This is a genomic window from Amycolatopsis sp. NPDC004378, from assembly GCF_053602455.1.
This window is the reverse complement of record NZ_JBSGDR010000019.1, coordinates 1-110,502: the sequence shown is the minus strand read 5'-3', so window position 1 is coordinate 110,502 and position 110,502 is coordinate 1. Positions and strand designations below refer to the sequence as shown.

The window sequence follows — 110,502 nt, the reverse complement described above, 5'->3', positions numbered from 1 at the left end:
GGCCGCCGACCTGACGCTCGTGCGCGGCGACCTGCTCGCCGCGGCCGACGCGATCCGGCTGTCGCGCCGCACGCTGCGCACGATCAAGGGGAACCTGTTCTGGGCGTTCGCGTACAACGTGGCCGCGCTGCCGCTGGCCGCCGCGGGCCTGCTGAACCCGATGCTCGCCGGCGCGGCGATGGCGGTCAGCTCGGTCTTCGTCGTCACCAACAGCCTGCGGCTGCGTGCGTTCCGGGCGGGGTGACGCCTTTGTACGGTCCTTGTATCCGGCTGGGTGATCCTCCCGGACGTACTGATTCCGACCAGTGGAGGACAGGGATGTTCACGAAGGCCGCCGTGCTGACGGCAGTCACTTCCGCGGCGTTGACGGCGTTCGCCGTGGCCGCACCGGCTCAGGCCGCGCCCGCGGCCACGACGGCGCTGCCCACGGCGAACATGGAGGCCGTGCTGAAGGCGGCCCAGATCGACCCCCGCCGCGCCGACACCACGCAGACGCCGGGAGCGCACGACAGCGTCCTGCTGGTCGAGCAGGCGTTGCAGGCCAAGGGGTTGCTCGCCTCTGCCTACGTCGACGGCTACTTCGGCACCACGACGATCACGGCCTACTCCGAGTACCAGAAGTCGTTGGGGTACAACGGAATCGACGCTTCCGGGCTGCCGGGCAAGACGTCGCTCGAGAAGCTGGGCGAAGGCCGGTACACCGTGACGTCGACGGTGTCCGCCGGCAGCCGGGTCTCCTTCCGCGGGGTCACGATCAACACCCGCACGAAGGCGATGCTGCTCGAGGCGGAGCGGATCTCGGGCACCACGGTCAGCCTGACGCAGGGCTCGTACAACCCGGGCGGCGTCGACGCGTCGGCCGGGACGCACGACGGCGGCGGCGCGATGGACATCTCGGTGTCGGGCATGTCGTCGACGACCCGGACGAACTTCATCAAGGCCCTGCGCCAGGTCGGGTTCGCGGCCTGGTACCGCACGCCGGCCCAGGGGTTCGCCTACCACGTGCACGCCGAGGCGATCTCCGACCCGGACCTGTCCTCGGGCGCCCAGCACCAGACCGGCGACTACTACCTCGGGATGAACGGTCTCGCCGGGCGCGGGGCCGACGACGGCCCGTCGGTCCCGAAGGTCACCTGGGAGGAGTACCAGCGCGGCTGACGCGCGTGGCGCGCCCGGCCGTGGTGGCACGGCCGGGCGCCCCGGTGGTTTGATCGAAGGACCGACAACCCTGGGGGTGCTCGATGGCCGAGAAGGCGTTCCGGTTCGGCGTGGTCGCGGCGGCCGCGGAGGGCGGCGCGAAGTGGCTCGCCACCGCGCGGCGGGCCGAGGAGCTCGGCTACGCCACGCTCCTCAGTCCGGACAACCTGAACCTGCCGACGCCGACCGCGTCGCTCGCGGCCGCCGCCGCGGCCACCACCGACCTGCGGGTCGGGTCCTTCGTCTTCGCCAGCCCGTTGCGCACCGCGCGGGCCGCCGCCTGGGAGGCGCACAGCCTGACCGTCGTCACCGAGGGCCGGTTCGAGCTGGGGCTCGGCACCGGGCTGCCCGCGATGCGGCAGCAAGCCGCGGAACTGGGCCTGTCCTACGGCACCGGCCAAGACCGGCTCGACTCGATCTCCGAGACCATCGACCACCTCCGGCGGCTCGACGGGGACGTGCACACGCCCGTCATGGTCGCCGCCGGCGGCCCGAAGGCCCGGCGGCTCGCCGGGGCGAAAGCCGACATCGTCACCCTCGCCGGCGGCGTCCTGACCACCCGTGACGAAATGGCCGGGTACGTCGAGGAAATCCGGAACGCGGCCGACGGCCGGGACATCGAGCTCGCGCTGAACCTGTTCGTCATCGGCGAGGTGGTGCCGCCGTGGATCAAGGGCTTCATCGGGGTCGACGCCGACACCCTCATCGAGCACGACTCGCTCACCATGCTCCGCGGCGACTTCGACGGGATGGCCGCCGAGCTGGAACGGCGGCGCGACGAACTGGGCGTCTCCTACGTCAGCGTCAACAGCGCGTTCATCGAGGAGTTCGCGCCGCTGGTGGCGCGGCTGTCGGGGAAGTGAGCGTCGCGGGGTCGGTGTTGGCGCCGCACAGCAGGACCGCGACGCGCTCGCCGCGCGCGGGGCGGTAGGCGCCCGCCAGCAACGCGGCGTACGCGGTCGCTCCGCCGGGCTCGACGGCCAGGCGGTAGCGGTCCCACAACGCCGCCCTGGCCTCGACGATCGCCGCGTCGTCGACCAGCACCGACGCCGCGCCCGTGCGCGTGGCGACCGCGTAGGCGATGTCGCCGAGCCGGGACGCGCCGAGAGAGTCCGCGGCGACGCCGGACACCTCGACCGGCACCGGCTCGCCCGCGGCCAAAGCCGCGTGCAGTGTCGGTGCCGTCCGCGGTTCGACGCCGACCACCCGGGCCCGGCCCTCGGCCGCGGCCGCGATGCCGGCCAGCAGCCCGCCGCCGCCGACCGCGACCAGGATCGTGTCGACACCGCCCGTCTGCTCCAGCAGCTCCAGGCCGGCCGTGCCCTGCCCGGCGCAGATCTCCGGCTGGTCGTAGGCGTGGCAGAACAGCGCGCCGCGGTCCGCCGCGTCCTTCACCGCCGCGTCGTAGGCGTCGGCGTACTTCTCGCCGACCAGCTCGGCCGCCGCGCCCAGCTGCCGCAGCTTCGCCACCTTCACCGCGGGCGCGTTCACCGGGACGTAGACCCGCGCGGCCACGCCGAACTCGCGCGCGGCGTGGGCGACGGCGAGCCCGGCGTTGCCGCCCGAGGCGGCGACCACCCCGGCCGCCGACAGCTCGCCCGCGGCGAGGATCCGGTTGAAGGCGCCGCGGGCCTTGAACGAGCCGGTGTGCTGCAGGTGCTCGAGCTTGAACCACACGCCGTCGTCCGCGAACACCGGCGTGCGGCGGACCCGGCCCGCGATCCGGGCGGCGGCCTGGTCGACATCCGAAGTGCTGATCACCACCCCAGGATGCGGGGAGACAGCCGTAAGCACCAGCGACGTCTCCTATCCTGACTTCAGCGATGCTTACGGCTGGAGGTCCCGTGCTCGACGCCCACCGCCTGGCCTTGCTCGCCGAGGTCGCGCACGCCGGCTCGATCGCCGGGGCGGCCAAGCGGCTGTCCTTCACGCCGTCCGCCGTCTCGCAGCAGCTGGCGAAGCTGGAGTGCGACGTCGGCACGCCGCTGCTGCACCGCAACCCGCGCGGCGTCACGCTCACCCCGGCCGGGGAAGCGCTGCTCGGCCACGCCGAAACCATCGTCGGCGAGCTGCGCACCGCCGAGCGGACGGTCCGCGCGCTCCGGGACGAGGAGCCGGCGCAGCTCACCGTCGGCACGTTCGCGAGCGCGGGCATGACGCTCGTGCCCGCCGCGCTCGCCGGCTTCCGCCGCGACCACCCGGCGGTGGCGCTGCGGCTGCTGGACCTCGAGCCGCCCGACGGCTACGGGCTGGTCAGCTCGCGCGACCTCGACCTGCTGATCACCCACCGCTATCCCGGGGCGCCGCTGCCCGACCCGCGCGGGCTCGACCGGACGCTGCTGCGCTCGGAGCGGTTCCGGCTGATCCTGCCCGCGGGCCACCCGAAAGCCCGGGTCCGGCGGCTGACGCTGCGTGCCCTGGCCGGGGAGGACTGGATCTCCGGCAGCCCGGGCGTGCCCAACCGCGCCTGCCTCGACCAGCTGGCCGACGCCGCCGGGGTCGAGCTGGGTGTCGCCTACGAAACCCGGGACTACCAGGTGATCCTGGCGCTGGTCGAGGCCGGGCTGGGCATCGCGTTCGTGCCGGAAAGCGTGCTGGAGCGGGTGACGTCGGCGCGGATCGAGGTCCGCGACGCCGCCGACGCCCGGCCGGCACGCGACATCTTCCTGGTGCACCACCGGCGGCCGGGGAAGCTGGTCACCGAGATGGTCGCGCGGCTGAGCCGTCCACAGTAGACACCTCAGCCGACCGGGCGCACGGTGCCCTCGAACCGCGCGGACGCGGCGCGCAGCGCGTCCAGGCACGCGCGGACCGCGCCGTGGTCCTCTTCGCCCGCCCGGCAGATCGCGTAGATGGTGCGCGTCAGCGCCGGGCGCGTGGCGAGGATGCTGACCCCTGCCGGCTGCCGCTCCCGGGCGAGCCGGGGGACCAGCGCCGCGCCGACGTTGCCCGCCACCAGTGCCAGCTGCGTCGGGTAGCCGCCGACCGTGCAGCTGATCCGCGGCTCCAGCCGTTGCTTGCGCAGCACCTGGAGCAGCCATTCGTAGCAGCCGGACCCCAGGCTCCAGCCGATCCACGGCAGGTCGTCCACTTCGGACAGGTCGACCGTCTTGCGGTGCGCGAGCCGGTGCCCGGCGGGCAGTGCCAGGTCGGCGACGTCGGAGAACAGCGCGATCCGGGTCGTCGACGGCGGAATCACCGTCGGCCGGTCCTCCCAGCTTTCCAGCACCGCGACGTCGAGGTCGCCGGCCAGCACCCGGGGCATCGTCTGCTCCGCTTCGCCTTCGTGCAGCGTCACCGCCAGCCGCGGGTGCTGCGCGGCGAGCGTGGCCAGCGCGGGCGGCAGGAGCGCGTGCACGGTCGTCGGGATCGCGCCGACCCGCAGCGGCCCGATGACGTCCTCGCGCAGCAGCTCCAGGTCCGCCTTCGCGTCGGCGACCTGGGCCAGGATCCGCTCGGCGTGCCCGGCGAGCACCTGGCCCGCCTTCGTCAGGCGCACACCCCGGCCGCGCGGCTCGAGCAGCCGCTGCCCGGCCTCCCGTTCCAGTTTCGCCAGCTGCTGCGACACCCCGGACGGCGTGACGTGCAGGGACGCGGCCGCCGCGGCGACCGAGCCCTGCGTGGCGACCGCGTGCAGCGCGCGCATCCGCTCGAGTCCGAACACGGTAGCGATCCTACCGAATTCTCCGCAGAAACATTCGCTTGTCCTTGACAGTCGCCGCCCGCACGCTGGAGGCGTGACCACGACCGCGCCCCGCGCCACGACCACCACCCCCACGCCGTTGAGCCAGCGCCTCGACCCGCGCCTGCTCGCCGCGCTGGGCAGCTTCTGCATCTCCCTGTCGTCGGTCTTCATCAAGGTCTCGCACGCCAGCGGCAGCACGAGTGCGTTCTGGCGGTGCCTGCTGGCGCTGCCGGTGCTCCTCGCGCTCGCCGCGTGGGAACGGCGGAAGGCGGGCCCGGCGACCCGCCGCCGCGTGCTGCTGCCGCTGCTGGCCGGCGTCGGCCTCGGCCTGGACTTCGTGCTGTGGGGCGAGGCGATCCCGCGGGTCGGCGCCGGCATCGCGACCGTGCTGCTCGCCGTCCAGGTGATCATCGTCCCGCTGCTCGCGTTCGCCTTCCTGCGAGAGCGCCCGGCGAAGCGGTTCCTGCTCGCGGTGCCCGTGCTGCTCGGCGGCGTCGTGCTGGCCGGCGGGTTCGCCGGCACCGGCTCGTTCGGCCCCGATCCGGTCACCGGCGCCGTGGCGGCGATGCTCGCCGGCGCCGGGTACGCCGTCTACCTGTTCCTGATCCGGCTGAGCGGCGGTGCCGGTTCGCAGGCGCGGTCCCTGGTGCTGGCGACGATCTCGGCCGGCGTGGTCGCCCTCGCGCTCGGTCTCCCGACCGGGACGCTCGACCTGAGCCCGAGCCCGGCGACGTTCGGCTGGCTGGTCGCGCTCGCCGTCGTCGGTCAGCTGATCGGCTGGCTCCTCATCTCGGCCGCGCTGCCCCGGATGTCGGCCACCACCGGTGCGACGCTCATGCTGCTGCAGCCGGTCGGCGCGGTGCTGCTGGGGATCGGCCTGCTCGGGGAGACGCCGAGCGTGCCGCAGCTGGTCGGCTGCGCCGGAGTGGTCGCGGCGGTCTGCTTCGCCGGGCGAACCCGGCGCGGATGATCTGCGGGCCGTGGCCCGCCCAACTACCGTCGCGGGTATGCGAGTGCTGGTGGCGGGAGCGTCGGGGTTCGTCGGCAGCCGGTTGTGCCCGGTGCTGGAGGAGGCCGACCACGACGTCCTGGCGATGACCCGGCACCCGGCGAAGTACCGCGGTGCCGGGACGGCCGTGCGCGGTGACGTCGCCGACGTCGATTCCCTGCGTGACGCGCTCAAGGGCGTCGAGGCCGCCTACTACCTGGTGCACTCCCTCGACAGCGCCGACTTCAAGCGCCGGGACGCCGACGCGGCCCGTGCGTTCGCTCGCGCGGCGGCGGACACGGGCGTGCGCCGGATCGTCTACCTCGGCGGCCTCGGGGACGACGACGATGCCCTGTCGGAGCACCTGGCCAGCCGGCGCGAGGTCGAGCGGCTGCTGGGGGAGACCGGCGTGCCGGTGACCGTGCTGCGGGCCGGGATCGTCATCGGGCACGGCGGCACGTCGTGGGAGCTGACCCGCCAGCTCGTCGAGCACCTGCCGGCGATGGTCACCCCGCGCTGGGTGAGCACGCGCACCCAGCCGATCGCGATCGCCGACGTCGTCCGCTACCTCGCCGGGGTGCTCGACCACCCGGAGGCGGGCGGCCGGACGTTCGAGATCGGCGGCCCGGAAGTGCTGGCCTACAAGGACATGCTGCAACGCGTGGCCGCGATCGAAGGCCGTCCGCTGGTGATCGTGCCCGTCCCGCTGCTCTCGCCGCGGCTGTCGTCGTACTGGCTTTCGCTGGTCACCGACATCGACGTGACGACCGGGCGCGCCCTGATCGACTCCATGACGAACGAGGTCGTCGTCCGCGACGACGCCATCCGCCGGATCGTCGAGTTCGAGCCGATGGGCTATGACGATGCGGTGCTGCAGGCCCTGGGCGAGCGGGCGAAGAGCCGGCGGACCGCGTGAAGCCGTTCCTCGCCGGCGTCACGGCTCTCGGCTCGGGCCTGCTCGGCGCGTCGCTGGCCAGCGAGCCGGGATCGAAGCGGTTCCACGCGCTCACGGCGTCGGTCGCCGCGACCTGGTTCGCCGGGGCCCGCGCGGCCGGGCCCGTGCGGCGGGGCCGGCCCGGTGTCGTGCAGCCGGTGCTGGCCGGCGCGGGCGCGTTCGGCGTGTTCTGCGGTGGTGCCCTGGTGGCCCGCCGCATCCCGCTGCTGCGCCGTGCGATCACCGGCGTCCTGGGCCACGCCCACCACGGCTCGACGGCCACGGTGGCGCTCACGACGCTCGTCACCGGCGCGGCCGAGGAGGTCTTCTTCCGCGGCGCGCTCTACGACAGCTTCGGCGCGCGCGGGTCGACCGCGGTCTACGTGCTCTCGACGACGGCCACGCGCAACCCGGCGCTGGTGCTGGCGTCGGCGCTGATGGGTGCGCTGTTCGCGGCGCAGCGCCACCGCTCGGACGGGGTGCAGGCGCCGCTGCTGACCCACGTGACGTGGTCGGCGCTGATGCTCGCCGTCATGCCCCGCTTGTTCCCGCCGAACAGTGGGGAAATCCCCGCCGAGAATGCTTTTGTGCGCGAAAAAAGATTATTGTGACATAACGACGCCGGCGCGTACTCTCAGGCCGAGAGAGGCACGCCATGAATCGTCTTCGTCTGCGTCGAAACGGTTTCGCCGTCTTCGGTTGTGCCGTTCTCCTGGCCGGGTGCGGCGCTAGCCCGACGGCGAATCCGCACCCGGTCGCCACGGTCACGACCACTGCTCCGGGGACCACCGCCTCCACGTCGAGTCCGCCGCCGGTCACCAGCAGCCCGGCCGCCGCGGCGGCTTCGCCCGGGCTCGCGGACGGCACCTACCGGCTGAGCGCCGAACCGCAGTGCGGGGAGTTCGCGATGGACGGTGCGAGCCTGGTGGTGCGAGGCGGAAAGGCCACCCTCACCCCGGGCCTCTGGACCGGTTCGGACACCCGCGGCCAGCCGGCGAGCGGAACCGTGACCACCACGGGGAACAGCGTCCGGATCCACGTGGCCAACGGGACGGCCGCGGTCGTCGACCTCACCGCGACGATCGGCGCGGCCGGCGGCCTGAGCGGCAGCGGCCAGTCCGGCGGCGTGCACCTCAGTGGCGAGACGGGCTGGGCCTGCCAGTTCACCTTCACAGCCACTCCGGGGGCGCCCACCGGGAGCACCGAGAACGTCGGATCGTTCTATTCCCCGACGAGGAACATCAGCTGTCAGATTCTCCCCGATTCCGTTTATTGCCAGACTTGGACGCCCCCGCGGTCGGTGACGATGAAAACCGACGGGTCGTACCAGACCTGCGAAGGGTGCTTGGGGGATCCGGGTGAGCACACGCCGGTGCTGGCGTACGGCAGCTCGACGCGGGTCGGCCCGTTCACGTGCGCGTCGGAATCCGGCGGGGTCACCTGCACGACCGCGGGCAAAGGCTTCGCCATCTCCCGTTCCGGCGTCGTCAAGGTGCCCTGACGCGGCAGGCTCCGGTCAGCCGTTGTCCGGAACGAGCCAGAACCCGTCGGAATCCTTCAGGATCCGGGCGGGAGTTCCTATGCTGGAGCGGACCCCGGTGCGTGGAGAGGGATGTCGATGCGGACATTGCTCGTGCTGCTGCTCGTCTTCGGTGCCCTGACCCCGATCCCCGCCGCCGCGGCCACCGCGGTGTGCGCCACCTCGTGCGACACCCTCGACCCGTCGCGGGCCGCGCGCGAAAGCTTTCCCCTGCCCGACAAGGTGATCAACGGCCGGGTCGTGCGCCTGCACGCCTCCGACCCGGACGGCATGGCCTGGGCGAGCATCGACAACGGCGTGGCGAACGACGCCGTCTGGCTCGACCGCTCCTGGGACGGCGGTGCCACCTGGGAAGGCCTGCTCGGCAAGGCCACCATCCCCGGCACGTGGACCGGCACGCGCACGCTCATGTACAACCTGACCGATCCGGCGAACCACCGGCGTGGTCTGGTCCGGGCCTGCGGGGACGCGCAGGGCGTCGGCTGCACGGCGTGGATCTACCCGGACGTCTGCGACGCCGCGTGCGACCGCACCGCGCCCGCCGCCGGGGACAGCCAGCCGGTGGCGCCGACGACGTTGTCCGGCCGCACGATCCGGCTGCACTTCGACGGCCGCGGCATGGCGTGGGCCGGGATCGAAGCGGGCGGCGCGGGCGACGAGATCTGGCTCGACCGGTCGTGGGACGCCGGGGCGAGCTGGCCGGACGGCTCGTCGCTGGGCCGCACGAGCGTGCCCGCGGGCGCGACCGGCACCCACACGACGGCGTTCGCGACGCGCGACCCCCGCGGCCGGCTCTACGGCGGCGCGGTGCGCGCGTGCGGCCGCGAAGCCACGCACGCGCAGGGGAGCTGCACGGCCTGGGCGCGCCCGGCGACGACCCGCGCGGCCGGCGCCGTCGACGCCCTCATGTGGTCCTACGACCCGTACACCGCGTGGTGGCCGTCGAGCTGGTGGAACTCGGCCGTCGCGGTGACGGCGGTGGCCGACGCGGGCGGGTTCGACGCCGCGCTGGCCCGCACCTTCGACGTCAACCGGGTCGCCTTCCCGGCCGGGGTGAGGAGTTCCGACGCCATCGACGGCGACTTCGTCAGCCGGGCCATCGACGACAGCGCGTGGTGGGGCCTGGCCTGGGTCGCCGTCTACGACCGCACGCACGACTCGCGGTACCTCACCGAAGCCGTGACGATCGCCGACTACGTCACCGGGTTCTGGGACACGGGCAGCTGCGGCGGCGGGGTCTGGTGGAACCGCGAGCGGACGTACAAGAACGCCGTCACGGCCGGTCTGTACCTGCGCCTGACCGCCTCGCTGCACCTGCGGATCTCCGGCGACACGGTCTGGGGACAGCGGGCCCGGACCGCGGGCGACTGGTACCTGAACAGCGGCCTGATCAACTCCGCGGGCCTGGTGAACGACGGCCTGACGTCGTCGTGCGCCAACAACGGCCAGACCGTCTGGACGTACAACCAGGGGCTCGGCATCGGCGGCCTGCTGGAGCTGTGGCGCGCCACCGGCGTCCAGTCCTATTTGGACGCGGCCGAGCGGCTCGCGGACGCGGCGATGACCCGGCTCACGGCCAACGGCGTGCTCGTCGAATCCTGCGACACCGGCACGGGCTCCTGTGACGACAACCAGAAGCAGTTCAAGGGCATCTTCATGCGCTACTTCGGCGACCTGGCCACGGCGACGGGCTCGGCGACCTACCGCGCGTTCGCCCAGAAGCAGGCGGACGCGCTGTGGGCGGGCGACCGCGACTCGCTGAACCGGATCGGGCAGCGCTGGACCGGCACCACGCCGAACGTGACCGACTGGCGCACGCAGGCGTCCGGGCTCGAAGCGGTCCTGGCGGCCGGGTAAGCACGCACGCCGCGCGCGGGGGCGACCGGACCCGCTGGACTGCCGAGGCGCGGCAGCTCGCGAAGCACATCGGGGGGCGGCGGAGGCCTCAGCAGGTCGGCGGCAGGCCTTCCGTGCAGGCTTCGGTGTCGGTCTTGCTCGTCGCCAGGTGCAGGAGCTCGTAGAGCTGCTCGCGCTGCTCGTCGCCGAGCGCGCACAGCACCTCGTCCTCGACCGCGGCGAGCGCGAACTCGGCCCGCGCGAGCAGCTTCGCGCCGACGTCGGTGAGCTCGACCACGTGCCGCCGCCGGTCGACGGCCGAGCGGCGCCGCTCGATCAGGTTCTCGGTCTCGAGGTCGTTGAGCAGCCCGACGACGTTCGTGCCGTCCATCTGCAGGGTCTTCGCCAGGTCCTGCTGCGAGCTGCCACCCAGGTCGCGCAGGACCGTGAGGGCGATCAGGTGCCGCGGCCGCAGCCCGAGCGGCGTCAGCACGGACTCGCTGCGCAGCCGCATCCGGCGCGAGAGGTGGTCGAGCAGCGCCCCGCACCGGTGGGGCGGCTGGTTGACGACCGGCAGCGAGGTCATGCGCCCAGTATATGGGCACCTCAACGGTCGGTGTGCTATTAATGGTTTGTCCTACACCAACGATCTATGGGCGGCTAACGACATGGCGCACCTCCTCCACATCGACTCGAGCATCCAGGGCGAGCGCTCGGTGAGCCGCCGGCTCAGCGCGCGGGCCGCCGCCGCGTGGCGGGCCGCACACCCCGGCGGCACGAGCACCTACCGCGACCTGGGCGCGAACCCGCTCCCGCACCTCGACGAGGCGACCGGGTCGGCCCGCGCGATCCCGCCCGAGCAGCACACGGCGGCCCAGGGGGCGTCGTGGGCACTGACCCAGGAGCTCGTCGGCGAGATCAAGGCGGCCGACACCGTGCTGCTGGGCCTGCCGGTCTACAACTACGGCGCGCCGAGCAGCGTCAAGGCGTGGGTGGACCACCTCATCGCGCCGGGGCTCTCGGTCGACCACGAGACGATGACCGGCCTGCTGGGCGGGCGCGAGTTCGTCGTTCTGGCCGCCCGCGGCGGCGGGTACGGCGAGGGCACGCCCCGCGAAGGCTGGGACCACGCCGAGCAGTGGCTCCCGCACGGCGTCTCGCTGACGGGCCTGGAGCCGCGCTTCATCACGGCCGAGCTGACCCTGGCGCACGTGAACCCGGCGATGGCGGAGCTCATCCCGCTGGCGGACGCGAGCCTGGCGACGGCCGAGCGGCAGATCGACGAACTGTGGGTCCCGGCGCACGTCTGACGCACGGGCCGGGCGTCACGAATCCGCGGCGCTCGGCCCCACTGTCAGCAGCTGCTCGAAGAACCCGCCGATCTCCCGCGACCGGTCCACCAGGTGCACTTCCAGGATCCAGTGGGACGGCTGCCCGGCGCGGTCCGGCCGGCGCATCGGGCCGTCGCTGCCCGGGGCGATGTAGGAGTCGATCTTCGCGCCGTCGATCGTCTCGTGCGGGAACCGGCCGACCAGGTGCCCCGCGATGTCACCGCCGAACTCCCAGCCGGCTTCGTGCGCCAGCTGGACCATGTGCGCGTACAGCTGCGCGCCCGTGATGTCCGGGATGGCGGCGAAGTACGCCCTCCCGGCGTCGAAGACCGGGCCCAGCGAGTCGCGGAGCCGGTGCTTCACCGGGTCGTCGCCGAGGACGAACGTGCGGCCGAAGTCCGCTTCCCAGTCCTCGAAGATCGGGCCGAAGTCGGCGAACACGATGTCGTCCTCGGCGAGCACCCGGTCCGGCGGGTTCTCGCGGTACGGCCGCAGCGTGTTGACGCCCGCCCGGACGATCCGCTTGTGCCAGTAGCGGCGGATGCCGAGCAGGTCACCGGCCAGGTCGCGGATCGCGTCGCTCGCCTCCGTCTCCCGCACACCCGGCGCCAGGATGCCGCGCTCGGCGACCGCGTCGAACAGTTCGACGGCCTTCGCCTGCGCGTCCAGCAACCGTTCGGCGCGCAGTTCCTCACTCTCGACCAGCTCACCCATGGCCCCGACGGTAGCAACGCGAACCCGGCCGGTAACCTCCGCCGGAAGCCGGGTGGCATGATGCGGGCCCCCGGACGGTCCGCACCTGGGCGAGGAAGGTCAGGTTTGAGCGCGCACACCTCCCAGATGGACGATATCCGGCTGGTCGCGCAGCCCAGCGCGCTGCCGGTCACGGAACTGTTCGTCCGCCTGATTCTCACCGACTGGTCCCTGCTCCCGATGCTGGAGCACACGACAGCGACCGCGAAACGGCTGGTCGAAGCCGTGATCGAGGCCGGCGACCCGAGGTCGCCCGCCTTCGTCACGCTGCGGCTGCGGCTGCGCGCCGAGGTGCTGGTGGTCGAGGTCGACGACGACGTGCCCGGGCTGCCGGAGCCCAAGGTCGTCGGACCGGGCGAGCGCGTGGGCGTCACGCACGGCGCCGCCGGTGCCCGCACGACCTGGTGCGAGCTCGAGCTGCCGGGCGGGATGAACGCGCGGCAGGTGCGCCTGCCCCGGCGGCAGGAGCGCCGGACCCTGGTCGACGAGCCGGTCACCGGCGATCCGGTCGCCGCCGACCCCGAGGTGCTGGAGCGCCTGCTCAACCGCCTGAGCGGCTGGTCCGGCACCGGCTGACCCGCGGCCGCGCGCTGAACGGTTCCGCCCGGATGTCCGTGTTCCCAGCGGGGGATGGGTGGACACGAGGAGGCAGCCGCCGTGCGGATCGTGATCGCGGAAGAAGACGCCCTGCTGCGGGAGGGGCTGGTGCTGCTCCTGCGCAGCGAGGGGTTCCAGGTCGCCGCGGCCGTCGACCACCCCGAAGACCTCGTCGCCGAGGTCGGGGCGCAGGCACCCGACCTGGCCGTCGTCGACGTCCGGATGCCGCCGACCTTCACCGACGAGGGTTTGCGGGCCGCGCTGGAGGCCCGGCGGCGGGTGCCGGGCCTGGCGATCCTCGCGCTCTCGGCGTTCGTCGAAGACGGCTACGCGGGTGACCTCCTGGCCGCAGGCGGGGGCGGCGCGGGCTACCTGCTCAAGGAGCGCGTCGGGAAGCCCGACGAGTTCTTGGACGCCCTGAAGCGCGTCGCCGCCGGAGGCACGGTGCTGGACCGCGACGTGGTCGCCGTCCAGCTGGCCAAGCGCCGCCCCGGCGACCCGGTCGCCACGCTCACCGCGCGCGAGCGCGAGGTCGTCGCGCTCCTCGCCGAAGGCCATTCGGTGCCGACGATCGGGCGGCTGCTCGGCATCGGCACCGACGCCGCCCGGCAGCACGCCGGGGACGTCAGCGCGAAGCTGCGCGTCCCCGACGAGGCCCAGGCGATGCTCAGCTACTTGCGAGCGTGAGGAGCTCGGCCTGCTTTTCCTTGTACCGCAAGACGTTCGCCAGCTTCACGTCCTCGTAGCCGCGCACGAGGTCGGGCAGTTCGGCCAAGGCCAGCGCCCGGGCGCGGTCGACGTCGGCCGCGCGGAACGCGTCGAGCACCACGCCGCGGTAGTCCTCGATCAGTTCGCGCTCGACCTTGCGCACGTGCGCGCGGCCGAAGGGGTCCAGGCGGGTGCCGCGCAGCCGCCGCAGGGCGTGCAGCAGCCGGAACGCCGGGCGGAACCACGGGCCCAGGCTGATCTTGCGCTTCATCCCCAGCGCGCGCAGCACCGGCGGGTGCAGGCGGTAGGCGTACGTCGTGCCTTCGCCGAACTGCTCGGACAGGCCCTCGGTGAACGCCGGGTCGAGCGAGAGCCGCGCGACCTCGTACTCGTCCTTGTACGCCATCAGTTTGTACAGGTGCTTCGCGACGGCCTCGGTGATCTCCGTCGGCCCGTCCTCCAGCACCCGCACCTGCTCGACGAACGCCGCGTACGCCCGCGCGTACCGCTTGTCCTGGTACGCCACCAGATCCGGGATCCGGACGTCGAGCAGCCGGGCCAGCTCGGACCCCGGCTCGGCGTGCACGAGCTCGCGGGCGGCCGGCTGCGCGACCGGGCGCGCCGGGGTCTTCGGCGCCGTCGGGGTTTCCGGGTTCGCCACGAGCTGACGGCCGCGACGGAACGCCTGCAGGTTCGCCGCCACCGCGGTGCCGTTCAGCTCGATCGCGCGCTCGATCGCCGCGGCGGGCAGGCCGATCGCGCCGGTCTGGAACGCCGCGCCGAGCTGCAGCACGTTCGCGAACTGGTCGTCGTCGAACAGCTCCTCGGCCAGGCCGCGCGCGTCCAAGGAGACCGTGCGGGCCGCCGCGGCCTCCAGTGGCGCCAGAACGCTGCCGGGGTCCGGGAAGGCCACCGTCGTGTCGACGACCATCCGGCCGGTCGGGACCTCGGTGGTCGAGACGACGGCGGTGGTGCGGGCGGCGTCGGCCACGCCGAGGTTCGCCGCGTCCGCGCCGACGAGCGCGTCGCACGCCAGGTAGAGGTCGCATTCGCCGGTCGCGAGCTTCGGCGCCTGCGCCACCGGCTCGGCCGTCACCTTCAGGTCGGAGACGACCGCGCCGCCCTTCTGCGCGAGCCCGGTCTGGTCGAGCGTGCGGACGTGCCGCCCGTCGAGCACCGCGGCCGTCGCGAGGATCTGCGTCACGGTGACCACGCCGGTGCCGCCGATCCCGGTGATCCGGACGGTGAAGTCCTTCGCGCCCGGCGGAGGTGCGGGCACGGCGTCAGCAGCCAGTTCGCCGAGCTTGCGGCGCTGTTTCTTCCCGGTCGGCACCACGGTGACGAACGACGGGCAGTCCCCGGCCAGGCACGAGTAGTCGACGTTGCACGACGACTGGTGGATCGCGGTCTTGCGGCCGAACTCCGTCGCCACCGGCTGCACCGACAGGCAGTTCGACTTCGTGCCGCAGTCGCCGCAGCCCTCGCAGACGCGCTCGTTGATCACCACCCGTGTCGCGGGGGTCTCCTGCTTGCCGCGTCGGCGCTTCCGCCGCTTCTCCGCCGCGCACTCCTGCTCGTGGATCAGCACGGTGACACCCTTGACCACGGCCAGTTCTTCTTGCGTGGCGAGGAGTTCCGTGCGGTCGCGCACCTCGACGCCGGCGGGCAGCTTGCGGCGTCGCAGCTTCGCGGGCGCGTCGCTGGTGATCACGACCCGCTTCGCGCCCTCGATGAGCAGCAGCTCGGCGATCTTCTCCACGGGCAGCCCGCCGACGGCGTCCTGGCCGCCGGTCATCGCCACGGCCGAGTTGTAGAGCAGCTTGTAGGTGATGTTGACGCCGGCGGCGACGGCCGCTCGGACCGCGAGGCTGCCGGAGTGGGTGAACGTGCCGTCGCCGATGTTCTGGACGAAGTGCTCGGCCTCGACGAACGGCGCCATGCCGATCCACTGCGTGCCCTCACCGCCCATCTGCGTCACGCCGAGGACGGTGCCGACCTGGTCGGGCTCCATGAACAACGCCATGGTGTGGCAGCCGATGCCGCCACCGACCAGCGTGCCTTCCGGGACCTTCGTCGACGAGTTGTGCGGGCAGCCGGAGCAGAAGTACGGCGTCCGCGCGAGCAGCGGCACCGGGATGCGCTCGCGGCGACGGCGCGCCCGGTAGGCGTCGACCGACGGGATGTCCGCGGGCAGCCGCCGGGCCAGGCCGGTGGCGATGCCGTCCGGGTCCAGCTCGCCCAGCTCGGTGAACAGCGTCCGGCCGTCGCGGTCCTTCTTGCCGGTGATCGCGGGGGCGCCGGGAACGCCGTAGAGGACTTCCTTGAGCGCCGCCTCGACGAAGGAACGCTTCTCCTCGACGACGACGATCTCGTCGAGACCGTCGGCGAACTCGCGCACGATCGCGGGCTCGATCGGGTGGATCGCGCCCAGCTTGAGCACGCGGATGCCGTACCGGGACAGCGTTTCCGCGTCGAGGCCGAGGGAACGCAGCGCCTGCTGGAGGTCCAGATAGGACTTTCCGGCGGCGACGAGGCCGATCCGGTCGGCGGGCCCGCGGGTGACGATCTTGTTGACGCCGCTCACGCGCAGGTACTCGAGGGCGAGGGGCAGCCGGACGGTGAAGAGGCTGCGTTCCAGCTCCGCGAGACTGGTGCCGAGCAGCCGTGACGTCGGCTGGTGGCGGTAACCCTTGTCCAGCACCGGCGCCGTCCACCGGGGATCGACGACGGCGGTGCCGGACGCGTCGGCGACGTTGGCCACGACCTTCAGCGACGTCCACAGCCCGGCCGCGCGCGACAGCTCGACCGCGTGCATGCCGAGGTCGAGGACGTCCTGCGAGTCGGCCGGGAAGAAGATCGGCATGGCGAGGTCGGCGAGCGCGAGCTCGGACGCGCACGGCACGGTCGAGGACTTCGCGTTCGGGTCGTCGCCGACGAGCGCGACCGCGCCGCCGCGCGGGTCGGTGCCCGCGAGGTTGGCGTGGCGGAGGGCGTCGGTCGCGCGGTCGAGACCGGGTGCCTTGCCGTACCAGAAGCCGGTGACGCCGCGGCGCCCGCCGGCGCCCGCGACCAGCTGGCTGCCCATCACCGACGTCGCAGCCAGCTCTTCGTTGAGGCCGGGGCGGTGGACGACGTCGTGCTTCTCGAGGAGCTTCGCGCGGCGGCCGAGCTCGAGGTCGTAGCCGGCCAGCGGCGAGCCTTCGTAGCCCGAGACGAACACGGCGGGGTCGCCGCCGAGGGCGCGGTCGTGCCGCACGCGGTCGAACAGCAGCCGGACCAGGGCCTGCACCCCGGTCAGGTGCACGGTCCCCGCTTCCCGCAGGTAGCGGTCCTCCAGCGTGAACGTCTCCACGGCGCGGGCCTCCTTCGCGTCGATGTGCTTCCGGGCACACTGCGACGCCGACCACAGCGACGCAACAGGCGATGCCGGTTCAGCATCCCAGACGCAAACTTCGGCGGAATTTCGCGTCCGCTGGCCCGGATTTTTGCGCGAGGTTACGCTCAGGCGCATGACCGAAGAGCCACTCGACGCGACCGACCACGAGATCCTCGGCCTGCTGCGCGAGGACGCCCGGCGCACGCTGTCGGACATCGCGGGCCGCGTCACGCTGTCGACGGCCGCGGTCAAGCGGCGCATCGACCGGCTGCGCGAGACCGGCGTGATCACCGGGTTCACCGTGCAGGTCGACCACGCGAAGCTGGGCTGGGGGATCGAGGCGTTCACCGAGCTGCGGTTCGTCGGGAACACCAAGGTCGCCGAGATCCTGCGCACGACCACGCGGATGCCCGAGGCGCAGGCGGTGTTCACGATCGCCGGCGACCCGGACGCGCTGGTGTGGCTGCGGGTGCGCGACATGGCCCACCTGCAGAAGACCATCGACGAGATCCGCCGTCACCACCAGGTCACCGGCACGAAGACGTTGATCGCGCTGGAGTCCTGGTCGCGGGGGAGCTGACGTGCTCGTCACGCTGGCGCAGCGGCCGGACCTCGCCGAGGCCGCCTACGCCATCCCGTACCCGCCGGACTCGCCGGAGTTCATGGCGGGCAGCCTCGCGAGCCTGCTGGTGCGCGGCCGCCGGGTCGCGCGGCGCTGGCCGCACCTGGTCGTCGTGCTCCTCGAAGACGGCGAACCCGTCGCGCGCGGGATCATGGTGCCGTTCCGCGGCCGCGGCTCGCTCCCGGACCGCGGCTGGGACGAGGTGGCCGTCTGGGCGGCGGAAGACGCGCTCGACGCCGTCACCCCCGACACCGCGTGCGCCCTGGAGATCGCGGTGCACCCGGACCACCAGGGCCGCGGCCATTCCGGCACCGTGCTGGCGGGAATGCGCGACGCGGCGGCCGGGCTGACGTCGCTCGTGATCCCCGTCCGGCCACCGGACAAGGCCCGGGTCCCGGCGGCACCGATGCGCGAGTACGCCGCCGAGACCCGGGCGGACGGCCTGCCCGCCGACCGCTGGCTGCGCACCCACGTGCGCGCCGGCGGCCGCATCGCGGCCGTCGCGCCCTGCTCGGCGACCGTCCAGGCACCCCTCGAAGCCTGGCGGCGCTGGACCGGGCTGCCGTTCGACCACGACGGCGCGGTGTTCGTCCCCGGTGCCCTGGCGCCGGTGTTCGTCTGTCTGGCCCAGGACTTCGCGGTCTACGTCGAACCGAACGTCTGGGTGTCACACCGCGTGGGTCAACCGTGGAGCAGGACCCCGGACGTCCGTTCCCGCTCGAAGAAGAACTCCGGCCACGCGAGCGCGTCCGGCGGCGCGTCGATGGCGGTCGCGCGGCGGCGCAGTTCGTTCATGTAGTCCGTGTCCAGGAGTGCCCGCGCCGACAGTGGTTCGCGCAGCAGCAGGTCGGCCGGGCCCGTGTACAGGTACGCGTCGACGCCGGGGAAACCCTTGGTGCCCGGCGGGTATTCGCGGCCGGTCGGGAAGTACGTCGTGTCGAGCGCGCCCAGCCAGGAATCCTGCAGGGGCACCAATGCCGGCCACGAGCCCAGCCGCCGTTCGAGCCGGGCGTTGTCCGAGGTGAACCCGTAGTGGTCGGCGATGACGTACGCCGCGCCGGGGTATTCGCGCTCCAGCCGCGCGACCGCCGCGCTGCCGCCGTCGTGCTTCAGGTGCCCCAGCCCGAACAGCATCAGGACCTTGCGGTGCTTCTGCAGGGACTGCGTCTTCACCACGGACGCGATCGACGCGTCCCGGTCGTCGAACGGTTCCACGTCGGCCGGGTGGTGGATCCGGCTCCAGTCGATCGGCGGGTCGCACGCGAGCACCCGGATCCGCCGCGCGGCCGGGAGCGTCGTGTTGACCTGCCGCACGAGCGCGAAAAGCTGTTCGTAGTACAGCGAAAACCCGCAGCTCGGCTGGGTCGTGTCCCGCCAGACCTTGCTGACGTCCGGGACGTCGCCACCCGCGGTGTAGGCGTCCAGGAGCGGCTGGTCGAGCGAGTTCCCGCACTCCACGGCGATGTCGTTCACCGTGGCGGGGAAGCGCGGGTCGCGGACGAGGTCGAAGACGAACGTCCCGGGCTCCGGGCTGGACTTCGCGACGATCGAGTGCGTGCCGAACGCGGCGAGGACGGCTCCGACGGGATCGGCCGGCTGCCGGGTCTGGCCCGCGTCGGCGGGTGCGGCCACCAGGGTCGCGGCCGCGAGCACGGCGAGGACGGTACGGAAGATGCGCATGACGGCTCCTAGTTCCCCCACTGTCTTACGACTATAAGACAACTCGGCCAGCATCCAGCTCCGCCCGGGCCGCTGTCAAGGGCGGGTCAGTGCCGGAACGCCTCCGCGAGCCACCACGAACCGCCGTCGTCGGCGATCTTCGCGTCGATCACCAGCGGCGCGCTGCGCGGGCCGGCGACCCATTCCCGCACCGCGAACAGGTCCTCGGCGGACCGCACGGTGACGCCCTCGGCGCCGAAGCCGCGGCCGATGGCGGCGAGGTCGGAGTCGGGGAAGCGGACGGTGGTCATGTCGGCGTCGCCGAAGTGGTGGACCTCCGCGCCGTACGCGGCGTCGTTGTAGACGACCACGACCAGCGGCAGGCCGAGCCGGACCGCGGTGTCCAGTTCGGACAGTGCCATGTGGAACCCGCCGTCGCCGGTGCCCAGCACGGGCAGCCGGTCCGGGCGGGCGAGCGCGGCGCCGATCGCGGTGCCCAGGCCGAGCCCGATGCTCTGGAACGCCTGCGTGAAGCAGAACCCCTGCTCGTCGGGCACCGAGAGGTACGCGCTCGGGTAGCCCATGAAGTTGCCGGAGTCGATCGAGACGATCCGCTCCGCGGGCAGCAGGTCGTCGAGGAGCTTGCTGAGCGTCCGCGGGTCGATCCGGCCGCCCGCGGACAGGTCGTCGTGCTCGACGTCGCGCCAGCGGCCGGTGGCGATGCGGGCGGCGACCTCCTCCGTGCGGTAGCCCTGCTGCTCCTTCGCCACGGCCAGCGTGTCCGTGGCCGTGGCGCCGACATCGCCGACGACGCCGAGGTCGATCGGGCGGTGGGCGCCCAGCGCGCGCTGCTCGACGTCGACCTGGACCAGCTTCGCGTGCGGGCTGAGCAGCTTGCCGTGGCGGGTGGTCCACGTGTTCAGCGCGCAGCCCCAGCCGACGACCAGGTCGGCGCCCACGACCAGCTCGGCGGCCAGGGGCGACGCGAACCCGCCCGAGATGCCCAGGGCGAACGGGTCGCCGTGGAAGAGCCCGTGCGCGACGGCGGACGTCGCCAGCAGCGCGCCACTGCGCGAAGCCAGTTCCCGCAACGGTTCCCGGCTCCCGCGGGCCCCGCGACCGGCGATGAACACCGGCCGTTCGGCGGCGGCCAGCAGCTCCGCCAGCCCGGCCACCGCCGAAGCGTCCGGGCGCACCACGGCGGGGCCCGGGACGTCCGGCAGGGAAGCCGGCTCGGGGGCGGGCGCGGCCTGGACGTCGAGGGGCAGGTTCAGCACGACCGTCCGGCGCTGCTGCCGGGCGGTGCGGAAGGCCCGCACGGTGTCGGCGAACGCGCTGGCGGCCGAGTGCACCCGCTCGGGCACCGCGCCGACCGCCGCGGCCAGGCCGGACTGGTCGACCCGGAAGTTCGACAGCACCGACGCGCCCGCGGAGTCGGCGGTGAGCACGATCATCGGCGTCCGGCTCTTGGCGGCCTCGGTGATGCCGGTCATCGCGTTGGTCAGCCCGCAGCCCTGGTGCAGGGACAGCACCGGCACCCGGCCGCTCATCCGCGCGTAGGCGTCGGCCATGCTCGCCGCGCCGCCCTCATGGCGGGCGGCGACGAACCGGACGCCGCCCGCGCGCAGCGCGTTCGTCACCTCGAAGTTGCCGCTGCCGACCACGCCGAACGCCGTGCCGGCGCCGAGGCCGGCCAAGGTCCGGCCGACCAGTTCCGCGACGTTCACCGCTCCACCAGGGCCAGCACCCGGGCGGGGCTGCCGGAGCCGCCGACGATCGGCAGCGGCGAGACGATCAGCAGCGTCCCGGTCGGCGGCAGCGACGCGAGGTTCCGCAGCTGCGTCAGGCCGTGCTTCCCGGCGCCCAGCAGGAGCTCGTGGCAGGGGAACATCGGCTCGAGCCCGGGTGCCTGACCGGCGTCGGTGCCGACGGTTTCGACGCCCAGCCCGGTGATCGGGGTTTCTTCGGCGAGCCACCGGGCGCACTCGGGGGAGACGCCGGGGGTGTGCGAGCCGGTGTCGTCGGCGTTGAGGAACTCCGCCTGGTCTTCGCTGCGCGTGTCCCAGCCGGTGCGGTAGAGCAGCCAGCCGCCGTCGGGCAGCGGGCCGTGCTCGGCCGTCCACGCGCGGACGTCGTCGATCGAGAGCAGGAAGTCCGGGTTCTCGGCCGCCTTCGCCGAGAAGTCCAGCACGACCGCGGGCGCGACCAGCGTCTTCAGCGGCACCCGCGAGACGTCGTGACCGTCCTTTCCGGACACCCAGTGCACGGGGACGTCCAGGTGGGTGCCGGTGTGCTCGCCGGTGTGGATGTCGTTCCAGTACCACCTCGGGCCGCGCTCGTCGTAGCGGCTGATCTCCTCGAGCCGGAACGGGATGGTGTTGGCGAACGGCTCCGGCAGCTGCAGGATCGGCGTGCTCGAGCTCAGGGGCGCGGTGAGGTCGACGACTTCGACCGCCCCGCCGGTGATCGCCTTGCTCAGCCCGTCCAACAACGACATGCCTGCCTCCCGGTGCCGGTGTGCGTCTCGGTCGAGACCCTATGCCCGCCGGACCGGTTCTTGACAGCGCCGGGCTCCCGGTGTTGTCTTAATGTCGTAAGACAATAGAAGGGTGTCGGGTGATCGAGTTCGTCCTGGACGGCCGCTCCAAGGTCGCCACCTACATGCAGCTCGTGGTCCAGGTGAAGCAGGCCCTGCGGGTCGGCCTGCTGCGCCCCGGCGACCAGCTGCCGAAGGTGCGGGACGTGGCGCAGGCGCTGGCGATCAACCCGAACACGGTGCTCAAGGCGTATCGCGAGCTGGTGCTGGAGGGCCTCGCGGAAGGCCGCCCGGGCGTGGGCACGTTCGTCACCGGCAGCCTGGCCGGGCCGTCGCTCGGCAGCCAGGCGCGGCTGCGGGACGAGCTGGTGGCCTGGCTGGAGCGCGCCGAAGCGGCGGGGATGTCGGCCGACGACATCGCCGCCCTGTTCGAGACCACGTTGCGCGGCACGCCGGTGCCGCGCGACCTTGCGTAGGGAGTTCCTGGATGGAACCGGCCGTACAGGCCCGGGCGCTGGGCAAGCGCTACGGGCGCACGTGGGCGTTGCGGGACTGCGAGCTGGAGGTGCCCGCCGGGCGGATCGCCGCGCTGGTGGGCCCGAACGGCGCGGGCAAGACGACGTTGCTCCACCTGGCCGTCGGGCTGCTGCGGCCCGACGCGGGGGAGGCCCGCGTGTTCGGCCGCGAGCCGCGGTCGATGCTCGCCGAGATCGGGTTCGTCGCGCAGGACACCCCGCTGTACCGGGACTTCACCGCGGCGGAGCTGGTCACCATGGGCGGCAAGCTCAACCGCCGCCGCTGGGACGCCGCGCTGGCCCGCGAACGGCTCGCCGTGCTCGGCATCCCGCCGGACAAGCCGGTGGGCAAGCTCTCCGGCGGGCAGCGGGCACAGGTCGCGCTGGCGCTCGCGCTGGCCAAGCGTCCTCGGCTGCTGCTGCTCGACGAACCCATCGCGAGCCTGGATCCCTTGGCACGCCGCGAGTTCATGCAGGCGCTGATGGGCGCGGTAGCGGAGAGCGAGACGACGGTGCTGCTGTCTTCCCACCTGCTCGCCGACCTCGAACGCAGCTGTGACCACCTGATCGTCCTGCAGCGGTCCCGCGTCCAGCTGACCGGGTCGGTGGACGAGCTGCTCGAGACCCACCGCACGCTCGTCGGCCCGCGGGCCGGCAGCGAGTCCATCGCCGGCGTGGCGAAGGTGATCCGGGCGAGCCACACCGAACGCCAGTCGACGCTGCTCGTCCGCCGGGGCGACGGCCCGATCGATCCTTTGTGGACGGAGCACGAAGTGACCTTGGAGGACCTGGTGCTGGCCCACCTCGCCGAAGCGGAGACCCGGGTCGCCGCGGCCGCGTGGGAGGTGCCGGCATGATCTGGCTGACCTGGCGCCAGCACCGCAGGCAGGCGCTGTTCACCCTCGGCGCGCTCGTGGCGCTCGCCGCGGTCATGGTGCCCACGGGCCTGGCGATGCACACGAAGTTCGACGGCCTCGGCCTGCCCGCCTGCCAGGCCGCGCTCGGCAGCGCGTCGATGGTCACGGCGACCGAAGCCGCCGGGAACTGCGAGCGCCTCGGCCACCAGTTCCAGCAGCAGTTCGGCGGCATGGTGTTCGTCGCGGTCCTGTTCGTGGTGCTGCCGGTGCTGGTCGGCGTGTTCTTCGGCGCGCCGCTGGTCGCCCGCGAGGTCGAGCAGGGCACCCACCGTCTCGTGTGGACGCAGGGGGTCAGCCGCCTGCAGTGGGCGCTGGCGAAGTTCGGCCTGGTCGGCGCGATCACCGCGGTGCTGGCGGTGGGGTACGCGCTGGGCGTCTCGTGGTGGTTCCAGCCGCTGGTGTCCGCGTCGACGGGCCGGCTGACGTACCTGTCGTTCGACGTCCAGGGCGTCGTCCCGATCGCCTACACGCTGTTCGCGTTGGCACTGGGCATCTTCGCGGGGACGTTCTGGCGCAAGGTGCTGCCCGCCATGGGGATCGCGTTGGTCGGCTTCGCGGCGGTCCGGGTGGCGGTCGAGGTTCTGGCCCGGCCGCGGTACCTCCCGGCGCAGACGCTGTCGTTCGCCCCGACGGGCGGGCAGACGCCGAACCCGGCGTCGGGTGACTGGGTGCTGTCCGAGGGCGTCCGCAACGCGGCGGGGGAGATGGTGCTGCCGGACGCCCAAGTCGGCCCGTGCCCGCCGGGCGGCTGCGGCGACACCGGTGGCGCGGGGCCCGGCGCGTACGACTGGCGGGAGTTCCAGCCGGGCGACCGGTTCTGGACGTTCCAGGCCATCGAGACGGGCATCTTCGTCCTGCTCGCGGCGGCGCTGGTGTACTTCGCGCTCCGCCGCCTCCGCACCCTCGCCTGACCGGCCCCGAGGGGCACCTTCATGGACTTCGAAGCCAGGAAGGTGCCCTTCGTGCCCATTGGCCGAGCACCGACGAACGGCGGATTTACAACGTTGTATCAGCACGGTAAGACTGTTTTTGCAACGTTGTAAAGACGAGCGGAGGCTGGTCCCGTGTCGCTGAGCCGCAGGCAGTTCGTCACCGGAGCCGTTGCCGCCACCCTGGTGTCCGGCGCGAACGTCTCCACCGCTGCCACGCTTCGCCGGAAGGTCGCTCCCGCCGGCGGCGGGCTCTACACCCCGAACGCCGCGCCGCTGAAACCCGCCGCCTTCCTCAAGCTCCCGCCCGGCGCCGTCACGGCGAAGGGCTGGCTCGCCGGGCAGCTGAAGCTCCAGCTCGACGGCCTCTGCGGGCACTACCCCGAGACGTCGCACTTCCTCGACTTCGCCACCACCGGCTGGATCCACCCCGAGGGCACCGGCTGGGAGGAGGTGCCCTACTGGCTGCGCGGGTACGTCGACCTCGCCGCCGTCACCGGGGACGCCACGGCGAAGACCACCGCCGCCCGGTGGATCGACGGCATCCTCGCCACCCAGCAGTCCGACGGCTTCTTCGGCCCGACCGCCCTGCGCACGGCGCTCGACAACGGTCCGGACTTCTGGCCGTACCTGCCGCTGCTGCAGGCCCTCCGCTCCTGGCAGGAGTACACCGGCGACGCCCGCGTGATCCCGTTCCTGACCCGGTTCCTCGAGTACATGAACGCCCAGGGCAAGAGCGCGTTCGACTCCAGCTGGGTGTCCGTGCGCTGGGGTGACGGCCTCGACAGCGTCTTCTGGCTGTTCAACCGGACCGGCGACACGTTCCTGCTCGACCTCGCCGACAAGATCCACTCCTACGGCGCCGACTGGGTGAACAACCTGCCGAGCCTGCACAACGTCAACGTCGCCCAGGGCTTCCGCGAACCGGCCCAGTACGCGATGCGGTCCGGCAACGCGAGCCTGACCCAGGCCACCTACCAGGACTACGCCACCATCATGGCCACCTACGGCCAGTTCGCCGGTGGCGGCTTCGCCGGCGACGAGAACGCGCGGCCCGGCTTCGGTGACCCGCGGCAGGGCTTCGAGACGTGCGGGATCGTCGAGTTCATGGCCAGCCACCAGCTGCTGACGCGGCTGACCGGCGACCCGGTGTGGGCCGACCGCTGCGAGGACCTCGCCTTCAACTCGCTGCCCGCCGCGCTCGACCCGGCCGGGCGCGCCGTCCACTACATCACCAGTGCGAATAGCGTCGACCTCGACAACGTCCCGAAGAGCGAAGGCCAGTTCCAGAACGGCTTCGCGATGCAGGCCTACCTGCCCGGGGTCGACCAGTACCGCTGCTGCCCGCACAACTACGGCATGGGCTGGCCGTACTTCACCGAAGAGCTCTGGCTCGCGACGCCGGACAACGGGCTCGCGGCGGCGATGTACTCCGCAAGCAGCGTCACGGCGAAGGTCGGCGACGGCACCTCGGTGACCATCACCGAGGACACCACCTACCCGTTCTCCGAGCAGGTCACCTTCACGGTCCGGACGTCGAAGCGGCTGGCTTTCCCGCTGTACTTCAGGATTCCGGCCTGGTGCTCGGCGCCGCGGCTGGTCGTGGCCGGGGCGACGGTGGCGGCGAGCGCCGGGCCGACGTTCGTGAAGGTCGACCGGACCTGGGCCGACGGCGACGTCGTCACGCTGACCCTGCCGCAGCGCACGACCACGCGGGCGTGGCCGGCCAACCACGACTCCGTCTCGGTCGACCACGGGCCGCTGACCTACTCGCTGAAGATCGGGGAGAGCTACCAGAGCCTCGGCGGGAGCGCGCAGTTCCCGGAATACGCCGTGCACGCGACGACGCCGTGGAACTACGGGCTCACGGTCGGCGCCGCGCTGACGTTCTCCGCGGCGGGCGGGGCGTTGCCCGCCAACCCGTTCACCCCGGACACCGCGCCGGTCAAGATCACCGCGACCGCCCGGAAGATCGCCGAATGGACGGCGGACGACCAGAACGTCGTCACGCCGCTGCAGGCGTCACCGGCACGCAGTGACGCGGCGGTCGAGACGGTCACGCTGATCCCGATGGGCGCGGCCCGGCTGCGCGTCACGTCGTTCCCGACGGCCGACCCGAACGGCCACCCGTGGGTGCCCGGCGGCGGGGGAGCGGGCTTCCGGATCGTGAACCGCAACTCCGGCAAGGTCCTGGGCGTCGACCAGATGTCCACTGCGGACAGTGCGCGGGTGGTGCAGTTCGCGGACAACGGCACCGACGACCACGTCTGGCACCTCGTCGCGAACGGCGACGGCTGGTACCGCGTCCGCAACCACCACTCCGGCAAGGTCCTCGGCGTCGACCAGATGTCGACCGCCGACAGTGCGAAGGTCGTCCAGTTCACCGACAACGGCACCGCCGATCACCTGTGGCAGCTTGTCGACAACGGCGACGGCTGGTGGCGGCTGAAGAACCGCAACTCCGGCAAGGTGCTGGGGGTCGACCAGATGTCCACCGCGGACAGCGCGCAGGTGGTGCAGTTCGGCGACAACGGCACGGCCGACCACGTGTGGCGGCTGGTCCCGGACGGCCGGCTGCGCGTCGAGAACCGCAACTCCGGCAAGGTCCTGGGCGTGGACCAGATGTCCACAGTGGACAGTGCGATCGTCGTCCAGTTCGCCGACAACGGGTCCGTGGACCACCTGTGGCGGCTGCGCGACGACGGCAGCGGCTGGTTCCGGATCGTGAACCGCAATTCCGGCAAGGTGCTCGGCGTCGACCGGATGTCCACGGCCGACAGCGCCCAGGTGGTGCAGTTCGCGGACAGCGGGACCGCGGACCACCTGTGGCGCCTGCGCTAGTGCTTGACGCCGACGATCCCGGCCACGCACTTCGCCGAACCCGACAGGGGCGTGAGCCGGGGACCGTCCGGCCACCACTCGTCGCACACGGCCAGGCCGGGCGCCGACGTCGCGTTCGGCTGGACGAACTCCAGCCCGGGCAGCATCGCCTCGATCTCGACGCGGGTGCGGAAGCGACCGGCACCCAGCGGGCCCTGGACCAGGATCTGCTCGATGCGCTTGGCGATCTCGGTCAGCTCCGGCACCTCGGGGTCGAAAAAGTGCGAAAGCACCACGTACGAGCCCGGGGCGAGCGCGTCGATGTACTCGCGCATGACGTCGACCGCGCCGTCGCCCTCGAAGTGGTGCATCGTGCCGACGTGCAGCAGCGCCACCGGCTCGGAGAAGTCGATGTGCTGCCGCACCTCGTCGCTCTCGAGCACCGCCTCCGGCTTGAAGATGTCCGCTTCGACCATGTGCGTGAAGTCGTTCTCCACGAGCAGCGCCCGGCCGTGCGCGAGGACCACCGGGTCGTTGTCGACGTAGACGACCGTGTGGTCCTTGTCGATGCGCTGGACGATCTGGTGCGTGTTCTCCGCCGTCGGCAGCCCGGATCCGCAGTCGAGGTACTGCCGGATCCCGGTCTGGCTCGCCAGCATCCGCAGCGCGCGGTTGTGGAAGCCGCGGTTGCCGCGGGCGACGTCCACGGCTTCCGGGACCGCCGAGCGGATCTTCTCCATCACCACGCGGTCGACTTCGTAGAAGTTGTTGCCGCCGAGGAACCCGTCGTAGATCCGCGCGATGCTCGGCCGGTCGGGGTCGACGCCCACGGGTTTCTGGCTCGGGGACAGCGTTTCGGACATGACGACCTCGCAGGACCTGGACGGGCGGTGGTGCGCCACCCAGAGTAGTAGCTCGGGTCCGCGCGGTAAACGCGAGGTCAGCCGCTGGGGCGAAGGCGCTGGTCGGGGATGTCGTCCCGGGCGCGTTCGGCGCGTTCGCGGCGCAGGCGGGCGAGGTGCTGCTCGATGCGGCGGTCGAGGTCGCGTGCGGCCTCGGACAGTTCCGTCAGGTCGCGACGGGACCCCGGGTGCCCGACGGCGCCCGTGTCCACTTCGTCCCCTGCCCTGTCCACTACCGGCACCTCCCGGATCGGATCGGATCAGCTCTGACCACCGTTCAAGGCGTTACTGCCCCAACGGGCGCTTGCCAAAACACCCCCGGTGGTGATGTCGGGCACGCGGCCTCCGCCGTCCGGTGGAGCGGCCGGCAAATCCCTGGTGTCAATTTTGACCAAGTGGTAGAAATTCAGCATCTGCCCCGTGACCCAGGAGCCGGCGATGAGCGAGCTTTCCGTGCAGCTGTACTCGGTCCGCGACGCGTTCGCGGCCGATCCCGCCGACACGCTGCGGCGGCTCGCCGCGATCGGCTTCACGAACGTGGAGCCCTACGGCGTCGTCGAGAACGTCGAAGCCCTGCGCGCGGGCCTGCCCGCGAACGGCCTGTCGGCACCGACCGCGCACGCCCGCCTGCTCGGTGCCGACCAGCCGGCCGTCTTCGCCGCGGCCGCCGAGCTGGGCATCGGCCTGGTGATCGACCCGCTGGTCAAGCCCGAGCAGTGGCAGGACCCGGCCGACGTCGCGGCCACGGCCGACGCGCTCAACGCGGCCGCCAAGGTCGCGGCGGAGCACGGCGTCCGGGTCGGCTACCACAACCACTGGTGGGAGCTGGAGTCCCGGATCGACGGCCGCAGCGCGTTCGAAGTGCTCGCCGGCCAGCTCGACCCGGCCGTCGCGCTGGAGGTCGACACCTACTGGGCCACCGCGGGCGGCGAGGACGCGGCCGCGCTGCTGCGCCGCCTCGGCGACCGCGTCCGGGCGATCCACGTCAAGGACGGCGGCCTCGCCACCGACGCCACCGGCCAGGTCCCCGCCGGGCAGGGCCGGGTGCCGGTCGCCGAGGTCCTGGCCGCGGCGCCGGACGCGCTGCGCGTGGTCGAGTTCGACGCCTACGACGGCGACCTGTTCGAGGCCATCGCCGCCAGCCGCGCGTTCCTGGCCGGCCGGTGACCGGCGGCCCGGTCGGCGTCGGGGTCGTCGGCGCCGGCGTCATCAGCGGCACCTACCTCGAGAACCTGACGAGCTTCCCGGACGTCCGCGTGGTCCGCGTCGCCGACCTCGACGCAGACCGCGCCGAGGCCCGCGCGGCCGAGTACCGCGTGCCGCGCTCGGGCACCGTGGCCGAGCTGCTCGACGACGCCGAGGTCGAGCTCGTGGTCAACCTGACCATCCCGGCTTCGCACGTCGACGTCGGGCTGGCCGCGCTCGAAGCCGGCAAGCACGTCTGGACGGAGAAGCCGCTGGCCCTCGATCGCCAGACCGGCCGCAAGCTGCTGGACCGGGCACGGGAGAAGAACCTGCGCGTGGCCGGCGCGCCAGACACCGTCCTCGGCGCCGGGCTGCAGACCGCGCGTCAAGCCGTCGAGGCGGGCCGGATCGGGCAGCCGCTCTCCGCGCTCGCCCTGTTCCAGGTGCCCGGGCCGGAGAGCTGGCACCCGGCGCCGGAGTTCCTCTTCCAGGCCGGCGGCGGCCCGCTGCTGGACATGGGCCCGTACTACCTGACGACGCTGGTGCAGCTGCTCGGCCCGATCGGCCGCGTCACCGGGGCCGGCGGGCGGGCGCGCGACACCCGCGTCATCGGCTCCGGGCCGCGAGCCGGGACGGAGTTCCCGGTGACGGTGCCGACCACGGTCACCGCGCTCGCCGAGTTCGAGCGCGGCGGCTCCGCCCAGCTCGTGCTGAGCTTCGACTCGGCCCTCAAGCGGACCGGGTTCGTCGAGCTGACCGGCACGCTCGGCACCGCCGTGCTCCCGGACCCCAACCGGTTCGACGGCTCCACGGCGCTGCACCTGCTCGGGCACGCGGAGCCGGAAGAGCTGACGCCCCGCGGGCACCGGGCGTCGCGCGGCACCGGCGCGCTCGAGCTGGCCCGGGCGATCCGGTCCGGCGTGCCGGAACGCGCGTCCGGCGAGCTGGCCTACCACGTCCTGGACGCGATGCTCGCCATCGACGAGTCCCTGACCCGTGGTCAGACCGTCGAGGTCGCGAGCACGGTCGAGGTCCCGCCCGCGCTGCCGGCGGGCTGGGACCCGTACGCGAAGACGCTCTAGAGCGGGACGGTGAGCAGGTTCTGGAGGTAGAAGCGCAGCGAACCGACCAGGTCGACGTCGCCCGGGACGGTCAGCCACTGCACCTGCAGGCCGTCCATCAGGGCGATGAACGTCAGCGACGCCATCCCGGGGTCGACGCCCAGCCGCAGCTCGCCGCGGGCGGCGAGCGCCTCGAACGACTCGTGGACGCCGTCGCGGGCGGCCCGGTAGTGGCGCACGAAGTACTCGTGCGCCGGGTGGTCCGCCGACACCGCTTCGGCGGCGAGGCGCGAGTAGAGGTCGACGATCCCGGGGTGGCGGACGTTGTGCTCGGCGAGCGCGACGAAGTGGCGCAGCACGTCGAGCCCGGGCGGCACGGTCAGCTGCTCGCGCTCGGAGTCCTCGGCGTCGCGCCGTTCGAGGACGGCGGCGAGCAGCGCTTCCTTGGTGGGGAAGTAGTAGAGGAGCCCGGCGTGGGAGATCCCGACGCGCTTGGCGATCTCCCGCAGCGACGAGCCGTGGTAGCCGAGTTCGCCGTACGCCGCGGCCGCCGCCGTGATGATGTCCTCGCGGCGGATCCGGCCCTTCAGGTAGCCCCCGGTCACGGGGTCGCGGTGGTCTCGGCGGCGTGCACGGCACCATCATGCCGCAGCGGTGTTTCGCACAAGCGGCGTGAGCGGTCGAACAAATTGGTTGTGCGAACGCGAGCGGCTTGCGAGCATCGCGACGTGAAGAGCGCGGAACGGCAACGGGTCATCGTGGAGCGGCTGCGCGGCGCCGACCAGGTGGCCGTCGCGGAGCTGGCCGAGGCGACCGGCGCGTCGGAGATGACGGTGCGGCGCGACCTCGACCACCTGGCGTCGCGGGGTGTCCTGCGGCGGGTGCACGGCGGGGCCGTCCCCGCGTCGCCGTCGGGGATCGAGCCGCCGTTCGCGGCCCGGGCCACGGCGGAGACGGCGGCGAAGCGGGCCATCGCGGCCGCGGCCGCCGAGCTGATCCGCGACGGCGAGACGATCGTCCTCGACAGCGGCACCACGGCGCTGGAGCTGGCCCGGCTGCTGCGCGGTCGCGCGGTCACGGTCATGCCCCTTTCCCTGCACGCGGTCCGCGAACTCGCCGACGACGAGGGAGTCCGGCTCCTGCTGCCCGGCGGCGAACCGCGGCCGGGGGAGCAGGCGCTCGTCGGGCCGCTGACGCTGGCTTCCCTGCGCGCCCTTCGGTTCGACGTCGCCGTGCTGAGCCCGTGCGCGTTCGACCTCGGCTCCGGGCTCACGGCCTTCGACCTCGGCGATGCCGAGGTCAAGCGGGCGGCCCTCGACGTCGCGGCGCGCGCGATCGTGCTCGCCGACGGCGCGAAGTGGGGCCGCGCCGCGCTCGCCCACGTCTGTCCCGCCGACCGGGCCGACGTCGTGATCACCGACCCCGGCGCGCCCGAGGACCAGCGTGCCGCGCTGGCCGAACTCGGCGTGCTCGTCCACGTCGCCGTCCCCCTGGAGAGCCGATGACGACCGCTCCGTCCCACCCGCGCGCCGCCCGGTTCGCGACCTTCATGTTCTTCGCCCTCAACGGGTTCGGGATGGGCATGTGGGTCGTGCACATCCCGAACGTCGAGCGCCAGACCGGCATTTCCCACAGCACGCTCGGTGCGCTGCTGCTGGTGCTCGGCGGCGCGGCGTTCGCGGGCATGCAGGTGTCCGGCCCGCTCGTCGACCGGCTCGGCCACCGCCGGCTGGTCCCGGCGGCCGGGGTGTTCCTCGGCCTCGCCCTGTGCGCGCCGGGGTTCGCGAACTCGTGGTGGACGCTGGGGCTTTCGCTGATCCTCTTCGGGTTCGGCAACGGCGCGATCGACGTCGGGATGAACGCGCACGCGGTCGTCGTGGAGCGGGCCTACCCGCGCCCGATCATGGCGGCGTTCCACGCGATGTGGTCGATCGGCGGCGCGTTCGCCGCCGTGATCGGCGCGGCGACGCTCGGCGCGGGCGTGCCGACCGGCGTCACGCTCACCTGCACCGGGCTGCTGTGCGTGGTCCTTTCCCTGGCCTCGGCGCGGTTCCTGATGGAGGCGTCCGACGCCCCCGCGGAGGTCGCGTCGTCGGCGCCTTCGCCGGCGGCCCGCCGCCGCACACCGGGGCGCGTGGTGTGGCTGCTCGGCCTGCTGGCCCTGGCCCTGATGCTTTCGGAGGGCGTCGCGAACGACTGGGCCGCACTGCACATGGAAAAGGTGCTCGGCACGTCCGCCTCGACGGCGGCGCTGGCCTATGGCGCGTTCGCGGTGGCGATGACGACCGGCCGCTTCCTGACCGACCGCGTCGCGGCGTGGGCGGGCCCGGCGGCGATCGTCCGCTACGGCGCGACCCTCGCGGCGATCGGGTTGACCATCGCGGCGGCCGCGCCGTGGGTCCCGGTCTCCCTGGTGGGCTGGGCGCTGTTCGGGCTGGGCCTGTCGGGCGGCGTCCCGCAGCTGTTCACCGCGGCGGGCAACCTGGACACGCGCGCGTCGGGCGCGCTGATGGCTCGCGTGGTCGGGCTCGGTTACGTCGGCCTGCTCGCGGGCCCGGCGCTCATCGGCGGCCTCACGCGGTGGATGCCGCTGAACGTCACCTTCGCGCTGCCGGTGGTGCTGTGCGTCCTGGCGGCGGTGTTCGCCGGGGTGCTGAGCCCGAAGCCGGCGCCGGTGGAGGAACCCGTCGGCGGTTAGGGCACCGGTTCGGTGTGGACGGTCACCGCCGCCAGGTGGGGCACCGTGTGCACCAGCCGGTGTTCCACCTGGTGCGCGAGCGTGTGGGCCTGCCCGACGGTCAGCTCCGCCGCGACCGTCACGGCCAGTTCGGCCCGCAGCTGGTGCCCGATCCACCGCATCCGCAGGTCACGGGCGCCCAGCACACCGTCCACTTCGGACGCCGTCCGCTCGGCCAGCTCGACGGACGCCGGGTCGACGGCGTCCAGCAGGCGCCGGAAGACCTCCTTCGCCGTGTCGCGCAGGACGAACAGGATCGCGACCGTGATGCCCAGCCCGATGATCGGGTCCGCGGCGGGGAAGCCGAACGCCACGCCCGCCGCCCCGGCGACGACGGCCAGCGACGTGAAGCCGTCGGTGCGGGCGTGCAGGCCGTCGGCGACCAGAGCGGCCGAGCCGATCTCGCGGCCGACCTTGATGCGGTACCGCGCGACGAGTTCGTTGCCGGCGAAGCCGACCACCCCGGCGGCGGCGACCACCCACGGGTGCCCGACCGGCTGCGGGTCGAGCAGTCGCCGCACCGACTCGTACCCGACGGCGACCGCGGAAGCCGCGACGACGAGCACGACGACCACGCCGGCCAGGTCTTCCGCCCGGCCGAGACCGTAGGTGTACCGGCGCGTCGCCGCCCGCCGGCCGAGCAGGAACGCGACCGCGAGCGGGACGGCCGTCAGCGCGTCGGCGAAGTTGTGGATGGTGTCGCCGAGCAGCGCGACCGACCCGGTGACCAGCACGAGCGCCAGCTGCGCGACGGCGGTGACCAGCAGCGCGGCGAACGACCACCCGAGTGTGCGCAGCCCGCGCCGGCTGGTTTCGAGGGCGTGGTCGACGCGGTCGGCGGAGTCGTGGCTGTGCGGCGTGAACGCGTGGCGCAGCCGGTGCCGCCAGGAGGGCCGGTGCCCGTGTCCGTGCCCGTGGTGCTCGTCGGTCATGTTGCGAGTCTATCTGCGCACACACGCAGATACGCAAGTAGTAGGGTAATCGCCATGCACGCGTCGCTGCCGGAGTTCGACATGCCCACCGACGAGCAGGTCCACCTGGCCGCGGAGTCGTTCCGCCTGCTGGCCGACCCGACCCGCATCAAGGTCCTGTGGGCCCTGCTGCAGGGCGAGTCCTCGGTGGCGTGCCTGGCAGAACTGGCGGGCGCGGCCCCGACGGCGGTCAGCCAGCACCTGGCGAAGCTGAGGCTGGCGGGCCTGGTGAAGGGCCGCCGCGAAGGCACGTTCGTCTACTACTCGGCGGCGGACAACCACGTGCGCGGCCTGCTGGCCCAGGCCCTGCACCACGCGGACCACCTGGACCGCGACCTGCCCGCCGAGCACGCCCACCGCCCTTAGCCGATCGGCTCCTGCAGCTCCGTCACCCAGCCCGCCGGGTCCGCCGGGCAGTCCAGGTACAGCTCCCGCTGCGGTCCGGCCGACCTGAAGCCGTGGTCGGTGGTCCAGCGGACCAGCGCCTGCCAGCTCGGCAGGACGCCGTCGATCGCGCCGTGGTGGACCAGCGTTGCCGCGCGGACCGGGGGGAGGTCCGCCACCGTCAGGCCGTTGAGGTCGCCCGGGCCGGCCGACGCCGGGACCGCCGCGTGCACCACGACCTCGTCCTCGGCGAGCGGCTCGTAGTAGCACGTCAGCCGGCCGGCCGGGGTGACGTCCGCGGCGGGCAGGCGGCGGCCGAGCTCCGCGCACAGCGGCCGGACCACCGGGCCGATCGCCTCCGGCGCGAACCCCGCCGCCACGCCGGTCAGCTCCACCACCCGCGTCGCGGGCAGCTCCTTGACCACGACGTCGGGGGCGTGCCCCTCCTCCTCGATCGTCCGCAGCCGGGCTTCGACCTGCGCGAGCCGGGCCGCGCCCTCGGCCAGCGAGGCCGCCAGCTCCGCGCGCCGCAAGGCGAGCATCCCGCGCACCTGCTCCACCGGGATCTCGTCGGCCAGCAGCGTCGCCACCTGCTCGAGCGTGAACCCGAGGTCCTTCAGCGCGACGATCCGGTTGAGCCGCGCCAGCTGGCCCGCCGTGTAGCTGCGGTAGCCGGTCGCGGGGTCGACGCGTGCCGGGCGCAGCAGCCCGAGCGCGTCGTAGTGCCGCAGCATCCGGACCGACACGCGGCCGTGGCGCGCGAAGTCGCCGATGGAGAACACCGCCCGATCATTCCGCAGGCGCCACGAACCCGCCGACGACGTCCGCGGCGAGCTCCGCGAACGTGATCGCCGTGTCGTCTTCGCGCGCCGGCCCGACCACCTGAAGCCCGGCGTCCTCGAGCGGCGCGCTCACGGCCGGCAGCCCGGGCAGCGACGCCTGCGCGATCCAGAACACCTGGTCCTCGTAGCGGTCCCGGTCGTCGTGGCGCGGCGCCGTCGTGAAGACCGTCGGGCAGAGGAAGACGTCGACGTCGGTGAAGTACCGGGCCCACGCCGCCGTCAACGCGAGCCGCCGCTGTTCCTCCTCGTCCGCGCGCGCCGGCGCTTGCGCGGCCAAGAACCACTCGACCTGGAAGCCGAACGCCTCGACCTGGGCCACCGGGTCGACGTCGTCCGGCCAGCCCTCGCGGACGTCGACCCCGGCGGATGCCAGCGCGTCGACGGCGTCCGAGAGCGCCTTGCCGACGTCGGACGTCACGGGGCAGGCCGGATCGTCGAGGACGACGCCGACGCGGAAGCCGGTCACCTTCGACCGTCGCGAGCGCTTCATCGCGCCGCCCGTGACGCTCAGCGCAAGCCGCAGGTCGGCGGCCGAGCGGGCGAGGGGCCCGACGGCCGACGGGAACTCGCGGCTGAGCGGTGTCGCCGGTCCTGGCGGCTGGAAACCCCGCAGTGACACGGTTCCCGGCGTCGGCTTGAGGCCGTAGACGCCGCAGTAGGCCGCCGGGATCCGGATCGACCCGGCCAGGTCCGAGCCGTACTCCACAAAGGACAGCCCGGCCGCGATCGCCGCCGCGGCGCCGCCACTCGAACCGCCGGGTGTGCGGGTGCGGTCCCTCGGGTTGAGCGTCCGCCCGTACACCGGGTTGGCGGTCTGGCCGAAGTCCGCGAGCATGCGGTGGACGTTCGACTTGCCGACGACGATCGCGCCCGCGTCCCGCAGCCGCCGGACGACCTCGGCGTCTTCCCCGGCGACGGCGTGCGCGAACGCGGGCTCGCCCCAGGTCGTGGCCATCCCGGCGACGGCGAAGGCGTCCTTGATCGTCATCGGGACGCCGTGCAGGGGCCCGCCGGTCGTCGCGTCGGCCTTCGACGCGGCTGCCAGCGCGAACTCGCGCCGGGTCGCGACGACGGCGTTGACGTCGGAGACGTCTATGCGGGCGAAGAGCCCTTCGGTCAGTTCGCGGGACGACAGCGTGCCCCGGCGGATCTCGGCGGCCACCTCGGTGGCGGTGCGGAAGAACGTCATGCGTCCGGGATACGGCCTGACACGGTGTCAGGGTCAACACGACGACCCGGTACCGGCGCGCGACGTCGACGAGCAAACCCGGCTGCTCGCCTTCCTGAGCCGCCGGGGGTGGGCCGTGGTTTCCGTTTCGGGCTGCGGTGGTAACCAGCGGTAACGGCCGTCCGGTCCGCGGACGGCGTGGCGGAGGGAGACCGATGCCGACCGCAGCCTGCATGACCGCACCTCCGGTGCCCGCCGAGCCGGTTCCGCCGGACCCGGTCCCGCCGGATCCGGTGGTGCCCGATCCGGGATCGCCCGGACCGGGGCCGGACCGGCCTTCGCCGGAGCCCGGCGTCCCCGTGCCGGACCCGCTGCCGCCGGAGCCGCAGCCCGCACCGGAACGCCATTGATTACGGATCACAGATGATATGAGTTTCATATGATCTGGTGTACGGTCGGGGCATGACAACAGCGCAGAGCTACCGGCGGATGGTCAACGCCGGCAACAAGATCGTCGTGGGCCTCCAGCGGCTCGGGGTGGCGTTCGGCCCGATGCAGCTGCTCACGGTGCCCGGCCGGCGGACGGGCGTCCCGCGCACGTTCCCCATCGCGGTCATCCCGATCGACGGCGAGCGGTACATCTTCCAGGCCTACCCCAAGGCGGCCTGGGTGGCGAACGCCCGGGCGGCGGCCGAGGTGACGCTCACCCGAGGCCGTCGCACGAAGGCCGCCCGCCTGACCGAGGTCCCGGTGGAGGAGCGGCGCCCGCTGCTGCACGAGCTGGTCGCGAGCAGTCCGGCAAGCGTGGGGAAACGCCTGGTGACAACGGGTCTCGCGGAAGCGGCCACCCCGGAGGCGGCCGCGGCCGCAGCGGAGCGCATCGCCGTGTTTCGCATCGACCCGGCCTGACCTGGCGCGGTTCGTAGGAGACCTACCGAAGCGACAGCCAGGTCAGGCCGTCCGGCACCGGGCCGACAACAGCTCGAGCCCGGCGCCGGAAAGCCGTTCCAGCGCCGCCTCACGGCCGGTCATCGCCATCACCAGCGCGAGCATCGGGCCGGTCACCTCGGGGCCGCTGCCGGTCGACCACTCGGCGTCGTCCGCTCGGAGCGTCAGCCCGGACACCCGGTTCTTCGCGCCGATCAGCAGGTTCGACCGGCGGTAGAACTCGGCGACGCGGACCAGCGTCGCGGTGGGGAACGCGCGGTCGAGCCCGAGCGGCCACCGGATGTCCGTGCCGTGCACGACGACCTCGCCGAGCCACGAATCGGCCGGGCCCGGCGGGCCGGTGCTGTCGTCGGCGTGGGCGCGCAGCTCGGCGAGCGTCGCCTCCGGGCCGGCCGCGGTCTCGCGGGCGATGTTCTTCGTAGTCATCGCGGTGAACCGGAACCCGGCGCCGGCCAGCCGGGCGAAGAACGCCGGCGGGGTCAACTTCGCCGTCGAAACGAGGTGCCCGAGTACGTCGTGGACCGTCCACTCGCGACACAGCGAGGGCGTCGACCAGGTTTCGGCGGGGAGGCCGGCGAGGTCGTCGGCAAGGGCCGCGCGCTCGCGGTGGATCTCGGGCCAGGGACCGGAACCCGGCATCGGACCTCCTCGGGCCGATCGGGATCGGCGATCCCGATGCACGCAGGTCGTCGGCGATGCCCAGAGCGTTACAGCCGGTCAGCCCGACGTCAATTCGACGTCACGCTCGAACGCCTGCAGCACTTGCTCGGCGGCGGCGCGGGCCGCCACGCCCGGGTGAATCGTGCGCTCGCCGTCCGGCTGCGTTGCCGGCGCGCCGGCGAGCAGTTCCACCAGCGCGACGGCGAGCTCGCGCACCTTGACGTTGAACTGCTGGCTCGCCCGCCGCAGCGTCTCCCATGCCTCCTCGGGGTCGCACCGGCGGAGCGCGATGACGATCCCCTTCGCCTCCTCCAGCGCGGCCCGCGACTGCAGGAGGTCCAGCATCTGCCCGGTCCCGTCCATTTCCGCGACGGCCACCGCCGCGGCGGCCAGCTTTGCGTAGCGCTGCAACACCTTCAGCGTCTCTTCGGTGGCAGGGCGGCGGAGCGTCATGGACAGCACCGCGCCGCCCACGTCGCACGCCGCGGCGCCGCGGATGCGCGACCAGTCCACGGCGGAGTGTCGCTCGGCCAGAGCGTCCACGGTGAGCGACGGCCAGCGTTCGTCGGCGAAGACGTCGGCCGTGACGACCGGCTCGCCCGTGCCGGCCGCGACCGGGACCGGGCCGCCGAGCCCGTCCAGCTGGGCCGGGACGAAGGCGGCCGAGAGCCCGCGAGCGGCGGCGACGCGCGGCTTTCCGCCGTGGTACTGGGAAAGGGCCGCGCCGACCGCGTCGGGAACGTCGGCGGTGATCCGGTCCAGCAGCTCTTCGAGCAACGCGGTCACGGGCGCGCGGACGTTCGCCGGGGGTCTTTCGGAGGACACCTGCTTCTCCCCGTCACAGTCCGCGGAGGAGCACGCCGGCCGGGATCATCGGGTTCACCATCGGGCTGCACCTCCAGGGGACGGGACGACACTGGTGTGAACACGCGTTCCTGTTCTAGCATGTCATCCGAATGACGACAAGTGTCAGGTCATCGAAAGGATGACGAATGCACCATACGGACCCCGCGGACGGGTTACGCCGGATTCACGAGGTGATCGCGGCCGCTCGCACCGGCACCGCCGGCCGGAACCAGCTGCTGGACGCGCTGGGCGGCCTCCGCGTGCTGCGGGAGGAGCTGGCCGGCTGGGAACCGGAGCTGATCACCGCGGCGCGCGCGGCGGGCGCCAGCTGGGTGGCGCTGGCCCCGGCATTGGGCGTGGCGAGCCGTCAAGCTGCCGAACGCCGCTACCTGCGGCTTCAGCCTTCGGGAACGGGCGAGACGACGGGCGAGGCCCGGGTCGACGCGGAGCGCGACCGCCGCGCGGGTGACCGGGCGGTCGCCGACTGGGCGCGGCGCAACTCCGCGATCCTGCGCCGCCTGGCCGGGCGGGTGAGCGAGCTCGACGGGCTGGGCCCGGCGGCCCAGGAGAACGCGGACCGGCTCAGTGCGGCCTTGGGTGACGACGACCCGGCGACGCTGCTCCCGCCGCTGGCGGCGGCCCGGACGCACCTCACCGGCGACCACGCCGGGCTGGCCGACCAGCTGGGCGAGATCGCCGACGAGACCGACCGGCTCCGCCGCGCCGCGGCCGGCAACCGCCGTCCCAAGGGGAGTGTCTGAGACCGCCCGAGAACGGGTACGTCGCGTTCATGGACGAGCACGACGAGATTCCCGACCGGACGGAGACCCGCGCCGAACTGCTGCCCGAAGAGCAGGCGGCCGACAGCGCCGACCCCGAGGGCCAGGCCCGCGAGGTGCTGCGGGAGTCCGACCGCCGCACCGAGGCTCCCGAGCCCACGATGCGGCGCCGCCAGGAGGAAACGGCCTAGCCGGCCGAAACCGACGTCAACGGTGCTTCCGCCGGCCGCCCACCGCGCAGCCACAGCACGGCGACCAGCCCGAGCGCGGCCACGACGGCGAAGAAGTAGAAACCCCACGGGTAGGCGACGCCGGCGGTGACCAGTGCGCCGGTGACGAACGGCCCGAGGATCGAGCCGAGCCGTCCCACCGCGGACGTCAGGCCGAGCGCGGTGCCCCGGGCTTGCGCGGGGAACGCCTGCGCGACGTACCCGTAGATCAGCACCTGCGCGGAGAACACGAACACGCCGGTGAGCAGCACGACCGCGTTGAGCACGAACGCGTTCCCGATCTTGAGGCTCAGCGCCGCGAGCAGCACCGCCCCCGCCCCGAACCAGATCCGGGCGATCGGCCGGATGCCGAACCGGTCGGCGATCGTGCCGGCCAGCACCAGCCCGAGCACCGCGCCGATGTTGAGCACCAGCAGCAGCGTGATCGACGTCGAGATCGGGTAGCCCGCGGTGCGCATCAACTGGGGCAGCCAGGTGTTGAGCCCGTAGACCAGCAGCAGTCCCATGAACGAGCCGGTCCACACCGCGATGCTGATCCGCCGGAACCGGGTGCCCAGCAGGTCGCGGAGCCCGACGCGCTCGGCGTCTTCGCGAGCGGCGAGGTAGGCGGCCGATTCGGGCAGGCGCCACCACATCAGCGGCACGGCCAGCAGCCCGACGACGCCGCCGCCGTAGAACAGCCAGTGCCAGTCGCCCTTCACCGCCAGGGCCAGGATCGACGTCAGCACGGCGCCGACGTGGTAGCCGGTCATGGTGAACGTGCTCGCGCTGGCGCGGCGGCTCGCGGGCAGGTTCTCCGACATCACCGTGAGCGCCACCGGCATGCACGCGCCGAGGCCGAGGCCGGCGGCGAACCGGAAGACCCCGAACGTCGCGACGTTCGGCGCCAGCGGGGTGAGCAGCGTGAAGAGCGAGAACAGCAGCACCGAGCCGATGAGCATGCCGCGCCGGCCGAACCGGTCGGTGACCGGGCCGAGGAACGCGGCGCCGACGGCGACCCCGACGAGCGAGACCGTGGCGACCAGCGTCGCGCCGGCCGCGGTGAAGCCGAGGTAGTGGCTCTTCAGCAGGGTCGGGATGGTGGCGCCGAGGGCGACCAGGTCGTAGCCCTCGAGCAGGACGGTCAGCCAGCAGAGGACCGCCGTCCACATCGGACGGGCGGGAGACGTCGTCATTGCCGTGCTCCTTAGAAGGGGTAGCCCGCGATGTCCGCGCGGACGGTCAGCCACTGGGTCTCGGTGAAGGCCTCGATGTTGGCCTGCGCGCCGCCGAAGCGGGAGCCGTTGCCGGAGTCGCCGACGCCGCCGAACGGGGCGGTGGGCTCGTCGCCGACGGTCTGCTCGTTGATGTGCACCTTGCCCGAGCGGACCTCGTCGGCCAGGGTCATCGCGGTGCCGACGTCGCCGAGGATGCCGACCGACAGGCCGTACTCGGAGTCGTTGACGGTCCGCGCGGCCTCGTCCAGATCGCGGTAGGCGCGCACCGGCGCGACCGGGCCGAAGATCTCTTCGCGCCACGCGGGGTTCTCCTCGGACAGTCCGAAGAGGACGGTCGGCGGGTAGAACGGCGCGTCCGGCTTGCCACCGGCCACCACCTGGGCGCCGGCCGCGACACCGCGGTCGACGACGTCGGTGACGTGCGCGAGCTGCCGGTCGTCGATGAATGGGGCCGAGCGCGACCTCCTCGGTGGCCGGGTTGCCGACGGGGAGCCGCCGCGCCTTCTCCGCCAGGGCCTCGACGTATTCGTCCACTTGGGACTCGTGCACCAGGTGGCGGCCGGTGGTCATGCAGATCTGGCCCTGGTGCAGGAACGAGCCGAACGCGCCGGCGGAGGCGGCCTTGGCGACGTCGGCGCCCGGCAGCACGACGAGCGCGTTGTTCCCGCCGAGCTCCAGGTGGACCCGCTTGAGCGCCCGCGCGGCGGCTTCGCCGACCTTGCGCCCGGCCGCCGTCGAGCCGGTGAACGACACGACCGACACCTCCGGCGCGTCGACCACCGCGGCGCCGACGCCGGCGTCGCCGGGCAGCAGGTGCAGCAGGCCGTCCGGCAGTCCGGCCTCTTCGAAGACGCGCACGATGCTCACCCCACCGGACACCGCCGTGCGCAGGTCCGGCTTGAGCAGCACGGCGTTGCCGAGCGCGAGGGCCGGCGCGACCGACCGGATCGCCAGGATCAGCGGGAAGTTGAACGGTGAGATCACCGAAACCACGCCGGCCGGGACGCGCCGGGCGAGCGACCAGCGCGGTTCGCCGGTGCTCAGCACCTCGCCGCGCGGGTGGGTCGGCAGGGCCGCGGCTTCGAAGCAGATCCCGGCCGCCATCTCCGTCTCGATCCCGGCCTTCGGGCGCGTCGAACCGGCTTCGCGCACGATCCAGTCCTGCACCTCGGCGGCGTGGGCCTCCCACAGCTCGCCGGCGCGGCGCAGCACCGCGGCGCGCTCGGCGGGCTTGCGCCGGGCCCAGTCGCGCTGGGCCTCCGCGGCGGCGCGGGCCGCGGCGGCGACGTCGTCCGGAGTCGCGACGCCGACGTGGCCCAGGGTTTCCCCGGTGGCCGGTTCGACGACCGGGTGGGTCCCGCCGGTGCCGCTGGTGAACTCGTCTTCGAGCAGGGTCATGATCACTCCGGTGTGGTCGGTTCCGTGTCGACCTGGAGCAGCCGCGGGCCGTCCGAGGTCGTCTTGAGTTCGGTGCGCAGGTGGTCGAGGTCGGTGACGGCGGTCGCGGGGACGCCGTAACCGGCCGCGATGGCCGTGAAGTCGAGGCCCGGGATCTCGGTGCCCGGCACGTCCGGTGTCCCGAGCAGCTCGCCGAACCACCGCAGCGCGCCGTAGACGCCGTTGCGCAGGATCACGAACGTCACCGGGACGCGGTAGTGCGCCGCGGTCCACAGCGCCGTGATGCCGTAGTTGGCCGAGCCGTCGCCGATCACGCCGACCACCGGGCGGTCCGGGCTGCCCATCGCCACGCCGACCGCGGCGGGCAGGCCGAAGCCGAGCCCGCCGGCCGCGGGGAAGAAGTACGAGCCCTCGCGGCGCAGGTCCATCTGCCGCCACCACGCCGAGTTCGTCGACGTCGATTCGACGACGTACCGGGTGTCGTCCGGTTGCGTGTCGCGGAGGGCGGCGAAGACCTGCTCCGGGTGCAGCGCGTGGTCGCCGGTCTCGGGCTCCGGGTTCTCGAGGTGGCCGCCTGCCGCCGTCCGGGCGGGCACCTTGGCGAGGAGCGCCTGGATCACCGGCGCCGGGTCGGCGACCAGCGCCTCGCCCATGGGCGCGCGGGCCGCCGCACCGAAGTCGTCGGTCACCTGCACCAGCCGCGTCCCCTCCGGCAGGTACGCGCCGGGAACGTACTGGTGGTACCGGAAGACGGGCGCGCCGAGGACCAGCACGAGGTCGTGGCCGGTCAGCGCGGCCGAGACGGGCGCGATGCCGGCCGGCAGCACACCGCGGAAGAGCCGGTGCCGGTTGGGGAAGGGCAGCCGGTGCGGCGACGGCGCCACCCAGGTCGGCAGGCCGAGGTGCTCGGCGAGGGCGACGGCCCGGTCGAACAGGCCGAGGGAGTCGAGGTCGCCGCCGAGGACGAGCGCGGGGTTCTTCGCCGCGGCAACGGCGTCGGCGAGGTCGTCGAGCTGCGCCGCGGACGGCGTCAGTCCTCTTTGGACGTTCCGGTCCAGGGTGACGGCCGCGGTGGCGTCCAGTTCGGCGGCCCAGTCGTCGTAGGGCACCGACAGGTAGGTCGGGCGCCGGTGCAGCTCGGCCTCGAAAACGGCCTGCGCGAGCGACCGCGGCACGTCGCCGGCGCAGCTCGGCTCGCCGGACCAGCCGACGAGCGGGCGCATCAGCTGCGTCGCGTCGACGTTGGCGAGCATCGCCTCCATGCCGATGGCCGCGCGCACCTGCTGGCCGGCGGTGAGGACCAGGGGAGAGCGCGAGTAGACGGCGTTGGTCAGCGCGCCCATCGCGTTGCCCGAGCCGGCCGCGGCGTGCAGGTTGACCAGCACCGGGCGGCCGGTCGCCTGGGCGTACCCGTCGGCCATCCCGACGACGGCGCCCTCGTGCAGGCCGAGGACGTAGCGGAAGTCCCGGGGGAGCCCGGCGAGGAACGGCAGCTCGTTCGACCCGGGGTTGCCGAAGATCGTGGTCAGGCCACGGCGGTCCAGGAACTCGTGGGCGAGCCGGCGGGCGGTGGGCATGCGCGGGTCCTCCTCGTGCGGGTTGGCCCAGACCCTAAGGAGCGCACCCGTCTGTGTTCCAATAAATGTTGACTCAGGCGTTCATAGATGGGATCGATGATGCGCGATTTCGACCTGAACCTGGTCCGCACGTTCGTGCTGCTCTACGAGACGCGCAGCGTGACCGCGACGGCCGAGTCCCTGCACGTCACCCAGCCGACGATCAGCTACAGCCTGCAGAAGCTGCGGCGCCGGTTCTCCGACGAGCTCTTCCGCCGCACCGGCGGCGGCCTGGTGCCCACGACCACGGCCCGCGCGCTCTACGAACCCCTGCACAGCGCGTTGTCGGGCATCGAAACGGCGGTCAGCGGCGCGTGGACGTTCGACCCGTCGACGGCCCGGGCGGCGTTCACGCTCTGCCTGTCCGACCTGGGGGAGATCTCGCTGCTGCCGCGCCTGATGGCGGCGCTGCCCGCCCGGGCGCCCGGCGTCACGCTGACCGTCCGGCCGCTCGACGTCGACCGCGCGGCCGACCAGCTGGGCCGCGGCGAGATCGACGCGTTCATCGCGTCCCCGCTGATCAGCTCCCAGCGCGTCGCGCGGGTCCCGCTGTTCTCGGAGGGCTACCTGGGGATGGTCGCGCTCGACCACCCGCGGCTGGGGGCGCAGGTCTCGTTCGACGAGCTGGCGGCGGAGCGGCACGTGACGGTGTTCGGCCCGACCGGCCACGACGGCCCCCGCCGCGCCCTGGAGGGCCGCGGTCTGCTGGACCGGGTGGTCCTGGAGGTGACCCGCTTCGCGGCCCTGCCGTACCTGGTCCAGGACGGTGAGCTGGTGGCGATGGTGCCGCGCCTGGTGGCGGAGGTGTTCGCGGCCGAGCACCGGGTGCGGCTGTTCGAGCTGCCCATGGACGTCGAGCCGGCGCAGGTGTCGGTGTACACGCGCCACACGCACGCGCGCAGCCCCGCGCAGCAGTGGCTGGTGACATTCATGCGCGAAGTGCTCGGCTGATTTAACACACATTTTTCCTCGCGCCCATTTCACGCCGAAAGATCTGGGCCGAACGTGTAGTGCTTCGTGCCGAACGGATCCCGCGCTGCCTAATGTCGGTCACGGTCCTGACACCCGAGCTAGGGAGGAATCCGGTGAGGCTCGTCCGCCTGGTCAAGAAAGCGCTTCCCAAGAAGAGCCTGAAGGCGTACGCCTGGTACGGCTGGATCTGATCGCGCGGCCGGTCCCGGTCACCGGGACCGGCCCGTTCCCCCCCGGAGGAGTGCCGAACGTGGTCATGGCCCCCGCCCACCGCGAGGTCGTCTTCGCGCCCCGCCTGGAAGACCTGCTGCGTGACCACGGTGACGGCGGCCTGTTCCGGCTCGAACCGGACACCGTCGGGATCGCGGACCCGGAGCTGATGGACGCCGTCCTGCGCGCCCGCCCGGCCAACGCCGAAGAACGGCCGACCTTCAAGCCGGTGCTGGGCCGCGCGGTGACCCGCGCCGAATCGGCCTCGTTGATGCAGGCACTCGGCGCCGACGTCCGGGCCGCCTTGAAGCGGCCTGCCGACACACCCGACCTCACCGGTGCGTGGCCGGCCGTGCCGCACGACTACCTGCGCCGGTTCGTCTTCGGGCCCGAGACGCGCCGGTTCCGCGTGCTCGTCGACCGCCGCCTGGAGCTGACGCCGAAGCTGACCTGGTCGGCCGTCGCCGCCGGGGCCGCGCTGGCCAGCCGTCCGGCGCCGGACGCCGAGCTGTCGACGCTCGCCCGGCAGGTCCTGGCCGCCGAGACCCTGGCCGAACGGCGCTTCCGGATGTACCTCTACCGCCGCGTCGCCGCGCCGATCTGCTTCACCGTCGCCGCGCTGGTGACCAACGCCGTGTGGCTCGGCGCGCCGTTCGACGACGACGTCCCGAACGAGCACGTCCTGAACGAGGCACTCCGGCTGCTGCCGCCCTCGTGGAACATCCTGCGCGTGCGTTCGCCGGAGTACGCCGAGGTGGACGCCCGCATCACCGCGGGCGACGATCTCCTGCTGCTGCCGCTGCTGAGCCACCGCTCCCCGAAGCTGTGGGACGCGCCGGACGAGTGGCGCCCGCGGCGCTGGGCCGGGCTCGACGCCGACCGCCACCCCGGTTACCTGCCGTTCGGGCACGCCAGTGAGCGCTGCTGGGGCCGGCACCTGGTGCTGCCGCTGGCGAGCCGCCTGCTCGACGTCGTCCGCGCCGAAGGGCTGGTGCCCGACCCGCGCCGCCCCCGCGCACACGTCGAGCTCGACGGCCTGCTGGAGCTGGCCGACGTGAAGGTCGTCAGGTCGCGTCGCAGCGGGAGCCGTTGAGGGTGAACCCGCCGGGCTGCGGGTTCCCGCGGTCGAAGGCGCCGTTCAAGCCGGTCGTGACGGTCGCGCCCGGCGCGAGGGTGGTGTTCCACGACTCCGCGGTCACGGTGACCCGGGCGCCGCTCTGGTCGTAGCGGCCGTCCCAGCCGTGGGTGACCCGCTGGCCCGCGGGGAACGTCCAGGTGAGCGTCCACGGCGAAAGCGTCGCGGTGCCCTTGTTGGTGATGGCGACCTCGGCGGTGAAGCCGTCGTTCCACTGGTCCTGCACGGTGAACCGGACCGCGCACGTCGCGGCCTTCGGCGGCTCGGTCGTGGCCGGGGGTGGCGGCGCGGCCGACGACGTCTGCCGCAGCACGGTCGGGATCGGCGTCGGGCTCGGCCGGGCCGAGGTGGGCGTCGTCGGCCGCGGGGTCGTCGCGGGCGCGAGCGAGTCCGGGAGCACGGCCGCCTGCCGTCCGGGGGAGCTTTCGGACGTGACCGCGATGAGCACCAGGCTGCCCAGCACCACGACGGCGCCGGCGAACGCCGAGAACCACCGGATCCGCCGTCCCGCGCGTTGCTGGTCCGCCGCGGCTTCGCGGGCCCGTTGCTCGAGCCGCTCCCGGTAGCCGTCGCCGGTGTCTTCCTCGCGAACCGGCCCGGTTTCGGCAGGCCCGCCGAGCGATCGCGGCGTCGCCCCGGTCTCCCGGAGCAGCTCGGCGACGGAGATCTCGTCGTCCCGCCGCCGATCGGCGCGCGCCATCCGGAACCTCCCGTTCTGCGGCCCGACCGGCGAATCCTAGGAATCCGCGGCGGTCTTGTAAACCGCGTGCACGGCGCGTGCACCCGGTGTGCACAAGACGCAGACACCGCCGCGGTTACCTGGAGCCGTGGCCGGAGCAGCCGGCCCGGAACCCAGGAGGGAACCGATGTCCGACAAGAAGATCATCGCTGTCGTCGGCGCGACCGGGCAGCAGGGCGGCGGGGTGGCCCGCGCGATCCTCGACGACCCGGACGGCCGCTTCGCACTACGCGCTCTCACCCGCAACCCGGACTCCGCGGCCGCGCGCGAGCTCGCCGCCCGGGGCGCCGAAGTCGTGTCCGCCGACCTGGACGACGAAGCGAGCCTGACGAAGGCGTTCGAAGGCGCGTACGGCGCGTACTTGGTCACGGCGTTCTGGGAGTACAACTCCGTCGAGCGCGAGCAGCAGCAGGCCCGCGCGATGGCCGCGGCCGCGAAGGCCGCCGGGCTGCGGCACGTGATCTGGTCGACCCTGCCCGACACCCGCCTGCACCTGCGCGACGACCGCGTGCCGACGCTGCACGAGCACTACAAGGTCCCGCACTTCGACAGCAAAGCCGAGGCCGAGGCGTTCTTCGTCGAGGCGGGCGTGCCGGCGACGTTCCTCTCGACGACCTTCTACTTCGAGGCCTTCGCGGACTTCTTCCGCCCGGTCCGCGACGAGGACGGCGTCCTCGCGCTGCACCTGCCGATGGCGGCCGGCCGCCTGCCGGGCATCGCCGCCGAAGACATCGGGCGGACCGCGTTCGGCGTCTTCGCGCAGGGCCTGTCCCTGGTCGGCGAGACGATCAGCATCTCCGGCGAGAACCTGACCGGCGAGGAGTACGCGGCGGCGTTCGCGAAGGAGCTCGGCACCGAGGTCGTCTACCGGCCGCTGGACGTCGAGGCGGTGCGCTCGTCCGGCGCACCCGGCGCCGACGACCTGGCGAACATGTTCTTCTACTACGCCGAGCACGAAAGCGCGTTCGCCGGCGCGCGCGACCCGGAGGCGGTGCGGAAGCTGAACCCGCGGCTGCAGGACTTCGCGACCTGGCTCGCCGCGCACCGAGACGCCTTCAAGGGGCTGTGATGCAGTTCGGGATCTTCGGGGTCGGGGACATCGCCCCCGACCCCGCGACGGGGCGGGCGCCGACCGAGCACGAGCGCATCAAGCGCATGGTCGAGATGGCCGTCCGCGCCGAGGAAGCCGGCCTCGACGTCTACGCGACGGGGGAGCACCACAACCCGCCGTTCGTGCCGTCGTCGCCGACCACGCTCCTGGGGTTCGTCGCGGCGCGCACGAGCCGGATCACGCTGTCGACGTCGACGACCCTGATCACCACGAACGACCCGGTGAAGATCGCCGAGGACTACGCGATGCTGCAGCACCTCGCGGACGGCCGGCTCGACCTGATGCTCGGCCGCGGCAACACCGGGCCGGTCTACCCGTGGTTCGGCAAGGACATCCGCGACGGGATCGCCCTGGCCGTCGAGAACTACGCGCTGCTGCGGCGGCTGTGGCGCGAGGAGGTCGTGGACTGGTCGGGCCGGTTCCGGACGCCGTTGCAGGGGTTCACCTCGACGCCCCGGCCGCTGGACGGCGTGCCGCCGTTCGTCTGGCACGGGTCGATCCGCAGCCCGCAGATCGCCGAGCAGGCGGCCTTCTACGGCGATGGGTTCTTCCACAACAACATCTTCTGGCCGCCCGAGCACACCCGGCGGATGATCGCGTTGTACCGCGAACGGTTCGAGCACCACGGCCACGGCCCGGCCGACCGGGCGATCGTCGGTCTCGGCGGCCAGGTGTTCATGCGGCGCCGCTCCCAGGACGCGATCGCCGAGTTCCGGCCGTACTTCGACCGCTCGCCGATCTACGGCCACGGGCCGTCGCTCGAGGAGACGATGGCGCAGACGCCGCTGGCGGTCGGCAGCCCGCAGCAGGTCATCGACCGCACGCTGCGCTTCCGCGAGGACTTCGGCGACTACCAGCGCCAGCTGTTCAACGTCGACGGCATGGGCCTGCCGCACGCGGCGGCCCTGGACCAGATCGACCTGCTGGGCGCGGAGGTGGTCCCGGTGCTGCGGAAGGAGTTCGAGCGGCTGCGCCCGGCGCACGTCCCGGCCGGCCCGCCGGAATAGCCGTCCCCGGTGGCGGGTTGCGCTGTGCGTGACCGATGCGATGCGGTTCGAAGTGCTGGGCCCGGTCCGCGCGTGGCGCGGCGACGCCGAGGTCGAGGTGGGCCCGCCCCAGCAACGCGCGGCGCTGGCGGCGTTGCTCCTGCAGGAGGGCACCCCGCTGTCCCCGGCCCAGCTGGTCTCGGCCCTGTGGAGCGGCGCCGAACCGAGGGCGGCGGCCGGCATGGTCCGCTCGTACGTGTCCCGTCTGCGCCACGCGGGCGTCCCGATCGAGTCGATCGGCGGCGGATACGCCCTGCGCGTCGACGCCTTGGACGTCACGGAGTTCCAGCGCCTGGCTACCACGGGCACGGCTTCTGCTCTGCGCGAGGCCCTGCAGCTGTGGCACGGGACCCCGCTGGCAGGCCTGAACGGCTTCGAGGCGGAGCGCGTCCGCCTGGAGCAGTTGCGCCTGACGGCCCGCGAGAACCTGGCCGCCGCGGACATCGAGGCGGGCAGGCCCGCGATCACCGAGCTGACGGACCTGATCACCGAACACCCACTGCGCGAACGTCCCCGCGAGCTGCTGATGCTGGCGCTGTACCGCGCAGGACGCCAAGCCGAGGCCCTGGAAGTCTTCGCGGAGGCACAGCGCCTGCTGGAGGCGGAGCTGGGCCTGTACCCCGGCCCCGAGCTGCGGGAGATGCAACGCCGCATCCTCGCGGCCGACCCGTCCTTGACGCCGGTGGCGCGCCCGACCCAGCTACCCCCGGACCTCCCGGAGTTCGTCGGCCGCACATCGGAGACGGCGACCCTCTCCGCAGCCCTTTCGCCGTCCGCAGCCCGAGTCCCGGTGGTGGGCATCGAGGGCCTGGCGGCAATCGGCAAGACGACGCTGGCCGTCCACATCGGCCACGGCGTGGCGGCGGCTTTCCCGGACGGCCAGCTGTTCCTGGACCTGTCGGCGTCGGCGGACCCGCTGTCGGAGCTGCTGCGGGGGATCGGGGTGCAGAGCCTCCCGGAGTCCCCGAGCGAGCGCGCGGCGCTGTGGCGGACCCGCACGTCAACGCTCAGCCTGCTGACCGTCCTGGACAACGCCCGCACGGCCGACGAGGTAGCCCCCTTGCTCCCGTCCGCGGGCGGTTCAGCCGTAGTGATCACAGCCCGCCGGCGCCTGTACGGCCTGTCACACGCCCACTGGACCAAACTGAGCGGCCTGAGCGTCCCGGACTCCCTAACCCTGCTGGGCCACCTGGTCGGCCCGGCCCGGGTGGCGGCCGAGCCGGCGGAGACGCGAGAACTGGCCACCCGGACGGCAGGCTTCCCCCAGGTGGTCCAGGCGGTGGGAGCGCGTCTGGCATCCCGCCCGGACTGGACGATGGCGACGGCCCTGCAGCGCCTGGGCCGCCCGGCCCCGGGCGCCCCGGTGACACCCCCGGAGTGCGGCGCGATCGAGAAGCCGTACGAGTCGGTCCTGGCCGAGCTGACCCCACCCCAGGCCCGAGCGTTCACCACCCTGGCCTGGGCCGACCCGGACTTCTCGGTGGCATCGGCCTCCGAGACCCTAAGCCTCCCCTTGACCGAAACGGCAATGCTGCTGGAGTCCCTGGTGGACGCCCACCTGCTGGAACCAGCAGGCCCAGACCGCTACGGCTACCAGGAGCCCCTCCGCACCTTCGCCCGCGGTCAGGTAGCTGAATCGATGCAGAACAGCTGATCATCCCAGACCCCGAAGGCATCGGATCCAGACCCCCCTGAACAAGGCCAACGGGGCGCCGTATACTCTTTCTTCAGCAGGTCCGAGTGGCGGAATGGCAGACGCGCTAGCTTGAGGTGCTAGTGCCCTTAACGGGCGTGGGGGTTCAAGTCCCCCCTCGGACACTTACCATAACCCCACATGTGCGGATCGAGATTAGCCTCGATCCGCACTTGTCGTTTACCGGGGTGGTAGGTGGCCTGCAGCTGTAGCTGGCGGTAGACCTCGCGTTTGCGGATGGGGTCGGCCGCGGCCAGTACCTTCCGGATGTCGCCGAGCTGCTCAACGAGGTCGCGGATCTGGTCTTTGCTGAGCCGCTCCGCCTTCGGCTTCACCCTCACGCGTGCCTTCGCTTCCACCCGTCGTGCCTGGGTCTCGGTGATCCACCCGGTGACCAGCTGGACGTCGGCTCCGGCTTCGAGTGCGGCGCGGTGGCGTTCCAGGGCGCGGTCGCATTCGGCGACGAGTTTCTCGGCCGCTGCTGCGGCGGGATCGACGTCGAGCTCCGGCTGTGCGGCATAGAGGGCGTCGATGGTCTCGTGGATCCGGTGCGGCGCGAAGCTGGTCGCCAGCCAGGTGTCGATGGGGCCGAGGAGGTCGCGTTCGGCGAGGTAGACGTTGCGGGGGTGTTCGGTCTTGTTCGCCAGGCCGTATTCGGTGGGGTAGCGGCAGCGGTAGAACGGCCGTTCGTGGTTGCGCTGGCCCTGCATCCGGCGGTTGCAGACGCCGCAGTGCAGCAGGCCGCTGAGGACGTAGGGGTGGCGGGTGCGGGTCCGTTCCCGGGTCTTGCGGCCGGCGCCCTTGGCGGCGGCGATCTCCTGCGCGCGTTGGAAGGTTTCGACGTCGATGATCGGCTCGTGGACGATCTGTTCGGAGAAGATCCACTTGTCGCGGGCGTTCCAGCGCATCTTGGTCTCGTGGCCCAGGCCGACGTCCTCGACGTCGATGAGGACTTCGTCCTTGCGCTGCTTGTTCCAGACCTGCCTGCCGGTGTAGCGGGGGTTGGTCAGGATGACCCCGACGGCGCCTTTAGCCCAGGCGACGCCGGTGCGGTGCCGGTTGCGGGCGGGGTCGTTGCTCGAGGGGGAGAGGATGCCGTCCTGGGTGAGTGCTTCGGCGATGGCGAATTTCCCGCGGCCGCCGATGTATTCGGCGTAGATGCGCTGCACGACCGGCGCGGTCGCGGGGTCGGGTTCGAGCCGGTGCAACCGTTTGCCTTCAGCGGCTTTGGCCGGGTTGGGGTGTGGTCCGGCGTCGGCGAGCCGGTAGCCGTAGGGCGGCCGGCCGCCGAGGAACCGTCCTTCGACGGAGGCTTGGGCGGCCATGGCGGCCCGGACGCGGATCTTGATCCGGTTGCGTTCGCCCTTGCTCATCCCGCCGAAGACGGACATGACGAGGTCGTGGGCTTCGGATTCCGGCTCGATCGCGCCGCCGACCTCGGGCACCCACAGGCCGACCCCGTAGTGGACGAGGACGGGGAAGGTCAGGCCGTACTGGTTGCCGTAGAAAGCGCGTTGCGGTTCGCCGATGACGACGGCGTCGAATCCGCGGTCGGGGTCGCGCATCGCCGCGAGCAGCCGGGTCGCCTCGGGCCGGCGTTTCCAGGGGATCGAGCGGGATTGTCCGATGTCGAAGTACTCGGCGACGATCTCGCCGTGCTTGTGGACGAGCGCCTGCGCTCGGGCCAGTTGCCAGTTCCGCGACGCCTCGGGGTCCTGCTGGTCTTCGGTGGAAACCCGGCCGTAGAACGCGAACCGCATAGTCAGGCCGCCTTGTCCGCGTCGAGGAGCAGCCGTAGCAGGGCGCCGGCGGCGCCCTGCGACAGCGTCGGCGGGGACGTCGGGAGCAGCACTGCGGGTGCGACATCGGGGCGTCGACGGTCAGATCGAGGCCGACTACCAGCGTTGTCCTGGCGTGCCGGTGGTCGCGAGCGATGGGTTGCCGCGCTTGATCGCGGAGAGGTGTTCGGCGGAATCGTCATGGTCGCCCCAGGCCTGGTTGGTGTGCACGGATCGTCCACGACACCGTCGTAGCGGCCAGAGGGGAAGTACCCGCTCAGGTCGACTTCAACGGAGCGCGTCTCGACGACCAACTCCGCTCAATGACCTACGAGGAGACACCACGAGACCAATTTTGCAAAGGTCATCTAGTTCGACGATGCCGCCAAAGGGCTGGCTGGGTGGCACCAGTCGAGAAGCATCGCCGTTTCGTTGCCATCCGACCACGAAAGCCTCGTGCTCCCCGCAACGACGAACTGGGCCTCTGACCTGCGTGTTCAGCTGGTGGGAGGTAGCTATCGCTACCTGGGACCTCTTCCGTGTCAGGGAAGTGCGGCACATGGCTTGACCTGGTGAAACATGTACTTCTGCAGGTCGTGGGCGCAGGTTCCTTTCCGGAGGGGTAGCTTCGGTGCTTTTACCTCCGATTGCCGTCGCCGAGAATCGCCAACATTCGGCGCCGCCGACGGCACCCAGGACAGGATCGATTGGATTTCAGGCGACGACAGGTTCGCCTCTCGCTCGGTCGAGTGGATCAACTACGGCGTGGTCGTGAGTCGGGCGCCGGCGATCTCATCAGACACCATCGAGTGAATGTCGACCAGAAGTGCTAACGAAGTGCCGTCAACCCCTAAACGCGTCCAGCTGACCGTCTGCGGCCTACTCGTCAGTAGTCGTGCTCCCGGAGGGATGCTGAGAACGTGGACAACTCGGAATTGGCTGCCAAGGCACGTGGCAGCCGCGTACTTCGCATGTGGATCTTCGGTCGATGAAAATTACCACTTTGAGACTGAGCAACTTCCAGTCGTTCGGCCCGGAGCCGACCACCGTCATACTGGAGGACGTCACCTACATTCTCGGCCCGAACGGGGCCGGAAAGACGGCGGTGCTGGAGGCGCTTTCGCGCCTGTTCAGTCCGCTCGCAGCACAACGCAAGGTCTGCCTTGACGACTTCCACGTGCCCGTTGGGCAGAACGAGGCCGACGTGCGGGACGGCAGCCCCACGTTATGGCTCGAGGTGGACTTCGAGATTCCGGAGTCGGGCGCCGATGGTCAGCACGCCTCGGTGCCACCGAGCTTCTCGCACATGGCGATCGAGGCCGCCGATGAAGTTCCGCGGATCCGCGTCCGCCTCACCGCCGTGCTCGCGCCGGACGGTGTCATCGACGAGCGAATCGAGTACATCCTCGAGTCGGACGAATCGGGTGAGCCGGTCAAGCGGGCCGACATGTCCCGCTACGACCGTGCCCACATCGAGGTGCACTACCTGCCGGCGCGTCGCGACCCGGCCGAGCACGTCGCCTACACCAGCGCGTCGTTGATCGGCCGCACGCTCAGAGCGACTGACTGGACACGGGAGCGAGCGACGCTCGGTGAACTCACGAAGGAGATCACGAGCGCGCTGGTGGCCAACACGACCGTGGCGAGCATCGGAGTGCAGCTGGCGGACGAGTGGCGCGGGCTGCATCGCGGCGCCTTTTCAAGGACCCGGCCATCGCCTTCGGCCGTGGGGACCTGGATGGAGTTCTCCGCCAGCTCACCCTTACGTTCTCGCCTTCCCACGACGGGGAGCCACTGCCGTTCGAGCGGCTGAGCGACGGGCAGAAGTCGCTGCTGTATATCTCGCTGGTCCTCGCTTGGCAGACGCTTGCGCGGCGAGTGCTCGCAGGTGAGGAGGCATCGATCGAGCCCGATCGTCTTCGTCCGCCGGTGCACACGGTGATAGCGCTCGAAGAACCCGAGAACAGCCTCGCTCCCCAGTACTTAGGCCGCATCATCCGTCAGCTGCGCGGGGCGTGCGGCGAAGGTGACGTGCAGGCTCTGATCGCGACGCACGCGCCGACATTGCTGCGCCGAGTCGATCCCGGTTCGATCCGCTTCCTGCGCTTGGACGCGAACCGCCGGACGACGGTGCGCGACATCGTGTTGCCCGAAGACGACCAGACCGCCGCCAAGTACGTGCGCGAGGCGGTCGAGGCATTTCCTGAACTCTACTTCGCCAGGCTGGTCGTGCTGGGTGAAGGCGACAGTGAGCAGGTTGTCCTGCCTCGAGTTCTGGCGGCGAAGGGAATCGCCGAAGACGACGCGTCGGTTGCGGTCGTGCCGCTTGGCGGGCGTCACGTCAACCACTTCTGGCGACTGCTAAACGAGCTGGAGATCCCGCACGTCACGTTGCTCGACCTCGACAGCGGTCGCCACCAAGGCGGTTGGGGGCGCGTGCGAAACGCGTACAAGCAGATCAACGCGATCAAGCCTGGGACCTACACCGACGAGGAGATCGACGATCTTCCAGAATGGGACGCTGACCAGGACTTTCCCGCTTACAACGACGCGGATCGTCCGGATGGACGTGGTGCGGTCCGGTCGCTGGAAGCTTGTGAGGTGTTTTTTTCGAGCCCGGTCGACCTCGATCTGATGATGCTTGAAGCGTACCCCGAAGCCTACGGAGTCAAGGCCGGTAAGCCGGAACCCCAGGTGATCGTGGCTGTGCTGGGCAAGAAGCATATAAACGAGCAACGCTTGGGTGAGGGGCTGCTGCAGCTCTTCGACTCATACCACACGAAGTTTGATCTCAGGAGCAAACCTGCGACTCATCTCTCCGCGCTCTCGAACTTGACCGACGATGCGTTGATGGAGCAGCTCCCCGGGGTGCTCACCAGGCTTTCGGAGCGCGTTCGCGCACGGCTCGCGGAGCTGCCGGAATGATCCGCGGCCAAGACTGGCGGCCAGCGGGCGGACTGGTCCTCGAGCCCAACGCCTTGGCTGCCGTCACGGCAGCCGGACAGAACGTTGTCGTTGCTGCCGGGCCCGGGGCGGGCAAGACCGAACTCCTCGCGCAGCGCGCAGACTTTCTGCTGCGCACGGGTCAGTGCCCGTACCCGCGCCGGGTCCTCGCCGTCTCCTTCAAGGTCGACGCCGCCCGAAACCTGCGGAGCCGGGTACGGTTGCGTGCTGGCGCGCAGCTCGCCGCGCGGTTCGACAGTTTCACCTTCCAGGCGTTCGCCAAACGCCTCATCGACAACTTCAGGCCGGCGCTGACAGGGGCTGACGCTCTCGCGCCGGACTACCGTATTGATGCCTATGACCGGATCCCGGGTGAGCAGATCACGTTCGCTGACCTGGTTCCGCTCGCGCTCGAGATCCTCGGGAGCAACCAGTATGCCCGTGGCGGTATCCGCCAGACGTACAGCCACGTGTTCCTTGACGAGTTCCAGGACGCTACGAAGGAGCAGTACGAGCTGGTCAAGGTGGCTTTTGGCGAGTCAGGCGCGGTGCTCACGGCGGTCGGCGATGTCAAGCAGCGGATCATGGCGTGGGCCGGCGCACTGGACGGGGTGATGCGAACCTACGCCGATGATTTCGCGGCCCAAGCTCTCCCGCTATACCAGAACTTCAGGTCCGCACCAGTCCTGCGACGGATGCAGAACCGTATGATCGCGCAGATGGATCCAGGCGCCGTTAGTCCTGCCGAAGATCTCGCCGGAGACGGCGGCACCATCGACGTGCTCGACTTCGAGAGCGAATTCGACGAGGCCCAGAGAGTAGCAGACCTGATCGAGGGCTGGCTCGGCGACGGGGTTCCACCGAGCGAGATCGCCGTCCTGGTCCGCAACCTTCCCCACCTCGTCGCCATGGCGCTTAGCGCGGAGCTGACCGAACGCGGTATCGCGGTTCGCAACGAGCAGGAGAGCCAGGACCTCTGGGCAGAACCGGCTGCGACGCTCGTGTTCAACTTCATCCGGGTCGTCGCGGATGATCGGCAACCCGACGCCTACGCCGAGCTGATGCGGGTGGTCAATCGTTCGAGCGCTTCCGAAGACGAAGCGTCGCGCTTCGATAGCCGGCTAAAGCGGCTGCTGCGCAAGTCGAGGGCCGAGGTTCGCGATCCGGCGTTCGACGGGGCTGCCGCGGCATCGTGGATCGCCTTGGTCACCGAGTTCCTCGATCTGGTTTCCCGTCCGGTGCTGATCGCGCTGTCGCCGAGCTACCAGCAATCCGACCGTCTCGGCGGCGTCCTCAGTCAAGCGCTCGAAGCTTTCAGCAAGGCACTCGCCGTCGACGGGGACGCGGTCGAGGCTCTGAAGCGTCTATCCGAATCGGATTCAGTAAAGATCGTGACGATCCACAAGTGCAAGGGGCTCGAGTTCGAGAAGGTCGTGGTACTCGGCGTCGAAGAGCAGCTCTTCTGGGGAGATGACCCCACAGAGGTCATGTCCGCGTTCTTCGTAGCAATCTCCCGTGCCAAAAACCACCTTGTGCTGACCTGGGCCAGACACCGCGAACGTCCTGTTGGCTACACGAAGAAGTGGGACGAGAACAGAACAAAACACCAGGAGTTTATCGACTTCGCTGACAGTGACTAGCGTCCTTCCAATAACAACATCCGGCGCGCTCAGGAATCATGTGTGAGAATGGGACGGGCCAAGTCCTGTCCTCGGGCGTTGTGGCTGGTCAGTCCGGCAGCTCACTACGGCGGTGGGTTGATGACGTCGATGCGGATCGAGTCGCTTTCCCGGACGGTGAAGACGGTCCAGCTGGTGCGGCCCCAGTCCGCGGGAGCCAGGACATGGAGGCCGCGCGTGGGGATCAGCTCGCGCAGGCCTCGGTATCGATAGTGGAAGTACTGGTCCGGTGAGGGGTCGTAGCTCAAGGTTACGCCGCCGCCGGCGATGTCCAGTTTTCTGGTGCTGTGCAGTAGGATCTCCGGCTGTGCGCGGAGCGTGGCCGCGTCGTGGGCGGCGATGGCGCGCCCGACGTGGTCGGCGTACTTCTCGGTGACCATCAGGAAGCCCAGTAGCCCGAGGCTGACGAGGACGAGCGTCCCTAGCCTGTCCGAGGTCCCGTCGGCGGACGTGACGGCCGGAGCGAGGACGCGCCGGTAGCCGATGAGCGCCGCGCCGAGAAGGATGCTCAGCGGTCCGGCGATGGCGGCTGGCCAGGCCGTGGTGTCGTCGGCGAGGAACGACACCGAGCCCGCAACTAGCAGGCAGGTGCCGGTCGGAGCGGCGAGCCGTAACGCACGCCGGACGATTCGCCGCTGCCGGTGGAGCGGCTGTGCCAGCTCCCGGCGTATCAGCCGGTGCAGGCTCAGCATCGCGAACGTGGTGAGCGCGAACACGAGAGCAGGGCGCAGGGCCGAGTTTGCACTGCGCTGGAGGTATTCGGCGGCCGACAGGTCGAGCAATCCTGTTTTGACACCGTAGTATTCAGCGGTTGCGTTGGTGCGCACCCAACCGATGCGGTAGAGCAGCACGCCCAGGATCGCGGCTTCAGAGATGGCGAGAACGGTTCCCCACACGCTTTTCGGTGTGAGGCGTGTGCTGTGATCGGTGTCGGCCGGGCGTGAGCCGGTCTGGATTGAGCCCGTCATCAATCGTGCCACCAATTTTCGATGATCGAGAAGCCGTTGTCGCGTGTTGGCGGACGTGGTTGCGGTTCGCGCGCCGGGGTGTGGTCGGGTTCGGCGGGTGTGATCGATACCGGCGAGAAGTGACCTCCGCTGTCTGGGGGCGCTGGTGGAGCCGGGGCGCCAACCAGGCCTGTCGGGGTGGTCGCGTTCTGCGGCGGGTGACCGGCGGCGCTGCTGCCGGGGACGGGCGGCAAGCTAATGTCCGCAAGTGGTTTGGGCGGCACTACTGATGGGGGCGAGGTCGTCGTGAGCGAGGTATGGGGAAGAGGCTGCGGAAGAGAAGTAGTGCACGCGGTGAGGGTGAGCAGCGCGGCGACGAAGCAACCGCAAGCCTTCCAGGTTGTCACCTCGCCTTCGTACCGACGTCGCAATGTCGGAGTGGCTACTTCTCGTGCGTTTCACCCGTTTGGGTAGTGTTTCTCCGTGGGTGGCGCGTAGCCTTGGCGGCCATGCCGACCTGGCGGAACGCGACTATGGGCATAGCCCATGCTGTGCCCATGCCGACTATCGGCCCCCGTCGGCTGCGACAGGAGCGCGACGTGACGACGGGACGCGGACGGCATCCCGACACAGGCCCGGCACAAGTCAGTGTCATGAAGGAAGTGCAGCTGGCTGGGCCCGTCGGGGATTGCCAATGGCCGCAAGCGCATCTGCTCGGGTTGGACGGGTTGCAAGCTTTGGGGTGCTCTCGTTCCACACCAGCCATCTGGAGCGGGTGGCTTTCTCAGGGTTAGACCTGTTCTTTGCACTGTCGGTCTACCTCATCACCGATTTGCTGCTGCGGAGATCGAAACTACTCGGCCTGGTCTCCTGCAGGAGGGGCGTTCGTCGATCGACGACGGAGCGACCGAATGCCACCTTGACAAGGTGGCATTCGCTCGTCGCTACTCAGATTCGCGATGGCCTGCCGCAGCGGGCGGCCCGCGTCGCCCAGCACGGCAATCTGCCGGCCATCGCCGAGTCCGGTCAGCCTGCGTTACAATGTCTTCGCGGCCTGCTCTCGCCCGCTGTCTAGCAACTCGCCTGGGTGATTCGGTCCTTGCGCGGGGGATTCGATTCCTTGTTCTTCGCGGATTACCTCGTCGCAGGGCCTGCATGGATGACTAATCCGCTTGCTCCGGCGCTCGCTGTATGGCGTGAACTCTCCATGGTGCCGAAGATGCCGCAGGTAGGGTAAGCATCTCTCCCAGTTTGCGGGATTCCGTCCAGTCGAGGCGGTGCCACTTTCCGCTGAAGACCCGCTGAATCGTCGGCGGGTCGTGGCTCACTTCTTCAGCCAACCAAGATACTCACGCAGCGTCGGCTGGTGGTCGCCGACGAGATCGGCGGACGCGAGCGCAGCGTCCAGGCCGCTGAATACCCACTCGTCGACCATGGCTGGGTAGTCTGCCTTGAACATTTCCGGCGCCGGCTCTCGTTCGTCGATCTCGTAACACCAGGTGGAGACCAGGTTGTCGCCGGTGGCGAGATCGCCGACTGCCGAGCGCAGGAGTGTCGTGTGCTGGACGACGCGTTGCCTCCGGAGGCCCCAGATCGTCCCAACCGCGGCGCCTTCGTGGGCGATGAAGTTACGTGCGGTTCTTGCCTCATCGAGGAGCGTCGCCATCGAGCGTTCGCCCCCGACGTCACGCCGCAGAATGTCCCGTATAGTCCCGCCGAGCATCTTTTCGGTTGGGAGGGCGGCGACCGCCTGTTCAAGGGTCAAGACGGGGTCGGCTTCGATCGCCTCAGCGAGGTTGGACATCCTTAAGACGTACTTGCACTTCTCTTCGAAGGCATTGGCGAGGTACAACGCCTTGCCCGCGGCGAGGAGAAGTGCGTCGACAAGCTCGGGATTGCGGACACTCTGGTAGCTCAACGACCAGGACATCAAGCCACCTTAGCGACTCGCCGGCTGGGCGCGTTCCCAGCGCGCTGCGGGGCAAGACGACCAAGGACCCGGAGACCGTCGTCGGGCCGCCGCTGCACGCGGCGTTGCTGCCAACCTCGGCATCAACTTCACCGAGGTCGCATGGCGACACGGCCTTCCCGCTCAAGAGCGTCGAAGCCGCTGGCTCACCCCGTGAATCTGCTGGGTCATCGCCTGACGTCGGTGTGGTGTCCGCTCGCCGGGATCTAGTATGATCCGATGGAGATGCGTTCTGCCTGGCTGAAGTGGGCACGGGCTGTCGAGCACCAGCGAGTCCTGAGCCGCGGCATTCGTGAATACCTCGCTGGCGAGCCCTGGGAGTACGTCCGATGGGACAACGCGGGCGACTTGACGGATCCGCTAGTCCGGATGCAGTGGCGGCTCAAGATCAAGAGGCCTCTTCCCGAGGCGTGGGGTGTCCTGCTCGGCGACGTGCTCACGAATCTGCGTGCCGCTCTTGACCACACGATGTGGACGGCCGTCCTGAACCACTCGGGCCCGCCGGCGAAGCCGAACCAGGTGCAGTTTCCCGTCGCCACGAGGGCTGTCTCCTTCAACGACGCAGCTCGCAAGCTGAAGTCGTTGGTGTCGCCGGAGGTGTGGGCGGTTATCGAGTCGCTGCAGCCGTTTCACGGCGGCGACCGCGCTCACACCGCGCCGCTGGAGATCGTCCGCTGGCTGTCCAACATGGACAAGCATCGAAGCCTGCGGTTCGTCGTCTTCAGCTCGGTCGATCTGCTGCCGGTGCACGTCCAGTCGGACCCGCCGGTGGACGTCATCGAGGAGCGTCGGCAGGAGGGGCCGGTCGAGGGCGACAACAAGACGTTGCTTTCCGTGAAAATCAAGCGTCCTGCGGGTAGCGGTCCGATCGACGTGGTTCCGACGTTCGGGTTGTCACCGTCGATACAGATCAGCGAGGACCCTGTCGAGTTTCGCCCGCTCGCCAGCGCGATGCCGATCATGACGGACACTGTCTTGAAGGTGGTCAGCTACGTCACCGGCGCGTTGGATCTGCCCATGCCGGACGTCGGCGGCCTGGAGCTGGGGGACGAGCATGAACTGGCGGCGGCCGAGCTCGGCGGCAACACCTACACCTTCCGGGACGCCGAGGGCACGGTCCACCGGTTCGACCTCTCTGCACTGGCCGAACGCGAATCCGAGTTCGACTCCTAGGAGCCGGCCGTCGTTTCGCGGCTGAGGGTGTCGGTTCGCGGATGGTGTCTGGATTCGCACAACCGTGTGGTGAGGCGTTGGCTCGCATCATGAGGGCCGGTTCAGGCTGCCCCCGTCGTGGAGGATGACGCGCGTGACCGCGATAACGGCAGGACGGCCGTCCGCGACAACCGCTCGGCTTCACACTCCGCTATCTCGCCTCCGAGCGCCTGACGATCGGCCACCTGCCCTGCGGCGCGGACGCCGACCTGCTGGTGCCGCCGATGATCGACTGCTACCACATGAACCTCACGCTCAGCGGTCAGCTGATGGTCAAGCTGAAAGGGGAGCCGCGACAGAGGGCGGGCAGAGCGGGGCGCTCTTCAACCTGAACGATCCGTCCACCGTGCGTGGAGGCCGGAAGCAGTTCAGGACGCGATCAAGCTGCCGCGCCGGTCGCTTGAAGGTTCCCGCCTGCCGGCCGTGCGGCGCGGTCACTCTAGTCCGCGGTCTCCGGTGATCAGCACGAGGTCTTCCGCCAGGGTGCCTGCTGGTCGGCGAGGGTGTCGAGCATCAGCTGGCACCAGGTGAAGGCGGCGTTCACGGCGAGGTGGGCGTGTCGGGTGCCTAACCCCGCGCGAGCGCCGGCCGCGCCGTGTCCGGTCCCGTAACGGTTTCGCAGCTCGGCCACGCCGATGGCGACTCCGGTGACCGACCCCAGGATCTTCTTCACCGCGTCGTTGCCGTCAGGACCGGGGGTGTGGGAGCTCGGGTGCAGCCCCAAGGCGGTTTGGGCGTCCTTCACAAGCGCCGGGACGTCGGCCTTGTCGTCGACCGGCTGGCCCAGCTCGCTCAGGACCACCTTCGCGGTGCTCTCGATGAGCTCCTTCGCACTGCCGATGACCTGCGCCGGATCGGTCACGATCGCGCGCTGGATCCGGTCGAGGTGCTCGAGGATCGCGGATGTGTCCTTGAGATCCGCCAGGGACTCGACAGGTAGCCGGGCGTCGAGTGGTCGAGCTTCGATCTGCACCAGCTTGGCTCTCGTGGGCTCCAGCAGTTCGTCGAGCAGGTCTCGTCGGGCTTGCCACGACCCGTAGCCGCCGCTCTTGAGCCAGTAGCTACGGAATCTCGTGAAGTCCCGGAACGGCAGCTGGACCGGGACACCGGCCCGCCTCGTCACGGACACCAAGGTGTTGATCGCCAGCTCGATCTGCGGGTCGGTCAGGGTGTGGCTTCCGTCGGTGCCGAACCGACTCAGCTGGTCGTACACCAGGTCGAGGAGCCCGATCGCGGCGGAGACGTCGGCGACGCCATCGATTGGACCGGCGCGCAGTGCCGTCACGAGGTCCTCGTCCAGTACTGGAGCGATGGGGTCGCCGAAGGGGTTCTCCTCGGACTCCAGGAAGAAATTTGCCGCCTTCATGTTCGTCACCCACCTGCGTCACGCTGCTGTCGGGACCGATTGAACGTCACTGGCCCCGAGATCGCGAGTGAAATGTGCCAGCGGGTGATACCCTTCGCAAGCTTGGTCAAGCGCTGGCACAGCGGGTCGAGGCGGTACGGATCATGGCCGTGAGCGCGAGTCCGGCGGTGTCCTCGGTGACCGGGCGGAACCGAATTGCGGGCTGCTGCCCGATGGCCGCCTCGGGGACGACCGTGACGCCGAGGCTGCGCTCGACCATGACGATCTGCGAGGTCACCGAGCGGGCCTGGCTGGCGGGCGCTGGCCTGAAGCCGGCCGTCCGACACGGCGCGGCCGACCACGGTGTCCCGATCGTGGGTCACGACGTCTGTCGCACGTTCGGCTACACCGGCACCTACCGGCCGTTCGCGGGTCACGCCAGGAGGCACGCGCAGCAGTGGGCAGCCGCCCGAGGTTGCGGCGATAAAGTCGCCACATTCACCGGTCGCACCGGCTCCGTGAAGGCTGTGGCATGCGCTGTCCTTGGCGGACATCCGGTCGGGGTCACTGCTGATGACGACGGCACCGTGCGGGTCTGGGATCTCACCACCGGCGACCAGGTCGCCATTTTTGACTTCCGCTGTATCGGCGACGTAGCGATTGGGCCGGGCGGTGAGCTCATGATTACAGCCGGCTGGGAACTCGTCGTCCTCGACCGTATCGCGAAACACTGACCTAGCGCGTGAGGACGGGAGGCGACTGCTAGTCGCCGGCTCGTCGTTCGCAAAGCCCGTTGGGTCGGCGGAACGTCGCTCGTTCTCGACTTGACAGCGCTCTCGCTGTCTCGCAGGATCCGAACAGGTGTTCGATGAGTTCGGTTCGCTCGCGGCTTCTCCACGTGGGCGTCTGCGGCGCGTGATCGTCGTGCTGGAGGTGCGTGGTGGCGGTGCCGGAGGCAGTGGCGGGGCTCGCGGCGATCCCGGGCGTCCGGACCGCCGCGCAGCTCGGCGAACCGAGCGTGGATGCCTCGGCCTCCGCCGGGTCGCTACCGGTGCTGCCCGCGCTGGCGAGCCTGATGCCGGGCGGGTTGAAGCGTGGCAGTGCCCTGTCGGTCTCGGGCTCGACCGCCTTGGTGCTGGCGCTGCTCTCCGAAGCGACTCGGGAAGGATCATGGGCGGCGATCACCGGCATGCCCGGTGTGGGGGTCGCCGCGGCCGCTGAGCTGGGCGTCGAGCTGGAGCGGCTCGCGCTCATTCCCGATCCGGGGGCCGAGGTCGCCGCAGTGCTTTCGGCGTTGATCGACGGCTTCGACCTGGTCGTGCTCGGCCCGGCCGTCGCCCGCGGGATGCACCCGCAGCTGGCGCGCCGGCTGGCCGGACGCGTCCGCAACCGGGGTGCGGTCCTGCTGGCCGCGGGCCCGTGGCCGGGCGCCGACCTCGAGCTGCGTGTGTCGAACCGTCGATGGCGCGGGCTCACCGACGACGGCTTCGGTCACCTGAAGTTCCGGGACGTCGTCGCGACCCGCCATGGCCGTGGCGCCGCAGTTCGCCCACACAGCGTCGCGCTGCGGCTTCCCGGCCCCGCCGGCGTCGTCGCCGCTGTGGAGTCCGCTGACCGTGGACTGCGCGAGGTCGCCGGATGACGAACGTGGAAAGGCATTCGAGCGGGCCGGGGTCGTCGGGAGGTGCCAGGTGATCGGTGGAGTCGCCCGGTCGGGTGCGCGGAATGAGTTCGGTGCCCTGGTTCCGGTGCGACCGGCGGCCGAGAAGATCGACACGTGCTTGCGTGGGCACTGGCTCAACCTGGATCTCTACGGCAAGCTCGCGCCTTTCAGCCACCGCTACGGGCTGCACGGCTGGCTGTGCGAGGTCTGCCGTGGTCAGGAAGCTTGCGACCCGGGGGCTCGGCGCCTCGCCGTGCGGGCGCTCCTGGACGTCACCGTCCAGCACGCACCCGACGCGGCGCCGGGTAGCGGGCTCGTCCTGGTCGCTTGGCCGCCGGTTGCCGGGACGCTGGCCGACCGGCTCGAACTTCGGCTCGACGGCGTCGAGGTCGGCTCGGTGACCGCGAGCGCGTGTAGGGGGTGCCGGACGGCCACCCTCGACTACGTCCACGTCGCCGCCGAATACCGGCTCCTCGGCTTCGGCCGCACGCTGGTGGCGGCCGCGGTGGCTCGGACGCCGTCCTACCGGTGGACGGCGCCGCTGCCGGACGGACCGGTGGCGCGGTCGTTCCGTGCCCGGATTGCGATGCGTCGCGCCGGTCCGCCGTGTGTCCCCGGCGGGGGCGCGGAGTTCAGGCGATGAGGGTCAGAGGTGTGGGCGGGAGGCGGTCGTCGAGGAGTGCCTGCAGGAGGTCGGGCAGCTCGGCGGGCAAGAGCTTGTCGCGGCAGGCCGAGACCGCGGCGGGTGACCACCAGCGTCGCTCGATGAGGCCGGCGCGCTCGTTGGGCGAGTGCCGGAGGGCGACTTGCGGGGCGGTGTCGTCGATGCGGGCGAGGTAGACGTGGTCGAGGCGGTGGTGATCGCGGCCGCGGTAGGTGAAGCGGCTTTCGCGGGTCCAGAGCTTTCGGCCGATCGCGTCCAGAACGAGCCCGGTTTCCTCGGCGATCTCGCGTCGTGCGGTGTCCTCGAGCTTCTCGCCGGCGTCCTGCCCACCGCCGGGTAGCTCCCACCAACGATGTCCGGGTGCGTCCGGGTCCCGGGCGTGGATGAGCAGGACTTCGTCGGCGGGGTTGAGGAGCAGGACGCGGGCGCCGACCCGCAGGGCCGGTTCGCTGGCGACGGTCATCCGGTGGGTCCTCGTGCTCGGCGGCATGGTGGCGGCCGGGTACGAGTACCCCAGGTTCAGAAGAGCGTTGCCTCGCGGTCCGCGGCCGGGTCGGACGTTATCAGCGGCGCGGTCGCGGTGAGCGTCAGCTGGACGGCGAGTCCCGAGTGGTCTGTCAGTGCGGGGTGGCCGTGGCGGGTGTCGTGGACGTAGGAGCAGCTGACTAGGTGGTCGAGGAGCGGGGTGGAGGTGTGGGCGTGGTCGTAGCGGTAGCCGAGCTCGGCGCGGCGGGCCCAGCTGTGCTCGACCGCGATCGGGTGCAGCGCGCGGAAGGCGTCGGTGAGGCCGTGGCGCTGGGTCAGCGCGGTATAGAACGCCGTCTCGAACGGCGCGAACTGCCCGGGATGAGGTGGCACGTGACCGGGTTCGAGCACGTTGAGATCACCCAGAAGAAGGACGGGGACGTCGTCGACGGTGGCCTCGTACGCCTGATGGAACGCGTCGATCCAGGTTCGCTTGCGGGTCGTTTTCGCTTCGGTGGCGTCGCGGGAGGGGACGTAGGCGCCGAGGATGCGCAGCGGTCCGCGGTCGGTGTGCACCATGATGCCGGCCAGCCGGGCCGGGAGGTGGGTCATGGCGGCGCCGATGGGGTCCATTGTGGACTCGTACTTGGCGAGCAGCATGACGCCGCGTTCCTTGTCGGGGTGGTCGGGGTAGGTGACCGACCAGCCGGCGTCGCGGTAGGAGTCGGCGATGAGGTGGGTGCCGGGTCCGGAGCCGGTTTCGGTGAGCACGAAGACGTCCTCGGTGCGGCGGGCGAGCCAGTCGCGTTGGTGGCGGGCTCGTTCGAGGGCGGGGTTGCCGACGTTGAGGGTGAGGACGGTCAGGGGCATGCCGGGCTCTCCGTGAGGGTGCGGTGGATCAGGTCGACGATGGTGCCAGCCGTGGCGCGGGGATCGTCGGCGCACTTGACCATCTCGACGGGCCAGCCCTGGTCGCGCAGGAACGTCATGGCCGCCAGGTAGCCGAGGGTTTCGCGGAAGCTGCTGCCAGGGGTGCGCTCGAAGCGGCTGTGTCCGCCGCGGGCGAGCAGCCGCTGTTCGACGTCCTCGGGGGGAGCGTTGAGCGCGCACACGAGGTCGGGGCGGTACACGTCGTGGTTGAGCGCCCAGACGACATCGAGCGGGATGTCGTCGAGCCCCTGCAGGACCAGCGACGATGCCGCGTACCGGTCGCAGAGCACGATCTTGCCCTCGGCCAGGGCCGGGAGGATCTCGCTGGCCAGCTGGTGGTGACGGTCGGCGGCGCAGAGGCAGGCCAGAGCCATGCCGTGGTAGGTGTCGGTGCCATGCCGTGCCAGCTCACCCAGGGGAGCGCGGGAGGGCTGGACGGCGGCATGGACGGGCACGCCGTCGTCGGTGAGAAGGCCGGCCACCAGCTTGGTGATCGTCGTCTTGCCGACACCGCCGGGGCCTTCGAAGGTCACCAACCTGCCGGGCAGTCGCGCGTTCACGCGACGTCCAGGGGCAGCAGCCGGTGCTCGTCGTCGGCGGTGACGGGGCACTGCTCGGTGTCGACGTCGCCGATGCGGTTGCCGCTGGCGACGACGGCGGCTGGGCAGCCTTTGCCGCAGGCGGGCTCGAGGCTGCAGTGGAAGCAGGTGGGGTTCGCGCCGACCTTGAACCGGTCGTGGAAGCGGTAGTTGTCGAGGCGGGTGGCGAGGTCGCGGTCGGTGAAGATGTTGCCGACGATGAAGTCGGTGTCGGGGTGGCGGGAGATGGGGGTGCGGGCGGCGAAGACGAGGTAGGGGCAGACGGTGACCTCGCCGGGGGTGAAGACGTAGATGATCGTTCCGGCCTCGCAGCCGGCGAGGGGTTTGCGGTCGGTGTTGGGGAAGCGGATGTGGGCGATGTCGAGGTCGGGGCCGTCGAACGGCGCGGTCAGCTCGAAGATTTCCTGCATGTGCATGGCGGTCTTGGCGAGTTTGCGCTGGGATTTCACGCCGCGGCCCATGCTGCCGAGTGGGTTGAGCAGGACGTAGCGGGCGCCGTTCTCGCGGGCGAACGCGCACAGCTGCACGTATTCGTTGTTGGCGGCCAGGGAGTTCGGGGTGCAGAGCAGGCCCTGGAGCAGGCCGGCGGCGGCGAGTTTGCGGGTGTTGGCCACGGTGACGTCGAAGGAGTCGCGGTCGCCGCGGAATCGGCCGTGGGAGTCGGCGGCGAACCCGTCGAGGGAGACGTTGACGTGGACGTCGGCCGTGGCGAGTTGCTGGATGAGCTTGTCGGTGAGTTCGGTGGCGTTCGTGCAGATCCCGACGTCCATACCGGCGTCGCGGAAGGCGTGCACGATGCCGAGGAAGTCCGGGTGGATGGTCGGTTCCCCGCCGGTCAGCGTGACCCGCTGGACCCGGGCTTCGGCCAGCCTGGGGACGACCTTCTTCACGACCTCGGTCAGCGGCATGCGCTTGCCGTGCTTCGTCGCGGAGACGAAGCAGTGGGCGCACCGCAGGTTGCAGTCCTCGTTGATCTGGACGAGAGCCTTGCGGTACGGGGCGTCGACGGTGGTGCGGAAGTAGCAGCTCGCCGCTTGCTCGTCGACGGCGATCGGACGGACGGTCATCGTTCGGACCTCCAAGTCGGGCGAGCTGGTGGCGGTGAACCGAGTAGACCACCTGTTGCTCACTGGAACAATAAATAAGCTTGAAGTGCTCGAAAGAAAACTTCAGAGCATTCTGGCTACACTTGCTCGAACTAGAACTGGAACTGTCCGTGTGGAAAACAAGCGAGGGAGATGCTGGTGACGGACTCGGAGGTCGCCGAGCTGCTGGGCTTCCCGGCGGAGCTGCTCGACACCAGCCTCGACCAGCTGCGCACGCTGGCCCTCGTCCACGCGACCGGCAGCGCCCAGCGCGCCGCCCGGGTGCTGGGGCGGTCGCAGTCCAGCGTGCAGAAGCAGCTCGACACCGTGAACGAGCTCGCGGTGCGGCTCATGGGCGAAGCGCTCGTCGCGAAACAAGGGCGCGGGAAGGACTTCCTCTTCACCGGCTCCGGTGAAGAGGTCGTCGCCCTGGCGACGAGCACGCTGCGCGCCTGGACCGAACGCGTCCACGGCGCCCGTCGGCGGGTCGGGTCCACCGTCACGGTGGGCACCACCGAGTTCACGGTCGAGTTCCTCGGTGAGGTCTGGCCGCAGCTGCGCGAGACCTTCGAACGCCGGGGCATCCAGCTCAAGATCGAGCACGTCCGGACCCGCGACCTCCGGACGAAGCTGGACGCCGAGCAGGTCGACCTCGTCTGCGGCTCGTTCGCCGCCGAACACGATCGCGGCCCGGACGTGCCGCACGACTTCCTGGAGTGGCACCGCGAACGCGTTGCACTGCTGACCAACCTGAGCACCCGCGAGCTTCCCGACCGGCCGGTCGCGCGTGATGTGCTGGCCAGGTTGCCGCTGCTCGCGCCGACCGCGGGTCTCCTCGCCGACTTTCTGATCCGGTGGTACGGCCCGGAATACCGGGGCAAGCTCCACGTGGTCGCCGACATCGACGCGCTCAACTACGGGCTCAACCTGCTCAGCAGCAAGCTGATGTTCGGCTGCCTGCTCACGACCGAGCGGGTCGCCGACGCGGCCGTCGAAGGACGGCTGCCCGGCGCGAACCTTCGCAAGATCGAGCTCGGAGCGGGCTACGAACCGGCGCTCGAGATCGTCACCGGGATCTTCGCCCGCGCCGGCGAGCGGCAGCGGTACGCCGCCGATCATCCGCTCAACTTGCTCTGGAACGCCTTCGCCGAGGCTGCCCCAGCGGGCCGCGGCGCTTAGCACGCTTCCTCCGCCAGGTACGCGGAAGCCTTCTGGTGGAGCGCCTTGAAGGTCGCCCGATAGCCCGCGACCGTCGCCGGGTCGGACAGGTAGATGGTCGCGTGCTCGTGCTTCAGGACGACGGTGAAGACCTTCTCCGCCGTTTCGTAGATCATGAACGGCTCGATCGAGGAAGCACCACGTGCCTCGGCCGGGACGATCCGGGTTTCGACCCGTCGCCGGTTGCCCGGATTGGTGACCTCGTTGAGCTGTGCGCGCAGAACCTCGGGGGGAACGCTCTCCAGTGCCAACGCGCCCGCGCCCAGCAGGAGGAAGTGCCGGTGTCGTGGATCCCGGTCGAGCTGCCGTACCTGCCGGGCCAGAACCGCTTGGTCGACATCGTCCGGCAGGGCGGTGCGCGGGCCTGCAACCGCGTGTGCGTAGTCGTATGTCTGCAGGGAATCCGGGACGATCCTCGGCGCCCACGCGAAGGTGCGAAGGGTGTGACGGTCGTAGGCTTGCTGGAGGCTGGTCACACCGTCGTCGACGCTCTCGACGTAGATCGCGCGATCGGACTTCTCGTGAAGCCGGATCAGAAGTTGACATTCATCGGGCTTGACCTTGAGAAGGCCGAGGATCCACCCCAGCGGCACCGCCGGGATGCGCCGCTCTCCCTTCTCCCAGCCGGAAATGGTGCTCGGACCGATACCCATCAACCGCCCGAGATCGCGGAGGCTCCAACCTCGGTTCTGTCGATGCTGCCGCAGTGCTCCGCCGAGTACGTACAGACTGGGGTGGCTCAGGCATTCGTCGGTCATGCCGCGTCCCGGTCCGTGAGAACGGGGTGAGGCGGTGTCGGCGCGCTGCCCGTATCACCGGCAGCGGAACGGACCCGAAGGAAGTCCAGCAGCTCTTCGAGCTTGTCGGCGACCTGACGCTGATCGTCCGTCGTTGCGGTCCCTGTCCGTAGCGCTTCGACGAGCTGGGTGGTTTCCCGGGACATCCGGACTCCGGTCGATCGTGGTGGTGGTTCTGAAGTGGGCAGACGGCGCAACCCGTTGAGCACGCGGCAAAGAAGCACGTACTCGGCGTCCTCCGCGAGAAGCAGATCGGCCGCGGAAGGCCATCGGACTTCGGTTGGCGTCATGGTTGTCCACCTCGGATCTGGCGCTGCCTGGTCGGTGGCGGCGGCGTTGCGGTCGGGGACGCAACGCCGCCGCCGGTCTGGGAGTTATCCGTGCTCGCTCACGTGGTTGACCGCGAATTCCAGAGCGGAGTCGTGGTCGGACGGAGCCAAGGCGATGTTGGCGACTTCCAGGCGCTCGGCGACCTGGCAGACCCAGTGATCCGCAAGGCGCCGAAACCCTCCGTCGTGCTCGTCCTCGCGAGACGTATCGGGCGCGAGGGTCGTTCGGAAGAGCAGGTTGTAGTTCGAGCTGTGGTTCCGCACGAGGTGTTCAAGCTGCTCGATCTTCGCTGGGTCGGGTTCTTCGCCACGGTGCTGCAGCGCGGCGCGGTAGTACGCCAGCGCGTCGGGGACCGCGCCGTTCACGAGGATGACGTCGGCGTGCAGCCAGGCCTCCAGCTCGTCGCTGATGCCCCTCGTGATGAACCACATCGTCGATGCCCAGGAATGGTTGTGGAGGATCGGTATCCCGAGCCGCTGCGCCCGCTCCACGAGCGCGGCGATCGTGGCGACCTGGAAGCCGTTTCGCCGTAGTTCCAAAGCCAAGCGGGAGACGAAGGTGCTCTTGCCCGTCAGGTGCGGTCCCATGATCGCGATGGTCAGCGGCCGTTCGACGGCTCCCGGCATCATCGGATCCGTCCTTCCGCGTTCCTCAAATCAGGTAGTGCTTCGCCGGATACCGGCTTGGCGGTTGTGGTCACCGGTTCCCTCCTGCATCGTGACGTCGGAACGATCACCATGGGACCCTGACCAGCTATGATTCGGTAAGGGGGTAAGCGGTGACCGCTTCGATTTACCCCCCGCCGAACGAACCGGAGACGGATGTGACCGACGAACGGAGCGACGCGCGGCCCGCGGCCGACGAACTCGCAGCGGAGATCCGGCAGATCCGCGGCGCCGCGGATCTGAGCCAGGCGGCCCTGGCCCGGCGAATCGGTTACACCCGCAACTACGTGTCGATGGCGGAACGGGCGGGCCAGAACCTCCCTTCGCACGAACTCATCGAAGCGCTGGAACGCGGCTTGAACGCGGGTGGCGAGTTGCGCCGCCTCTGGCGGGCGGCGAAGGAAGAGCAGGCAGCTCTGCGGCGTCAGCATCGGCCACAGCGCGCCAGTCAGCTGCGGGACGACGCGGTCCGGGCTGGTATGCCGGCGTTGCGTCGAGCACTTCTGGCGTGCGATGTGCCGGACGACGGTCCCGTGCGACCACAGCACGAATTGCGGACGGCTGTCGCGCAGGCGACGGAACAACGCGTCGAAGCGCGCTACGCGCAGCTGATCGCCGATCTGCCCGCTCTTCTGCTGGAGCTGGGGCGGGCGCGCCAGCTGGCTGCCGACGAGCGGGCGCGAGCGGACGTCGCGGAGTTGCTGGTTCTCGCTTATCGGGCCGCGGATGGCCTCGCTTTCAAGTACGGCTACGCAGATCTGTCCGCTCAGATCATCACCGCGATGCGGCTGGCGGCGTCCGAGATCGACCGGCCGTTCCTTGACGCCGCTGTTGCTTATGTGCGCACCGAAACGTTCTTCGCTACCCAGGATCTGGAGTCTGCCGGGCGGTCACTGGTTCGGGCAATTGATCGCGTACCGGTCTCAAAGTCCACATTGGAGGCAGCTGTCGCCCGTGGGTCGCTTTCGATGCGGGCGGCTGTCGTCGCGGCCCGCGCCGGGAAGCCGGACGAGGCCGAGGACCACCTTGCCGGCGCCTACCGGGCCGCAGAGCACGCACCCGAGGGTGTCTACCTCGGCACCGCGTTCGGACCGGCGTCCGTCCGCATCCACGAAGTCGCTGTCGCCCAAGAGCTGGGCGACAGCCCGACGGCAGTCCAGCGCGGTACGGGCTGGCACCCACCGCGGGAAATCCCCGCCGAGCGCCGTTCCCACTTCTACATCGACCTCGCCCCGGCCCAGCTCGAAGTCGGCCGTCCCGAAGAAGCCTTCGTGTCGCTCCAGCTGGCCAAGCGGGTCGCGCCGCTACACACGCGAGAGCATCCGCGCGTCAAGGTTGTGCTCAAGTCGCTGTTGCGCGGCCAGCGGACGGTCAGCGACGAACTGGCGACCTTCGCGGCCTGGGCGGACGTGAACTGATCAAGTTCTCGCGACGAGCTGAGGCAGCTCGGTGAGCGAGTCGATGACCCAGTCGGCGTTCGCCTGCACTGCGGGGTCGTCGGCCCACAGGCGTCCCCATGGGCCGCGCCGGATCAAGGCCGTCCACAGCCCGGCGCCGTGCCCCGCGACGACGTCGTTGTCGCGGTGGTCACCGACGTACAGGAGCTCGTGGGGAGCGACGCCGGCCAGGTCGACGACGTGCCGGAAGAAGGCCGGATCGGGCTTGGCGACGCCCCAATCGGCGGAGGTGGCGATGGCGTCGACCGGGAGATCGAGTTTGCGAAGCAGGCTCCCTGCCTTGGCGGTCTGGTTGCCGGCCAGCCCAACCCAGAACCCGCGGGCCTGAAGCTCGGCGAGCGCAGGCCGGACGTCCGGGTAGAGGTCGGACTCCTCGATCCGCTCGCCGTTACCGGTCTCCTCCCGGCGTTGCCGTTCGGCGGCCACGTCGAAGTCCGGCTTGAAGTACCGGAATGTTTCGGCGTTGTCCCGCCCCGCTGCGGTGACCGCGCCGAGCACGGTCGAGAACGTGTGCCGGCCGACGCCGATCCAGTCCGCCCAGGCGTGCCACTCGCGCGTGTCGTCGAGCACGGTCTCGCCGATGTCGAGGACGACAGCCCTCACCGGCATGGCGTTTCCTCTCTGTCGGTGACGTTCCGCGGTCGAGTCTGTCACTCGGCCGCCACCGAGACGGTCTGCCCCCTGGCGACCACCAGCTGGAGCGCGCGCAGGTTGGCCAGGTCCGCGAGCGGGTCGCCTGCGGTGACCAGCAGGTCCGCTGAAAGACCGGGTGTGAGCTGCCCGGTCGTATTGCCGACGCCCAGGGCTTCCGCGCTCGTGGTCGTGGCCATGTCGATGATGTCGGCGCGGTCGAATCCGAGGTGCTCGTAGAGCTGAAGGGCACCGGGGTAGTCGTCGAAGCCCGAGGTCCCGGCGCCCGCGTCGGTGCCGGGGATCATCCGGATGCCGTGGTCGGCCATCCAGGCGAACCGGCTGACCACCTGGTCGGCGCGGGCGGAACCGAGGCGGTCCATGAAGCCGCGCCAGTCCGAGGGCCAGGCGACGCAGGCGAAGATGCCGCGTTCGGCGATCTTGGCGGCGACGTCGTCGCGCAGGTCGTAGCCGCCTCCGCCTTCGCGGAGCCAGGTGCAGTGCTCGATGGTGGAGACCCCGGCGTCGGCGGCCGCGGCGATGGCGTCCGTGCCGTGGGCGTGCGCGGCGACGGGCAGGCCGGCCTTCTGGGCTTCGTCGACGATGGCGGCCAGCTCGGCTGTCGTGAACTGGGTGTCCCACATCTTCGGTGAGTTCGGGGTGATCTGGCCGCCGGAGGCCATGACCTTGATGACGTCCGCGCCGAGCTCGGCGTTCTGCCGCACCCGTGCTAGGAGCTCGGCTTCGCCGTCGGCGGCGCCGCCGAGGAACCAGCAGTGCCCGTCCGGGACGGTGACCGGCGGGCCGGACGCGACGATCCGTAGCCCCTGTGGGTTCTGGTTCCGGAACTGGATGGCGAGACCGTCGCGGTCGCCGAGGTCGCGGACGGTGGTCACACCGGAGCGCAGGAGCTGGTCCGCCCGGCCCGCCAGCTCCGCGTGGGTTGCCTCGGCGGCTGATTGCGCCGGGTCGCCGCAGGCGTCGAACACGAGGTGGACGTGGCAGTTGATCAAGCCGGGAAGGATCGTGGCGCCGGGGAAGTCCCGGCGTTCGGCGGTGGGAGACGCGAGGGCTTCGACGTCGGCGCGCGGTCCGACGAGGAGAATCGTGCCGTTCTGGACGAGCACGGCGCCGTCGGGGATCCGCTCGCCGGCCGGCCCGGGGAGAACCTGGTCGGCGGTGTAGAGCTGCTGGAGCACGGGGGACCTTTCAGGCGGGGACGCAGAGCTGGAACACGGCGATCTGCCGCATGAAGGGCAGCACCTGCTCCGGCGGTGCGTCACCGGGGAACGGCCATTCGTCGGAGACCCGGGGGAGACGGCTGAGGTACTGGGCGACAGCTGCCGCGCCGGCGGCGTCCTCGACGAGCAGCGCGTCGCGGGTCTCGTGCTCGTCGGGTGCGACGGTGCACCGCCCGGCCGCGAGCAGGTTGCGGACCCAGTCGCGGCGGCGGTCGGGGGAGCAGACGTACTGGACGCCGTCGAGCTGCACGAGCGCGATCGGGACGGCGCGCGGCTCGCCGCTGGTCCGGCCGGTCACGGTCAAAACGCGCAGGGCGTAGTAGCCCTCGCGGTGCGGCTGCGGATCCTGCGAGCGGATCCGCCCGAGCATCTGCAGGTTCCGGTCGCGGATCTCGGCGTTCGAAACCGTGGTCACGAGGCTCCTTCCCGGGCCAGGGCCCGCGAGAGGTGGATGAGCTGCCGGACATCGGAGTTGATGTCCACGTCTTCGGGAGCTGCGACGAGCACGCCCGCCCGGCTGGTCGGCGTGTGGCCGCCGGCCTGGAGCTGGAGTGCGCGGCGGAAGGTGTCGAGCTGTTGCTCGGCGGGGCGGCTCGAGTCGAAGCCCGCGTCGACGAGCTGGGGGCTGAGCTGCAGGAGGCCGTCGCGGATCTCGATCACACGCCGCCAGTACCGGTGGCCGATCCGGTGGGGGAGCAGCGTGTCCAGCCAAGACCGGGTCGGTGCGTGGTCGAGGGCGTCGGCGGGAAACACCGCGTGCAGCTCGCGCCACAGCGGCCACAGCTCGGCGTAGGCGCGTCGTCGGCGAAGCCACGTCCTCAACGCGGCGAATCGAGCTGCGAGCCCGACGGAGAAGACGCCGAGGAGGAACACGAAGGTGCAGATCGGGACCAGTCGTGTGGTCACCTGCATGAGCGGAGCGCCGTAGCCGGGGTTGCCGGCCCAGCGGATGACCGTGACGACGGTCCGGACTCCGGTCGTGACGGCCGTGGCGACGAGCGCGGCGGCGACCAGGCGGAGCCCGAACCGAGCGCGGCGGCTGGACTCGGCGGCATACCGCAGAGCCCAGCGCGCCGTTTGCACGGCGGCGTAGAACATGTAGCTGCCGCCGATGATGTAGAAGGGCGCGACACCGGGATGGCTCATGTCGTTCGGCAGATTCCCGGACAGCGGGTAGGCGGTGTCACGGGCGCCTGGCGGGAGCACGAAAACCGCGGCGGCCATCGCCGAGCAGACGCCGACGAGGATCGCGGTCTCGACGCGCACTCGCCGCCACGACCCACCTGCCGAGATCAGGAAGAAGAGCAGGAGCGCGTAGCGCGAGGTGTTCAGCGCGACGTTCGTCAGCAGCTTCACGGTGCTGGACGACGGCAGATCGCCGAACACCGTCCTCGCGAACGCGACGAAGGTGGAAGCGCCGAGCAGCTGGCAAGCGATGCTCACCACGACTGCCCAAAGCGCCGGGTCGCGCGGTGAGCGGGCCAGCCGGTAGAGGAACCACGCCAGCACGAGCAACAGGAAGTTCGTGAGGTTCATAGGACGTCGACCGGGTCGCCGAGGGACGCCTGCGCGCGGCGGGCGCGGCGTGACCGGCTCGGCAACGTGATCTCCTGCGCCTTGGTCGTCGCTTCCAGCAGCACGGTCGCGAGCGCTTCGGCTTGCTGCTCGTACTCGTTCGCGTAGGTCGTGCGCCGCCGCAGTGCGCTCCGGATGACGGCGGGTGGGATGTCGGGCAGCAGCTGGCGCCACATCTCGTCGTCGCCTTCGTCCGACGGGTGATCGGCCAGGAGGTGGCCGAGCTCGTGGGCGATGATGTGCTCCTGGTGGAACCGCGTCGTTCCCGTGCTCTGGTAGAGGATGACGTCGGCGGCTGTCGTCTTGATCCACAGGCCGAACGGGCCCGGGACCTCCATCGGCACGGCCAACAGGCGGATGGGCTTGCCGCGGCGCTCGCCGAACCGGGCGCAGATCTCGGCCATCGGCGTCGGGCCTTCGATGCCCGCGGCGCTCAGCTCGGATCGCAGCCGACGGCGGAGGCCGGCGATTCGCCGATCACGGCGCACGCGTTGAAGCAGGCTGCTCACGACGGTCCTCCCAGCCCGTTGTCGATCACCTCTGAACGATCGTCGCAGATCAGACGCGGTGTCCGGCGGGTTGGACGGCAAGTCACCCGGACGTGTGGTTCTCGCCGCGGCTGGCTTGGAAGTCGATGAAGTCCAGGACACTCGACAGGACGTCGGGGGAGAGGGCGCTTGCCCGGAACGCGACATCGCGGACGCCTTGCTGGGACAGCTGCTCGAGGAGCGCGTACTGCCCCTGGATCTCGCGGGCTCGCTCGCTGGTTCCGAAGTACTCCAGCTCGACACCGAAGTAGGCCGCGAGTTCCTGGGCGAAGCGCAGCTTTGGTTCGTTCGCACCCTTGATCAGGTTGTACAGCTGGCTCTTCGAGATGCCGATTTCCTCGGCGACTTCCGACACGGTGTACGGGCGGCCGTCGTCGTGCTTCTTGAGGTTGATCAGCCGCTCGAGAAGCCGCCCGAAGGGCTCAGGTGGCTGATCAACGGGCTCGGACACGGTCACCCCCTCCGGATCGGAATTCCAACTTTTTGGAATTCCGATCGTAATGCGTCCGATTTGTTTGACTCTGCGTCCATGCTTTCGTACTGTCGAAGTTGATCATTCCAAGTTACTGGACGCGGAGCTGTGCAGGAACCGCCCGATCGAGTGCCTGCCACCTGTCCCGCAGAGATCCGGGTCCCCGCCCACGCCGACGTGCCCACCGGCGCGTCTCGACGCGCGGGGAGGCGCGATGCGAACCATCGACAGCTTCGCGGCGGCGGTGCACCGCAAGCGGAGAGAACGCGGCTTGACGCTCGGAGAAGTAGCCGCGAAAGCGGGCTATAGCGCGAGCTACCTCTCCAAGCTGCTGCACGGCCACCGCACCCTCCTGCCGACCGTCGTGCACGACCTCGACACCGTGCTGGCGGCGGACGGCGAGCTGGACAAGATCGCCGCGGAGCAGCGGGGCGACTCCCGAGCGGTCACCCGTCCCGTCCAGCTTCCGGCGGCTGCCGCCGATTTCGTCGGCCGCGAAGAACAGCTGCAGGCGATGGACCACGCGCTCATCACCCAAGGACGGCCGGGCGCGACCGTCACCATCGTCATCGAGGGCGGGTTCTGGGTTGGGAAAACGGCCCTGGCCGTGCACTGGGCGGCCAGCGTGCAGGCTCGCTTTCCCGGTGGCTGCCTCTTCGCGGACCTTCGCGGCCTTGCACCCGGCGCGCCGGCCGAACCGGAGGACGTCCTGGACGGATTCCTCGCGGCGCTCGGCGTGAGCGCCGCCGAGCTGGGCACGTCCAGCTTGCAGACCCGGATCGCCCGCTATCGATCGCTGCTCGCCGAACGTCCGGCGATCGTGATACTGGACAACGTCGCCGGCTACCGCCAAGCCGAATGGCTGCTCCCCGGTGCCGGCAGCGTGGTGCTGGCGACGAGCCGGGAACGGCAATCCGGTCTGCTTGCGCGTACTGGTGGCACCGCGATAGAGCTGCCGCCGCTTCGCCCCGGACAAGCCATCGAGCTACTCGGCCGCCGGGCGGGTGAGGCTCGTGTGCGAGCCAGCGCGGCCGCCGCGGAACTCGTCGTCGAACAGTGCGGTTGCCTGCCGATGACGGTCCTCATCGCCGCCGAGCACCTGCAGCGCCACCGGGAGACGACGCTCGACGAGCTGGCTGACCGCCTCAGCTCGGACAAGACCCGTCTCGACCTCTTCACCTCCAGCGACCCCGCGGTGAACATCCACGGCGTTGTCGACGTCTCGTACCTGGCTCTGCCCGCCATGGCAAGGAGGGTGTTCCGGTATCTCGGGGTCGGCCCGGCCAACGTCGTCGGGGCCGAATCGGTCGCCGTGCTCACCGACCTGGACCTCGAGCGCGCCGGCGAAGCCATGCGGTTGCTCGCGGAGGCTCACCTCGTCGAGCCGCTGGCCGACGGCCGGTACCGGATAAGCCACCTGCTCCGCGCCTACGCCCACCAGCGCGCGCTGGTCGAAGAACGGCTGAGTGAGGTCGAGCGCGCCCATGACTGCGCCCTCCGGTGGTATGCCGCGACGGCGTGGAACGCGAACAACACGCTGATCCCCAGCTGGGCGAACAGCGGAATCACGCCCGAGAACCTGGCAGGCGTCGAGCCGATGTCGTTCAAGGAAGGCGGCTTCGAGGCGGCGATGGCCTGGTGCGAGCGAGAAGTGGCCACCGCTCTCCAGGTGGCGCGGAACGCGCGGACGTACGGGGCAAAGGACGTCCTGTGGCTGCTGCCCACGTCTTTCCTGCCCTACTTCGTGCTCACCCGCAGCTGGAACACCTGGCTGGTCGCGGCGCACGACGGGCTCGCCGCCGCACGTGCTGCCGGTAGCGACGCCGGAGTCGCGCGCAGCTTGCAGGCCCTCGGCTGGGTGGAGTACGAGCTCGGCCGGACGGACGACGGCATCGCGCACCTCGAGGAGGCGCTGCGTCGACACGACGAGCTCGGAGACGACCGATCCCGAGCCTGGACCGCATACGGCCTCGGCTTCGCGTACGCCGGCCGTGAGCGGTTTGCCGAAGCGCGCGAGCTCCACGAGCTTGCCGATCGCTTGTTCTCGGACGCCGCGGTCAAGGTCGGCGTAGCGGTCAACCGGGCCGCGCTGGCTGAGGTCTGCGACCACCTCGGCCTCGCGAACACGGCGATGGAGTACGCGCTCGACGCGCTGAACCGTGCGCAGGAGTTCAGTTCCAAGGCAGTTCTCGGCATCGCCCATCAACGAATCGGCGTCCTGCTCAGCCGGCACGGTCAACATCGCGCCGCGCTGAAGCATTTCGACGACGCTCTCGCAGTTCGCGGCCGAAGCTGGCAGAGCTGGGGAGCTGCCGAGACGCTGATCTCGCGGGCCGAGACACTGCAGAGGCTCGGGCAGGTTGACCGGGCACGCGAGACTTACGCCCGGAGCCTTGAAATCCTCGACGGTCTTCGGGACGCGAGGGGAGTGGACGTTCGTGCGCGCTTGGCGTCTATCGATGCGGGCGCCATGAGAAGGTGTCGCTGAGTGAAGCGGTCACGGCGGGGATCCGGGCAGCTCCTTCCTCGGTCGTCGTGCTTCGATGGCAGGAAAGCTGGCTTGTCGGTCGAAAAGCCCGTCCACGGCATCGGAGATCTGTGCTCGGTCACCTCTGGCAGGCATGCTGCCCAAGGTGTCTACCGCGTCATTTGCGACGTCGTCAGTGCCGCCGGCCAGAAGTAGTCGTTCCTTGCCGTCAGCGCCGGTGAAGCGCGCCTGGACCTCGCCGGGTTTGCCGCGTCGTGCGATCCAGCGCCAGACGACCGAAGCCGCGGAGCCGAGGGCGCCCGTGCTCGCGAGGATGACGGCAATTATCTGGACCATCATCGGCCGGCCGCCATCAGGACGCAGACGATGCTTGAAAGCAACGCGGCAACGCCGAAGCTGATCGTCATGACGATCAGCTGGTCTCCCGTGGGTACGAAGACGTACGCGAGTAGATTGGCCAGGCCCACCGAGAGTGCGAACATGGCTGCGGAGATCGCCCAGTTCTTCTCTTTCGGTGGAATCGTCGCTGCCAAGACTTCGCTGACGCTGCCGAAAGTGAGCGCTCCACCGATGACGAACTGCTCGCCCTTGGACAAGATGGCGTCGAAGGACACCTGTCCGCTGTGCAGGCCTCGGAAAACCTCGGTGTAGATGGGAAAGGCCGCTAGGAGCACGCCGGTGAACAGCCAGAGGACGACCCTGCGCACCCGGAGCGTCCCGACCTGTTCAACGGAGATGTAGCCGTCGGGTTCTGCCATGACGAGTCGGTCGATTTCGTGGTCTCTCTTGTTACGCGATTCGGCTGGTCTCTCCGGGTGGTCTGGTTCTCGTCCGTTCGTGCCAACGGTTTTCATCTTGACCTGATCGGCACTGTCGCAGGGTGGAATCAGCACAAGTCTGTGTCTCGCGACGAATTCCCATGGAAGTGATCTTCGCTCAAAGTGGATCAAGTCAGATGGTCTTCCGGCCAGCTCCGAGCGAATCCATGGAGGAAGAATGACTTCGCGAAACCTGCGATCCAAGGTCGTCCGCGCGACGTGCGTTCCGCTTTCGGTGTTGGCGGCCTGTGTGGTCGCCGCGAGCCCGGCCGTCGCCGCGACCGAAGTTCCGATCCGCGCGCAGTGCGGCTACCTCGGCTGGGGCGAGTACCGGCATTGCGACGGCGGCACCGGTTCGCGAGTCGACCTGGACGTCGAAGACATCTGGGGGAACCTCTACCGCTACTGCGTCGGACCCGGGACCACCAACCTGCAGCCGGTGATCAGATGGGCGATCAGCGGGGCCTGGTGGAACGGCGGCGTCGGCTGCTACCCGGGCTACGAGGGACCGGCCTGACCCACGCACTCGAGGACGACTCCCCGTCCTCGGCCAGTCGGCGCGGCGGGTGCGCTTGCCCCCTCTGCGGCGTCCGCCGCGCCGGCATCAACGTTTGGCGAGCAACAGCGCGTCCTTCCAACGAGTGAACCTCCGCCGAGGCGGTGCTTCGGGTCGGACGCGCAGCTGATCATTGAACTGGAGGGGATTCATGAACGCGCGTATAGCCGCAGTTGCCTGCTCGGCAGTCATCCTTATCGCGGGCTGCAGCACGAACGAGCCGAATCGGGCCACGACGTCGTCGGCCGCGCCGGCGACCACGAACACGATGCAACCCGGCGACCTCGCGAAGCAACAGGCGACCGCGGCGTACCTCGGCATGTGGAGCGACATGGCCGATGCTGCGACGACCTCGGACTGGCAATCGCCGAAGCTCGCGCAGAACGCCACTTCGGAAGCGCTGCAGACCATCTCGCGCAGCCTTTACGCCGATCACTACAACGGCTTGGTCACCAAAGGCCGCCCGGTGAACCACCCGCGCGTCCAGGCCGCGGACCCGCCAGCCGAGCCGACGTCCGTGACGATCGCCGACTGCGGTGACTCCACGAGCTGGCTGAAGTACCGCGCCGACAACGGGCAGCTCGCCGACGACGGCCCCGGAGGCCAGCGGCGGATCGAAGCTCTCGTCAAGAAGGCGATCGACGGCTCCTGGAAGGTCACGACCTTCGCCGTACACGAGGTCGGATCATGCGCCGGGTGACGAGGTGCGCGGCCTCTTCCGCGGTCGCGTTCGGATTGCTCTTGGCCGTGACGCCCGCCGCTCTGGCGGGCGACGGCTGGGGAGATGTGCACTGTGGACAGAACGGAAACCCCTCGTGCGAACTGGGTGCCGGCCGCGGAGGTGGTTCGAAGCCACCGCCACCCGGGCCGCCGGACAGGCCCGCGGCACCGCGCCCAGGTCCCGGGCAAGAGCCACCGACAGGCGACAGCATCATCGGCGGTGACGACACGTCGGCGAACTGCTCGTACGTCCGCAGCGGCTATCAGCCGCCGACGAATGGCGTGCAAACGGTGATGCATCGGACGGCCTCGGTCCGCAGTGGACAGCCGCAGCCCGGTGGAGGCTGGTACGTCTATCGGTGTACCGGCCCGGGTTTTCGTGATGGCCTGTACCGAGCGCCGATCTGGCTCCCCGACGGGGTGGCTCCTGCTGAGGCAGCCTTGCCCTCTCCGCAAGAGCTGGCCGAGCAAGCTCGCGCTCGGCTGCGCTTGCCCGCTCCGATTATCGAGGCGAACCCGGCCGGCGACAAGCTGGTGAACCTGCCGACGTGGCTGTGGCTCGACCGCGGTAGCTGGGGAGTGAGGCAGGCGACGGCGGCCGTTCCCGGGGTTTCGGTGACGGCGGTCGCGACGCCGCAGTCCGTTTCCTGGGTGACGGGCGACGGTGGGACCGTGAGCTGCCAGGGCCCGGGAACGCCGTTCACAACCGGCGGAGACGCCTCAGCACCTTCTCCGGATTGCGGTCACACCTATCGCCGGTCGTCGGCGACGGCCCCGGACCAACGCTTTTCGGTAGGCGCGACGATCCACTGGACGGTCACCTGGTCCGGAGCCGGGGCGAGCGGCACGTTCCCCGGCCTGACGACCTCAGCGGCGGCAGCGTTCCGCGTCGCCGAGATCCAAGCGCTCGGCACCGGGCTCCGCTGACCAACTGGCTTTCGACAGCCGTCTCGCACATTCCCATCTCCGCTGTGCGCCAGCTTCCGTGAGGCACGCGGCGCGGCCGAACCATGCCTGGAGGCATCTCGTGACCAGCATCCGTACCGGTGAGCGCGATACGGGAACCGACGCCGGTTCCGTTTCGTGGCTGGGGAAGAAAGGCGAGCCGGCAGCAGTACCGACCGGTCGACGAACCGGACGTCGGCTGCCGCACCTGCTCGTCGGCGTCCTGCTCGTGCTGGTGTGCGTCGGTGGCGCGTTGTGGTGGACCACCAGCGCGCAGGGCCGCGTCACGGTACTGGCGGTCGCTCGGCCGGTGAGTGTCGGGCACGTCCTCGAACGAGCGGACGTTCGTGAGGTCGGGATTTCACCGGCCGACGCCGTCGCGATAGTCCCGGTGGAGCAGGCGACCGCGGTGCTCGGGCGGCGGATGGCGACGAGCCTCAGCCCGGGAGCGTTGCTCACCCCGGGCAGCGTCGGCCCGGCATCGGTCCCGGCCGCCGGGCACGCCATCGTGGCAGTCGCGCTGAAGCCGGGGCAGTTCCCGCTGGAAACCACGCCCGGGACATCGGTCCTCGTCGCGGTCACCGCGCCGCCCTCGACCGCCGTGTCGGCGCCCGCCCAGGCGAGCGGGCAGATGTGGACGGCCACGGTGACCGGGCTGGCCAAGGCGGAGACCGACCAGACCACGGTGATCTCGCTGCAGCTCGTGGGCGACGCCGCGCTTGCGCTCGCGCGGGTCCCCGTCGGCCAGGTGTCGCTGGTCATGCTCGCGGGCGGTGAGCGCTGATGCTGATCGCCCTCACCAGCGTGAAGGGCTCGCCGGGCGTCACCACTTTCGCCGTCGCCTTGGCCGCGAGCTGGCCGGCGGGCGCCCGTCGGGTGGTTGTCGAATGCGATCCCGCAGGCAGTGACCTCGCGCAACGATTCGGCCTGGCCGCATCGCCGGGCCTGCTCAGCCTCGCGGCGGCCGCCCGGCAGCCGGTGGATCAGGACGTCGTCTGGAACCACACCCAGCCGCTTCCCAGTGGCATCCAGGTGATGGCGGGACCGTCAGGCGCGCACCAAGCGCGTGCCGCGTTGGGCACCCTGACCTCCGCGACCTCACCGCTCTTCGCCCACCGTCCGGCCGTGGCGGTGTTCGCCGACTGCGGGCGGCTGGACCCCGGTTCGCCCACCGAGGCGGTGATCCGTCACGCGGACGTCCTGCTGGTGATCTCCGGGTCGCACAGCGACGAGCTTGCCCACCTCGCCACCCGGGTCCACGGTCTCGGCCGGATCGCAGCTCGCGCGTGCTTGGTGCTCGCCGGCGGCGGGCACGCGACCAACGCGGTCGAGCGCGAGCTAGGCATCCCTGTCATGGCGAGGATTCCCGACGATCCGAGCGGGGCCGCGAACTACACCGGGCGAGCAGCGCCTCATCGCCGCCGAGCCGGTGGGCTCGTCCGGGTCGCGAGCGTCGTTGCCCAGGCCCTCGCCGCTGGGCCTTCTCGCGAACCGTCCCCGCCGGAGCTGGATGCCGTTCAGCAGGTGCCAGGCGTACCTGCCCAGCCCACCGCGGCTTCCGGCGTTCGTGTTCTGCGCCCACCTGCCCTGGGGAAGGACGTCCGGTCATGACCGTGCTCGACGAACACCGACGACCCGACCCGGAAGCCGACTCCGGTCCCCAGGTACGCCTGCGCGAGTTCCTCAGGCGCACCCTCGCCGACGAGCTGCCGAGCCGGACCGTTACCGCCGCGGAGCCCCTGACCCCGGCGCGGCGCCGTGAGTGGGCTCGCGACGTCCTCCGCGGTGCCGTGGCCGCCCACAGCGAGGCCGAGCTGCAGGCAGGTCGGGTGCTGCTCTCTCCGGGTGCCGAAGAACAACTCGTCGAGACGGTGCTGGACGAGGTGTTCGGGCTGGGCGGGCTGCAGCCGCTGCTGGCGGATCCGAAGGTCGAGACGATCAACGTCAACCGCTTCGACCGCGTCTTCGTCCAGTACGCGGACGGCTCGCGGGCCCAGGTCGCACCGGTCGCGGCCTCGAACGACGAGCTGACCGACTTGGTCCGGACGCTCGCGGCCAGGGCGTCGTCGGAAGAGCGGCGCTTCGACCGCGGCTCGCCGGCGCTGAACCTCCAGCTGCCCGGCGGCGAGCGCCTCTTCGCGGTGCTCGGGCTCACCGCCGACGGGGTGACGGCGTGCTCGATCCGTCGGCACGGCTTCCTGACCACCAGCCTCACCGAGCTGCGTCGGCGCGGCACCCTCGACGTCGGCCTCGAGCGATTCCTGCGCGCTCTCGTCCGCGCCCGGAAGAACATCCTGATCACCGGCGGCGCCGGCTTCGGCAAGACGACCCTGCTCCGCGCGATGGCGGCGGAGATGGACCCGCTCGAACGCATCGTCACCGTCGAAGACGCCTTCGAACTCGGCCTCGGGCTCGACCACGAGCTGCACGCGGACGTCACCGCGCTGCAGGCCCGGGAAGCCAACGTCGAAGGCGTGGGCGCGATCAGCCAGGCCGAGCTCGTCCGCTGGGGCCTGCGGATGTCTCCGGACCGCGTGATCGTCGGCGAGATCCGTGGGCCCGAGGTCATCCCGATGTGCAACGCGATGTCCCAGGGCAACGACGGCTCGATGGCCACGTTGCACGCGAGCAGCTCCAAGATCGCCTTCACCCGGCTGGCGTCCTACGCCGCCCAGGGCGCTGAACGGCTCTCGCTGGAAGCCACGGCCCTGCTGGTCGCGTCCAGCGTGCACTTCGTCGTACACCTGGCCAAGGCCGCCGACCGCACGACCCGGGTCGTCTCCTCGATCCGCGAGGTCGTCGATGCCGACGGCGGAACCGTCGTCTCCAACGAGGTCTACCGCCCGGGCCCCGACCTGCGTGCGCGTCCGGTTGGCGGCGCGCTGCGCGCCGACACGCTCGACGACCTGGTCGACGCCGGATTCGACCCGGGTCTTCTGGCCGCGCCAGAGGGGTGGTGGGCGAGGTGACCAGCGCTCTCATCGGTTGTACTGCGGGACTCGGTACCGCCGCGGGTCTGCTGCTCGTCATCGTCGGATTCCGTCGACCACCGGCTCGGGTACTTGCTTTCCGGAACGTGCGGCGGCGAACCGATCGAACGCGCCCGCTCCGGTTGGGCGTAGCACTCGGCGCCGGCTCGGTGGCTGGCGCGGCGACCGGCTGGATAGTCGGGGGAGTGCTTGCGGCGGCCGCCGTGTGGTTCTTGCCTGCGTTGGTCGGGCCCGACCGTGCGCACGTCCGCCGGGTTGCGCGGATCGAGGCCGTGGCGTCGTGGACGGAGATGCTGCGCGACATCCTTTCGGCCGCGGCCGGGCTCGAGCAGGCGATCCTCGCGACCGCGCCGCTCGCACCCACGGCGATCCGCGAGGACGTCGGCCGCCTCGCGGCGCGGCTGCGAAGCGGACAACGGCTCGCCCCCGCGCTGCGGCGCCTGGCCGACGAGCTGGCCGATCCGACCGCAGACCTGGTCATCGCCTCGCTGGTCCTGGCGGCCGAACACCACGCTCGCCAGCTCGGCGAGCTGCTCGGCTCGCTGGCGGAGACCGCGCGGGCGCAGGCGGCGATGCGGATGCGGGTCGAAACCGGCCGCGCCCGGACCCGAACGTCCGTCCGGGTCGTCGTCGCCACCACGATCGCGTTCGCCATCGGTGTCGTGGTGCTCAACCGCGAGTACCTCATCGCCTACGACAGCCCGCTCGGCCAAGCTGTCCTACTCGCCGTCGGTGTGTTGTTCGGCAGCGGGTTCGGCTGGCTGACCCGGATCGCCGCCGGCCATCCGGTTGCCAGGGTGCTCTCGCTGGGCGACCCGCCCGAGCCCGAGCCGACTGCCGCAGCTGCGGCGGCGTGGGCGGGTGGGCGAGCATGACTGTCGCGATCCTCTTCGGCCTCGGAACGGGCATCGGTCTCTGGTCCATCATGATCTGGGCGATCCCGCCGCAGGCCGCGCTTCGTGGCCGATTCGCCGGCCCGAAGGACGACGTCGGCCCGATCGCCGGGGTGGCCGAAACGTCGTGGGCCACCGCACTGGCCCGGCCCGTCATTCCCAGCTTGCGCGCCCTCGGCTTGCCTGGTGGTCGGCTGGGCCCGGATCTCCGTGTCGTGGGCCGCGGCACCGACACCCACCTGGCCATGAAGGCACTGCTGGCCTGCGCCGGTCTGCTGGCTCCTCTCCTGCTGAAAGGTCTGCTCGCTGTCGTCGACGTGCCGCTCGGCTTCGAGGTACCGCTGGTACTCGCCCTCGTGCTCGCGGCAGCCGGGTTCATCGTCCCCGACCTCGACGTCCGCGCGAAAGCCGCGCGTGCACGTGCAGAGTTCCGCGCCGCGCTCTCCGCTTTCCTGGACCTCGTCTGGATCAGCCTCGCCGGCGGCTCCGGTGTCGAGGCGGCACTCCTGGCAGCCGCGGACGTCGGGCGCGGCGGCGCCTTCGGCCAGCTGCGCCGCGCCCTCGACGCCGCCCAGCTGACCCGCAGCGCACCATGGTCGACGTTGCGCCGGCTCGGGGAAGAACTGGACATCGCCGAACTCGCCGAGCTGGCGGCGTCCATCTCCCTCGCCGGCACTGAAGGCGCCAAGGTCCGGGCTTCCCTCGCAGCGAAAGCCGCTGCGGTACGCACCCACTTGGTCGCCGACGCCGAGGCCGATGCCCAAGCCGCGACCGAGCGCATGGCCCTGCCGGTCACCCTGCTGTTCCTCGGCTTCCTTGGATTCATCGCCTACCCGGCCGTCACCCAGGTCCTCAACGGACTCTGACCGTCCACAGGAGACACCATGCTGACCCACTGCCGAACCCTCTGGAACCTCTTCACCGTAAGGATTCTTCTGCTGCGCAAAGACAGCAGCCGCGGCGAGATCACCACCACGGTCATCGTCACCGCGCTCATGGCGGTGCTCGCCATCGCGCTGATCGCCATCATCGCCGCCAAGCTCACCGCGAAGGCCAACAGCATCGACCTCGGCGGCTGACATGCGGTCTGATTCGGCTGACCGAGGGGCCGCCACCGCCGAGCTGGTGATCGCCACGCCGTTGCTGCTGCTGGCGTTGCTGGCGATCGTCCAGTTCGCCCTTTGGTCGCACGCGACCCACGTCGCGCAGGCGGCCGCGGCCGCCGGGCTGGCCACCGCGCGTTCCCAGGACGGCACCGCCACTGCCGGCCACGCCGCCGCCCAGCGGCTCATCGACGACCTCGCGAACGGTCCGCTCCGGTCGTCGCACGTGGACGTCGAGCGGACCGCGACCTCGGCGTCGGCGAGTGTGCAAGGCGAGGTCGTTGCTGTTCTGCCCGGCCTGCACCTGCACGTGCACGCCGAAACCACAGGCGCGGTCGAAAGGTTCGTTCCCGACGCCTGATCGAAGGGGAGAAATCATGCCATTGCTGGAAAAGCCGGAGCCGGTGACCGTCGGAGATTTCGTCGACGGATCGGACACGATGCTGTGGAACCCAGCCCTCACAACGAAACGCTGGCGGACGGAGGTGCTTCGTACGTTTCTGGTGCGAGTCCTCTCGATCCGCTGCGGAGCAGGGCTGCTCGTCTTCTCCTTCGTGCTGGGCACCGGACGCGGCGAAACCCTCTTGGGCGCGCTGATGAACGGCGGGGCCATCGTGCTCGTGTTGAGCGGGCTGCTGGATGCCTTGATCACCGCGGCCGGTCTGGCCAGCGAGCACCAGCACAAGCCCCGACGTTGCCGGTTGGAACGAACGCCCGGAGAGTTCTTTCTCCGGAGCCGCGACTTCGCCAACCTGGACCAGGCCGCTTTCCGAACCGCAGGACTCCTGGCCGACCTCACCGGCGAGCTGCACGACACATCGGCACGCGACTGGTTCGACCCCGAGCTGCCCGGGCGAGTCCACCAGATCGTCTGGGAGGCGCTGACCCGCCTGCTCGCGACGGACGCTGCTCGCCGGCATGCCGCGCGGGTCGCGACAGCGGGGGAGAGCGACCTCGCGGCCACGATTGCGGCGGCGATCGCGGAGTTCGACGCGCTGCTCGACGACCTGGTCTTCCACCTGCAGGGGTGCGTCACGCTCGCGCGGGAATGGGAAGCCAAGCTTCGGCGCGCCGAGCTGCTCGACCACACCACCGCGATCTGCGCCGAGCTGGAGGCCGTGTCGATCCGTCCGGTGGTCGACATCGCCGCGGAGCTGCCGAGGTCGGTCTTCGCCTTCGTGACCGCGGCCCGGGACCTGACCGGAGCCGGCCCGTTCCCGTGGGAACGCTCGCCGGCGGAGCCGGTCCGGTGAACGCTATCCGGCGCGGCCGGGCAGGGAGCTGGTGGCTTGCCGAGCGCGGGTCGGTGACCGTCGAAGCGGTCCTGATCGCTCCGGTCGTGGTCATGCTGCTGGTGTTCGTCGCCGTGGTGGTCCACCGCGGCGTCGACGCGAAACTCCGGCTCGATGACACTGCCCACCAGGCGGCGCGCGCCGCGAGCCTGCAGCGCACGCCCGCAGCCGCCGCGGCTGCCGCAGAAGCGACCGCCACCTCGGCGCTTGCGCACGCCGGGCCGGTCTGCCGCGACGCCGCCGTCAGCACGAGGACGTCCTCGATCCCGGGCAGCACCGTTGTCGTCAGCGTCCGCTGCACCGTCGACTTCGGCCAGGCCCTGCTGCTCGGCGTGCCCGGATCCCGGGCCCTCAGCGCCACCGCGAGCGAAGTCATCGACACCTACCGCTCCCAGCCCACGGTCGGAGGCGCGTGATGGACGCCCGCACCGCGGCGTGGTGGCGAGCCGACAGGGGCCAGGTCTCGGCGTTCGTTGTCGTGCTGATGGCCGGCTTGCTGGCTTTGGCGGGCCTCGGGCTCGACGGCGGCCTCGCGCTCGCCGCCAAAGTCCGCGCTACCGGCCAGGCCGAGTCCGCTGCACGCGCCGGCGCGCAAGCGATCGACCTCGCCGCGTACCGGGAAACCGGAGCACTCCGGCTGGTACCGGCGAACGCCGACGCGCTGGCCCGCCGGTACCTCGCCGCGGTCAGCGCGACCGGCACGGTGACCGCCACCCTCGACGCCGTGACCGTCACCGTCATGACTAGCCAGCGCACTCAGCTGCTGTCGCTCATCGGCATCCAGGCGATCGGCGCCCACGGCAGCGGCACCGCCCATCCCCAGCGTGGCGTCATCGCGCTCGAGCCCTGAACACCGGAGGAAGAAGCCATGATCACGACCGACGAGATCGAACGGCGCGTCGAGAAGGCCGACGCGGAGAAGAGCGCCAGGAGGACGGCAGCAGCCCGCGAGGTCGGGGAGCTCGCACGCCGGCGAGCCGCGCTGGCCGAAGAGCTGTCGGAGGTCGAACGCACGCTCGGCACCGTGCTCGCCGCGGCGGCGGACGTCATCGGCGTCGACGAGCTGGCCGAGTTCACCGACGTCCCGGCCGCCGACCTCACCGGGTGGCTCACCGCCGGCAAACCCCGCGCTCGCCGCGGTCGGCCACCCGGCAGCCGCCGACCGAAACCGGAAACCCAGCCCGCGACCACTCCGCTGGAACCTCGGTCAGGTCCGCCGGCGCCCGGAATGCAGCCCCCAGCTGTCCACGGCCAGCGAACCTGAGCCACGGACGCTGTCGTGCTCGCTCGTCACGCACTCGTCCTCGGCGTGGGACGGCTAGCGCAGGCCGGAGTAGCGCTCGCGTTGCTGACCGGGTTGTGCGCCGGGCTGCCTTGGGTACTAGTGCGGTTCATCGGCTGGCCTCTCCCGGATCACCTGCCCACCACGGCGGAACTCGGCAAGGTACTAACGGCCGCGCCGTCGACAGGCCTGCTGCTCAACGGGCTCGCTTGCGGCGCGTGGCTGCTGTGGGGCGCGTTCCTTGTCGAGCTGTTCGGGTGCGTGCGGGATCTCGTCCTCGCCGTCGGCAATCCGGATCTCATTCGGCGTGGTGGTCCGCTCCGTCGGGTTGCCGTGGCACTCATCGCCGCTGTCATCGTCTCGTGCGTCAGCCGCACTGCCCTCGCCGCGCCCAGCGGAAACAGCACGGTCCCGGCCGACACGGCCTCCTCGGCCACCCCGCCGTCGCCCGAGGACGTCGAGCTGGTGCGTCCACCCCACGACGGCGTCCACGATTCGCTGTATCGGATCGCGCAACGCCGCATAGGCGACGGTGATCGGTGGCCGGAGATCTGGCGCCTGAACACCGGGAGCCGCCAGCCCGGTGGTCGTACGTTGACGTCGCCCAGCCTGGTCCACCCAGGCGATCGGATCCACCTCCCGTCGGTGACCAGGCCCGTCGATCCCCGACCACCGGAGCGGCGGTCGCCACCAGCGGAGCCCGCGGCTGTCTCCCCGCCGAGCCCGGCGGCACCGTCCGCCGGTACTCCGAGCTCGGGCTCGTCATGGGAGCCCGGCGTCTACGTTGGGCTGGGCCTGGCAGGCGCGATCAGCGCGGCGCTGCTCGTAGCCAGACGACGCCACCGCGCCGGCTACCGACCCGGCAGCGGCCGACGCGACGAGCTACCCGTCGCCCCAGTCGTCTCCGAGCTGGACCGGGCACACCGGCGTGCCCAAAGCGGACCCGACGAGCTGAACGACGAACCCGATACGGGGATCGAGCTGGGCGAGCCCGGCGACGAGGCAGCCGCAGAGCTGGCGCTGAACGCCGCGGCGACGCACGGCCTCGGACTGGTCGGCCCCGGCAGCCACGCCGCGGCCCGCGCGCTGCTGCTCACGGCCATGACATCCACCGGCCAAGCGCAAGTCGCCGCGCCGGCCGCGGACTTGCGCGACCTGTTCGGCTTCCCGGAACCCGGCGCCGAGTTGCCGGAATGCGTCCACGCTGCCGACGACCTCGCTGCAGCGCTCGCACACCTCGGGAGCGCTGCGGGCAACCACCTGATCCTCGTGGCCGGTGCACCAGTTGGCGAACCCGACCACACCGGTGTGCAGCGCATCCTCGCCGAAGCTGGCGCCAAGACGACCGTACTGCTGCTCGGGCAGTGGCGCTCCGGCGTCACTGCCTACGTCGATGCCGCGGGGGTCATCACCGCGACCTCACCCGGCCCCGGAGAGGGACTTCGCGGCAGGCGAGCCTTCTCCCTTCCCGAATCCGCGACCCGCGAACTGTTCGCTCTCTTCGACGCTGGACATCGGGCTCCGGACGACTCTGTGCTCGAGCTGACGCATGGGTTGGAGATCGCCGGTCCGCCGGCCCCCGAACCACCAGAATCAGTGGCTGAACCGGGCGTAGTGCTTGCGGTCGACGCTCGGCATCTCGCGGCACCGCTGGTGCTGTCGGTCTTCGGGCCGCCGAGGTTGCTGTGGCGACCGGACGCCAGCCGCCCGGACCACGTCGTCGAGATCACGGGCAGCGTGTCGCAACGGCTGTGGGAGCTCCTGCTTTACCTCGCCCTTCATTCACAGGGAGTTCCACGGGCCGCGATCATCGACAGCCTGTGGGCCAATCGCCCAGCGCAGGACCCGGCCGCGGTGCTGCGCACCGTCCTTTCGCGCCTTCGCGGGACCATCCACAAAGCGACCTCACCCGAGATCGGCGACCTCGTGATCGCCCAGCACGGCCGGTATCGCCTCGACCCCGCTGTCGCCGAGGTCGACTACTGGTCCTTCGCCGAAGCGCTCGCTCGCCGCCGCGCTACGACCGAAGACGAGCAGCGAGCCGCTGCCAACGCCGCGATCGTCTCCAGCTACGGCGGCGAGCTGGCGGCCGGCGTCGAGGCCGAATGGCTGACCGCGCTGCGCGAGGGAGTCCGCCGCGACGCCCTCGACGCCGTTGCAGCACTTGCTCGCGCACAGGTCCAGAATGATCCCGAGGCCACCTTGGAGCTACTCGAATCGGCGCGGGACTTCGACCCGCACAACGAGCTGCTCTACCGCGACATCATGCGCCTCGAACACAACCTCGGCCGGCACGACGCGATCCCCAGAACGCTGCGCTTGCTCGAAGCGCGCCTCGCTGAGATCGACGAGACTCCGACACCCGCGACAGTCGAGCTCGCCGAGCGCCTCCGACAATTTCACGTCGGGATCGCACCTGCTGCACCCTGATCCCGCGATGACACCGGGTTATCGAGAAGGCTTGCTGCCTCAGCGCGTGTCGGCGCCTTCGAAATACCTCGATGCTGAAATGGCTGATTCGCAGAGACGGATGTTAGTGTCGACGTGCTGATCGTCGTCGCACAAGAAAAGCCTCGTGGTGCTTTCGTTCGAAGTCGTTGCAATTCGTGGGTTCGCCACCGGTGTCTTGGTGCTCTTTCCTGGTGTGTGCATGGTGTTGTGCTGCCGGCACCTCGGGAGTTCATCGGCTTGGGGGGCCCGTCTTCACCGGGCTGCCGCCGGGGGTTCCCGTGCACCCGCCGATCGCCCTGCCGCTCTGCGGGCCGCCTAAGGTGGATCCTCCGTGGGTGCGCATACGTGCAGGTCAGAGGCTCTGCTGAGGGATCCGCTGATATCCCAGACTCGCTTGGCGACAAGCAGGTAAGCACATCGGGCCCGTCTTGTCTGCCAGGCTCACGTGTTCATGTGCCCGTGGCTCTACTTCGATGGTTATCTCGCCTTGTGCCGATGGGTGCCTTCCTATCTGGTTCATTGCAAGAGGAATGCACATTCGCCTATCTGTGCGGAAGCGTTGTTGACCGCCGAGATGTCCGCCGGCCTGTGTTAATGCATTCCGCTGGTAATTGCCTTCTATTCCTTGAATGGTGTCAAATGTGTCACCTGAACGGGGTGCGAAAACCTATTGTGCGGCGCTGGTTTGTCGAGTTACGTTTGTCGTGTCACCGGAAAATCCGGAAACAAATCCAACGGCCGCCCGGGGCGGGCGCCGTCAATGAAACGGGGAACCTCATGTCCAACGACCCGGGAACCGGTCCCATTGTCAGCCGCAACGGTGAGGGTGTCGCCGAACTGGCCTACCGGGTCACGATGGACGGCCGGAAAATCACCGTTCACGGTCCGGACGGCGCCCGGACCCGCACGTGCCGCCGTTGCGGTGGATACGCGCAAGCCGCCGCGCTCCGGGAAATGGGTTACCACGACGTGTTCGCGTTGTGCCCTGACGGCACCGACGACGTGTTTTGCTACGCGACCCCACTGCCGCGCTGATTGCGTCAAGCCACCCGCCCGCCTACGCGTGAAAGGAAACCGCGATGACCAGGCCCACCCCGCCCGCTACGGCATCCGTTACCGGGCCGACTACCCCGGCCGGAGCGAAAGCGACGCGGCTCCGCAACGGCGAACTTCGCGCGATGGTTGCCAAGGTGCTCGCCGACGACCCCGCAACCACCCACAGCCCGGGCAGCATCGCGCGTACCCTGAACCGCTCATCCGGCGCGGTCGGCAACGCCTGCAAAACGCTGGCGGACGCCGGGGCAGCCGAACTGGCGAGCACCGCGCCGCTGGGCTACCGCGCGACCGCGATGACGGCGGCCGCCGCTGCGCCCGTCATCACCCCCGCGCCGCCATGCACGCCGCGCGCACCCCGCCGTAAGCCGCCCGCGACGGCCCCCGCCGCGTCTTCGACACCGTCCGCGTCTTCCAGCACCGCCGGTGTCACCACGCGACCGGCGACGACGGTCACTGGCACGGTGAAACGTCCTAACGGGATGGACTACCACCCCCGGCTCCTGTCCGGGATGCCGGACGTGACCGCGCTGCAGCGGTTGCGCGACGCAGGGGTGGCCGCGCTCCTCTACGGACCGCCGGGCACCGGGAAGACGTCAGTAGTGGAAGCGGCTTTCAACGACTGCCTCACCGTCCAAGGTGATTGCGATACCGTGGTCGCCGATCTCGTGGGCGACTTCACCAAAATCCCGGGCGGCGACTTCGTGTTCGTTCACGGCCCGCTGGTCCGCGCGATGCGCGAAGGGCTGCCGCTGTTCATCGACGACGCGACGCTGATTCCGCCGACCGTGCTCGCCGTGGTCTATCCGGCGATGGACGGACGCCGCGAGATCGTCGTCAAGCCCAACGGCAGCGAAGTCGTCAAGGCTGCGCCAGGGTTCTATGTCGTCGCCGGGCACAACCCCGGCGTGCACGGGGCCATCCTCACCGACGCGCTGTCTTCCCGGTTCTCCGTGCACATCCAGGTTTCCAGCGACTACGCCCTCGCCGAACAACTGGGAGTCGACAAGAAGGCCGTGCGGGTGGCGCGCAACCTTGCGACCCGTCAGGAAAAGGGCGAGATCGGGTGGGCGCCCCAGCTGCGCGAGCTTCTGGCGTTCAAGAAGCTCGCCGACGCGTGGGACCTCGACGCCGCCGCCGGGAACCTGGTTGGCATCGCGCCGGAAGAGGATCGCGTCACCGTCGCCGCCGTGGTGCGCGACGTGTTCGGAAAGACCGTCGCCCCGCTCGCCCTCGGCGCCCGCGTCACCGCCAAACCCTGAACCCGCCCGGCGAACCGTCGCGAAAGGACTGACGCCATGAGCGCCCACTTCACCGCCGATCCGGCCGCCACCGGTGCCGCCGTGTTCCCCGCCCGTCCGGAGTGGCTGAGCCTGTCCGCCGCGTTCGCCGACGAGGTCCCCGTGATCGCCGACCGCGACGACCTCGTGGTCAGCGTTGCCCCCGGCGCGGGCGGCGGTGCCCCCGCGTGCTTCTACCCGCACCGCGCGCTGATCGAGGTCGACGGTGACCACTTGGGCGTGGATCCCGCGACCGTGGACCCCGCCAACCTGTCCGACCGTCCCCGCTACGCCTCCGCATGGGGTGCCCTGACCCACGAGTGCGGACACGCCAAACACACAGCGTGGGAACCGCCGGACGACGCTCCGCCCGCCGTGGTCGCGGCCGCGCTGTTGCTGGAAGAGCCGCGTATGGAAGCGGTGCACATCCGCCGCCGTCCGGACGACCGGCATTGGCTGCGCGCGTGCGTGAAGGGCATCGTCGCGACCGACCTGGACCTCTACGCCGACCCCGACACCGCTCCGAAGATGACCGCCGCCGACGCCGCGCGTTCCGCCGCCCTGCTGCTGGGACGGGCCGACGGCGGGGTGCTCACCCCGGCCGAGGTCCAACCCGTCGCCCGGGTCGTCGAGGACGTGCTCGGCAAGGACGTCCTCGACAAGCTGCGGGAGGTGTGGCGGCAAGCGCTGCGGACCGCCGACCACGCAGGCGAGGAGATGCTTGACCTCGGGCGGCAATGGTGCGAGATCCTCGGCACCGACCTCGACAGTCCGCACCCGACCTCGCCGCCGGCCTCGCCCGGGACCTCCGACCCGCTGGGCGGCTTGCCCGGCCCTGGAGCTCCGGCCGCCCCGTCACCGTTGGCGGACGCCATCGCCGCCGTGCTGGGCGGCGTGGCGGCGAAGGTCGCGGGGGAGAAGGCGCCCGAGGACCCTGCCGCCGTCACTGCCGCCGCGAAGGAACGCGAAGAGGCTGCTGAGAAGAAGGCGGGCGCAGTGGCACGGCGCGTGTTCGGCACCGGCGGACCCCGTAGCGGCGACACCAGGACGTCGGGCACCCGCTCGCCCACACCGGAGGAGCGCACGGCCACGCGGGTGCTCGCGCGGGCGCTGGACACCGCCGGAACCCCGGAACGAGTGGCCGTGCGCTCGACCTCGGAGGTGCCGCCGGGACGGCTGCGGATGCGCGGTGTGCGCGCGGCCGAAGCCCAGCGTGCGGCCGGGGCCGTGGTGACTGCCGAGCCGTTCACCCGCACCATCCGCACGCCGGTCACCGTGCCGCCGCTGCGCGTCGGGATCGCGTGCGACGTGTCCGGTTCAATGGACTGGGTAAGTGCTCACGTGGCGTCAGCGGCCTGGATCCTGGCAAACGCCGCCCGCCACACCCGGGTGCCCGCCGACACCGCGAGCGTGATCTTCGGCCACCACGTGCGCCCGCTGACTCACCCGGGCAAGCCGCCCGCCAAGGTCACCGAATTCTGCTCGAACGACAACTACGAGGACATCCCCCGCGCGCTCGACGCGCTCGACGGCGCCCTCGGCCTGTCCCGCCCCGGCGCGGCCCGGCTGGTGGTGATCGTGTCGGATGGCAACTTCCGCGCCGATCCCCGCCGCGACGGGCAGAAGAAGCTCGATCGGCTGCGCGCGTCCGGGTGCGCGGTGCTGTGGTTGGCCACCAGCGATTCCGACACCCCGCTCGACGGGGCGACCGTCCACGTGCTGAACGACCCCACCTCGGCCGCTCGCGCCATCGGGCATGCCGCCACCAAGGCACTCCGTGCCGCCGCCCGCCGCTAGCTCCATCTCGCGCTGACGCTCGCCGCCGCGATGTGTGGGCCTGTACGTGACCTCTGCGCCACAGGGCGTTACCAGCGTTGACAATCGAAAGGGACTGAACCGCCATGGCACCTACACGCGAAGAACGTATCGTCCGCACGGCATTCGACCTGGCATCCGAACTGGCCGGATCGTGGGGCCTCGCCGTCTGCAGGGGCAATGCTGGCTACGAACAAAGCCTGTACGGCCGTTTGGTCATGTTCGGCCCCGCGGGCGAGGCCCTCTGCGTCGAGCCGGTCAAGCGCGCCCGGCCATTGGCCTACACCATCAGGCCAGTCCTGCCTTACGACGAGGACCAGTTCTCGACCGGTTGGACGGATTGCGGCGAATATGTCGATCACCGCCTGAAGTACCCGGCGGGCTGGTTCTTCCCGGACGACCAGCGCCCACGCCCCGTTCTCATCGAGACCCGGACGCTGCCGAGGGAAGTCGCTGACCGTCTTGAAGAGGACGTACTTCCCTCGTATCGAAACTGGCTTGGTCGTATTCGCGAGCGGAACATCCGGCGACGCGAGCGGCTGGCGGAAGAACGCGACGTGACATTGAGCCTGGCGCAGGCGTTCGGCGGACCCGTGCGTGTCGTACCGGGTATGCACAACGCTACACGGTGCACGCTGGCGGATGGGCGATCGAGTATCGAACTGCGTACCTGCTCGCCCGACGTCAGGTTTTCGATCGTCGTCTCCCGTGATCACGCCGCCGAGATTGCGAATGATCTGGCCAAGCTGTTGGGGATCGTGCCGTCCTGACTGGTTTTGAAAAGGGAAAATGTTGGAACCTCAAAAGGGAGGAATCCGTGCTCATCGAAGACAACTGGAAGCCGGGCGTGTGGATCAACGGTGACCGATCTTCCAGCGCGTCCAACGACGACGCCATCGGCACGTTCGTTCACCTCGTTCACGACGATCTGCTTGCCGCGCGTGCTACCGGACGCGTTGCCGCACACGTCGAGACCACGATCAGCGCTTCCGTTATCAGTCCTCTGTGGGGAGACGAGCCTCCCGTCTGGTTGGTGCACATCCGATTCACCGGACTCGCCGACTCGCTAAGCGCTCCTGCCCGCGCCGAGGTGACGGCCGAGGCTATCGCTAGCTTGGACAGGCGCGGCCGTGAGCAGGTGCCGCTCGACATGGTCGACCGGTACGCCGGTCGGCTGTTCTTCGTTGACGGAAACGGAAATCCGCAATATGACCGCGCACACCACCTTCGCGCGACGTGATCACCGAACGCTCACTCTTACCGTCCACAAAGGAACAGACATGAATCCCGCTACAGTGTCCATGTCCACCCTTCCCGCTCATCTGATCGTCGAGCGTCTGAGCGATTGCACGGTCGACCAGCTCAGGGCTGCGGTCGTTGCTGCCTTGAGGGGACTCGACAACGTTGCGGTCGATGAGGTGTATTCCGCCACCTACGTTGACGGAACCGCTGTGAGCACGCTGAACGCGGTAGCCGCAGCCGTCGGGCTGCCCAGCATCGAGCCTGACGATCTCGACGACGAAGGCGACTTCTTCGTGTGAGAGAAGTTGGGTTCGTCGCCGACCGCGGATGGCAACGAACTCGGTCCGGTCGCTGGGATGGCGACCGGACCGAGTTTGTCCGTGGCAGCAGGTCAGTTGGCGGTAAAGCGCTTCGGTGCCTCGCACGTTTTCCTTGCCAGGCCATTGATGACGAGCTTCTCCAATGCATTGTTCACTGCGCCGCTGGACCGGACCAGTTCCGTGCCGATCTTGGCGGGTCCGAACTCTTCGCCGGGATGCGCCTTCAGGAAATTCAGCACCATGTCGTACAGCGCACCCTTTGGCAGTCGTTCCTTTTTCGGCGCGCCCACCGTTGCGGCTCCCGGCGTCGCCGGGTCGCAGGCGTCGCCGACGTCGGCCACGGGTGAAGCGTCGGGCTCCTGTGCGTCAGGTTCAGCGGTCGGAGCGTCCACGTGCGGATCTGCCGCGTCTTCGGTCGTCTCCACTTCGTCGGTGTCGTCGTTCTGTTCGTCGATCAACGCCCAGGTGACGGCGACTGACTGGTCCTTGCCTGCCGTCCGGGTCACCAGCCCTTCGGCTGCCCAGCGCGAGAGGATCTTCGTAGCGGTGGAGCGGCCGATTCCGGCCGCGCTGGCCAGTTTCGCCGCAGTCGCGCCTGGGGCTGCTGCTTCGAGGGCTCGACGAACCTTGGTTTCCGCCGTTTCGGGTTTGGCGTCGTTGGCTGTGGTGTCCAAAGCTGCGGGCATGACGGGCTCCGTTTCGGTGAAAGCGGTGGATGGTCATGCCCCGGCCGGGGCGTTCGCCCGCCGGTGCGCATCCGGTGGTTCGGGCTACATGTCTATGGACGCTCCATCAACCGTTTCGCGTCAAGCCATCGTCCAAACAAGACATATGTATCGCCCGGAAGTGGTTGTCCGACAGGGTCAACCCGGTACGGTCGGCCTGGTCGCACCGAGATAGTCGTCGCCAGGATGGCGGAACGGCTCCACCTTCACGGCTTGCCCGAAGTCCGGGGCGTCGATCATGTACCCGTTGCCGATGTACAGGCCGACGTGGTGGACGCGTCCGGCCGTGGCATAGAAAACGAGGTCGCCGGGCAGAAGCGGTGCGCCGGACGGCACGCGCGGCCCGGCCGCGTACTGCTCGCTAGAGGTCCGCGGCAACGCGATGCCGGCTGCGCCGTAGGCGGCTCGAGTCAGGCCGCTGCAGTCGAAACCGGCGTCACCGTGTACAGGTCCGTTGCCGCCCCAGACGTAGGGCAGCCCGCGTTGCCCACACGCGTAGTTGATGGCGGTGAGCGCGGCGGGCGTCGGCGCGGCGATGTTCGCGCAGTCCCCGCCGCCGGTGTGCTCGCAGGCCACTCCGGCGACAGCGGCCACGATGGCTCCGGCGACCGTCTCGTGGCGGCTGTAGGCGTCGGGTGTCCCGGACCGCTGGACAGCCTGGGCGGCGTCGTTGAGGCTCATCCGTTGCCATCCGGACACGGCTTGCAGGTGCCGGTAGAACTGCGTCGCCGCGTAGGTCGGGTTCATGATCTGCTCGGGCGTGCCCCAGCCCTGGGACGGGCGCTGCTGGAAGAGGCCGAGGCTGTCCCGGTCGCCGTGGTCGAGGTTGCGCAACGCGGACTCCTGGATGGCGACCGCGACCGCGATGACCCACCCCGGCTCGGGTACCTGCAGCTGTTTGCCGGTCGAGGTGATGATCGCGGCGTTACCGAGCTGGTCAGGTCCGTAGCCAGGCACGGTGCCCGGGGCGGTCCTGCTGGGCGTGCAAGTCGTGCTGCCGACGCCGGTGAGCGAGGTGACGACGGCTTGCGGCACCGCGCCCAGCAGCAGCGGAAGTATTGCGAGCACGACGGCGACGCCGACCGCGATCTTGGATCCCATCAGGCACTCCTCGCGCGATCAGGCCCCGGGACGCCGAGTCCGGACGGGCGTGGCCTCCGGGGGCATGGGACACGGCGGCGGTAGCCGGTAAGCCACGGCTTGGCTTGCCGGGGCGTCGAGGTCGGCTGTGGTTGGTGCGAGGGCCGGCCAGGCGTGCGCCAGCTCGCCGAGCGAGTACCGCGGGGACGCGGTCCGGTTCGAGGACCTCTCGCCGAGCGGGAGCCAGATCTCGCCGGCCGGGTTTCCTAAACTCGAAGCGGCGAGGTCGGCGGCCGCGGTGGCGACGGGGACGTCGGCGCGCTGATCGAGGTCGGCGTGGACACGGGCGAGCGCCGAACGCGCGTTGGCCTCGCGGCGGCTCGTCGGCAGCCAGAAGAGGACCGGGGTGGCGATGCCGGTGGAGTCGGCGAGCCGGGCGTAGGCGAGTAGCTTGCGGGACAGCTTGGTCAGCGACTCGCTGCCGGTGTCGTATTCGAGGAAGAACTCGAGTTCGCCCCAGCGGGCGTAGGCGTCAGGGATGACGAGGTCGCCGAAGTGGCGGGCGCAGCGGGTTTCCGACCACCAAGCTGTGATTCCGTCGCCACCCCGCGAGCGCCGGCTGTGCGCGATGAGCGAGGTGAACAAGCCACTCACGCCGACGGTGTGCGCGAGACGCTGGTTGTGCGCGATGGCCATCGCGCGGTCGTGCCGGTAGCCGAGTTCCTTCACCTCCAGGCCGTGCTCGGCGGCCAGCACGACGGCGCCGGCGGGCCCGAGGACGTAGTGCATCGGCGCGGAGCCGAGCTGGCGGAAAGGCTGGAACCGGCTGACGGCGCGCCAGAGGTACAGCTCGCGCAGACGCTGGCGGGTCGAGCGGCCCGAGGGGAAGGCGGCTTCTTGAATCTGGGCGGAGGTCAGGACGCGGTGTTCGTAGAGCAGGGCCAGCAGCCACTTGTCCCGCCGCGTGAGGCGCGCCGCGAGCGCCGCCTGGTGCTCGGTCGGGTTGGCGGCGCGGGCGGCGGTTCCGCCGGGAAGGTGCTGGCGCAGCTGATGCTGCCTGGTCGTGGTGGTGATCAACGGGCACCTCCGTGATCGGAGCCCTGCGCGCGGCGGGGATCGGTCTTGCGGCTGTGGGCCGGCGGCCTCGAGCTGCCACGGTTCGTCCGGTCGGCGGGCCGGGACCGGCTACGGCGGAGGACTGCCCGGACTTCTCGGGCCCGCCCGGGAACCGCGGGGCGCGGCGGTGTCGTCGTCATGGTGAAGGGCTCGGTTTCGGCGCCGTTGACGACCAGGCGGGCGGCGACGTGGTAGGCGCCGAGGTGGGCGAGGTCGTGTTCGGACAGCCGTGGTGCCGTGTGGCGGGCGAGCTCGCGGGCGTCCTCGGGGGAGGCGTTGAAGAAGATCTTCGACCGGGCGTTGGTCGAGATGCCTTCTTTGAGCTCGCGGGGGAGCTGGCCGAGGTGCTGGTGGGCGAGCGTCATGGCCAGCCGGAAGCCGCGGGCTTCGGCGAGCATGTCCTCGAGCGGATACGGCAGGTTCAGGAAGTTGTGGCACTCGTCGATGACGAGGGAGGCGTCGGGACGTTCGCGTTGCGGGACGCGGGCGCGGGCCGTGGTGGCCTGCCAGGTCCGGGCGACGACCAGCGAGCCGACGAGCCGGGTGGTCTCGTCGCCAAGCGAGCCTTTGGGGATCCGGACCAGGCAAATACCGCTCTCGTTGAGCACCTCGTTCAGGTCGACGGTGGAGCGGCCGCCGGCGATGGCGTCCTTGACGAACGGGCGCAGCAGGAAAGCGCGGAGCTTGTTCATCAGCGGGGAGATGACCTGGCTGCGGCTGGACTCGGTGAGCTCGTCGTACCACTCCCAGAACCCGGCCAGCACCGGGTCGGTCAGCCCGCTGGTGACCCGGGTGCGGAAGGCCGCGCTGGTCAGCAGCTTGGGCAGGTCCGCGAGCGTCGGGACGCCGTCCTGAGCGCGCAGGGTCAGGCAGGCGGCTCGCATGAGGTCGTCGGTGCGTGGGCCCCAGAACGCGGAGTAGACGCGGCGGAAGACGGAGACGAGGTTGTCGACCTCGCGGTCGATCTCGCCGCCTTCGAGTGGGTTGAGGCACGGCGGGCGCTGCCGGGAGTCGGCGTCGAAGAGCACGACGCGATCCGCGGCCTCGCGCGGGAGCCGGGAGAGGACGTCGGTGACGAGGTCGCCCTTGGGATCGATGAGGACGATGCCGCGGCCGGCGTCCGCGTCGTCGAGGATCAGGTTCCCGAGCAGCGTCGATTTCCCGGACCCGGTGGCGCCGAGCACGTGCAGGTGGTGACGGGCGTCCGGCACGCGGAGCCCGATGGGGCGGGCGTGGCCGGAATCGGCGACGCCGAGCGGTTTGACCTCGGGCCCGGGAACGGCGATGCCCGGCGGTGGCGCGACGGCCTTGGCGCCGGCGCGCTCGATGCCTGGAATCTCGGCGTCGACCGGTAGGTGGGCGAGCGCGGCCAGCTCCGGAACGGACAGCAGATCGCCGTGGTCGAGGCGTCGGGTCCCGAGCGCGAGAGCTGGGTGGCGAAGGCGGATGCGGTGGAAGTGGTTGTGCTCGGTGTAGGCGGCGAAGCTTGCGGCGAGGGCGTGTGCGCGGCCGCGGGCGGTGTCGCGGGTCCGCCGGATGTCTGCTTCGGCGAACTCGTCCGGCAGGTGAGTGGTGACGGCGTAGCGGACGACGACCTCGTACTGGGAGCCGCGCTGCTTGCCGACGATCGCGCGGTTCTGCGCGGAGTACTCCAGCGACAGCTGTGGATCTCGGCTGATTCGCCGGGCATCGCGGACACGTCCGGAGCGAGTTGCCGTGGTGCCCGGCGTGACGAGGTCGAGAAGCCGGCCAGCAAGTCGGCCGGACCCGCCGGCATGGACTCGCCGGGCTGCCCGACGGGCTCGGCGGACCCGTCGACCCGTGACCGGCCGGGCGAGGATCTGAACGCCGGCGTACTCGTCGCGGCCGAGCCCGACGGGCGCGCCGAGCAGTGCACGGATCGGGTCGGCATCGAAAGCCGTGCGGATCGGCAGGGCTTCGGACCGTGCGAGGCGCAGCTGGCCGCCGACGGTGACGGCGCGTAGTCCGGGCGTCGGCTGGGGCAGCGGCGGGTCGGCCGCGACGGTGCGGGTGTGGGCGCCGGGCCAGGCGGCTTCGATCGCCCGCTCGGCCAGGCCCGGCGGGATCACGCCCGGAACCCACAGCCGCAGGGTGACGCCGTGCTCGGAGAACCGGTATTCCCACGCGAGGTGCGGCTGGCCGGTTAACCATCGCCGCCAGCTCGGCCGCAGCAGGCCGACGAGGTTGGACCACAGCAGGATCCCGCCGGCGGGATCGACGGTGGGCGGCGCGAGCACGGTGACGCACCGCGCGTCAGCCAGCAGCGCGGCGTGGCAGCGGCCTCGCCACCAGCGTCGGCCGACGTCCAGACCCGCGATGAGGATGGCGAGCCCGGGAACGGCGATAGGGCCCCAGCTCATCGTCACCCCGATAGCTCCCGCGAGCAGCTGGTGGACCGCGTGCCACGGATCCGTCAGATAGCCGCCGACCCATCCTTGGTGCCTGATCACCAGCCGACCTCCGTGTTCGCGGGGCCGAGATCGACGACGTCCTCGAACGCCGGGTCGCCGAGGTCCTGGGCGATCTCGGCTAGTTCGGCTGGGTCGGTGGTGACTAGGACGTTCTCCGTCGGCGACGCGAGCGCCTGAAAGGCGACCCATTCGGTGCCGGAGCCGAGCAGCCCTTGACCGCGGTCGGCGGTGAGCAGGAACTGGCGCTGGCCCTCGGACAGGTTGAAGGTCGCCGCGATCTGGTCGATGGCTTGCGGGGACTGCCGCAGCAGCACGGACGTTGCCGAGTTGGCCACGATCGCGCGGCCGAGCTCGCTGCCCAGGAAGTCCTCGATGTCCTGGCTGGCGACGGTGAGTCCGGCCCAGTGCTTGCGGAACGTCTTCGCCATCCGGTGCAGGAACTTCGCGCCTTCCGGTGACTGCATCAGCAGCCACGCCTCGTCGACGACCACCAGCCGCCGACGGCGGTCGGCCGGGTTCGACACCCGTCGCCAGACCGCGTCGAGGGACAGTAGCGTGCCGACCGCTTTGAGCTCGTCGGGAAGGTCCCGCAGGGAGAACACGGCGAGGTGGCCGTCCGGTGTGGTGGTCGTCGGGCCGGCGAACAGGTCGGCGAAGGCGCCGTCGACGAACGGGTGCAGCCGGGCGGCGAGGTCCGCGCCGTCTTGGGCTGCCGCCAGGGTGTCGCGGAGGTCGCGCATCAGCGGTGCGGGCCTTGTCCAGGTGCGCGGGTTGTCGGTGATCCCGGTGTTCGCGTAGGTCGTGATGAGGGCGGTGTCGAGGACGGCGCGTTCGCCCGAGGTCAGCTCGGTGCCCAGGCAGACGGCGAGCACGGTGTGCAGAAAGAGGGCTCGGCGGTTCAGCGCGTCTTGCGGCGCGGTCCGCCTGCCGGAGGCGGTGGTGTGGATGGGCAGATCGAAGGGGTTGAGCCGGACGCCTCCGCCGCCGAGGTGGACGTAGGCGCCGCCGACCTGGTCGGCGAGGCGGGCGTATTCGTCTTCGGGGTCGATGACGAACGCCTGGATGTCGCGGTACAGGCTGCGCAAGGTCTCCAGCTTGACCAGGTAGGACTTGCCTGAGCCGGACCGCCCGAGGACAACGGAGTTGTGGTTGTCGCACGAGAACCGGTCCCAGTGCACCAGGCCTTGGGAGCCGACGTTGTAGCCGTAGAGCACGCCGCTGGGCGAGGTCGACGTCGGATCTACCGCGGGCAGGTCCGGTGATGTGAAAGGAAATGCCGCGGACGCGGCGGAAGTGTCGAACGTCCTTTTCAGACCTAGGGAGTCCAGCCCGAGCGGAAGCGTGGTGACCCAGCCCTGCAACGATCGGTACGTGGCGGGCTTGGCGTCCAGCAGCAGGGACGCGCACAGCGACCGCAGCGCCGACACCTCCTCGGCGAGCGCCTGCTCGTCGGCGGCGTGGATGGTCAGGTAGAGGCCGAACTTGAACAGCCGGCCCTCGCCGCGGGCGATCCGGCGGGACAGGTCGGCGGCGTCGTCGGCCGCGGCGTCGAGGTCCGGGTCGTCGAGCTGGTCGTGCCGGGCGTGGTGGCGGCGGGAGGACTCCAGCCGTGCCCGCTGCTTCTTCAGGCCGCTGGCCGCGGTGACCGGGTCGACCGGCTGGACGTGGACGGAGACGTCGAGCCGTGCGGGGTAGGTCAGCAGCGGGGCGAGCCAGCCGGGGTAGACCTCTTGCGGGTAGCCGGTAACGCCGAACGAGGCGACCCATTCGTTGCCGACCTCGAGATGCCGTGCGCCGATCGACAGCGAGTCTGGCGTGAACGTCGCGGCCGCCGAGCCGGAGTGCTGAGCGCGGGACATCCCGCTCACCTGCCTTCGAAGTCGTCGTAGAAGTCGGCGGCCGGCGCGGCGGTCACGACGTCGCCAGCACCGGCCAGCGCGGCCGAGGGCGGGAGGAAGGTGTCGGGGTTGCAGGCCGCAGCGAGCACTCCGGTCGCCGTTGCGGCGTCCAGGGCGGTGACGACGATCCCGGCCGAGATGAGCAGCTCGACTGCTTCGTTGAGGCGCCGGGCGAGCCGCTGCTCGCCGGCTTGCCGCGCTGCCCGATCGACTGCGGGGGCAGCGGGACGGCGTCGCAGTCGGTCCAGGGCCGAGCTGACGCTGTCGACGACTGCGGGACGCGTTGGTTCGCGTAACACGAGCAGCACCTGGCGGCGCAGCAGGTCGGCGTGCTGGCCGAGCTGGGCGAGATAGTCCGCGTGATCGAGCGCGGCGGCTTCGAGGGCGGGGTGGGGGAGCCCGCCGGCGCGGTCGCGCAGCTCGGCGATCTGCGGGGCGAGGTCGAGCCGCTCGGCGCGGACCAGGAACTGCACCGGCGCGGTTAGCGAATGCAAATAGCGCGCGAACGAGCTGACCAGCGCCTCCTGCTCGGCGGGCGTGCGCAGCGAGAAGTTGACCGTCGAGCACGCGGCGATCACCGCGAGACCGTCATCCCCGAGATCGACGACCCCTGCGCTCGTCCCGTCGTCCACGCCGCGCGCGGGCAGCTCCAGCGGCGTCGGCGCCACGTCGTCCCGCGCGCCGTCGGCGGCGAGCCACGCCGGGACCGGCCCGACGCCCTCCGGGGCGGAGACCTGACGGCGCGGGACGCAGCGCTGGCGGATCGCCGCCAGCAGCAGCCGGTCGAGCGGAACGCCGTCGCGGCGCCCGAGCGCGACCACCGTGACCGCGAGCCCGACCGGGACCGCGACGAGCAAGAACAGTGGCAGCGGTAGGAAGCTGCGGGTGGCGCCGTGGAGGGCGTAGAGCAGCAGGCCGGTGACGCCGAGGATCGTCAGCTGCCGCGCGGTGAGCGGGCCGAGCACGCGGTCGGGGCGGTCGACGTCGGCGGGAATGCGCACGGGACGGGACATGACCTCGCTCCTCACTTCTTGGGCCGGCGTGGCGGCAGATCCAGCGGCAGCGGAAGCTGCTTGCCAGCTGGCTTCCGCACCGGAGCGGGCGCCGCTGGAGATTCGGGTTTCGGCTGGCGGTGGACGCCGAGCGGGAGCGGGTACTGCCCGGACGCGAGCGGCCGGTTCCCGCTGAACGCGTCGGGCGCAGGACGGCGGTGAGCGCGGGCCGCGCGGTTGATCTGCCCTGAGGGTGTGATCAGGCCTGGTCCGGTATGCGGTGTGCGGTGGGTGCGGGCGGGGTCGGCGAGTTCGTCGGCGAGGCTGTGCCGCGCGGGCCGCGGAGTCTGCGGTGGCAGGTGGATCGGCAGCATGCCCGCGCTCGGCGCGATCAGCGCGTTCGGCAGCTTCGCCGGCGGACGTGCGTTGCGGCTGACCCGTCCGTCCGGCGTCAGTAGACCCGGCTGCCGCCGCGGAGCGGTCGGAGGCGGCGCGGCGAGGTCGTCGGCCAGCGTGCGGCGCGGAGTTCGGTCGGGATCGCGTCGCACGGTCATCGGCAACCCGAGCTGGTCCGCCGGCAGCGCGTTCGGCGGGTCCTTCAACGGCAGCGCGCGCGGATTCGCCCGAACCTGCGAGTCACCGGCGCGCGTCGTGAACAACGACAGCTGACCGGGGCCGGGTGTTCCGTCGAACGCGCCGGCGCGGGAGAGCTCGTCCCACCCGCGGCGTGGATTTCGGGCCGCGCTGGTGGAGCGGCGCAGTTTCATCGGCAGCATGAACTGCCCGGACCGCGTCGCCGGCGGATCCGGGAGTGAGCGAGGCCCACCGGTGCGAGGTCGTGAAGCACCGCGGCTGGCTGAAGCGCCGGCCAGCAGCCCCATCGTCTTGTAGGCGATGACGCCGCGCGCGATTCGCCCGAGCATCGAGGGCCGCCCGGAACGCAGCGGCGCGAGGAACCAGAACGGGATCTTGATCAGCACGTACATCAGCGCGATACACAACAGCAGGTTCACCAACGCCGAGATCGTCGGCCCGAAAAGCGTGAACCCGCCCGGCGCGAAGAACACTTTCACCGTGACCACGAGAGTGAGTGACTGTCCGACTTGGATGGCCAGCACGCCGCCGCAGCCTTTCCACCAGAGGAAGGCGATGCCTTCGGTGTGGGGGAGCGCGTGGAACATCAGCGCGATCGGCGCGGCCGCGATCAACAGGATCGTCACCATGACCCGGACGACGAATACGACGAGCAGGACCAGGAGCATCGCGACCAGGCCGAGCCCGAGGATGCCGAAGAAGATCCCGCCGCCGTGCAGCGAGCTCTGCATCATCGTGATCAAGCTGCGGGTCATCGCAGCCGGGTCGGTGCCCTCGCCGACCACCGCGGCCGAGAGCGCGTTGGCGACCTGGATGCCCTTCGTCACCAGGAACAGCGAGAGCGTCCCGGCGAGAAAACCGGTGACGAGGCGGGGCGCGAGTTCTTTGACCGTGTAGCGGGCCTGCAGGGTCTGGTAGCTCATGATGATCAGCCCGGCCAGCAGCACGAGGATCACGTAGGCGGTGAGCAGGATGTGCCACGACCCGGTCCACACCGCGCCGAGGCCAGGCAGCTGATCCGGCTCCGGGGTGGTCAGCAGCGTTTTGCCCAGCAGTTCGAGCAGAGGGTTCAGGCCGGTGGCGACGATCGTGGCGAACATCGCGCTCGCGGCGACGACCATGCAGCCGGTGACGTTGGTCAGCCCGCACTCGGCGGCGTCGCCGACGCCGTTCGGTACTGGAAACGGCGGCGGCGTGCTCGGGACGAGCGTGGAGGGCTGCGGGATGCAGTTCGGTCCCTGACACGGCGAATCGTTACTGTCCGGTGACGTGCATTGGGGGGCTAGGGAGCCGGGAAAGCACGAGGGCGGCGCCGGAAGCGTGGTGATCGGCGGCAACGGAGTCGCCGGAATCGACGGCACCGAACTCGCACTCGGAAGGTGACAGGCCGGTTCGGCGGAACCGGGCGCGCACTCCGGATTGGGTGGTAGCGGCAGCGGCGGTTGCGCAGGATCGAGCTGGGCCGCGGCCTCCTGCGGGCCTGCCGTAGCCGAGCCAACCGTGATCGCGCTGAGCACGGTCGCCAGCAGCACCGTCAGGACGACGAGCCAGAAGACGCGTCGGTCGCGGCGGGTGCGCCGGGGCGCGTCTGCCGGGGATGTTGCGCGGGCGGGCATCGTCTACACCCCGCCGACGATGGTCTTGAGGATTTCGACGACGAGCGGTGCGAGCGCGGCGAGGCCGAACCCGATGCCGGACGCTTTGAACGCGCCTTTCGCCTTCTCGATCTCGCCCGGGTCGTTGGCGCCCATCAGGTAGCGGAGCCCGCCGATGGTCAGGAACACGAGGGCGACGCCGGCGAGGATGCCCATGATCCACGTACGGATGTTCGACAGGACCTGGTCGACCGACTGCGCGAGCGCGACGTACTGCACCGTCTCGGCCTGCGCGGCGGACCCGCCGAGCAGCAGCGCCGCGGCGACCAGCGTGCAGCCGAGCAGAACGACCGAGCGACGGCGCGATCGCACCGAAGACATCGGAGCATCTGGCACAAGAACGGCGCGCCGGCAGCTCGTTGCACGGGCCGGAGCCGATGCGTTCGGGTGGACGTTGCGACGGTTCGGTGGCCGGCGGACAGGCTTGTGGTGACCGCGGCGGTGCGAGATCAGTCGCATGAGGACGCCTCCTGAACGGCGCCCGGTTCCGAAGTGGACCGGGATGGGCGAGGGCGCGCGGGCAGTCGCGCCCCGCGATCACCAACTCCGGATTTCGGCGGGCGGGGAGACACCGGACGCCGCGTCTTCTCGGGCTCACGCGCGACGCTGCGCCGCGTCTTCCGGCGCGGTTCCAGCTCGCCGTCGCGGAGGGCGCTCAGGTAATTGGCCAGCCTGCGCTCGGCGCGGTGCCGGGCCTGTTGGGCCGCCTTGTACGTCTGGCCGCGTGCCTGCGCGGCGTCAGCCAGTGACAGCTCGCCGAACCTCGTGTCACCGATCAACGCAGCGTCCGCGACGGTCAGGACACCGGCCTCGACGGCGGCGAGCAGAACAAAATCCGGATGTCCGCCGCGCTGCTCCGGCCCAGGCGCGCGTGCGCCGAGGTCGGCGACCGGGGAAGCAGCATCGAGCGCTTCACGCAGAGCGCGGTGGCCGGCGCGGTAGGCGGCCCAGCGCAGCCGCACGAGGATCGCCGGCCGGGTGAGGGCGACGTCGGTGAGGGCCTCGAGGAACCCGGTAAGCACTGCGGCGTGGATGTCGTGGACGTCGCCGCGGAACCTGTTGGTCAGCTTCGCCGCGACCGGCAGCAGCACCGGCAGTGCCAGCCCGACGCACGCGACGGTCCACGCGCCGCCCTCGGCACGCGACCGTGTCACGAGTGCCGTCCACACCGCGTCCCGCGTCTGCTGTGGACATCCTTTCGCGACGGTCAGCTTGCCGACCTCGTCCAGCGGCACCAGCCGCGGCGGCAATCCGCGGACCTGGCGGCCGTCGAGGGCGACCGGGTGCGGTCCGGTGACCAGCCAGGCGAACGCGGTGCGAGCGGTATCGAACACGCCCGGCTCGCCACGCGGACGCGCTGGCGGCGGTGTGTATGCGGGATGTTCCGGTGACGAGGGCTGATCCATGGCGGCACTCCTGAACGAGCGGAAGGTGACGTCGCCAGGAAGCCCGTCAGGGCGCCTCAAAACCGCTTCAAGTCCAGGTCAGAGGCGTGTCAAGACCGCTTCAAAGGCATGTCACCCCTGCCCACCCGCCCGCGAAATCGCCCGTCCTGATCCGGCGGTGGACCTGCTCGGACGTGCACCGCGAGTGGCATCCGCCGGCGCGCAGAAAGCTCGTATCCGGCGTGACGGTGTCTCTTGCCGACCTCGTTCGCGGAGTTAGGGCGTGTCCTGTAAGCGGTTGAGCTGGACCTCTGGTAGTTGTGCCCGGTGGTTGGTCGCGGTGAGTTGACGGAGAAGGCGTGGGCGGTGATC

At 70.8% G+C, this 110,502-nt stretch carries 112 protein-coding genes, 1 tRNA gene and 1 pseudogene (1 of these 114 only partly in view); 64 read left to right on the top strand and 50 right to left on the bottom strand.

Translation table 11 applies throughout. From position 1 onward, the window contains the following. From ACWEN0_RS38260 to ACWEN0_RS38250, 3 genes are all read left to right on the top strand, one after another. A protein-coding gene (locus tag ACWEN0_RS38260; RefSeq protein WP_451984785.1) for a heavy metal translocating P-type ATPase crosses the window boundary here: on the top strand, positions 1-244 show its final stretch. The gene continues 1,901 nt to the left of window position 1, outside the view; the window shows 244 of its 2,145 coding nt (coding positions 1,902-2,145); the start codon falls outside the window, past its left edge; it ends in the stop codon at positions 242-244. A 74-nt stretch (positions 245-318) separates the two neighbouring features. After that, positions 319-1,158 carry a peptidoglycan-binding domain-containing protein gene (locus tag ACWEN0_RS38255; protein WP_451984783.1) on the top strand — a complete coding sequence of 280 codons (840 nt, stop codon included), beginning with the start codon at positions 319-321 and terminating at the stop codon, positions 1,156-1,158. 83 nt (positions 1,159-1,241) lie between these two features. Beyond that, complete coding sequence (locus tag ACWEN0_RS38250; protein ID WP_451984781.1) at positions 1,242-2,060, top strand: LLM class flavin-dependent oxidoreductase; 819 nt, start codon at positions 1,242-1,244, stop codon at positions 2,058-2,060. On the opposite strand, the gene ACWEN0_RS38245 is transcribed toward ACWEN0_RS38250, so the two are convergent. Next, the gene (locus ACWEN0_RS38245) at positions 2,014-2,958 is read right to left on the bottom strand and encodes a threonine/serine dehydratase (RefSeq protein WP_451984779.1); all 945 of its coding nucleotides are present in this window, start codon (positions 2,956-2,958) and stop codon (positions 2,014-2,016) included. The genes ACWEN0_RS38250 and ACWEN0_RS38245 overlap by 47 nt on opposite strands. 83 nt (positions 2,959-3,041) lie before the next feature. Between ACWEN0_RS38245 and ACWEN0_RS38240 the strand changes: the two genes are divergently transcribed. Further along, on the top strand, positions 3,042-3,932 hold the full coding sequence (locus tag ACWEN0_RS38240) for a LysR family transcriptional regulator (RefSeq protein WP_451984777.1): 891 nt from the start codon (positions 3,042-3,044) through the stop codon (positions 3,930-3,932). A 5-nt stretch (positions 3,933-3,937) separates the two neighbouring features. On the opposite strand, the gene ACWEN0_RS38235 is transcribed toward ACWEN0_RS38240, so the two are convergent. After that, the gene (locus tag ACWEN0_RS38235) at positions 3,938-4,861 is read right to left on the bottom strand and encodes a LysR family transcriptional regulator (RefSeq protein ID WP_451984775.1); all 924 of its coding nucleotides are present in this window, start codon (positions 4,859-4,861) and stop codon (positions 3,938-3,940) included. Between the two features lie 73 nt (positions 4,862-4,934). On the opposite strand from ACWEN0_RS38235, the gene ACWEN0_RS38230 reads away from it, so the two are divergent. From ACWEN0_RS38230 to ACWEN0_RS38210, 5 genes are all read left to right on the top strand, one after another. Continuing rightward, positions 4,935-5,852 carry a DMT family transporter gene (locus tag ACWEN0_RS38230; protein ID WP_451984773.1) on the top strand — a complete coding sequence of 306 codons (918 nt, stop codon included), beginning with the start codon at positions 4,935-4,937 and terminating at the stop codon, positions 5,850-5,852. Between the two features lie 37 nt (positions 5,853-5,889). After that, on the top strand, positions 5,890-6,786 hold the full coding sequence (locus ACWEN0_RS38225; RefSeq protein WP_451984771.1) for an NAD(P)H-binding protein: 897 nt from the start codon (positions 5,890-5,892) through the stop codon (positions 6,784-6,786). Next, complete coding sequence (locus ACWEN0_RS38220) at positions 6,783-7,415, top strand: CPBP family intramembrane glutamic endopeptidase (RefSeq protein WP_451984769.1); 633 nt, start codon at positions 6,783-6,785, stop codon at positions 7,413-7,415. The genes ACWEN0_RS38225 and ACWEN0_RS38220 overlap by 4 nt, the downstream gene beginning before the upstream one ends. A gap of 296 nt (positions 7,416-7,711) precedes the next feature. Further along, positions 7,712-8,305: a hypothetical protein gene (locus ACWEN0_RS38215; protein WP_451984767.1), complete on the top strand. Its 594-nt coding sequence runs from the start codon at positions 7,712-7,714 to the stop codon at positions 8,303-8,305. A 117-nt stretch (positions 8,306-8,422) separates the two neighbouring features. Next, a complete protein-coding gene (locus ACWEN0_RS38210) occupies positions 8,423-10,201 on the top strand; it encodes a glycoside hydrolase family 76 protein (RefSeq protein WP_451984765.1) in 1,779 nt (592 codons plus the stop codon). An 88-nt stretch (positions 10,202-10,289) separates the two neighbouring features. On the opposite strand, the gene ACWEN0_RS38205 is transcribed toward ACWEN0_RS38210, so the two are convergent. After that, a complete protein-coding gene (locus tag ACWEN0_RS38205) occupies positions 10,290-10,766 on the bottom strand; it encodes a MarR family winged helix-turn-helix transcriptional regulator (protein WP_451984763.1) in 477 nt (158 codons plus the stop codon). 82 nt (positions 10,767-10,848) lie between these two features. Between ACWEN0_RS38205 and ACWEN0_RS38200 the strand changes: the two genes are divergently transcribed. Continuing rightward, a complete protein-coding gene (locus ACWEN0_RS38200; protein WP_451984761.1) occupies positions 10,849-11,490 on the top strand; it encodes an FMN-dependent NADH-azoreductase in 642 nt (213 codons plus the stop codon). A gap of 15 nt (positions 11,491-11,505) precedes the next feature. On the opposite strand, the gene ACWEN0_RS38195 is transcribed toward ACWEN0_RS38200, so the two are convergent. Next, positions 11,506-12,225: a M24 family metallopeptidase gene (locus tag ACWEN0_RS38195; protein WP_451984759.1), complete on the bottom strand. Its 720-nt coding sequence runs from the start codon at positions 12,223-12,225 to the stop codon at positions 11,506-11,508. Between the two features lie 105 nt (positions 12,226-12,330). On the opposite strand from ACWEN0_RS38195, the gene ACWEN0_RS38190 reads away from it, so the two are divergent. Both ACWEN0_RS38190 and ACWEN0_RS38185 read left to right on the top strand, forming a co-directional pair. Then, positions 12,331-12,840 carry an ATP-binding protein gene (locus ACWEN0_RS38190; protein WP_451984757.1) on the top strand — a complete coding sequence of 170 codons (510 nt, stop codon included), beginning with the start codon at positions 12,331-12,333 and terminating at the stop codon, positions 12,838-12,840. Between the two features lie 81 nt (positions 12,841-12,921). Continuing rightward, on the top strand, positions 12,922-13,548 hold the full coding sequence (locus ACWEN0_RS38185) for a response regulator (protein ID WP_451984755.1): 627 nt from the start codon (positions 12,922-12,924) through the stop codon (positions 13,546-13,548). On the opposite strand, the gene ACWEN0_RS38180 is transcribed toward ACWEN0_RS38185, so the two are convergent. After that, positions 13,529-16,921, bottom strand: a complete 3,393-nt coding sequence (locus ACWEN0_RS38180) for an indolepyruvate ferredoxin oxidoreductase family protein (RefSeq protein ID WP_451984753.1) — start codon at positions 16,919-16,921, stop codon at positions 13,529-13,531. The genes ACWEN0_RS38185 and ACWEN0_RS38180 overlap by 20 nt on opposite strands. Positions 16,922-17,078: 157 nt before the next feature. On the opposite strand from ACWEN0_RS38180, the gene ACWEN0_RS38175 reads away from it, so the two are divergent. Together ACWEN0_RS38175 and ACWEN0_RS38170 are read left to right on the top strand one after the other, a co-directional pair. Further along, positions 17,079-17,525: an Lrp/AsnC family transcriptional regulator gene (locus tag ACWEN0_RS38175; RefSeq protein ID WP_395930922.1), complete on the top strand. Its 447-nt coding sequence runs from the start codon at positions 17,079-17,081 to the stop codon at positions 17,523-17,525. 1 nt (position 17,526) lies between these two features. Beyond that, positions 17,527-18,366 (top strand): hypothetical protein, encoded by an 840-nt coding sequence (locus ACWEN0_RS38170; RefSeq protein WP_451984751.1) that lies wholly within the window; start codon positions 17,527-17,529, stop codon positions 18,364-18,366. Here the strand turns inward: ACWEN0_RS38170 and ACWEN0_RS38165 are convergent. The 3 genes from ACWEN0_RS38165 to ACWEN0_RS38155 form a co-directional block, all read right to left on the bottom strand. Continuing rightward, a complete protein-coding gene (locus tag ACWEN0_RS38165; RefSeq protein WP_451984749.1) occupies positions 18,249-19,247 on the bottom strand; it encodes a hypothetical protein in 999 nt (332 codons plus the stop codon). The two genes, ACWEN0_RS38170 and ACWEN0_RS38165, sit on opposite strands and share 118 nt — an antisense overlap. A gap of 86 nt (positions 19,248-19,333) precedes the next feature. Further along, the gene (locus ACWEN0_RS38160; protein ID WP_451984747.1) at positions 19,334-20,953 is read right to left on the bottom strand and encodes a thiamine pyrophosphate-binding protein; all 1,620 of its coding nucleotides are present in this window, start codon (positions 20,951-20,953) and stop codon (positions 19,334-19,336) included. Then, positions 20,950-21,723, bottom strand: a complete 774-nt coding sequence (locus tag ACWEN0_RS38155) for a cyclase family protein (protein WP_451984745.1) — start codon at positions 21,721-21,723, stop codon at positions 20,950-20,952. The genes ACWEN0_RS38160 and ACWEN0_RS38155 overlap by 4 nt, the downstream gene beginning before the upstream one ends. A gap of 119 nt (positions 21,724-21,842) precedes the next feature. Here ACWEN0_RS38155 and ACWEN0_RS38150 point away from each other — a divergent pair, with 119 nt between their 5' ends. From ACWEN0_RS38150 to ACWEN0_RS38135, 4 genes are all read left to right on the top strand, one after another. Beyond that, positions 21,843-22,238, top strand: a complete 396-nt coding sequence (locus ACWEN0_RS38150; protein ID WP_451984743.1) for a GntR family transcriptional regulator — start codon at positions 21,843-21,845, stop codon at positions 22,236-22,238. Between the two features lie 11 nt (positions 22,239-22,249). After that, entirely contained in the window at positions 22,250-23,134 is an 885-nt protein-coding gene (locus ACWEN0_RS38145) for an ABC transporter ATP-binding protein (RefSeq protein ID WP_451984741.1), read from the top strand. Continuing rightward, entirely contained in the window at positions 23,131-24,105 is a 975-nt protein-coding gene (locus ACWEN0_RS38140) for an ABC transporter permease (protein WP_451984739.1), read from the top strand. The genes ACWEN0_RS38145 and ACWEN0_RS38140 overlap by 4 nt, the downstream gene beginning before the upstream one ends. Positions 24,106-24,258: 153 nt before the next feature. After that, positions 24,259-26,964 (top strand): RICIN domain-containing protein, encoded by a 2,706-nt coding sequence (locus ACWEN0_RS38135; RefSeq protein ID WP_451984737.1) that lies wholly within the window; start codon positions 24,259-24,261, stop codon positions 26,962-26,964. Here ACWEN0_RS38135 and ACWEN0_RS38130 read toward each other — a convergent pair. Together ACWEN0_RS38130 and ACWEN0_RS38125 are read right to left on the bottom strand one after the other, a co-directional pair. After that, on the bottom strand, positions 26,961-27,806 hold the full coding sequence (locus tag ACWEN0_RS38130) for an SAM-dependent methyltransferase (protein ID WP_451984735.1): 846 nt from the start codon (positions 27,804-27,806) through the stop codon (positions 26,961-26,963). The two genes, ACWEN0_RS38135 and ACWEN0_RS38130, sit on opposite strands and share 4 nt — an antisense overlap. A gap of 77 nt (positions 27,807-27,883) precedes the next feature. Then, a complete protein-coding gene (locus ACWEN0_RS38125) occupies positions 27,884-28,078 on the bottom strand; it encodes a hypothetical protein (RefSeq protein ID WP_451984733.1) in 195 nt (64 codons plus the stop codon). 205 nt (positions 28,079-28,283) lie between these two features. On the opposite strand from ACWEN0_RS38125, the gene ACWEN0_RS38120 reads away from it, so the two are divergent. Further along, on the top strand, positions 28,284-29,012 hold the full coding sequence (locus ACWEN0_RS38120; RefSeq protein WP_451984731.1) for a sugar phosphate isomerase/epimerase family protein: 729 nt from the start codon (positions 28,284-28,286) through the stop codon (positions 29,010-29,012). Next, complete coding sequence (locus tag ACWEN0_RS38115; RefSeq protein ID WP_451984729.1) at positions 29,009-30,112, top strand: Gfo/Idh/MocA family protein; 1,104 nt, start codon at positions 29,009-29,011, stop codon at positions 30,110-30,112. The genes ACWEN0_RS38120 and ACWEN0_RS38115 overlap by 4 nt, the downstream gene beginning before the upstream one ends. Here ACWEN0_RS38115 and ACWEN0_RS38110 read toward each other — a convergent pair. Continuing rightward, positions 30,109-30,696, bottom strand: coding sequence for a TetR/AcrR family transcriptional regulator (locus ACWEN0_RS38110; RefSeq protein ID WP_451984727.1), 588 nt, complete (start codon positions 30,694-30,696; stop codon positions 30,109-30,111). The two genes, ACWEN0_RS38115 and ACWEN0_RS38110, sit on opposite strands and share 4 nt — an antisense overlap. Before the next feature lie 123 nt (positions 30,697-30,819). Here ACWEN0_RS38110 and ACWEN0_RS38105 point away from each other — a divergent pair, with 123 nt between their 5' ends. Beyond that, positions 30,820-31,596 carry a DeoR/GlpR family DNA-binding transcription regulator gene (locus ACWEN0_RS38105; RefSeq protein WP_451984725.1) on the top strand — a complete coding sequence of 259 codons (777 nt, stop codon included), beginning with the start codon at positions 30,820-30,822 and terminating at the stop codon, positions 31,594-31,596. Next, positions 31,593-32,789: an MFS transporter gene (locus ACWEN0_RS38100; protein WP_451984723.1), complete on the top strand. Its 1,197-nt coding sequence runs from the start codon at positions 31,593-31,595 to the stop codon at positions 32,787-32,789. Before ACWEN0_RS38105 ends, ACWEN0_RS38100 begins: the two co-directional genes overlap by 4 nt. On the opposite strand, the gene ACWEN0_RS38095 is transcribed toward ACWEN0_RS38100, so the two are convergent. Then, positions 32,786-33,760: a cation diffusion facilitator family transporter gene (locus ACWEN0_RS38095; RefSeq protein ID WP_451984721.1), complete on the bottom strand. Its 975-nt coding sequence runs from the start codon at positions 33,758-33,760 to the stop codon at positions 32,786-32,788. The genes ACWEN0_RS38100 and ACWEN0_RS38095 overlap by 4 nt on opposite strands. A gap of 54 nt (positions 33,761-33,814) precedes the next feature. Here ACWEN0_RS38095 and ACWEN0_RS38090 point away from each other — a divergent pair, with 54 nt between their 5' ends. After that, positions 33,815-34,165, top strand: coding sequence for an ArsR/SmtB family transcription factor (locus ACWEN0_RS38090; protein WP_285997739.1), 351 nt, complete (start codon positions 33,815-33,817; stop codon positions 34,163-34,165). Here ACWEN0_RS38090 and ACWEN0_RS38085 read toward each other — a convergent pair. Both ACWEN0_RS38085 and ACWEN0_RS38080 read right to left on the bottom strand, forming a co-directional pair. After that, on the bottom strand, positions 34,162-34,965 hold the full coding sequence (locus ACWEN0_RS38085; RefSeq protein ID WP_451984719.1) for a MerR family transcriptional regulator: 804 nt from the start codon (positions 34,963-34,965) through the stop codon (positions 34,162-34,164). The two genes, ACWEN0_RS38090 and ACWEN0_RS38085, sit on opposite strands and share 4 nt — an antisense overlap. A 7-nt stretch (positions 34,966-34,972) precedes the next feature. Continuing rightward, on the bottom strand, positions 34,973-36,214 hold the full coding sequence (locus tag ACWEN0_RS38080) for an amidase family protein (protein WP_451984717.1): 1,242 nt from the start codon (positions 36,212-36,214) through the stop codon (positions 34,973-34,975). Positions 36,215-36,655: 441 nt separating this feature from the next. Between ACWEN0_RS38080 and ACWEN0_RS38075 the strand changes: the two genes are divergently transcribed. After that, positions 36,656-37,102: a nitroreductase/quinone reductase family protein gene (locus ACWEN0_RS38075; protein WP_451984715.1), complete on the top strand. Its 447-nt coding sequence runs from the start codon at positions 36,656-36,658 to the stop codon at positions 37,100-37,102. Between the two features lie 42 nt (positions 37,103-37,144). Here the strand turns inward: ACWEN0_RS38075 and ACWEN0_RS38070 are convergent, their stop codons facing one another. Both ACWEN0_RS38070 and ACWEN0_RS38065 read right to left on the bottom strand, forming a co-directional pair. Further along, positions 37,145-37,780 carry a maleylpyruvate isomerase family mycothiol-dependent enzyme gene (locus ACWEN0_RS38070; RefSeq protein ID WP_451984713.1) on the bottom strand — a complete coding sequence of 212 codons (636 nt, stop codon included), beginning with the start codon at positions 37,778-37,780 and terminating at the stop codon, positions 37,145-37,147. A 78-nt stretch (positions 37,781-37,858) separates the two neighbouring features. Continuing rightward, positions 37,859-38,626, bottom strand: coding sequence for an ANTAR domain-containing protein (locus ACWEN0_RS38065; RefSeq protein WP_451984711.1), 768 nt, complete (start codon positions 38,624-38,626; stop codon positions 37,859-37,861). Positions 38,627-38,793: 167 nt separating this feature from the next. On the opposite strand from ACWEN0_RS38065, the gene ACWEN0_RS38060 reads away from it, so the two are divergent. After that, on the top strand, positions 38,794-39,408 hold the full coding sequence (locus ACWEN0_RS38060) for an HSP18 transcriptional regulator (RefSeq protein ID WP_451984709.1): 615 nt from the start codon (positions 38,794-38,796) through the stop codon (positions 39,406-39,408). A gap of 29 nt (positions 39,409-39,437) precedes the next feature. Beyond that, positions 39,438-39,617 (top strand): hypothetical protein, encoded by a 180-nt coding sequence (locus ACWEN0_RS38055; RefSeq protein WP_451984707.1) that lies wholly within the window; start codon positions 39,438-39,440, stop codon positions 39,615-39,617. Here ACWEN0_RS38055 and ACWEN0_RS38050 read toward each other — a convergent pair. The 3 genes and pseudogenes from ACWEN0_RS38050 to mdlC form a co-directional block, all read right to left on the bottom strand. Then, on the bottom strand, positions 39,614-40,831 hold the full coding sequence (locus ACWEN0_RS38050; RefSeq protein ID WP_451984705.1) for an MFS transporter: 1,218 nt from the start codon (positions 40,829-40,831) through the stop codon (positions 39,614-39,616). The genes ACWEN0_RS38055 and ACWEN0_RS38050 overlap by 4 nt on opposite strands. Before the next feature lie 11 nt (positions 40,832-40,842). Then, positions 40,843-42,271, bottom strand: a pseudogene (locus ACWEN0_RS38045) (benzaldehyde dehydrogenase). A 2-nt stretch (positions 42,272-42,273) separates the two neighbouring features. Continuing rightward, positions 42,274-43,848 carry a benzoylformate decarboxylase gene (mdlC, locus tag ACWEN0_RS38040; RefSeq protein ID WP_451984703.1) on the bottom strand — a complete coding sequence of 525 codons (1,575 nt, stop codon included), beginning with the start codon at positions 43,846-43,848 and terminating at the stop codon, positions 42,274-42,276. A 99-nt stretch (positions 43,849-43,947) separates the two neighbouring features. Here mdlC and ACWEN0_RS38035 point away from each other — a divergent pair, with 99 nt between their 5' ends. The 3 genes from ACWEN0_RS38035 to ACWEN0_RS38025 all read left to right on the top strand — a co-directional run bounded on the left by ACWEN0_RS38035 (position 43,948) and on the right by ACWEN0_RS38025 (position 46,162). Next, positions 43,948-44,838: a LysR family transcriptional regulator gene (locus ACWEN0_RS38035; protein WP_451984701.1), complete on the top strand. Its 891-nt coding sequence runs from the start codon at positions 43,948-43,950 to the stop codon at positions 44,836-44,838. Between the two features lie 92 nt (positions 44,839-44,930). Beyond that, positions 44,931-45,050 carry a tryptorubin family RiPP precursor gene (locus tag ACWEN0_RS38030; RefSeq protein WP_451984699.1) on the top strand — a complete coding sequence of 40 codons (120 nt, stop codon included), beginning with the start codon at positions 44,931-44,933 and terminating at the stop codon, positions 45,048-45,050. Between the two features lie 65 nt (positions 45,051-45,115). Continuing rightward, positions 45,116-46,162, top strand: a complete 1,047-nt coding sequence (locus ACWEN0_RS38025; RefSeq protein WP_451985009.1) for a cytochrome P450 — start codon at positions 45,116-45,118, stop codon at positions 46,160-46,162. Here the strand turns inward: ACWEN0_RS38025 and ACWEN0_RS38020 are convergent. Beyond that, positions 46,134-46,904 (bottom strand): cellulose-binding domain-containing protein, encoded by a 771-nt coding sequence (locus tag ACWEN0_RS38020; RefSeq protein ID WP_451984697.1) that lies wholly within the window; start codon positions 46,902-46,904, stop codon positions 46,134-46,136. The genes ACWEN0_RS38025 and ACWEN0_RS38020 overlap by 29 nt on opposite strands. A 166-nt stretch (positions 46,905-47,070) precedes the next feature. Between ACWEN0_RS38020 and ACWEN0_RS38015 the strand changes: the two genes are divergently transcribed. The 4 genes from ACWEN0_RS38015 (at position 47,071) to ACWEN0_RS38000 (ending at position 50,918) form a co-directional block, all read left to right on the top strand. Next, complete coding sequence (locus tag ACWEN0_RS38015) at positions 47,071-48,012, top strand: NmrA/HSCARG family protein (protein WP_451984695.1); 942 nt, start codon at positions 47,071-47,073, stop codon at positions 48,010-48,012. Then, on the top strand, positions 48,012-49,061 hold the full coding sequence (locus tag ACWEN0_RS38010) for a CE1758 family FMN-dependent luciferase-like monooxygenase (protein WP_451984693.1): 1,050 nt from the start codon (positions 48,012-48,014) through the stop codon (positions 49,059-49,061). Before ACWEN0_RS38015 ends, ACWEN0_RS38010 begins: the two co-directional genes overlap by 1 nt. Positions 49,062-49,089: 28 nt before the next feature. Then, positions 49,090-50,754, top strand: coding sequence for a BTAD domain-containing putative transcriptional regulator (locus ACWEN0_RS38005; RefSeq protein WP_451984691.1), 1,665 nt, complete (start codon positions 49,090-49,092; stop codon positions 50,752-50,754). A gap of 80 nt (positions 50,755-50,834) precedes the next feature. Then, a tRNA-Leu gene (locus tag ACWEN0_RS38000) sits at positions 50,835-50,918 on the top strand. Here ACWEN0_RS38000 and ACWEN0_RS37995 read toward each other — a convergent pair. Next, positions 50,883-52,553, bottom strand: coding sequence for a recombinase family protein (locus ACWEN0_RS37995; RefSeq protein WP_451984689.1), 1,671 nt, complete (start codon positions 52,551-52,553; stop codon positions 50,883-50,885). The two genes, ACWEN0_RS38000 and ACWEN0_RS37995, sit on opposite strands and share 36 nt — an antisense overlap. 1,006 nt (positions 52,554-53,559) lie before the next feature. Here ACWEN0_RS37995 and ACWEN0_RS37990 point away from each other — a divergent pair. From ACWEN0_RS37990 to ACWEN0_RS37980, 3 genes are read left to right on the top strand one after another with little or no spacing between them, the layout of a single operon-like run. After that, the gene (locus tag ACWEN0_RS37990) at positions 53,560-54,384 is read left to right on the top strand and encodes an AAA family ATPase (RefSeq protein ID WP_451984687.1); all 825 of its coding nucleotides are present in this window, start codon (positions 53,560-53,562) and stop codon (positions 54,382-54,384) included. Further along, complete coding sequence (locus ACWEN0_RS37985; protein WP_451985007.1) at positions 54,285-55,496, top strand: ATP-dependent nuclease; 1,212 nt, start codon at positions 54,285-54,287, stop codon at positions 55,494-55,496. The genes ACWEN0_RS37990 and ACWEN0_RS37985 overlap by 100 nt, the downstream gene beginning before the upstream one ends. Continuing rightward, positions 55,493-57,154, top strand: coding sequence for a UvrD-helicase domain-containing protein (locus ACWEN0_RS37980; RefSeq protein ID WP_451984685.1), 1,662 nt, complete (start codon positions 55,493-55,495; stop codon positions 57,152-57,154). The genes ACWEN0_RS37985 and ACWEN0_RS37980 overlap by 4 nt, the downstream gene beginning before the upstream one ends. 104 nt (positions 57,155-57,258) lie before the next feature. Here ACWEN0_RS37980 and ACWEN0_RS37975 read toward each other — a convergent pair whose 3' ends face one another. Next, entirely contained in the window at positions 57,259-58,173 is a 915-nt protein-coding gene (locus ACWEN0_RS37975) for a hypothetical protein (protein ID WP_451984683.1), read from the bottom strand. Positions 58,174-58,882: 709 nt separating this feature from the next. Here ACWEN0_RS37975 and ACWEN0_RS37970 point away from each other — a divergent pair. Then, entirely contained in the window at positions 58,883-59,215 is a 333-nt protein-coding gene (locus ACWEN0_RS37970) for a hypothetical protein (protein ID WP_451984681.1), read from the top strand. Positions 59,216-59,464: 249 nt separating this feature from the next. On the opposite strand, the gene ACWEN0_RS37965 is transcribed toward ACWEN0_RS37970, so the two are convergent. Then, positions 59,465-60,070: a hypothetical protein gene (locus tag ACWEN0_RS37965; protein ID WP_451984679.1), complete on the bottom strand. Its 606-nt coding sequence runs from the start codon at positions 60,068-60,070 to the stop codon at positions 59,465-59,467. A gap of 258 nt (positions 60,071-60,328) precedes the next feature. On the opposite strand from ACWEN0_RS37965, the gene ACWEN0_RS37960 reads away from it, so the two are divergent. After that, positions 60,329-61,282, top strand: coding sequence for a hypothetical protein (locus tag ACWEN0_RS37960; RefSeq protein WP_451984677.1), 954 nt, complete (start codon positions 60,329-60,331; stop codon positions 61,280-61,282). Positions 61,283-61,781: 499 nt separating this feature from the next. Here the strand turns inward: ACWEN0_RS37960 and ACWEN0_RS37955 are convergent, their stop codons facing one another. Then, the gene (locus ACWEN0_RS37955; protein ID WP_451984675.1) at positions 61,782-62,687 is read right to left on the bottom strand and encodes an abortive infection family protein; all 906 of its coding nucleotides are present in this window, start codon (positions 62,685-62,687) and stop codon (positions 61,782-61,784) included. A 106-nt stretch (positions 62,688-62,793) separates the two neighbouring features. Beyond that, positions 62,794-62,964: a hypothetical protein gene (locus tag ACWEN0_RS37950; RefSeq protein ID WP_451984673.1), complete on the bottom strand. Its 171-nt coding sequence runs from the start codon at positions 62,962-62,964 to the stop codon at positions 62,794-62,796. Between ACWEN0_RS37950 and ACWEN0_RS37945 the strand changes: the two genes are divergently transcribed. The 3 genes from ACWEN0_RS37945 (at position 62,945) to ACWEN0_RS37935 (ending at position 64,972) form a co-directional block, all read left to right on the top strand. Beyond that, the gene (locus ACWEN0_RS37945; RefSeq protein WP_451984671.1) at positions 62,945-63,400 is read left to right on the top strand and encodes a hypothetical protein; all 456 of its coding nucleotides are present in this window, start codon (positions 62,945-62,947) and stop codon (positions 63,398-63,400) included. The genes ACWEN0_RS37950 and ACWEN0_RS37945 overlap by 20 nt on opposite strands. 317 nt (positions 63,401-63,717) lie before the next feature. Next, positions 63,718-64,308 (top strand): hypothetical protein, encoded by a 591-nt coding sequence (locus ACWEN0_RS37940; RefSeq protein ID WP_451985005.1) that lies wholly within the window; start codon positions 63,718-63,720, stop codon positions 64,306-64,308. 106 nt (positions 64,309-64,414) lie between these two features. After that, positions 64,415-64,972 (top strand): GNAT family N-acetyltransferase, encoded by a 558-nt coding sequence (locus ACWEN0_RS37935; RefSeq protein WP_451984669.1) that lies wholly within the window; start codon positions 64,415-64,417, stop codon positions 64,970-64,972. On the opposite strand, the gene ACWEN0_RS37930 is transcribed toward ACWEN0_RS37935, so the two are convergent. From ACWEN0_RS37930 to ACWEN0_RS37915, 4 genes are read right to left on the bottom strand one after another with little or no spacing between them, the layout of a single operon-like run. Next, the gene (locus ACWEN0_RS37930) at positions 64,962-65,456 is read right to left on the bottom strand and encodes an NUDIX hydrolase (RefSeq protein ID WP_451984667.1); all 495 of its coding nucleotides are present in this window, start codon (positions 65,454-65,456) and stop codon (positions 64,962-64,964) included. The two genes, ACWEN0_RS37935 and ACWEN0_RS37930, sit on opposite strands and share 11 nt — an antisense overlap. A gap of 56 nt (positions 65,457-65,512) precedes the next feature. Continuing rightward, positions 65,513-66,328 (bottom strand): endonuclease/exonuclease/phosphatase family protein, encoded by an 816-nt coding sequence (locus ACWEN0_RS37925; protein WP_451984665.1) that lies wholly within the window; start codon positions 66,326-66,328, stop codon positions 65,513-65,515. Further along, entirely contained in the window at positions 66,319-66,948 is a 630-nt protein-coding gene (gene tmk / locus ACWEN0_RS37920) for a dTMP kinase (protein WP_451984663.1), read from the bottom strand. The genes ACWEN0_RS37925 and tmk overlap by 10 nt, the downstream gene beginning before the upstream one ends. Continuing rightward, positions 66,945-68,054 (bottom strand): radical SAM protein, encoded by a 1,110-nt coding sequence (locus ACWEN0_RS37915; RefSeq protein WP_451984661.1) that lies wholly within the window; start codon positions 68,052-68,054, stop codon positions 66,945-66,947. Before ACWEN0_RS37915 ends, tmk begins: the two co-directional genes overlap by 4 nt. A 177-nt stretch (positions 68,055-68,231) precedes the next feature. On the opposite strand from ACWEN0_RS37915, the gene ACWEN0_RS37910 reads away from it, so the two are divergent. Beyond that, a complete protein-coding gene (locus ACWEN0_RS37910) occupies positions 68,232-69,251 on the top strand; it encodes a LysR family transcriptional regulator (protein WP_451984659.1) in 1,020 nt (339 codons plus the stop codon). Here the strand turns inward: ACWEN0_RS37910 and ACWEN0_RS37905 are convergent. The 3 genes from ACWEN0_RS37905 to ACWEN0_RS37895 form a co-directional block, all read right to left on the bottom strand. After that, on the bottom strand, positions 69,248-70,048 hold the full coding sequence (locus tag ACWEN0_RS37905; RefSeq protein WP_451984657.1) for a Scr1 family TA system antitoxin-like transcriptional regulator: 801 nt from the start codon (positions 70,046-70,048) through the stop codon (positions 69,248-69,250). The genes ACWEN0_RS37910 and ACWEN0_RS37905 overlap by 4 nt on opposite strands. Continuing rightward, positions 70,045-70,377 carry a hypothetical protein gene (locus ACWEN0_RS37900; protein ID WP_451984656.1) on the bottom strand — a complete coding sequence of 111 codons (333 nt, stop codon included), beginning with the start codon at positions 70,375-70,377 and terminating at the stop codon, positions 70,045-70,047. Before ACWEN0_RS37900 ends, ACWEN0_RS37905 begins: the two co-directional genes overlap by 4 nt. A gap of 84 nt (positions 70,378-70,461) precedes the next feature. Then, entirely contained in the window at positions 70,462-71,046 is a 585-nt protein-coding gene (locus tag ACWEN0_RS37895; RefSeq protein ID WP_451984654.1) for a hypothetical protein, read from the bottom strand. A 149-nt stretch (positions 71,047-71,195) separates the two neighbouring features. Here ACWEN0_RS37895 and ACWEN0_RS37890 point away from each other — a divergent pair, with 149 nt between their 5' ends. Next, complete coding sequence (locus ACWEN0_RS37890; protein WP_451984652.1) at positions 71,196-72,500, top strand: helix-turn-helix transcriptional regulator; 1,305 nt, start codon at positions 71,196-71,198, stop codon at positions 72,498-72,500. Here ACWEN0_RS37890 and ACWEN0_RS37885 read toward each other — a convergent pair whose 3' ends face one another. The 6 genes from ACWEN0_RS37885 to ACWEN0_RS37860 form a co-directional block, all read right to left on the bottom strand. Then, on the bottom strand, positions 72,501-73,148 hold the full coding sequence (locus ACWEN0_RS37885) for an HAD family hydrolase (protein WP_451984650.1): 648 nt from the start codon (positions 73,146-73,148) through the stop codon (positions 72,501-72,503). Positions 73,149-73,189: 41 nt separating this feature from the next. After that, complete coding sequence (locus tag ACWEN0_RS37880; protein ID WP_451984648.1) at positions 73,190-74,368, bottom strand: amidohydrolase family protein; 1,179 nt, start codon at positions 74,366-74,368, stop codon at positions 73,190-73,192. 10 nt (positions 74,369-74,378) lie between these two features. Further along, positions 74,379-74,825 carry a nitroreductase family deazaflavin-dependent oxidoreductase gene (locus ACWEN0_RS37875; RefSeq protein ID WP_451984646.1) on the bottom strand — a complete coding sequence of 149 codons (447 nt, stop codon included), beginning with the start codon at positions 74,823-74,825 and terminating at the stop codon, positions 74,379-74,381. After that, positions 74,822-75,946, bottom strand: a complete 1,125-nt coding sequence (locus ACWEN0_RS37870; protein ID WP_451984645.1) for an MAB_1171c family putative transporter — start codon at positions 75,944-75,946, stop codon at positions 74,822-74,824. Before ACWEN0_RS37870 ends, ACWEN0_RS37875 begins: the two co-directional genes overlap by 4 nt. Then, positions 75,943-76,494 (bottom strand): hypothetical protein, encoded by a 552-nt coding sequence (locus ACWEN0_RS37865; RefSeq protein WP_451984644.1) that lies wholly within the window; start codon positions 76,492-76,494, stop codon positions 75,943-75,945. Before ACWEN0_RS37865 ends, ACWEN0_RS37870 begins: the two co-directional genes overlap by 4 nt. 82 nt (positions 76,495-76,576) lie before the next feature. After that, the gene (locus ACWEN0_RS37860; protein ID WP_451984643.1) at positions 76,577-76,984 is read right to left on the bottom strand and encodes a helix-turn-helix domain-containing protein; all 408 of its coding nucleotides are present in this window, start codon (positions 76,982-76,984) and stop codon (positions 76,577-76,579) included. 235 nt (positions 76,985-77,219) lie between these two features. Between ACWEN0_RS37860 and ACWEN0_RS37855 the strand changes: the two genes are divergently transcribed. Then, the gene (locus ACWEN0_RS37855) at positions 77,220-79,493 is read left to right on the top strand and encodes a tetratricopeptide repeat protein (protein WP_451984641.1); all 2,274 of its coding nucleotides are present in this window, start codon (positions 77,220-77,222) and stop codon (positions 79,491-79,493) included. A 9-nt stretch (positions 79,494-79,502) separates the two neighbouring features. Here the strand turns inward: ACWEN0_RS37855 and ACWEN0_RS37850 are convergent, their stop codons facing one another. Then, positions 79,503-79,832 carry a hypothetical protein gene (locus tag ACWEN0_RS37850; protein ID WP_451984639.1) on the bottom strand — a complete coding sequence of 110 codons (330 nt, stop codon included), beginning with the start codon at positions 79,830-79,832 and terminating at the stop codon, positions 79,503-79,505. After that, on the bottom strand, positions 79,829-80,251 hold the full coding sequence (locus ACWEN0_RS37845; protein ID WP_451984637.1) for a hypothetical protein: 423 nt from the start codon (positions 80,249-80,251) through the stop codon (positions 79,829-79,831). Before ACWEN0_RS37845 ends, ACWEN0_RS37850 begins: the two co-directional genes overlap by 4 nt. Before the next feature lie 238 nt (positions 80,252-80,489). Between ACWEN0_RS37845 and ACWEN0_RS37840 the strand changes: the two genes are divergently transcribed. Next, positions 80,490-80,828: a DUF6355 family natural product biosynthesis protein gene (locus ACWEN0_RS37840; RefSeq protein ID WP_451984635.1), complete on the top strand. Its 339-nt coding sequence runs from the start codon at positions 80,490-80,492 to the stop codon at positions 80,826-80,828. Positions 80,829-80,915: 87 nt separating this feature from the next. On the opposite strand, the gene ACWEN0_RS37835 is transcribed toward ACWEN0_RS37840, so the two are convergent. Beyond that, positions 80,916-81,134: a hypothetical protein gene (locus ACWEN0_RS37835; protein WP_451984633.1), complete on the bottom strand. Its 219-nt coding sequence runs from the start codon at positions 81,132-81,134 to the stop codon at positions 80,916-80,918. A 1-nt stretch (position 81,135) separates the two neighbouring features. Here ACWEN0_RS37835 and ACWEN0_RS37830 point away from each other — a divergent pair, with 1 nt between their 5' ends. From ACWEN0_RS37830 to ACWEN0_RS37740, 19 genes are all read left to right on the top strand, one after another. Continuing rightward, positions 81,136-81,567, top strand: a complete 432-nt coding sequence (locus tag ACWEN0_RS37830) for a hypothetical protein (RefSeq protein WP_451984631.1) — start codon at positions 81,136-81,138, stop codon at positions 81,565-81,567. A 1,047-nt stretch (positions 81,568-82,614) separates the two neighbouring features. Next, positions 82,615-83,316, top strand: coding sequence for a hypothetical protein (locus ACWEN0_RS37825; protein ID WP_451984629.1), 702 nt, complete (start codon positions 82,615-82,617; stop codon positions 83,314-83,316). Continuing rightward, complete coding sequence (locus ACWEN0_RS37820) at positions 83,316-84,143, top strand: hypothetical protein (RefSeq protein ID WP_451984627.1); 828 nt, start codon at positions 83,316-83,318, stop codon at positions 84,141-84,143. Before ACWEN0_RS37825 ends, ACWEN0_RS37820 begins: the two co-directional genes overlap by 1 nt. Further along, complete coding sequence (locus ACWEN0_RS37815) at positions 84,140-85,501, top strand: CpaF family protein (RefSeq protein ID WP_451984625.1); 1,362 nt, start codon at positions 84,140-84,142, stop codon at positions 85,499-85,501. The genes ACWEN0_RS37820 and ACWEN0_RS37815 overlap by 4 nt, the downstream gene beginning before the upstream one ends. Positions 85,502-85,734: 233 nt before the next feature. Further along, positions 85,735-86,397, top strand: a complete 663-nt coding sequence (locus tag ACWEN0_RS37810) for a type II secretion system F family protein (protein ID WP_451984623.1) — start codon at positions 85,735-85,737, stop codon at positions 86,395-86,397. After that, positions 86,394-87,281, top strand: a complete 888-nt coding sequence (locus ACWEN0_RS37805) for a secretion system protein (RefSeq protein WP_451984621.1) — start codon at positions 86,394-86,396, stop codon at positions 87,279-87,281. The genes ACWEN0_RS37810 and ACWEN0_RS37805 overlap by 4 nt, the downstream gene beginning before the upstream one ends. An 18-nt stretch (positions 87,282-87,299) precedes the next feature. Then, positions 87,300-87,494, top strand: coding sequence for a hypothetical protein (locus tag ACWEN0_RS37800; RefSeq protein WP_410630947.1), 195 nt, complete (start codon positions 87,300-87,302; stop codon positions 87,492-87,494). Between the two features lies 1 nt (position 87,495). Further along, positions 87,496-87,879 (top strand): TadE/TadG family type IV pilus assembly protein, encoded by a 384-nt coding sequence (locus tag ACWEN0_RS37795; RefSeq protein ID WP_410630948.1) that lies wholly within the window; start codon positions 87,496-87,498, stop codon positions 87,877-87,879. Next, positions 87,800-88,771 (top strand): hypothetical protein, encoded by a 972-nt coding sequence (locus ACWEN0_RS37790; protein WP_451984619.1) that lies wholly within the window; start codon positions 87,800-87,802, stop codon positions 88,769-88,771. The genes ACWEN0_RS37795 and ACWEN0_RS37790 overlap by 80 nt, the downstream gene beginning before the upstream one ends. After that, the gene (locus ACWEN0_RS37785) at positions 88,768-89,226 is read left to right on the top strand and encodes a TadE/TadG family type IV pilus assembly protein (RefSeq protein WP_451984617.1); all 459 of its coding nucleotides are present in this window, start codon (positions 88,768-88,770) and stop codon (positions 89,224-89,226) included. Before ACWEN0_RS37790 ends, ACWEN0_RS37785 begins: the two co-directional genes overlap by 4 nt. Continuing rightward, entirely contained in the window at positions 89,226-89,660 is a 435-nt protein-coding gene (locus ACWEN0_RS37780; protein ID WP_410630951.1) for a pilus assembly protein TadG-related protein, read from the top strand. The genes ACWEN0_RS37785 and ACWEN0_RS37780 overlap by 1 nt, the downstream gene beginning before the upstream one ends. A gap of 18 nt (positions 89,661-89,678) precedes the next feature. Beyond that, on the top strand, positions 89,679-90,074 hold the full coding sequence (locus tag ACWEN0_RS37775) for a hypothetical protein (protein WP_410630952.1): 396 nt from the start codon (positions 89,679-89,681) through the stop codon (positions 90,072-90,074). Positions 90,075-90,194: 120 nt separating this feature from the next. Continuing rightward, positions 90,195-92,522 (top strand): BTAD domain-containing putative transcriptional regulator, encoded by a 2,328-nt coding sequence (locus tag ACWEN0_RS37770; RefSeq protein WP_451984615.1) that lies wholly within the window; start codon positions 90,195-90,197, stop codon positions 92,520-92,522. 798 nt (positions 92,523-93,320) lie between these two features. Further along, on the top strand, positions 93,321-93,578 hold the full coding sequence (locus ACWEN0_RS37765) for a hypothetical protein (RefSeq protein ID WP_451984613.1): 258 nt from the start codon (positions 93,321-93,323) through the stop codon (positions 93,576-93,578). 44 nt (positions 93,579-93,622) lie between these two features. Beyond that, entirely contained in the window at positions 93,623-94,858 is a 1,236-nt protein-coding gene (locus ACWEN0_RS37760) for an AAA family ATPase (protein ID WP_451984611.1), read from the top strand. A gap of 36 nt (positions 94,859-94,894) precedes the next feature. Further along, positions 94,895-96,673, top strand: a complete 1,779-nt coding sequence (locus ACWEN0_RS37755) for a vWA domain-containing protein (protein WP_451984609.1) — start codon at positions 94,895-94,897, stop codon at positions 96,671-96,673. A 104-nt stretch (positions 96,674-96,777) separates the two neighbouring features. After that, positions 96,778-97,461, top strand: coding sequence for a hypothetical protein (locus ACWEN0_RS37750; RefSeq protein WP_451984607.1), 684 nt, complete (start codon positions 96,778-96,780; stop codon positions 97,459-97,461). A 47-nt stretch (positions 97,462-97,508) separates the two neighbouring features. Next, on the top strand, positions 97,509-97,931 hold the full coding sequence (locus ACWEN0_RS37745) for a hypothetical protein (protein WP_451984605.1): 423 nt from the start codon (positions 97,509-97,511) through the stop codon (positions 97,929-97,931). A gap of 61 nt (positions 97,932-97,992) precedes the next feature. Further along, positions 97,993-98,232, top strand: a complete 240-nt coding sequence (locus tag ACWEN0_RS37740; protein WP_451984603.1) for a hypothetical protein — start codon at positions 97,993-97,995, stop codon at positions 98,230-98,232. A 92-nt stretch (positions 98,233-98,324) separates the two neighbouring features. Here ACWEN0_RS37740 and ACWEN0_RS37735 read toward each other — a convergent pair whose 3' ends face one another. The 9 genes from ACWEN0_RS37735 to ACWEN0_RS37695 form a co-directional block, all read right to left on the bottom strand. Beyond that, positions 98,325-98,939 carry a hypothetical protein gene (locus ACWEN0_RS37735; RefSeq protein WP_451984601.1) on the bottom strand — a complete coding sequence of 205 codons (615 nt, stop codon included), beginning with the start codon at positions 98,937-98,939 and terminating at the stop codon, positions 98,325-98,327. Positions 98,940-99,116: 177 nt separating this feature from the next. Next, on the bottom strand, positions 99,117-100,079 hold the full coding sequence (locus tag ACWEN0_RS37730) for a C40 family peptidase (protein WP_451984599.1): 963 nt from the start codon (positions 100,077-100,079) through the stop codon (positions 99,117-99,119). An 18-nt stretch (positions 100,080-100,097) separates the two neighbouring features. After that, positions 100,098-101,135: a replication-relaxation family protein gene (locus tag ACWEN0_RS37725; RefSeq protein ID WP_451984597.1), complete on the bottom strand. Its 1,038-nt coding sequence runs from the start codon at positions 101,133-101,135 to the stop codon at positions 100,098-100,100. Beyond that, positions 101,132-103,648, bottom strand: coding sequence for a type IV secretory system conjugative DNA transfer family protein (locus tag ACWEN0_RS37720; RefSeq protein ID WP_451985003.1), 2,517 nt, complete (start codon positions 103,646-103,648; stop codon positions 101,132-101,134). The genes ACWEN0_RS37725 and ACWEN0_RS37720 overlap by 4 nt, the downstream gene beginning before the upstream one ends. Beyond that, a complete protein-coding gene (locus ACWEN0_RS37715; protein WP_451984595.1) occupies positions 103,642-105,465 on the bottom strand; it encodes a VirB4 family type IV secretion system protein in 1,824 nt (607 codons plus the stop codon). Before ACWEN0_RS37715 ends, ACWEN0_RS37720 begins: the two co-directional genes overlap by 7 nt. 5 nt (positions 105,466-105,470) lie before the next feature. After that, complete coding sequence (locus ACWEN0_RS37710; protein WP_451984593.1) at positions 105,471-106,517, bottom strand: PrgI family protein; 1,047 nt, start codon at positions 106,515-106,517, stop codon at positions 105,471-105,473. Between the two features lie 11 nt (positions 106,518-106,528). After that, positions 106,529-108,706, bottom strand: a complete 2,178-nt coding sequence (locus ACWEN0_RS37705; RefSeq protein ID WP_451984591.1) for a hypothetical protein — start codon at positions 108,704-108,706, stop codon at positions 106,529-106,531. Between the two features lie 3 nt (positions 108,707-108,709). Next, positions 108,710-109,066 carry a pilin gene (locus tag ACWEN0_RS37700; protein ID WP_451984589.1) on the bottom strand — a complete coding sequence of 119 codons (357 nt, stop codon included), beginning with the start codon at positions 109,064-109,066 and terminating at the stop codon, positions 108,710-108,712. A 128-nt stretch (positions 109,067-109,194) separates the two neighbouring features. After that, positions 109,195-110,079 (bottom strand): sigma-70 family RNA polymerase sigma factor, encoded by an 885-nt coding sequence (locus ACWEN0_RS37695; RefSeq protein ID WP_451984587.1) that lies wholly within the window; start codon positions 110,077-110,079, stop codon positions 109,195-109,197. Positions 110,080-110,502: the final 423 nt, after the last annotated feature.

Excerpts from the sequence above, each read along its gene's own strand:
- ACWEN0_RS37750 (WP_451984607.1), top strand. The coding sequence starts at position 96,778 with ATGGCACCTACACGCGAAGAACGTATCGTCCGCACGGCATTCGACCTG.
- ACWEN0_RS37815 (WP_451984625.1), top strand. The coding sequence starts at position 84,140 with ATGACCGTGCTCGACGAACACCGACGACCCGACCCGGAAGCCGACTCC.
- ACWEN0_RS38145 (WP_451984741.1), top strand. The coding sequence starts at position 22,250 with ATGGAACCGGCCGTACAGGCCCGGGCGCTGGGCAAGCGCTACGGGCGC.
- ACWEN0_RS38165 (WP_451984749.1), bottom strand. The coding sequence starts at position 19,247 with ATGCGCATCTTCCGTACCGTCCTCGCCGTGCTCGCGGCCGCGACCCTG.
- ACWEN0_RS37845 (WP_451984637.1), bottom strand. The coding sequence starts at position 80,251 with ATGGCAGAACCCGACGGCTACATCTCCGTTGAACAGGTCGGGACGCTC.
- ACWEN0_RS38070 (WP_451984713.1), bottom strand. The coding sequence starts at position 37,780 with ATGCCGGGTTCCGGTCCCTGGCCCGAGATCCACCGCGAGCGCGCGGCC.
- ACWEN0_RS37755 (WP_451984609.1), top strand. The coding sequence starts at position 94,895 with ATGAGCGCCCACTTCACCGCCGATCCGGCCGCCACCGGTGCCGCCGTG.
- ACWEN0_RS38025 (WP_451985009.1), top strand. The coding sequence starts at position 45,116 with ATGGCCCCCGCCCACCGCGAGGTCGTCTTCGCGCCCCGCCTGGAAGAC.
- ACWEN0_RS38250 (WP_451984781.1), top strand. The coding sequence starts at position 1,242 with ATGGCCGAGAAGGCGTTCCGGTTCGGCGTGGTCGCGGCGGCCGCGGAG.
- ACWEN0_RS37765 (WP_451984613.1), top strand. The coding sequence starts at position 93,321 with ATGTCCAACGACCCGGGAACCGGTCCCATTGTCAGCCGCAACGGTGAG.
- ACWEN0_RS38015 (WP_451984695.1), top strand. The coding sequence starts at position 47,071 with ATGTCCGACAAGAAGATCATCGCTGTCGTCGGCGCGACCGGGCAGCAG.
- ACWEN0_RS38055 (WP_451984707.1), top strand. The coding sequence starts at position 39,438 with ATGGACGAGCACGACGAGATTCCCGACCGGACGGAGACCCGCGCCGAA.
- ACWEN0_RS37905 (WP_451984657.1), bottom strand. The coding sequence starts at position 70,048 with ATGACCGACGAATGCCTGAGCCACCCCAGTCTGTACGTACTCGGCGGA.
- ACWEN0_RS37780 (WP_410630951.1), top strand. The coding sequence starts at position 89,226 with ATGGACGCCCGCACCGCGGCGTGGTGGCGAGCCGACAGGGGCCAGGTC.
- ACWEN0_RS38120 (WP_451984731.1), top strand. The coding sequence starts at position 28,284 with ATGAGCGAGCTTTCCGTGCAGCTGTACTCGGTCCGCGACGCGTTCGCG.
- ACWEN0_RS38225 (WP_451984771.1), top strand. The coding sequence starts at position 5,890 with ATGCGAGTGCTGGTGGCGGGAGCGTCGGGGTTCGTCGGCAGCCGGTTG.
- ACWEN0_RS38095 (WP_451984721.1), bottom strand. The coding sequence starts at position 33,760 with ATGACCGACGAGCACCACGGGCACGGACACGGGCACCGGCCCTCCTGG.
- ACWEN0_RS37960 (WP_451984677.1), top strand. The coding sequence starts at position 60,329 with ATGGAGATGCGTTCTGCCTGGCTGAAGTGGGCACGGGCTGTCGAGCAC.
- ACWEN0_RS37925 (WP_451984665.1), bottom strand. The coding sequence starts at position 66,328 with ATGCCCCTGACCGTCCTCACCCTCAACGTCGGCAACCCCGCCCTCGAA.
- ACWEN0_RS37805 (WP_451984621.1), top strand. The coding sequence starts at position 86,394 with ATGACTGTCGCGATCCTCTTCGGCCTCGGAACGGGCATCGGTCTCTGG.
- ACWEN0_RS37800 (WP_410630947.1), top strand. The coding sequence starts at position 87,300 with ATGCTGACCCACTGCCGAACCCTCTGGAACCTCTTCACCGTAAGGATT.
- ACWEN0_RS37895 (WP_451984654.1), bottom strand. The coding sequence starts at position 71,046 with ATGATGCCGGGAGCCGTCGAACGGCCGCTGACCATCGCGATCATGGGA.
- ACWEN0_RS37855 (WP_451984641.1), top strand. The coding sequence starts at position 77,220 with ATGCGAACCATCGACAGCTTCGCGGCGGCGGTGCACCGCAAGCGGAGA.
- ACWEN0_RS38075 (WP_451984715.1), top strand. The coding sequence starts at position 36,656 with ATGACAACAGCGCAGAGCTACCGGCGGATGGTCAACGCCGGCAACAAG.
- ACWEN0_RS38050 (WP_451984705.1), bottom strand. The coding sequence starts at position 40,831 with ATGACGACGTCTCCCGCCCGTCCGATGTGGACGGCGGTCCTCTGCTGG.
- ACWEN0_RS37820 (WP_451984627.1), top strand. The coding sequence starts at position 83,316 with ATGCTGATCGCCCTCACCAGCGTGAAGGGCTCGCCGGGCGTCACCACT.
- ACWEN0_RS38100 (WP_451984723.1), top strand. The coding sequence starts at position 31,593 with ATGACGACCGCTCCGTCCCACCCGCGCGCCGCCCGGTTCGCGACCTTC.
- ACWEN0_RS37795 (WP_410630948.1), top strand. The coding sequence starts at position 87,496 with ATGCGGTCTGATTCGGCTGACCGAGGGGCCGCCACCGCCGAGCTGGTG.
- ACWEN0_RS37850 (WP_451984639.1), bottom strand. The coding sequence starts at position 79,832 with ATGATGGTCCAGATAATTGCCGTCATCCTCGCGAGCACGGGCGCCCTC.
- ACWEN0_RS37735 (WP_451984601.1), bottom strand. The coding sequence starts at position 98,939 with ATGCCCGCAGCTTTGGACACCACAGCCAACGACGCCAAACCCGAAACG.
- ACWEN0_RS37900 (WP_451984656.1), bottom strand. The coding sequence starts at position 70,377 with ATGACGCCAACCGAAGTCCGATGGCCTTCCGCGGCCGATCTGCTTCTC.
- ACWEN0_RS38130 (WP_451984735.1), bottom strand. The coding sequence starts at position 27,806 with ATGTCCGAAACGCTGTCCCCGAGCCAGAAACCCGTGGGCGTCGACCCC.
- ACWEN0_RS38030 (WP_451984699.1), top strand. The coding sequence starts at position 44,931 with ATGTCGGTCACGGTCCTGACACCCGAGCTAGGGAGGAATCCGGTGAGG.
- ACWEN0_RS38035 (WP_451984701.1), top strand. The coding sequence starts at position 43,948 with ATGCGCGATTTCGACCTGAACCTGGTCCGCACGTTCGTGCTGCTCTAC.
- ACWEN0_RS37980 (WP_451984685.1), top strand. The coding sequence starts at position 55,493 with ATGATCCGCGGCCAAGACTGGCGGCCAGCGGGCGGACTGGTCCTCGAG.
- ACWEN0_RS38255 (WP_451984783.1), top strand. The coding sequence starts at position 319 with ATGTTCACGAAGGCCGCCGTGCTGACGGCAGTCACTTCCGCGGCGTTG.
- ACWEN0_RS38215 (WP_451984767.1), top strand. The coding sequence starts at position 7,712 with ATGGACGGTGCGAGCCTGGTGGTGCGAGGCGGAAAGGCCACCCTCACC.
- ACWEN0_RS38205 (WP_451984763.1), bottom strand. The coding sequence starts at position 10,766 with ATGACCTCGCTGCCGGTCGTCAACCAGCCGCCCCACCGGTGCGGGGCG.
- ACWEN0_RS37740 (WP_451984603.1), top strand. The coding sequence starts at position 97,993 with ATGTCCACCCTTCCCGCTCATCTGATCGTCGAGCGTCTGAGCGATTGC.
- ACWEN0_RS37955 (WP_451984675.1), bottom strand. The coding sequence starts at position 62,687 with ATGAAGGCGGCAAATTTCTTCCTGGAGTCCGAGGAGAACCCCTTCGGC.
- ACWEN0_RS38155 (WP_451984745.1), bottom strand. The coding sequence starts at position 21,723 with ATGTCGTTGTTGGACGGGCTGAGCAAGGCGATCACCGGCGGGGCGGTC.
- ACWEN0_RS38210 (WP_451984765.1), top strand. The coding sequence starts at position 8,423 with ATGCGGACATTGCTCGTGCTGCTGCTCGTCTTCGGTGCCCTGACCCCG.
- ACWEN0_RS37715 (WP_451984595.1), bottom strand. The coding sequence starts at position 105,465 with ATGTCCCGCGCTCAGCACTCCGGCTCGGCGGCCGCGACGTTCACGCCA.
- ACWEN0_RS37710 (WP_451984593.1), bottom strand. The coding sequence starts at position 106,517 with ATGTCCCGTCCCGTGCGCATTCCCGCCGACGTCGACCGCCCCGACCGC.
- ACWEN0_RS38200 (WP_451984761.1), top strand. The coding sequence starts at position 10,849 with ATGGCGCACCTCCTCCACATCGACTCGAGCATCCAGGGCGAGCGCTCG.
- ACWEN0_RS37945 (WP_451984671.1), top strand. The coding sequence starts at position 62,945 with ATGACGATCTGCGAGGTCACCGAGCGGGCCTGGCTGGCGGGCGCTGGC.
- ACWEN0_RS37990 (WP_451984687.1), top strand. The coding sequence starts at position 53,560 with ATGAAAATTACCACTTTGAGACTGAGCAACTTCCAGTCGTTCGGCCCG.
- ACWEN0_RS38010 (WP_451984693.1), top strand. The coding sequence starts at position 48,012 with ATGCAGTTCGGGATCTTCGGGGTCGGGGACATCGCCCCCGACCCCGCG.
- ACWEN0_RS38080 (WP_451984717.1), bottom strand. The coding sequence starts at position 36,214 with ATGACGTTCTTCCGCACCGCCACCGAGGTGGCCGCCGAGATCCGCCGG.
- ACWEN0_RS38195 (WP_451984759.1), bottom strand. The coding sequence starts at position 12,225 with ATGGGTGAGCTGGTCGAGAGTGAGGAACTGCGCGCCGAACGGTTGCTG.
- ACWEN0_RS38020 (WP_451984697.1), bottom strand. The coding sequence starts at position 46,904 with ATGGCGCGCGCCGATCGGCGGCGGGACGACGAGATCTCCGTCGCCGAG.
- ACWEN0_RS37965 (WP_451984679.1), bottom strand. The coding sequence starts at position 60,070 with ATGTCCTGGTCGTTGAGCTACCAGAGTGTCCGCAATCCCGAGCTTGTC.
- ACWEN0_RS37730 (WP_451984599.1), bottom strand. The coding sequence starts at position 100,079 with ATGGGATCCAAGATCGCGGTCGGCGTCGCCGTCGTGCTCGCAATACTT.
- ACWEN0_RS37760 (WP_451984611.1), top strand. The coding sequence starts at position 93,623 with ATGACCAGGCCCACCCCGCCCGCTACGGCATCCGTTACCGGGCCGACT.
- ACWEN0_RS37870 (WP_451984645.1), bottom strand. The coding sequence starts at position 75,946 with ATGAACCTCACGAACTTCCTGTTGCTCGTGCTGGCGTGGTTCCTCTAC.
- ACWEN0_RS37930 (WP_451984667.1), bottom strand. The coding sequence starts at position 65,456 with ATGACCGTCGCCAGCGAACCGGCCCTGCGGGTCGGCGCCCGCGTCCTG.
- ACWEN0_RS38090 (WP_285997739.1), top strand. The coding sequence starts at position 33,815 with ATGCACGCGTCGCTGCCGGAGTTCGACATGCCCACCGACGAGCAGGTC.
- ACWEN0_RS37830 (WP_451984631.1), top strand. The coding sequence starts at position 81,136 with ATGCAACCCGGCGACCTCGCGAAGCAACAGGCGACCGCGGCGTACCTC.
- ACWEN0_RS37775 (WP_410630952.1), top strand. The coding sequence starts at position 89,679 with ATGATCACGACCGACGAGATCGAACGGCGCGTCGAGAAGGCCGACGCG.
- ACWEN0_RS37705 (WP_451984591.1), bottom strand. The coding sequence starts at position 108,706 with ATGCCCGCCCGCGCAACATCCCCGGCAGACGCGCCCCGGCGCACCCGC.
- ACWEN0_RS37885 (WP_451984650.1), bottom strand. The coding sequence starts at position 73,148 with ATGCCGGTGAGGGCTGTCGTCCTCGACATCGGCGAGACCGTGCTCGAC.
- ACWEN0_RS37915 (WP_451984661.1), bottom strand. The coding sequence starts at position 68,054 with ATGACCGTCCGTCCGATCGCCGTCGACGAGCAAGCGGCGAGCTGCTAC.
- mdlC (WP_451984703.1), bottom strand. The coding sequence starts at position 43,848 with ATGCCCACCGCCCGCCGGCTCGCCCACGAGTTCCTGGACCGCCGTGGC.
- ACWEN0_RS37700 (WP_451984589.1), bottom strand. The coding sequence starts at position 109,066 with ATGTCTTCGGTGCGATCGCGCCGTCGCTCGGTCGTTCTGCTCGGCTGC.
- ACWEN0_RS37840 (WP_451984635.1), top strand. The coding sequence starts at position 80,490 with ATGACTTCGCGAAACCTGCGATCCAAGGTCGTCCGCGCGACGTGCGTT.
- ACWEN0_RS38060 (WP_451984709.1), top strand. The coding sequence starts at position 38,794 with ATGCACCATACGGACCCCGCGGACGGGTTACGCCGGATTCACGAGGTG.
- ACWEN0_RS38140 (WP_451984739.1), top strand. The coding sequence starts at position 23,131 with ATGATCTGGCTGACCTGGCGCCAGCACCGCAGGCAGGCGCTGTTCACC.
- ACWEN0_RS37995 (WP_451984689.1), bottom strand. The coding sequence starts at position 52,553 with ATGCGGTTCGCGTTCTACGGCCGGGTTTCCACCGAAGACCAGCAGGAC.
- ACWEN0_RS38175 (WP_395930922.1), top strand. The coding sequence starts at position 17,079 with ATGACCGAAGAGCCACTCGACGCGACCGACCACGAGATCCTCGGCCTG.